General features: G+C 62.4%; 95 protein-coding genes (1 of these 95 running past the window's edge). 40 read left to right on the forward strand and 55 right to left on the reverse strand.

Annotated elements, in window-relative coordinates; translation table 11 throughout:
• Positions 1 to 1119, reverse strand: a 1119-nt coding sequence (locus tag CQ020_RS07845) for a M20 family metallopeptidase (protein ID WP_258141768.1), incomplete at its 3' end; no start/stop codon positions are given.
• 118 nt (positions 1120 to 1237) lie between these two features.
• On the opposite strand from CQ020_RS07845, the gene CQ020_RS07850 reads away from it, so the two are divergent.
• On the forward strand, positions 1238 to 2248 hold the full coding sequence (locus CQ020_RS07850) for an Lrp/AsnC family transcriptional regulator (RefSeq protein ID WP_105691329.1): 1011 nt from the start codon (positions 1238 to 1240) through the stop codon (positions 2246 to 2248).
• Positions 2249 to 2339: 91 nt separating this feature from the next.
• Here CQ020_RS07850 and CQ020_RS07855 read toward each other — a convergent pair whose 3' ends face one another.
• The 5 genes from CQ020_RS07855 to CQ020_RS07875 form a co-directional block, all read right to left on the reverse strand.
• Positions 2340 to 3833 carry an aminopeptidase P family protein gene (locus tag CQ020_RS07855; protein WP_105691330.1) on the reverse strand — a complete coding sequence of 498 codons (1494 nt, stop codon included), beginning with the start codon at positions 3831 to 3833 and terminating at the stop codon, positions 2340 to 2342.
• Positions 3834 to 3975: 142 nt separating this feature from the next.
• Positions 3976 to 5433 (reverse strand): APC family permease, encoded by a 1458-nt coding sequence (locus CQ020_RS07860; RefSeq protein WP_105691331.1) that lies wholly within the window; start codon positions 5431 to 5433, stop codon positions 3976 to 3978.
• A gap of 85 nt (positions 5434 to 5518) precedes the next feature.
• Positions 5519 to 7093, reverse strand: coding sequence for a hydantoinase B/oxoprolinase family protein (locus CQ020_RS07865; protein WP_105691332.1), 1575 nt, complete (start codon positions 7091 to 7093; stop codon positions 5519 to 5521).
• The gene (locus tag CQ020_RS07870; protein ID WP_105691333.1) at positions 7093 to 9099 is read right to left on the reverse strand and encodes a hydantoinase/oxoprolinase family protein; all 2007 of its coding nucleotides are present in this window, start codon (positions 9097 to 9099) and stop codon (positions 7093 to 7095) included. The genes CQ020_RS07865 and CQ020_RS07870 overlap by 1 nt, the downstream gene beginning before the upstream one ends.
• A 55-nt stretch (positions 9100 to 9154) precedes the next feature.
• The gene (locus CQ020_RS07875) at positions 9155 to 9493 is read right to left on the reverse strand and encodes an antibiotic biosynthesis monooxygenase family protein (RefSeq protein WP_105691334.1); all 339 of its coding nucleotides are present in this window, start codon (positions 9491 to 9493) and stop codon (positions 9155 to 9157) included.
• Positions 9494 to 9904: 411 nt separating this feature from the next.
• Between CQ020_RS07875 and CQ020_RS07880 the strand changes: the two genes are divergently transcribed.
• The gene (locus CQ020_RS07880; protein ID WP_105691335.1) at positions 9905 to 10585 is read left to right on the forward strand and encodes a helix-turn-helix domain-containing protein; all 681 of its coding nucleotides are present in this window, start codon (positions 9905 to 9907) and stop codon (positions 10583 to 10585) included.
• A 172-nt stretch (positions 10586 to 10757) separates the two neighbouring features.
• Here CQ020_RS07880 and CQ020_RS07885 read toward each other — a convergent pair whose 3' ends face one another.
• From CQ020_RS07885 to CQ020_RS07910, 6 genes are all read right to left on the reverse strand, one after another.
• Positions 10758 to 11753, reverse strand: coding sequence for a fumarylacetoacetate hydrolase family protein (locus CQ020_RS07885; protein ID WP_105691336.1), 996 nt, complete (start codon positions 11751 to 11753; stop codon positions 10758 to 10760).
• A gap of 10 nt (positions 11754 to 11763) precedes the next feature.
• Complete coding sequence (locus CQ020_RS07890) at positions 11764 to 12843, reverse strand: amidohydrolase family protein (RefSeq protein ID WP_105691337.1); 1080 nt, start codon at positions 12841 to 12843, stop codon at positions 11764 to 11766.
• The gene (locus tag CQ020_RS07895; protein ID WP_105691338.1) at positions 12840 to 13964 is read right to left on the reverse strand and encodes an FAD-dependent monooxygenase; all 1125 of its coding nucleotides are present in this window, start codon (positions 13962 to 13964) and stop codon (positions 12840 to 12842) included. Before CQ020_RS07895 ends, CQ020_RS07890 begins: the two co-directional genes overlap by 4 nt.
• 95 nt (positions 13965 to 14059) lie before the next feature.
• Positions 14060 to 15067 (reverse strand): cyclase family protein, encoded by a 1008-nt coding sequence (locus tag CQ020_RS07900; protein ID WP_105691339.1) that lies wholly within the window; start codon positions 15065 to 15067, stop codon positions 14060 to 14062.
• Positions 15064 to 16005: a fumarylacetoacetate hydrolase family protein gene (locus CQ020_RS07905; protein ID WP_105691340.1), complete on the reverse strand. Its 942-nt coding sequence runs from the start codon at positions 16003 to 16005 to the stop codon at positions 15064 to 15066. The genes CQ020_RS07900 and CQ020_RS07905 overlap by 4 nt, the downstream gene beginning before the upstream one ends.
• Positions 16005 to 17024: a VOC family protein gene (locus tag CQ020_RS07910; protein WP_105691341.1), complete on the reverse strand. Its 1020-nt coding sequence runs from the start codon at positions 17022 to 17024 to the stop codon at positions 16005 to 16007. Before CQ020_RS07910 ends, CQ020_RS07905 begins: the two co-directional genes overlap by 1 nt.
• A 303-nt stretch (positions 17025 to 17327) precedes the next feature.
• Here CQ020_RS07910 and CQ020_RS07915 point away from each other — a divergent pair, with 303 nt between their 5' ends.
• The 4 genes from CQ020_RS07915 to CQ020_RS07930 all read left to right on the forward strand — a co-directional run bounded on the left by CQ020_RS07915 (position 17328) and on the right by CQ020_RS07930 (position 21204).
• Positions 17328 to 18536 carry an MFS transporter gene (locus tag CQ020_RS07915; RefSeq protein ID WP_258141770.1) on the forward strand — a complete coding sequence of 403 codons (1209 nt, stop codon included), beginning with the start codon at positions 17328 to 17330 and terminating at the stop codon, positions 18534 to 18536.
• Between the two features lie 29 nt (positions 18537 to 18565).
• On the forward strand, positions 18566 to 19522 hold the full coding sequence (locus CQ020_RS07920) for a LysR family transcriptional regulator (protein ID WP_105691342.1): 957 nt from the start codon (positions 18566 to 18568) through the stop codon (positions 19520 to 19522).
• Between the two features lie 82 nt (positions 19523 to 19604).
• A complete protein-coding gene (locus tag CQ020_RS07925) occupies positions 19605 to 20402 on the forward strand; it encodes an SDR family NAD(P)-dependent oxidoreductase (protein ID WP_105691343.1) in 798 nt (265 codons plus the stop codon).
• 40 nt (positions 20403 to 20442) lie between these two features.
• Positions 20443 to 21204 carry an SDR family NAD(P)-dependent oxidoreductase gene (locus tag CQ020_RS07930; protein ID WP_105691344.1) on the forward strand — a complete coding sequence of 254 codons (762 nt, stop codon included), beginning with the start codon at positions 20443 to 20445 and terminating at the stop codon, positions 21202 to 21204.
• A gap of 39 nt (positions 21205 to 21243) precedes the next feature.
• On the opposite strand, the gene CQ020_RS07935 is transcribed toward CQ020_RS07930, so the two are convergent.
• From CQ020_RS07935 to CQ020_RS07960, 6 genes are all read right to left on the reverse strand, one after another.
• Positions 21244 to 22098 (reverse strand): helix-turn-helix transcriptional regulator, encoded by an 855-nt coding sequence (locus CQ020_RS07935; protein WP_105691345.1) that lies wholly within the window; start codon positions 22096 to 22098, stop codon positions 21244 to 21246.
• Positions 22099 to 22142: 44 nt separating this feature from the next.
• Complete coding sequence (locus CQ020_RS07940) at positions 22143 to 23114, reverse strand: aldo/keto reductase (RefSeq protein ID WP_105691346.1); 972 nt, start codon at positions 23112 to 23114, stop codon at positions 22143 to 22145.
• Between the two features lie 107 nt (positions 23115 to 23221).
• Entirely contained in the window at positions 23222 to 23983 is a 762-nt protein-coding gene (locus CQ020_RS07945; RefSeq protein ID WP_105691347.1) for a maleylpyruvate isomerase family mycothiol-dependent enzyme, read from the reverse strand.
• Positions 23983 to 24807 carry a fumarylacetoacetate hydrolase family protein gene (locus CQ020_RS07950; RefSeq protein WP_105691348.1) on the reverse strand — a complete coding sequence of 275 codons (825 nt, stop codon included), beginning with the start codon at positions 24805 to 24807 and terminating at the stop codon, positions 23983 to 23985. The genes CQ020_RS07945 and CQ020_RS07950 overlap by 1 nt, the downstream gene beginning before the upstream one ends.
• The gene (locus CQ020_RS07955; RefSeq protein WP_105691349.1) at positions 24807 to 25943 is read right to left on the reverse strand and encodes a cupin domain-containing protein; all 1137 of its coding nucleotides are present in this window, start codon (positions 25941 to 25943) and stop codon (positions 24807 to 24809) included. Before CQ020_RS07955 ends, CQ020_RS07950 begins: the two co-directional genes overlap by 1 nt.
• Before the next feature lie 94 nt (positions 25944 to 26037).
• On the reverse strand, positions 26038 to 26862 hold the full coding sequence (locus CQ020_RS07960; RefSeq protein WP_105691350.1) for an IclR family transcriptional regulator: 825 nt from the start codon (positions 26860 to 26862) through the stop codon (positions 26038 to 26040).
• Between the two features lie 48 nt (positions 26863 to 26910).
• Between CQ020_RS07960 and CQ020_RS07965 the strand changes: the two genes are divergently transcribed.
• Positions 26911 to 28215: an aromatic acid/H+ symport family MFS transporter gene (locus tag CQ020_RS07965; protein WP_105691351.1), complete on the forward strand. Its 1305-nt coding sequence runs from the start codon at positions 26911 to 26913 to the stop codon at positions 28213 to 28215.
• Positions 28208 to 29458, forward strand: coding sequence for an FAD-dependent oxidoreductase (locus CQ020_RS07970; RefSeq protein WP_105691352.1), 1251 nt, complete (start codon positions 28208 to 28210; stop codon positions 29456 to 29458). Before CQ020_RS07965 ends, CQ020_RS07970 begins: the two co-directional genes overlap by 8 nt.
• Positions 29459 to 29476: 18 nt before the next feature.
• Here CQ020_RS07970 and CQ020_RS07975 read toward each other — a convergent pair whose 3' ends face one another.
• Positions 29477 to 30184, reverse strand: a complete 708-nt coding sequence (locus CQ020_RS07975) for a TetR/AcrR family transcriptional regulator (RefSeq protein ID WP_105691353.1) — start codon at positions 30182 to 30184, stop codon at positions 29477 to 29479.
• A gap of 139 nt (positions 30185 to 30323) precedes the next feature.
• On the opposite strand from CQ020_RS07975, the gene CQ020_RS07980 reads away from it, so the two are divergent.
• Complete coding sequence (locus CQ020_RS07980; protein WP_105691354.1) at positions 30324 to 33053, forward strand: alpha-L-rhamnosidase; 2730 nt, start codon at positions 30324 to 30326, stop codon at positions 33051 to 33053.
• A gap of 52 nt (positions 33054 to 33105) precedes the next feature.
• Here CQ020_RS07980 and CQ020_RS07985 read toward each other — a convergent pair whose 3' ends face one another.
• Both CQ020_RS07985 and CQ020_RS07990 read right to left on the reverse strand, forming a co-directional pair.
• Positions 33106 to 34248: an alpha-D-ribose 1-methylphosphonate 5-triphosphate diphosphatase gene (locus CQ020_RS07985; protein ID WP_105691355.1), complete on the reverse strand. Its 1143-nt coding sequence runs from the start codon at positions 34246 to 34248 to the stop codon at positions 33106 to 33108.
• Positions 34242 to 34958, reverse strand: coding sequence for a GntR family transcriptional regulator (locus tag CQ020_RS07990; protein ID WP_105691356.1), 717 nt, complete (start codon positions 34956 to 34958; stop codon positions 34242 to 34244). The genes CQ020_RS07985 and CQ020_RS07990 overlap by 7 nt, the downstream gene beginning before the upstream one ends.
• Positions 34959 to 35138: 180 nt before the next feature.
• Here CQ020_RS07990 and CQ020_RS07995 point away from each other — a divergent pair, with 180 nt between their 5' ends.
• The 6 genes from CQ020_RS07995 to CQ020_RS08020 are packed head-to-tail and all read left to right on the forward strand — an operon-like array spanning position 35139 to position 42438.
• Positions 35139 to 35810, forward strand: a complete 672-nt coding sequence (locus CQ020_RS07995; protein ID WP_105691357.1) for a phosphonatase-like hydrolase — start codon at positions 35139 to 35141, stop codon at positions 35808 to 35810.
• Positions 35811 to 35848: 38 nt separating this feature from the next.
• The gene (locus CQ020_RS08000; protein ID WP_105691358.1) at positions 35849 to 36805 is read left to right on the forward strand and encodes a phosphate/phosphite/phosphonate ABC transporter substrate-binding protein; all 957 of its coding nucleotides are present in this window, start codon (positions 35849 to 35851) and stop codon (positions 36803 to 36805) included.
• Positions 36806 to 36807: 2 nt separating this feature from the next.
• On the forward strand, positions 36808 to 37623 hold the full coding sequence (gene phnC / locus CQ020_RS08005) for a phosphonate ABC transporter ATP-binding protein (RefSeq protein ID WP_105691489.1): 816 nt from the start codon (positions 36808 to 36810) through the stop codon (positions 37621 to 37623).
• Positions 37620 to 39293: a phosphonate ABC transporter, permease protein PhnE gene (gene phnE, locus CQ020_RS08010; protein WP_105691359.1), complete on the forward strand. Its 1674-nt coding sequence runs from the start codon at positions 37620 to 37622 to the stop codon at positions 39291 to 39293. The genes phnC and phnE overlap by 4 nt, the downstream gene beginning before the upstream one ends.
• Positions 39269 to 40360: a zinc-binding dehydrogenase gene (locus CQ020_RS08015; protein ID WP_105691360.1), complete on the forward strand. Its 1092-nt coding sequence runs from the start codon at positions 39269 to 39271 to the stop codon at positions 40358 to 40360. The genes phnE and CQ020_RS08015 overlap by 25 nt, the downstream gene beginning before the upstream one ends.
• Entirely contained in the window at positions 40357 to 42438 is a 2082-nt protein-coding gene (locus CQ020_RS08020; protein ID WP_105691361.1) for an alkaline phosphatase, read from the forward strand. The genes CQ020_RS08015 and CQ020_RS08020 overlap by 4 nt, the downstream gene beginning before the upstream one ends.
• Before the next feature lie 67 nt (positions 42439 to 42505).
• Here the strand turns inward: CQ020_RS08020 and CQ020_RS08025 are convergent, their stop codons facing one another.
• From CQ020_RS08025 to mtr, 3 genes are all read right to left on the reverse strand, one after another.
• On the reverse strand, positions 42506 to 43636 hold the full coding sequence (locus CQ020_RS08025) for a DNA glycosylase AlkZ-like family protein (RefSeq protein ID WP_105691362.1): 1131 nt from the start codon (positions 43634 to 43636) through the stop codon (positions 42506 to 42508).
• Positions 43637 to 43730: 94 nt separating this feature from the next.
• Positions 43731 to 44426, reverse strand: coding sequence for a hypothetical protein (locus tag CQ020_RS08030; protein WP_105691363.1), 696 nt, complete (start codon positions 44424 to 44426; stop codon positions 43731 to 43733).
• A gap of 3 nt (positions 44427 to 44429) precedes the next feature.
• Positions 44430 to 45890, reverse strand: coding sequence for a mycothione reductase (gene mtr, locus CQ020_RS08035; RefSeq protein WP_105691490.1), 1461 nt, complete (start codon positions 45888 to 45890; stop codon positions 44430 to 44432).
• A 162-nt stretch (positions 45891 to 46052) separates the two neighbouring features.
• Here mtr and CQ020_RS08040 point away from each other — a divergent pair, with 162 nt between their 5' ends.
• The 3 genes from CQ020_RS08040 to CQ020_RS08050 are packed head-to-tail and all read left to right on the forward strand — an operon-like array spanning position 46053 to position 48196.
• The gene (locus CQ020_RS08040; RefSeq protein ID WP_181151809.1) at positions 46053 to 46832 is read left to right on the forward strand and encodes a hypothetical protein; all 780 of its coding nucleotides are present in this window, start codon (positions 46053 to 46055) and stop codon (positions 46830 to 46832) included.
• A gap of 18 nt (positions 46833 to 46850) precedes the next feature.
• On the forward strand, positions 46851 to 47528 hold the full coding sequence (locus CQ020_RS08045) for a class F sortase (RefSeq protein ID WP_105691365.1): 678 nt from the start codon (positions 46851 to 46853) through the stop codon (positions 47526 to 47528).
• Between the two features lie 44 nt (positions 47529 to 47572).
• Positions 47573 to 48196, forward strand: coding sequence for a hypothetical protein (locus CQ020_RS08050; protein WP_105691366.1), 624 nt, complete (start codon positions 47573 to 47575; stop codon positions 48194 to 48196).
• Positions 48197 to 48221: 25 nt separating this feature from the next.
• Here CQ020_RS08050 and CQ020_RS08055 read toward each other — a convergent pair whose 3' ends face one another.
• The 10 genes from CQ020_RS08055 to CQ020_RS08100 form a co-directional block, all read right to left on the reverse strand.
• A complete protein-coding gene (locus CQ020_RS08055) occupies positions 48222 to 48989 on the reverse strand; it encodes a 4'-phosphopantetheinyl transferase superfamily protein (RefSeq protein ID WP_181151810.1) in 768 nt (255 codons plus the stop codon).
• On the reverse strand, positions 48986 to 49786 hold the full coding sequence (locus CQ020_RS08060; protein WP_105691368.1) for an ABC transporter permease: 801 nt from the start codon (positions 49784 to 49786) through the stop codon (positions 48986 to 48988). The genes CQ020_RS08055 and CQ020_RS08060 overlap by 4 nt, the downstream gene beginning before the upstream one ends.
• Positions 49783 to 50763 carry an ATP-binding cassette domain-containing protein gene (locus CQ020_RS08065; RefSeq protein ID WP_105691369.1) on the reverse strand — a complete coding sequence of 327 codons (981 nt, stop codon included), beginning with the start codon at positions 50761 to 50763 and terminating at the stop codon, positions 49783 to 49785. The genes CQ020_RS08060 and CQ020_RS08065 overlap by 4 nt, the downstream gene beginning before the upstream one ends.
• Complete coding sequence (locus CQ020_RS08070; RefSeq protein ID WP_024820864.1) at positions 50760 to 50972, reverse strand: MbtH family protein; 213 nt, start codon at positions 50970 to 50972, stop codon at positions 50760 to 50762. Before CQ020_RS08070 ends, CQ020_RS08065 begins: the two co-directional genes overlap by 4 nt.
• A 72-nt stretch (positions 50973 to 51044) precedes the next feature.
• The gene (locus CQ020_RS08075) at positions 51045 to 61622 is read right to left on the reverse strand and encodes a non-ribosomal peptide synthetase (protein WP_105691370.1); all 10578 of its coding nucleotides are present in this window, start codon (positions 61620 to 61622) and stop codon (positions 51045 to 51047) included.
• 148 nt (positions 61623 to 61770) lie between these two features.
• Positions 61771 to 62046 (reverse strand): hypothetical protein, encoded by a 276-nt coding sequence (locus tag CQ020_RS24020; protein WP_146116617.1) that lies wholly within the window; start codon positions 62044 to 62046, stop codon positions 61771 to 61773.
• A gap of 209 nt (positions 62047 to 62255) precedes the next feature.
• A complete protein-coding gene (locus CQ020_RS08085; protein WP_105691372.1) occupies positions 62256 to 62819 on the reverse strand; it encodes a dihydrofolate reductase family protein in 564 nt (187 codons plus the stop codon).
• Positions 62820 to 63030: 211 nt separating this feature from the next.
• The gene (locus CQ020_RS08090) at positions 63031 to 63990 is read right to left on the reverse strand and encodes a D-glycerate dehydrogenase (RefSeq protein WP_105691373.1); all 960 of its coding nucleotides are present in this window, start codon (positions 63988 to 63990) and stop codon (positions 63031 to 63033) included.
• The gene (locus CQ020_RS08095; protein WP_105691374.1) at positions 63987 to 65186 is read right to left on the reverse strand and encodes a pyridoxal phosphate-dependent aminotransferase; all 1200 of its coding nucleotides are present in this window, start codon (positions 65184 to 65186) and stop codon (positions 63987 to 63989) included. The genes CQ020_RS08090 and CQ020_RS08095 overlap by 4 nt, the downstream gene beginning before the upstream one ends.
• 127 nt (positions 65187 to 65313) lie before the next feature.
• On the reverse strand, positions 65314 to 65694 hold the full coding sequence (locus tag CQ020_RS08100; RefSeq protein ID WP_105691375.1) for a bleomycin resistance protein: 381 nt from the start codon (positions 65692 to 65694) through the stop codon (positions 65314 to 65316).
• A 151-nt stretch (positions 65695 to 65845) separates the two neighbouring features.
• On the opposite strand from CQ020_RS08100, the gene CQ020_RS08105 reads away from it, so the two are divergent.
• The gene (locus CQ020_RS08105; protein ID WP_105691376.1) at positions 65846 to 66184 is read left to right on the forward strand and encodes a DUF1801 domain-containing protein; all 339 of its coding nucleotides are present in this window, start codon (positions 65846 to 65848) and stop codon (positions 66182 to 66184) included.
• Between the two features lie 107 nt (positions 66185 to 66291).
• On the opposite strand, the gene CQ020_RS08110 is transcribed toward CQ020_RS08105, so the two are convergent.
• Genes CQ020_RS08110 through CQ020_RS08120 form a run of 3 tightly spaced genes read right to left on the reverse strand, consistent with a single transcriptional unit; the run spans position 66292 to position 68321 of the window.
• Positions 66292 to 67059 (reverse strand): SCO1664 family protein, encoded by a 768-nt coding sequence (locus CQ020_RS08110; RefSeq protein ID WP_105691377.1) that lies wholly within the window; start codon positions 67057 to 67059, stop codon positions 66292 to 66294.
• On the reverse strand, positions 67059 to 67604 hold the full coding sequence (locus CQ020_RS08115) for a DUF3090 domain-containing protein (RefSeq protein WP_105691378.1): 546 nt from the start codon (positions 67602 to 67604) through the stop codon (positions 67059 to 67061). Before CQ020_RS08115 ends, CQ020_RS08110 begins: the two co-directional genes overlap by 1 nt.
• 24 nt (positions 67605 to 67628) lie before the next feature.
• Positions 67629 to 68321, reverse strand: coding sequence for a histidine phosphatase family protein (locus CQ020_RS08120; RefSeq protein WP_105691379.1), 693 nt, complete (start codon positions 68319 to 68321; stop codon positions 67629 to 67631).
• 134 nt (positions 68322 to 68455) lie between these two features.
• On the opposite strand from CQ020_RS08120, the gene CQ020_RS08125 reads away from it, so the two are divergent.
• Complete coding sequence (locus CQ020_RS08125) at positions 68456 to 70660, forward strand: beta-glucosidase (protein WP_105691380.1); 2205 nt, start codon at positions 68456 to 68458, stop codon at positions 70658 to 70660.
• Positions 70661 to 70684: 24 nt separating this feature from the next.
• Here CQ020_RS08125 and CQ020_RS08130 read toward each other — a convergent pair whose 3' ends face one another.
• On the reverse strand, positions 70685 to 72148 hold the full coding sequence (locus CQ020_RS08130; RefSeq protein WP_105691381.1) for a glycosyltransferase: 1464 nt from the start codon (positions 72146 to 72148) through the stop codon (positions 70685 to 70687).
• A 236-nt stretch (positions 72149 to 72384) separates the two neighbouring features.
• Here CQ020_RS08130 and CQ020_RS08135 point away from each other — a divergent pair, with 236 nt between their 5' ends.
• The 3 genes from CQ020_RS08135 to CQ020_RS08145 are packed head-to-tail and all read left to right on the forward strand — an operon-like array spanning position 72385 to position 75736.
• Positions 72385 to 73485 (forward strand): ferredoxin reductase, encoded by a 1101-nt coding sequence (locus CQ020_RS08135; protein WP_105691382.1) that lies wholly within the window; start codon positions 72385 to 72387, stop codon positions 73483 to 73485.
• A 13-nt stretch (positions 73486 to 73498) separates the two neighbouring features.
• Positions 73499 to 74650 carry an acyl-CoA desaturase gene (locus CQ020_RS08140; protein ID WP_105691383.1) on the forward strand — a complete coding sequence of 384 codons (1152 nt, stop codon included), beginning with the start codon at positions 73499 to 73501 and terminating at the stop codon, positions 74648 to 74650.
• Between the two features lie 51 nt (positions 74651 to 74701).
• A complete protein-coding gene (locus CQ020_RS08145) occupies positions 74702 to 75736 on the forward strand; it encodes an AAA family ATPase (RefSeq protein WP_105691384.1) in 1035 nt (344 codons plus the stop codon).
• An 82-nt stretch (positions 75737 to 75818) separates the two neighbouring features.
• On the opposite strand, the gene CQ020_RS08150 is transcribed toward CQ020_RS08145, so the two are convergent.
• The 3 genes from CQ020_RS08150 to CQ020_RS08160 all read right to left on the reverse strand — a co-directional run bounded on the left by CQ020_RS08150 (position 75819) and on the right by CQ020_RS08160 (position 79266).
• Positions 75819 to 77189, reverse strand: coding sequence for an L-serine ammonia-lyase (locus CQ020_RS08150; RefSeq protein ID WP_105691385.1), 1371 nt, complete (start codon positions 77187 to 77189; stop codon positions 75819 to 75821).
• 132 nt (positions 77190 to 77321) lie between these two features.
• A complete protein-coding gene (locus CQ020_RS08155; RefSeq protein ID WP_105691386.1) occupies positions 77322 to 78215 on the reverse strand; it encodes a LysR family transcriptional regulator in 894 nt (297 codons plus the stop codon).
• A 46-nt stretch (positions 78216 to 78261) separates the two neighbouring features.
• Positions 78262 to 79266, reverse strand: coding sequence for an Lrp/AsnC family transcriptional regulator (locus CQ020_RS08160; protein ID WP_258141778.1), 1005 nt, complete (start codon positions 79264 to 79266; stop codon positions 78262 to 78264).
• A gap of 102 nt (positions 79267 to 79368) precedes the next feature.
• Between CQ020_RS08160 and CQ020_RS08165 the strand changes: the two genes are divergently transcribed.
• Together CQ020_RS08165 and CQ020_RS08170 are read left to right on the forward strand one after the other, a co-directional pair.
• Positions 79369 to 80817, forward strand: a complete 1449-nt coding sequence (locus tag CQ020_RS08165) for an MFS transporter (RefSeq protein ID WP_105691388.1) — start codon at positions 79369 to 79371, stop codon at positions 80815 to 80817.
• A gap of 26 nt (positions 80818 to 80843) precedes the next feature.
• Complete coding sequence (locus tag CQ020_RS08170; protein ID WP_105691389.1) at positions 80844 to 82073, forward strand: M20 family metallopeptidase; 1230 nt, start codon at positions 80844 to 80846, stop codon at positions 82071 to 82073.
• Between the two features lie 100 nt (positions 82074 to 82173).
• Here CQ020_RS08170 and CQ020_RS08175 read toward each other — a convergent pair whose 3' ends face one another.
• From CQ020_RS08175 to CQ020_RS08185, 3 genes are all read right to left on the reverse strand, one after another.
• On the reverse strand, positions 82174 to 83196 hold the full coding sequence (locus CQ020_RS08175) for a DUF808 domain-containing protein (RefSeq protein ID WP_105691390.1): 1023 nt from the start codon (positions 83194 to 83196) through the stop codon (positions 82174 to 82176).
• Between the two features lie 208 nt (positions 83197 to 83404).
• Entirely contained in the window at positions 83405 to 84181 is a 777-nt protein-coding gene (locus tag CQ020_RS08180) for a type 1 glutamine amidotransferase domain-containing protein (RefSeq protein WP_105691391.1), read from the reverse strand.
• Positions 84182 to 84264: 83 nt separating this feature from the next.
• Positions 84265 to 85263 (reverse strand): nitrilase family protein, encoded by a 999-nt coding sequence (locus CQ020_RS08185; RefSeq protein ID WP_105691392.1) that lies wholly within the window; start codon positions 85261 to 85263, stop codon positions 84265 to 84267.
• Positions 85264 to 85393: 130 nt separating this feature from the next.
• On the opposite strand from CQ020_RS08185, the gene CQ020_RS08190 reads away from it, so the two are divergent.
• The 10 genes from CQ020_RS08190 to CQ020_RS08235 all read left to right on the forward strand — a co-directional run bounded on the left by CQ020_RS08190 (position 85394) and on the right by CQ020_RS08235 (position 97502).
• A complete protein-coding gene (locus tag CQ020_RS08190; protein ID WP_105691393.1) occupies positions 85394 to 86281 on the forward strand; it encodes a LysR family transcriptional regulator in 888 nt (295 codons plus the stop codon).
• Positions 86282 to 86487: 206 nt separating this feature from the next.
• A complete protein-coding gene (locus CQ020_RS08195) occupies positions 86488 to 87555 on the forward strand; it encodes a LacI family DNA-binding transcriptional regulator (protein ID WP_024820888.1) in 1068 nt (355 codons plus the stop codon).
• 79 nt (positions 87556 to 87634) lie between these two features.
• Entirely contained in the window at positions 87635 to 89308 is a 1674-nt protein-coding gene (locus tag CQ020_RS08200; protein ID WP_105691394.1) for an ABC transporter substrate-binding protein, read from the forward strand.
• A 127-nt stretch (positions 89309 to 89435) separates the two neighbouring features.
• Positions 89436 to 90413 (forward strand): ABC transporter permease, encoded by a 978-nt coding sequence (locus CQ020_RS08205; RefSeq protein ID WP_105691395.1) that lies wholly within the window; start codon positions 89436 to 89438, stop codon positions 90411 to 90413.
• Positions 90414 to 90423: 10 nt separating this feature from the next.
• The gene (locus tag CQ020_RS08210) at positions 90424 to 91362 is read left to right on the forward strand and encodes an ABC transporter permease (RefSeq protein WP_105691396.1); all 939 of its coding nucleotides are present in this window, start codon (positions 90424 to 90426) and stop codon (positions 91360 to 91362) included.
• On the forward strand, positions 91359 to 92321 hold the full coding sequence (locus CQ020_RS08215; RefSeq protein ID WP_105691397.1) for an ABC transporter ATP-binding protein: 963 nt from the start codon (positions 91359 to 91361) through the stop codon (positions 92319 to 92321). The genes CQ020_RS08210 and CQ020_RS08215 overlap by 4 nt, the downstream gene beginning before the upstream one ends.
• Complete coding sequence (locus tag CQ020_RS08220) at positions 92318 to 93412, forward strand: ATP-binding cassette domain-containing protein (protein WP_105691398.1); 1095 nt, start codon at positions 92318 to 92320, stop codon at positions 93410 to 93412. The genes CQ020_RS08215 and CQ020_RS08220 overlap by 4 nt, the downstream gene beginning before the upstream one ends.
• Positions 93409 to 94959: a glycoside hydrolase family 32 protein gene (locus CQ020_RS08225; protein ID WP_105691399.1), complete on the forward strand. Its 1551-nt coding sequence runs from the start codon at positions 93409 to 93411 to the stop codon at positions 94957 to 94959. The genes CQ020_RS08220 and CQ020_RS08225 overlap by 4 nt, the downstream gene beginning before the upstream one ends.
• A gap of 146 nt (positions 94960 to 95105) precedes the next feature.
• Complete coding sequence (locus CQ020_RS08230; protein WP_105691491.1) at positions 95106 to 96530, forward strand: glycoside hydrolase family 32 protein; 1425 nt, start codon at positions 95106 to 95108, stop codon at positions 96528 to 96530.
• Positions 96531 to 96557: 27 nt separating this feature from the next.
• Positions 96558 to 97502 carry a carbohydrate kinase gene (locus tag CQ020_RS08235; RefSeq protein ID WP_105691400.1) on the forward strand — a complete coding sequence of 315 codons (945 nt, stop codon included), beginning with the start codon at positions 96558 to 96560 and terminating at the stop codon, positions 97500 to 97502.
• A gap of 44 nt (positions 97503 to 97546) precedes the next feature.
• Here CQ020_RS08235 and CQ020_RS08240 read toward each other — a convergent pair whose 3' ends face one another.
• Entirely contained in the window at positions 97547 to 98431 is an 885-nt protein-coding gene (locus CQ020_RS08240) for an aldo/keto reductase (RefSeq protein ID WP_105691401.1), read from the reverse strand.
• Between the two features lie 342 nt (positions 98432 to 98773).
• Between CQ020_RS08240 and CQ020_RS08250 the strand changes: the two genes are divergently transcribed.
• Complete coding sequence (locus tag CQ020_RS08250) at positions 98774 to 99655, forward strand: helix-turn-helix transcriptional regulator (RefSeq protein WP_105691403.1); 882 nt, start codon at positions 98774 to 98776, stop codon at positions 99653 to 99655.
• Between the two features lie 209 nt (positions 99656 to 99864).
• On the opposite strand, the gene CQ020_RS08255 is transcribed toward CQ020_RS08250, so the two are convergent.
• Positions 99865 to 101310: an SLC13 family permease gene (locus tag CQ020_RS08255; protein ID WP_105691404.1), complete on the reverse strand. Its 1446-nt coding sequence runs from the start codon at positions 101308 to 101310 to the stop codon at positions 99865 to 99867.
• A gap of 12 nt (positions 101311 to 101322) precedes the next feature.
• Positions 101323 to 102441: a PrpF domain-containing protein gene (locus CQ020_RS08260; protein WP_105691405.1), complete on the reverse strand. Its 1119-nt coding sequence runs from the start codon at positions 102439 to 102441 to the stop codon at positions 101323 to 101325.
• A gap of 238 nt (positions 102442 to 102679) precedes the next feature.
• On the opposite strand from CQ020_RS08260, the gene CQ020_RS08265 reads away from it, so the two are divergent.
• A complete protein-coding gene (locus CQ020_RS08265) occupies positions 102680 to 103618 on the forward strand; it encodes a LysR family transcriptional regulator (protein WP_105691406.1) in 939 nt (312 codons plus the stop codon).
• Positions 103619 to 103686: 68 nt separating this feature from the next.
• Here CQ020_RS08265 and CQ020_RS08270 read toward each other — a convergent pair whose 3' ends face one another.
• Entirely contained in the window at positions 103687 to 105870 is a 2184-nt protein-coding gene (locus tag CQ020_RS08270; RefSeq protein WP_105691407.1) for a glycogen debranching N-terminal domain-containing protein, read from the reverse strand.
• Between the two features lie 271 nt (positions 105871 to 106141).
• Here CQ020_RS08270 and CQ020_RS08275 point away from each other — a divergent pair, with 271 nt between their 5' ends.
• Positions 106142 to 106498: a cupin domain-containing protein gene (locus CQ020_RS08275; protein WP_105691408.1), complete on the forward strand. Its 357-nt coding sequence runs from the start codon at positions 106142 to 106144 to the stop codon at positions 106496 to 106498.
• An 80-nt stretch (positions 106499 to 106578) separates the two neighbouring features.
• Here CQ020_RS08275 and CQ020_RS08280 read toward each other — a convergent pair whose 3' ends face one another.
• The 7 genes from CQ020_RS08280 to CQ020_RS08310 all read right to left on the reverse strand — a co-directional run bounded on the left by CQ020_RS08280 (position 106579) and on the right by CQ020_RS08310 (position 113884).
• The gene (locus CQ020_RS08280; protein ID WP_105691409.1) at positions 106579 to 107277 is read right to left on the reverse strand and encodes a GntR family transcriptional regulator; all 699 of its coding nucleotides are present in this window, start codon (positions 107275 to 107277) and stop codon (positions 106579 to 106581) included.
• A gap of 33 nt (positions 107278 to 107310) precedes the next feature.
• A complete protein-coding gene (locus tag CQ020_RS08285; RefSeq protein WP_105691410.1) occupies positions 107311 to 108765 on the reverse strand; it encodes an NAD-dependent succinate-semialdehyde dehydrogenase in 1455 nt (484 codons plus the stop codon).
• Between the two features lie 26 nt (positions 108766 to 108791).
• Complete coding sequence (locus CQ020_RS08290; protein ID WP_105691411.1) at positions 108792 to 110045, reverse strand: aspartate aminotransferase family protein; 1254 nt, start codon at positions 110043 to 110045, stop codon at positions 108792 to 108794.
• 80 nt (positions 110046 to 110125) lie between these two features.
• Positions 110126 to 111259 carry an N-methyl-L-tryptophan oxidase gene (solA, locus tag CQ020_RS08295; protein WP_105691412.1) on the reverse strand — a complete coding sequence of 378 codons (1134 nt, stop codon included), beginning with the start codon at positions 111257 to 111259 and terminating at the stop codon, positions 110126 to 110128.
• Between the two features lie 2 nt (positions 111260 to 111261).
• Positions 111262 to 112029 carry an amino acid ABC transporter ATP-binding protein gene (locus CQ020_RS08300; protein WP_105691413.1) on the reverse strand — a complete coding sequence of 256 codons (768 nt, stop codon included), beginning with the start codon at positions 112027 to 112029 and terminating at the stop codon, positions 111262 to 111264.
• The gene (locus tag CQ020_RS08305) at positions 112026 to 112940 is read right to left on the reverse strand and encodes an amino acid ABC transporter permease (RefSeq protein ID WP_258141780.1); all 915 of its coding nucleotides are present in this window, start codon (positions 112938 to 112940) and stop codon (positions 112026 to 112028) included. The genes CQ020_RS08300 and CQ020_RS08305 overlap by 4 nt, the downstream gene beginning before the upstream one ends.
• A gap of 26 nt (positions 112941 to 112966) precedes the next feature.
• Positions 112967 to 113884, reverse strand: a complete 918-nt coding sequence (locus CQ020_RS08310) for an ABC transporter substrate-binding protein (protein WP_105691415.1) — start codon at positions 113882 to 113884, stop codon at positions 112967 to 112969.
• 328 nt (positions 113885 to 114212) lie between these two features.
• On the opposite strand from CQ020_RS08310, the gene CQ020_RS08315 reads away from it, so the two are divergent.
• Positions 114213 to 114887 carry a haloacid dehalogenase type II gene (locus tag CQ020_RS08315; RefSeq protein WP_105691416.1) on the forward strand — a complete coding sequence of 225 codons (675 nt, stop codon included), beginning with the start codon at positions 114213 to 114215 and terminating at the stop codon, positions 114885 to 114887.
• Positions 114888 to 114914: 27 nt separating this feature from the next.
• Positions 114915 to 115343: the 5' end (the start) of an FAD-binding oxidoreductase gene (locus CQ020_RS08320; protein ID WP_105691417.1), read on the forward strand. The gene runs 849 nt beyond the window's last position; only the first 429 of its 1278 coding nucleotides appear in the window; the start codon lies at positions 114915 to 114917; its stop codon lies off the right edge, out of view.

Raw genomic sequence — 115343 nt, forward strand, 5'->3', positions numbered from 1 at the left:
CGCTCCGGGGGGAGTGGCGGCGAGGAAGACGAACGCGCCGGGGACCTGCTCGAGGACCAGGGAGAAGTCCTCCGAGGCCGCGAGGGGATGCGGCATGGTCACGTGCCGGTGGTCGCCGAAGAGGTCGACGGCGACTTCCCGCGCTGTACTGTGCTCAGTGGAGTCGCTGAAAGTCAGCGGGAACTCACGGCGGTATTCGACGTCGGCGGTCATGCCGTGCGCGGCCGCGACGCCGTGGATGAGCTCGGGGACGATCCGCTCGAGCCGGTCGCCGGTCTCGCGGCTGAACGAGCGGAGGCTTGCCTCGAAAGTCGCAGTGTCCGGGATGATATTTCGCTGCGTCCCGGCGCGGAAGACGCCGACTGTGAGGACGGCCGGGTCGAAGATATCGATGCGGCGGGTCAGGAGTGACTGGAGTGCAGTGACCATTTCCGCTGCGACGGGCACCGGGTCCAGCGCCGTGGAGGGCTTCGAACCGTGCCCGCCGGCACCCCGGACGGTTACAAAGAGCCCATCGGCAGCGCCCATCGTCGCACCAGGGCGGGACATGACAGTACCGCACGGCGCGAGGGCGCTTGTGACGTGTACACCGAACGCCGACTCGGCGCGGCGTCCAGATGCGTCGAGGACACCCTCCTCGATCATGATGCGGGCGCCGTCGTGGCCTTCTTCGCCGGGTTGAAACATGAGGACGACATCGCCCGCCACCTCGTGGCGGCGGTCGGCCAAGAGTGTCGCGGCGCCAGCGAGCATGGTCGTGTGCAGGTCATGGCCGCACGCATGCATGGCACCATCAATCCGCGATGAGTAGGGCAGGCCGGTGGCCTCCTGGACCGGGAGGGCATCCATGTCGGCCCGCAGGAGGACCGTGCGCCGCGGTCCGGTGACCTCAGCGGTGCCGCGCAGGACGGCAGTGACCGAGGAAAGGCCCTTGCCAGGAATCAGCTCGTAACCGAGCCCGTCGAGCCACGCCAGGACACGTTCCTGGGTGCCCGGCAGGTGCAACCCAATCTCAGGCTGGGCGTGTAAGGCGTGGCGCAGTTGCGTTAGCTCGGGCTGGAGCGCGGCAGCATCTTTCGTCAGAGAGGACGTCGTAGGTGAAGACAGGTGCAAGCTCAAGAGAGTTCCCGTTCGTCGAAGTAACCGGTTCCAGTATTGAGTGACCAAACACACAGCACCCGAAAAATTCACATAAAGTTGCAGCCAACGGGTGGCATGAGTGCATTAGTGTGCAGCTATGATGCTTAGCGCCGAAGATCTGGAACTACTCCATGCCCTGCAGATTGCGCCTCGGGCACCGTGGTCGTCGATCGCGCCGGTCCTCGGGCGGCATCCAGCCACCCTCGCGTCCCGATGGTCGCGCCTCACCGAGACCGGCAGCGCTTGGGTGACTGCGGCCCTCAGCGGCCGCCCGGAACAAACGTGCCTGGCGTTCATCGACGTCGAGTGTTCGCCGAGCACGACGGCGACTGCGATCGAGACGTTCTGCCAAGACACGAGGGTGAGCAGCGTCATCGAAACCTCGGACTCTTGGGAGCTCCAGCTCACGGTCCTCACCCTCGAATGGCTGGAGCTCGTCCGCTCCGTGCTGCCATGGATCCAATCGGTTCCCGGCGTGCTGCGTACGCGGCTGCGTGTCACCACCGCGATGCACATCCGCGGCGGCCATCTTCGGCTCGACGTACTCGACCGGGTTCAGGCGGCCGAGCTCGCCCAACTCAAGATGACCGCGGACCGACCAGCTGCGATAGCACCGTCGGATCTCCCTGCAATCCTCGGGGTCCTAGCCCACGATGGCCGCGCGACAGCAAGGGAGATCGCTGCGGCCACAGGCATGCATCCAACGACGGCGGGACGTCACCTCACGGCTGTGGTCCGGATGGGACTCGTCGACTTCCGCTGCGAGGTGGCCCAGGCTCTCGTGGGATACCCCATCAGCTGCCAGTGGTACGTGCGGGCCACGCCCGCGGCCATTCCCCAGACCCTCGCGTTCCTCAATGCACAAAGGACTCTGCGTTTCTGCGCTGAGGTCAGCGGCGATGCGAACCTCACTTTCATGCTCTACCTGCAGAGGCCAGCCGACATCGCCGAGTTTGAGGCACGCCTGCTCCGGACAGTGCCGGAACTGCGGGTCGTGGACTCGGCGCTCGTTGTTCGGACACACAAGATGGTCGGCTGGCGGATCCGTGAAGACTCGTCCACGGGCGGCCCGGTCGTGGCCCGCACTGGGGGTGACAACACGCCATAAGCACTCACGAAGGCCGGGAGCTGGCGGCGCTGGAGAATAGGGTGTTTGGTGCGGTGCAGGTGGTCCAGGACTCGAGGCTCGGGCACAACGTTCAGTTGTTTGACTGTTGGATCCACGCTTCAACGTCATCGGCGGTGCGCGGAATTGCAGCCGAGAGATTTTCTGCGCCTTCTGCTGTTACCAGGATGTTGTCCTCGATGCGCACCCCAATGCCGCGTAGTTCATCCGGCGCGGTGAGGTCATCGGGGTGGAAGTAGAGTCCCGGTTCGATCGTGAAGACCATGCCTGGCTCAAGGATGCCGTCGAGGTACATCTCCCGGCGGGCCTGTGGGCAGTCGTGTACGTCAAGGCCGAGGTGATGACTGGTGCCATGCACCATGTAGCGTCGATGCTGTTGGTTTCCCTCTTCCACTGCTTGCTCGACGCTGACCGTCACCACGCCCCATTCGACGGTTTTGCGGGCAATGACCGCCATGGCGGCGTCGTGGATGTCACGGAACCTGATGCCGGGACGGGCGACGGCGAGGGCGGCGTCTGCTGCTTCCAGTACAGCCTCGTAGACTTTTCGTTGCGCCGGAGTGTAGGTTCCGCTCACGGGAAAGGTTCGGGTGATGTCGGCCGTGTAGTAGCTGTCCATTTCCACGCCTGCATCGAGGAGTACCAAGTCGCCGTTCAGAGCGGGGCCGTCGTTTTGGGTCCAATGCAGAATGCACGAGTGCGCACCGGCTGCTGCAATCGTGGTGTAACCCACGGTGTTTCCTTCCACCCGGGCCCGGCTGTTGAATACTCCGTCGATGAGGCGCTCGGCGCGGGCATGGCCACGGATGCGGGGGAGCTCGGCCATGACGTCCGAAAATCCTAGGGCGGTGGCGGCGACCGCCTTCCGAAGTTGCTCTACCTCGTAGGGATCTTTGACGAGTCGCAGTTCGGAAAGGTCGCGTACAAATTTCGTGTTGCGCGTGACCGCATCTGGGCTCCATCCGCCAACAACGTCGGCCAGTTCCGGATCTGCTTCAGGTATGGTCACGGTCGAGTGTGTGGTCGTCGCTTCTTTCCCTGAGTCCTGGTGAAGCAGCATGTCAAGATTGGCGATGTCACGCGTCTGGAGCCCGAGGTCGGCGGCGACTTGCCGAAGGGAAGGCCTAGGACCAATCCAGAACTCGCCGATTTCGGGGTCCGCGTAGAACTCGTCCGTTCCGCGTCCGGCGCGTTCGCGGAAGTACAGTGTTACCTCGTGGGTGTCGCCTATGGGTTCAAACACGAGCACGGCTCCGGGCTCGGAATCGCTGCCCCATCCCGTGAGCCACGCAAAAGCGGAGTGGGCCCGAAACGGATAGGTCATATCGTTCGCGCGTTGTTTGAGGCGGCCGGCCGGCACCAGCAGACGGACGCCTGGGTTCAGCTCGGAGACGCGCCTGCGTCGTATTGCGGCAAATGCGGCCTGTTCCCGGGGCAGCGGCAGAACTTCGAGATGGCTGGCCCAGTTTTCGCCAATGTACTTCTTAAAGTATTCGGAATTGGGTGTAGTTGAGCGGTTCGACGGGGAAGCCGCGCGAAGTGGAATTGTGGTTTCTGAGGGGGTCATTCGTCCACCTTGAGGGAGTGTGGGGCGTGCATGAATCACGTGTGGAAGGGCGCCCCGCCTGCCGCGCCCTGAAAAGTGCCGTGGCTGGAGCAGTATCGTAAGGCGTGGCAGGCGAGGCGGTGGTCGTTCTCTTGGTGAGCGCTTATTCCAGGCCGAAGCGGCCGATGCGTTCGTAGAGGTGGGGTGTGCGGTACCGCATCCACAGGGCGCGGGCAACGCCGATCCCTAGGACCACGAGGTTGACGCCGGGGAGGATCCAGTTGATCGGGCCGGTCTGGGCGGTGTAGAACTCCATGTTGGCCAGAACCAAGTACACAACTACTGCCAGGGCAACTGCAGCCAGCGATGGTGCCACATATACCGTCCACGGTGACTGACCACGCCGGTCTCTGATGAAGAACGCGACGACGGCGATTGCCGTGAGGCATTCCATGGCAGGAATGCTGACGGCTACAGGCACGCTGCCCAGGACGAAGAGGTCCAGATAGGGGTCGAGTCCTGCGACGATGCAGAGCAAAATGACCACCAGGGTGAACGTGCTGTGGGCGAGGCTGGCCACCCATGGTGCATTGGTGCGGCGTGAGCGGCGGGCAAAGACGGCTGGTATGACTTCGTCGCGTGAGAGTGCGTGGAGGTATCGGGTTGTGGCGTTGTGAAAGGCGCTGACGGAAGCGAACCAGCTGCAGACGACGAGGATTGAGATGAGGTTGGCGAACCAGTCGCCGACGTACTGTCGTGCTGCGATGGAGAACATCTCGGTGGGCGTTGCGTTCGCGACGTCCACTACCGTCGAGCCGAAGGCCTGGACGATTGACCAGGCGACAAAGGACTGCAGCAGGGCGATGACGGCGATTGATCCGAACGTTGCACGGCGCAGCGTGCGCACGGGATGTTTGGCCTCCTCGCGGAACAGCGCTGTTGCCTCGAATCCGGCGAAAGCCGCGAAGACGACGAGAAGAACGACGCCGATTTGCCCTGCGGCTATGGCACTTGGGCTCAGGGCATCGAGTGATAGGCCGGAGGCCCCACCTTGGGCGACGATGGCTACGCCAAGGACAGCGAGGACCGTAACTTCCGCAATCATGAAGAAGCCCAGCACCCGGAGATTGAGCTCGACGTTCAGCTGTCCCAGGATGCCCATCACCAGGACGCCTCCGATTGCCCAGACGGGCCAGGGAACCGCGACGCCGAAGAGTGACTGGCCTGTCTGTTCGGCAAATACTGCGAACGGTCCCACGGCCCCGGCGGACACCAGGGCGTATGCCAGGGCAGCGACGAATGCGACGCCGATGCCGAGAGGTCGGCCGAGTCCTGCCGAGATGTAGGAGAAAAGTGCTCCCGCATTGGGGACGAAGCGTGTCATGGCCACGTATCCGACTGCGAACAGTGCCAGGAAGCCGCCGGCGATGAGGAACATAGCGACAGTGCCTATCCCGCCGCGGCCTATGGCCAAGGGAATCGATCCGACGGCGAACCCAAGGGGCGCTGCAGCGGCGATCACGAAGAAGACGATGTGGCGGGCGCGGAGAGTTCCGGGCTGTGCCGCTTGCGGGCCCTGTCCGCCGGGGGCCGTCGCAGTATTCGATGACCTGTCGGTCATGGCGTTCCCTTTCGATGAGAAATACCTGGTGTGATTTCTGGTGGCAAGAATATGTAGCGGGTAGTGCTGCGGGGTCTCATGGTGCTCATTCGGGAGTCCCGAAGCCGCCGCCGCCACCTGTCAGGATCTTCAGCTCATCGCCTGCAGAGAGCTGCAGGCCATTGACCTTGAGCAGGTCCGATCGTTGGACGCTGCCGGAGATTTCCACGCGGGGCGGTTTGCCGGGGGAGCCACCGTTCAGTCCCCAGGCTGGGGTGAGGGAGCGGTCGAGCCAAAGGAACAGTTGCGTTGGTTCATCGAAACGGTAGCTTCTGACGATGCCGTTGCCTCCGCGGTGCATGCCCGCACCGCCGGAGTCGTGCCTGATGGCGTATTGGGTGACCGTGATCGGGTAGCGGGATTCCAGCGCTTCAATGGGAGTGTTCCGGAAACTGCCGTTGAGGACGTTGATGAGTCCGTCTGCTCCATCCGATCGGCTGGACGCGCCCCAACCGCCGGCGTGGGCCTCAACGCAGAGGTAGTCCGTACCGCGCAGGTCCTTGCCGGCAAAGTAGGTAATCATCGAATCACCAAACTGGGCCGCGGTGACACGTCCTGGCAGGACTTCGGAGAAGGCGCTGATGAAGAGGTCCACCAAGAGTCCCAAGGTGGTGTAGTACCAGCCGCAGGCCGCTGGTTCCTCTGCATGGTGGACTGACCCCGGACGCGTCAGCACCTCGACGTTACGGAAGCATCCGCCGTCGAACGAGCGTTCCGGGGCGAACAGCAACTTGTAGGCAACGCGGATGGCGGCAACGGCTTGGGCGCGGCCGCAATTGATGGGCCCTGTAGTTGATTCAGGGCTTTCCGTTAAGTCGACGGTGAGTGTGTCGCCGGAGACAGTGATCTTGATCGGGATCCGGACGGGCTTGTCCAGAATGATGCCGTCGTTGTCCATGCAGCCGGCTCCGGTGTAGACGCCGTCGGGTATGTTGCTGACGGTGTCCCTGTCGGACTCCTCGCTCTGACGGAAGATTTCATCGCGGGATGCTTCGATGACGCCGATGCTGAAGCGCCTGACGATCTCAAGCATGCGTCGCTGGCCGATCCGGCACGAGGAGATCATGGCGTTGATGTCGCCAACGATCAGCTCTCCACTGCGGCTGTTGCGGCGGATGATGTCGATGATGTCCTGGTTCGGTCCGTGTGCTGTGCAGATCTTTACGGGCCCAAGCAGGAGACCCTCCTGATATACCTCTGTGGTCTCGGTTCCACCACCAGGATCTTTACCGCCGACGTCGGTCACATCGCCACGGACGGCGACGTAACCGATGATCTCACCCCCAGAATGTACGGGTGCGAAAAGGGTGACGTCGTTGACGTGCGTGCCCTGGATGTAGGGGTCATTCAGGATGACAATATCGCCTTCGTTGAGCCATGCGGTCCCGCCCCGGCGCCTCAGTGTCTCTTTGATCGCTTCATCGAGGTTTCCCAGGAACAAAGGCAGGCCGCTGGACTGACCCAGGACGTCTGCGTTGCGGTCAAGGATGGCGACGGCAGCGTCCTCGTTTTCGTAAAGAAGGGGTTGGAAGGCCGAGCGCACCAGAGTGGCATGCATGTCTTCCGCTGCTGACAGGAAGAGGTTCCGGATGATCTCCGTGGTCACTACGTCGGTGCTCATCAGCCGACCTTTCTAAGAATCATGGTGTCAAATTCGCCGCGCGTAGCCTGCCACGATGGGGGGACCAGAGTGGTGGAACCGTCTTCCTGGATGATCGCGGGACCGTTAACCGCCGCAACACCAAGTGCGCTCCTGTGCACAACCCGGGCATCATGGGTGACACCGTCGATCCGCACTTTCCGGGTTGATTCTTCGGGGGCATCCGGGCCAGGGCCTGACGACTGAGCCGGAGCCGAGCTGATACGGCCAACAGCCGCGAGCCTTACATTGACGAACTCGACCGGTGATTCGGGCATGCTGTGCCCGTAGCGGCGCTGGTACGCGCCGTGGAAAAGACCAACCGCATCGTCCCCGGTGGCAATTTCGACGGAGATTGCATGCTCCTGACCGACATATCGCATGTCCGCCGAGAACTCGAAGGTCTTGTCGTCGTCCGGGACGCGCTCGGTGTCCAGCAGTATCGATCCGTGGGCTTCCAGTTGCTGGCGTGTCTTATGGAAAGTCTTCAGCACCTCCGGGTCGTCCGCCAGACCAGACAGTGGCGCGGAGACGTCATGCCGGATGACTGCGTGCAGCATCCCCCAAGCCGAAAGCACACCGGTAGCGAAAGGGACAATCACTTCCTGTATCCCGAGTTCGTCCGCCAGTGCAGCCCCATGGAGGGGGCCCGCACCGCCAAAGGCCACGAGGGAGAAATCGCGGGCGTCAATACCGCGCCGCATGGTGAGCGTGCGGATCGCGTTGGCCATCATGCCGTTCGCCACCGCGACGATGCCTTCGGCGGCGGTCTCTGGCTCGATGTCCAAGGCTTTGCCCAGCCTGCCAACGGCCATCTCCGCGGCGTCCAAGCTCAACTTCATCCTGCCGCCCAGGAACCAGCCAGGATCAATCCGGCCCAGGACCACCTGGGCGTCGGTGACCGTGGGCTCCGTACCGCCCTGTCCGTAGCACGCCGGGCCGGGGTTGGAGCCGGCGCTCTTGGGACCTACGCGGAGGCCGCCCGCTTCGGCGCGGGCCATGGAACCGCCACCGGCGCCGATGGTGTGCAGTTCGACCACCGGCATCCGCATCACTTGGCCGGCGATCTCAACTTCTGTGGCCAGTGTCATCTTGCCGTCAATCACCAAACTCACATCCGATGATGTTCCGCCCATGTCGATAGCGATCAGGTTTGGCCGGACGAGGGAGCGGGCGAGAGTCTCGGCGGCTACGACTCCTCCAGCAGGTCCACTGAGGATTGTCTGGATAGGTTGGCGGGCGACGAGTTTCGCTGAGCATATGCCACCGCTGGACCTCATGACCTGCAGAGGAGCGCTGCACTGGCGCCGGTCCAGTTCAACTGTCAGTGCTGCGAGGTAGCGGTCAACGGTGCGCGCCACGTAGCCGGTGGCCAGCGTGGTGGAAGTCCGCTCGAATTCTCCTTGTTCCGGAGCGACTTCGTGAGACAACACAACGGATGCGTCAGGTACAAGGGTGCTGAGGCGTTCGCGCAGGGTGACCTCGTTGGAGGGATTCCGGTGGGCGTGGAGAAAGGAAACCGCGACGCTCGTGATGCCCTCCGCCAGCAGCCATTCTGCAACCCGGCGGACCTCATCTTCCTGCAGTAGCCGTTCCACGTGTCCGTCAGAGCGGACCCTTTCATCCACAGTCATGATGTCATCTTCAGCGACGAGCGGCTTGGGCCGTTCGGGCGTTAGGCTCCAGATCTCTTTGTTCCCACCGCGGCCCAGGACCGGAATATCTTCAAACCCGGCCGTGGTGATGAGCGCGATCCGCTCACCAGTGCGGGAAAGAAGGGCGTTCAGGCCTGCGGTTGTCCCGTGAACGAGGAACTCTATGTCCTCTGCGATGCCAAGTTCGTTCAGGCCGCGGAGCATTCCGACGCTGGGGTTGTCCGGTGTGCTGAGGACTTTGTGGAGGAGCGTGCTGCCGTCGCGCTTGTTTTGCACGACGATGTCGGTGAAGGTTCCACCGATGTCTACTCCTACCCGTAGGTCTTTCTTCATGACGTATCCCTTTATGGTGTGAATTTGATGTCGATTTGCTGAGTCAGCCGACGGTTCAGCTGGCAGTTGAACCGGGACGCGCAGCCCTGAAGTCGTGGATGACCGAGATTTCGGCGTCGCCCAAGTGGTCCTCCGCGTTGTCCAGCAGAGCGTTGAGATCCTTGGCAGCGGTGGCCCGTTCGGGGTTTCCCACCCAGGACTGGTAGGCAGATTCGGATTCCCAGACTGCGCTGACGACGACGTAATCCTGGACGGGAAGCGGTACACGTATCTCCGCTGCCAGGCACCCTGGTTGGGCGAGGGACCTTGCGAGGATGCCACGGTCCGCATAAAAGTCCAGAACACCTTGGACGAGGCCAGGACGGGTTTTCAGAGGCAATTGAGTCCTGATCATTTGGTTCCTTCCGGTCGGACGGATTGATGCGGGTGATTCCTGAACCAGGACTCCCGCACCATGAAAGCGCCGGCCATTGCAGCAGTGCGACTTCTTCCTGAGTTGGTTAGTGCAGCGAAGGTCCCGCAGCCCTTGACCTTCAAGGACGACAATTCCGTCCCGCAACCGATGGGGGATTGCCTCGTCGATTGTTGTGGCGGGGGTAAAACTTCGCTTGTCTGAGCGTCCCACTTGGAACAATACCTGTCAAGCGATAGGTAGTGTATTTTTGAAGAAGTAGACACCGTCCCGCTGGGAGGCTGTGGAGAGTTGCAGGGTTCCCGCCGGCATCTTGTGAAGCCTCAGGGTCTGGGGCGGAGACGGGCCCGCTCTGCCCGGGTACTCCGGGGTCCCGCGTGAAAGGATGGATTCATGTCAACGGAAACAAGGCCGGTACGTACCGGTCGTCCACGTAGTATTCCGGCCTCGGACACTGAGCACTCGCCGCGGGAACAGATCCTGGACGCCGCTGCGGCGCTCTTCGTCGAGAATGGGTTCACCGCCACCCCAACCCGCGCGATCGCCGAGCGGGTTGGCATTCGCCAGGCGTCCCTTTATTACCACTTCGCGAACAAAGAAGAAATGCTCGACGAGCTCCTCACCGCATCCGTTCGGCCCGGTCTGGAAGTTGTTCGCAGCCTTGAAGCACTCGTGCCCGCGTCAGCCAGCGCCGCCGGTGCCCTCCACGCTGCCCTGATTCTGGACACCACTACCCTGATCAAGGCCGCGCACAATTTCGCCATTCTGTGGTTGCTGCCGGAGGTCCAGGGCGAGCGCTACAACAGCTTCCGCACGGAGCGGCAAGAGCTGCTCCACGTCTACGGAAGACTTGGAGGCGCCGCTGCAACTGAGGCCGTAGCGGCTACCGTCTCGGAGGAACAGCTGGGTGCCATCATCATTCACCTGACGGAGCTGATCAGCCATTTGCGCAGGACCGGGGAACCGGACCCCGTCTACTTGGAAGTGATTGCCGCAACCGTGCTACGCGCGTGTGGACTGGACGCCGCCGCCATCGAAGCCGCGATCGCCGAATCCCAGCGACTCCGCATGTGACTCGGGAAAGCATCGGCACAGACCAGTGTGGTCGGTTATCTGCCAGTCGGTGCGGGTGGGCTCAAAGCTGCCCGAAACGAGTTCGACGTCGGCACTTACCTAAGTGCCGACGTCGAGCGTTGCTGGGATGGAGGGCTCACCTGAGGGTGGCGATTTCGCAAATGTGGCAGCCCTAGGGACGAACACCTGCAGGCGCGGTCCTGTTGCGGGGCCGGTTCCTCGCCGGGATCCGGGTTACGGCCTCGCGGCGTTCACCCACGACGTTTTCGATCGATCCAATGCCCTCCACGGTCATTCGTACAAGGTCGCCGGTCTTCAGCGGCGGGGGAGTCTTGGACCCGTTGCGTCCCCATAGTTCAGCGAGGCATCCGCTGCCGCAGGTTCCGGATCCGAGAACGTCGCCGGGGCGTACCACCGAGTCCTGTGATGCGTACGCCACGAGCTCGGCGAAAGGCCACCCCATGTTGGACAGCAGATCCTGGCCCATCTGTTCGCCATTGACCTCCACGGCCATGGAGATCGGCAGGAAGCCTTCGTCGTCGTGCAGGTGCTCGAACTCGTCGGCGGTGACGATCCAGGGACCGAGGGTATTTGCGAAGTCCTTGCCTTTGCAGGGGCCCAGGCTGACCTTCATCTCGCGGCGTTGCAGGTCGCGAGCCGACCAGTCGTTGAGAATGGTGTAGCCGAAGATGTGCCGGTGAGCCTCCGCCGCTGACAGGTTACTGCCGTCGCCTCCCGGGACATGTCCGACGACGGCGGCTACTTCGGTTTCGAAGTCCAGTTCGTTGCAGCCCGCCGGAATTCCGATTACCTCAGCTGTGCCTGTCACCGTGTGTGGGTTGGTGAAGTAGAACGTGGGCGCTTCGTACCATTCGGCCACCACGCCCGCTACGCCATCGATGCTTTTGCGCACACCCTCCACGTGTTCCTCGAAGGCTACGAAGTCCCGAATGGTGGCCGGCACCAGCGGAGCGAGCAGCTGCACCTCAGGCAGGGGAACTTCAGGTGCCGTGCGGAGAGTCTCCGCGGCGATCTCCAGAGTGGCGGCAAGGCCGGCAGCCAGCAGGTCGTTGACGGTTTGTCCCTGTGGCAACGCAAAGCAGCCGCTGCCATCCACGAATCCGGAATACGTACCGCCGTCGTGATTCCAACGGGCAATCTTGACCATGTGTGCTTCCTTAGACGGTGGGTCGGTCGGCCAGGGCGGCCGCGGCGGTGATGCCGAGGCCGGCAGCGTTCCCCGTAATGACCTTGGCGGCATCGGCTGTGGTGAGTCCAGCAGCTTGGACTTCCGCGACGGGATCCTCGGCGCCCATGTCGAACGGGTAGTCCGAGCCGAGCAGCACCTGCCCCGGGCCGGCCGCCTCCACGAGGGCGCGCAGCTCACGGGGGTTATGCACCAGGGAGTCGAAGAAGATCTTTTGAAGATACGACGACGGCGGTTCTGCGCACCGCTGCGCCTCGGGGCGAACCTTCCATGCGTGATCCGAACGGCCGATGGTGGTGGGAAGGTAACCCCCGCCATGTGCAGCGAGCACCTTGAGCGTGGGGTACCTGTCCAGTACTCCGCCGAAGATGAGGTGGGAAAGAGCCACGGCATTCTCTGCGGGCTGGGAGACGGTGTTGGCCAGGTAAAAACGGTCCAGTCGTTCGTCTAGGGAGCAGCCGAACGGGTGGAGGAAAACGATGGCGCCCAGTTCTTCTGCCCGGCTCCAGAACGGCTCAAGCCGCGGATCGGAGAGCTCCACGGTGCTGTGTTCGGGGTCTGCCGGCGTGGCAGCGAAGGACCCAATTTCCACACCTAGGAGTCCACACTCGAGTACGGCGTGTTCCAGTGCCTCAACCATGTGCTGCGGGTGCTGGAGGGGGACGAGGCCAAGGCCGTTGAGCCGCTCGGGTGCGAGGTCCACGAAACCGCGAACCGCCTCATTGGCATGCTTGGCGAGCTCCAGGGCCAGCTTTTCGCCAGCAAAGTAATAGAAGTGCGACGGCGACGGCGAGACGAGCTGGACATCCACTCCTTGGGTGTCCATGTCAGCCAGGCGACGATCCAAATCCGTGAGCTGAGGCCAACGTTCCTTGATCATGCGTCCCGATGCAGCGAGCGACTCCGGGCCGTTCCGCCGCATTTCCAAGGCTTGGAGTGCAGCGAAACCGTCAGGGTCGGCCTCCGCCACACGTTGCTGGAGGGCCGGAATCAGGATGTGGGCATGCACGTCGACTGTAGTTGCCGGGGCTTCGGAGGGGAGAGTGCTCATGCGGGTTCCTTCAACATGGTGGAAAGCGAGTTCATCAGACCGGGAACATTGGCGTCGCGCACGCCATCCAGCATCCATTGACCAAGCTGGACTGAGGCTTTGACTACCGCCGTAGCCCTCTCCAATCGGCGATCGGTGAACTCTTTCCAAAGGGTTTCCGTGAGGTGGTCGGCTGAAATGAGAAGTTCGGCGAGCACCGCAGCGTCCTCGAAGGCCATGGCGGCGCCTTGGGCGACCGTCGGCGGGCAACTGTGAGCGGCGTCCCCGATGATCACAGTGCGCCCGCGGTTCCAGGGTCCATCCACCAAGTGCGTGGTGAACCAGGTGTAGTTGATGCGCGCGCTGTGGTTCAGATTGGCGCGGATCTCGTTCCACGGTCCGCCATAGGCTGCCGCGAGTTCGGTCATGATGTGCGGACCGTCCTCGTGCTTGCGTTCCTGCGCCCTCTCTACAAGGTAGGCGTAGATGGAGTCCGGGCCGGTGGGGCAGTACCCGGCGATGAAGCAGGGGCCGCCGTAGGTGAGATCGGTCCGAACCACGTCCTCGGGGCGTTCCACGAAGGCCCGCCAGATGCCCATGCCGGTTGGCTGGGGTTCGACGTCGATGCCGATTGCCTTGCGCACTGCGGAATGAAGCCCATCGGCACCGATGAGGAGGTCGTAGCGGGTGCTGCCGCCGTCGGAGGTACGGACGGTGACGCTGGCGCCGTCGTCCTCTATCACTGTGACCGTCTTGCCAAAGGTGATGCGGGTGCCGGCCCGCAAGGCGCGTTCACGCAGGATCGCGGTCAGGTCGGGACGGTACATTCCGAGCGTGGCCGGAAGATCGTCACCACCGGTCCGGATGTCTTCCAGCACGGCAATGACACTTCCGGCCGGATCGGGTGCACGCAGGCCCAAGGTACTGAACGGGTAGCCTTTCGCTTCCACCTGCTCCCAGACGCCGAGTTCGCGCAGGATCCTCAGGGCATTGCCCTGCAAGGTGATGCCCGAACCCAGCGTCTGCGGCTCGGCGGCCTTCTCCAGAATCTCGACGTCGATTCCCGCATCGGCGAGGAGGATGGCGGCGGTCAGTCCCGCAGCTCCCGCTCCGACGATTCCAACCTTTTGTACTGCTGCCATCTTTGACTCCTTTGTGGTGACGGCGTTACTGCCTATTGTGCTGCTGTCTGTGGCTCCGGGACCGTCGTTGGCCCTCAACCTGACAATCGGACCTGCTACCGGACGGCGATGGGATTGACCGGTGAACCGACAGCCCCGGTGATGGGGAGCGGGGCTGCCGTGAGCATGAAGTCGTACTTGCCGTCGGCAGCACATGCTTCGGCGAGTTGGTCAGGATCCCACATTTCACCCAGGAACAATCCGAGGTTGGGGATGGCGATCTGGTGCAGAGGCTGGAAAGCGCCCTCGAACTCGTTGGGACGGACCTCGAAGCCCCAGGTGTCCGTGGCGATTCCCGCGATCTCCGAGGCGTGCAGCCACGCCGCCGTGGTGAAGGAAAGGCCCGGAGCGGACCCTCCAGCATAGTCACCCCAGCCTTCACGGCGGACGCGGGTGTACTGCCCGGTCCGGATCACCAGGATGTCGCCTCGGCGAACGGCGGAGCTGGGGCCCTGACGTTCGATGGTGCGCTCCAAGTGCTCCGGGGTGATCGCAAAGCCGTCGGGCAGTTCCCCGTCGCTGTGTCCCAGCTCCGGGCCCAGTGCGCGGCCGACGTCCAGGAGCACGCCACGGGTAACGATCTTGGCCGCGGCGGTTTCGATCCCGGTCACGAGGTCGCCCTCTGAAGTGACCACGTCCCCGGCGGCCCGGCCGTTCCAGGCTTTGCCGCGGTCAAAGATGTGGCCCAACCCGTCCCATTGCGTAGAGCACTGCAAGGGCATGGCGATGACGTCATCAGCCCCTCCGAATCCGTGCGGGAAACCTTGGTTGCCGCGTTCGGCATCGACTCCGGTGTCGGTCATGGTGTGCACTGGGTTGGTCCGGCGCCGCCAACCCTTCTGCGGGCCGTTCGTGTCGAACGGTTGCGACAAGGAGAACGCCTCGCCCGTGGTCACCAGAGCGGCGGCCTCGACTCGTTTTGCGGCGTCGATAAAGTTCAGCGTCCCCAGGACATCGTCCTCGCCCCAGCGGCCCCAATTGTTGTATGTTTCCGCAGCCGCAGCAATGCTGGCCAGCGGATCCGTACGCTGGATCGGTGCCGAATCTACGGCGTCGGTGGTCACTGTTCGTCCTTGCAGTGGATGAGTTGGGTGCCGAGTCCGGTGATGGTGCCTTCCATGACGTCGCCGTCCTGGAGGAGCCGTCCCCAGTGCTGGCCGTTGCCCGCGGGGCTGCCGGTCAGGACCAGGTCTCCGGGGCGCAAGGGCATGATCTGCGATGCTTCACTGACAAGCTTGGCGACACCGAAGATCATGTCCTGAGTCGATTCGTCCTGCATGGCTTTGCCGTTGAGCTTCAGCGTGACCTGGACATCCTGTGGGTCTCCGAAGAACTTGGTTGGCACCAGCAAAGGACCTGTGGGCAGGAAGCCGCGGGCGTTCTTAGCGCGGTACCAGTCCGATCCGATGGCGGGCATGTCCTTACGGAACACATATTCGCGGGTGGTGATGTCGTTGACCATGGTGTAACCAAACACGTGTTCCAGCGCTTGCTCGGGCGTGACGCGGAAGGCTTCCTTACCGATCACGGCCGCGAGTTCCAGCTCCCAGTCGTGGGATTTGCTGTATCCAGGCAGGGTGAGATCGTCCGTGGCGGATGCGATCGCCGTCGGGAGGCCGATGAAGAAGTACGGTGTTCCCTGGCCTGCCCGTTGGTCCATCATCGCAGCGGTCTTGGAGCGCACCTCTTCTGCGTCCTGGCCGGCGTCGCGGTGTGCCACGGCCAAGTCGATCACGTGCTTGCGGTAGTTCGCGCCGGTCTGCAGGACCTGCGCCGGTTCGACCGGGGCAAGGACCTCGACGCCGGACACCGCCAGGCCTGTCTCCTCACTGGCCGATGCGGCCAGTTGGTCGAGCTCACCTTCGGTGGTTTCCCAGTGCTGGATCAGCGAGTTGATGTCACTGTCCAGGGGCAGGACTCGGTCGCCGACCAGCAAGCCAGCCCGCGGTTTAGCTGAACCCGGTTCCTGGAAGCGGACCAGTGCATAGTGTGGCTGCGTCATTAGCCCCGGCCCTGCTTTGCGTAGGGGTTCAGGAGGGCTTCCTTCATTTCAGCGGAAGCACCTTCTTCCGTGGCAGTGAAACCTTCGGCGGGCGGGAAGGACTCGGTCATGGAGTGCGGCATGGCGCCGTTCTTGTAGAAGTTGTTGGATCCTTCAGAAGGCTTCCAGGTGTTGGCGTCCCAGTCCGGGACGTAGTTGCGGTAGCCGCCGGAGTTCAGCTCCACGCGCAGGCCGGAGGGGTCGCGGAAATAGAGGAAGTTCTGCTCGCCCACGCCGTGGATGGACGGGCCGTATTCCATGGGGGTGCCGTTTTCCATCATCACGTCAGCAGTGCGGAGCAGGTCCTCGGTGGCGTCCACCCAGAAGGCGATGTGGTTGACGCGGCCAGGGCGGTTGGACGTGTCAAGGACGACGCCGAGGTCATGGGACTTCTCGTTAGTGGTCAACACCGAGAAGACCGTGATGGGTGCTTCATCCAGGTCCACGAAGGCCATGACGCGGAAGCCCAGAGCCTCGTTGTACCACTTGGCAAAGCCGCGGACGTCTGAGGAAGCGACCGTGACGTGGTCCAGGAAACGGGGGGCGGCGGCGTGGCTGCTGCGGCGCTCAGGACGATCGGGGTAGGTGGATTCGAAGCCGGGCTCGGCGACGAACTTCTCCACGTCATAGAACAGGCGCATGTGGTGGCCGTAGGGGCCGGTGAACTCGTAGGCCTTGCCGAAGCCGTGGCCACCGGCAGTCCAGGTGCCCTGCACGCCTGTTGCTTCAACGCGGGCTGCTGCGGCTTCCAGCGCGGATTGGGAATTGGTGCGCCACGCCATCCGACCCAAGGATGCCTCGGGTCCTTCCGTGATGACCAGGCTGTAGCGGTAGTAGTCGCCCCAGCAACGCAGGTATACGTTGCCATCCACGCGGTCGATGATGCGCATGCCGAACTTCTCCTCGTAGAACCGGGCCGAGGCGTCGACGTCCGGAGCGGTGATCTCGAGGTGGGCAAGATGGGAGAGGGGAGTTTCCACGTTGAATTCCTTCTATGTGCTGATGTCTCGGACAGATCTCTGCAGGTCCTGTAGTAACCATGAGTCACGTCACGTATTTGGGGAAGGGCAACTGTCTGATAGCAACTATCCGCCGCGCGAATACCAAAAGTTGCCTTCCGCGGCGATCTAGCCGGGCCCATGTCACCAACCATCAACCGAACAAATATCAGCTATACCGAAACCGCTATTCTCCGCCCGCGGGCCCCTTGCCACAGTGAATGCAGTCCCTCCCGGCACTTCTGCCACTCTCCGGGGATCATCTTCAAAGGCGAAGGAAAACCTATGAGCACCATGGATCCAACTGCTATCGAGACCCGCCCACCAGCCTCCAGTCGAGCGGCCGGAAGGACCCAGGCTGCGTTGCTGGTTGCCGGTAGTTGCATGCCCGTGCTGGGCGCGGTCCTGCTGGCACCCGTCCTCCCTACTCTGAACCAGGTCTTTGCCGATACCGCTGGTGTCGCCATCTTGGTTCCCTTGGTCCTCACCCTGCCGGCGTTGTTTGTAGCACTGTTCTCGCCGCTGGCGGGCTACGTCGCGGACCGGATGGGGCGCAAGCAGCTGCTCATCTATGCGATGTTGGCGTACGCCCTTTTTGGGACGGCACCGTTGTGGTTGGATTCCCTCGGCGCCATCGCTTTCTCGAGAGTCGGCGTAGGGATTGCCGAGGCAGCCATCATGACCTGCTGCACCACCTTGATCACCGACTACTATTCGGGACAACAGCGGAACAAGTACCTCGGTCTCCAGACCATGGTCAGCGCGCTGGCGGCCACCGCGTTCTTTGCCTTGGGCGGCGCCCTGGGCAGCATCAGTTGGCGGACTCCGTTTTGGCTCTACGCGGTGAGCGCCGTGCTGGTGATCCCCATGGTCCTCAAGCTGTGGGAGCCTGCAAAAGTCGCACCTACAACCCCGACGAAACAGCCGGTGCCGTGGCGGCAGATTGGTGCCCCGGCAGCTGTGACGTTGTTCGGTGGGATCGTGTTCTACGCGCTGATCGTCCACCTGCCGTATGTCATCACAGATTTGGGCGTGACGGATACTGGGCTCATCGGAGGTGCCGCTGCGATCGCCTCACTGGCCACTGCGGCAGGCGCCATCTCCTTCCGATACCTTGCCAAGCTCGGCACCCGGAAACTGCTCATCGGCGCTTTCGGACTGGCCGCCGTCGGGCTTTGCCTGGTCTCGTTGGCCGGGAACGTGCCGCTGGCGATCGCGGGCGCCGTTATCGCCAGTGCCGGTACCGGAGTGCTGTTGCCGACACTCCTGACGTGGGCGGTCAACGGCCTGGACTTCGCCCAGCGGGGACGCGGTACCGGCATCTGGACCGGGACGCTGTTCATCGGGCAGTTCCTTACGCCGATTGTCCTTGGCGCAGCTGCTGCTGGCCTGGGGAACCTCAGCCTTGCACTTGGGGCGTTGGGCATGGCTTGCGCGCTTGCCTTGGTGGCGATCCTGGTCCGGGGGCCGCGGTTGGTCCAGATCAGCCAGTAAAGTTGCCGGCGGCTGGATAACCTAGGGAAATGAAGAACCTGGACTTGAACCTGTTGCCCCAACTGCAGGTCCTGTTGGAGCTGCGGAATGTTTCCCGGGCAGCGGAACGGCTCCAGCTCAGCCAGCCGGCCACCAGTGCGGCGATGGCCAGGCTCAGAAGGCATTTCGACGACGAACTACTGGTACGTAATGGCCGCACCTACGATCTCACTCCCTTTGCACAGTCGTTGGTCCCGCTGGTTGATGAAGCCATGCTTCATGTCCAGCGGGCCACTCGCATTCGATCCGGCTTTGATGCCGCGACGAGTGAAAGGGAGTTTGTCATTGCTGCGTCCGACTATGCGGCCGCGCTCATTGTGGGGCCCCTGCGCGGAATCCTGCAGCAGGAGGCACCGCACGTGGTGGTGGACTTCGTACCCACATCCGGCCTGCGGGGTGACCTGGCTGAGTACTCCCGGATGGACCTGTTGGTGGGACCCACCGGTTACCGCATGAAGGGTGATTCCAAGCAGCTCTTCCGTGACAGCTTCGTGGCTGTGGCAGACGCGGGAAATCCGCTCCTCACCTTGCCCGCACTGACGTTGGAGGACCTTGTTGAAGTTCCCCACGCCGTCGGGTATTTCGGTGAGGGCATCAGCACGCCGGCGGACAAATTGTTTGAGTCCCGCGGGGTCCGCCGTCGCGTGGCGGCGGTGGTGGCTGGCTTCTTGTCGCTGCCGTTGTTGGTTGAGGGCACGGACTTGGTGGCCTTGGTTCCGCGCATGCTGGCTTCGAGGGCGCAGCGCGGGGCATCTATTGAGGTCCTTGAGTTTGCCGAGGAGTTGGAAGCCGCTTTGGTGGAGGCGATGTACTGGCATCCGTCCCAGACGGAGGATCCCGCCAGCGTCTGGCTTCGCTCTGTGGTGCAGCGAGCCTGTTCGCAGCTTCATGAGATCTTTCCGGTGGAGGCGCATCCCGTCAAGGTCATGGCAGGTTCTGCCAGCTGAGATGGGGACTATTCACCTCATGGATAGCTCGTATCTGAAACGGGCCATTCTTCAATAGTTCCCCTGACCGGAGGATGGAGGCATGACACCCGACAGCACCGCACCGCCGCTCCGACTCGCAGGAAAGATAACGGTGATCACCGGCATCGCGTCAGGGCAAGGCCGGGCGGCAGCCATACTGTTTGCCCGTCAGGGAGCAACCGTGGTGGGGTGCGATCTAGATCTTGAAGGGGCAAAGGCCACGGTGGAAACGATCCGTGCCGAGGGTGGCCAGGCGGATGAGGCTCACGGTGTTGACCTGACCAACGAGGCTTCCGTGCTCGAATGGGCGAATTTCGTGCTCCATGAGCATGGCCGCGTAGATGTGCTTTACGCCAATGCTGCCGCCACTCGCTTCGCGGCCTTGGAGGACATCAGCTACGAGGACTGGACGTGGAATTTCCGGCACGAGGTAGACGTCGTCTTCCTTCCTGTGCGGCACTTCTGGCCGCTGCTCAGCAAAGCCAGCCAATCCGCCGTCGTACTTGTCGGCTCGACAGCAGGAGTGACCGGCTCGGTCACCAATGGTCGGCTGGCGCACACGGCAACCAAGGGTTCCGTCGTTGCCATGACCAAGCAACTCGCTGCGGAAGGGGCACCCCGAGGGATCCGCGTGAACTGCGTCAGCCCCGGCATGATCCGTACCCCGGCCACCGAAGCGGACCTTCTGGCCGGAGACCATCCCATGCGGCGTATCGCTGCCCACATTCCCCTCGGACGGGTAGGTGAAGCGGGGGAGGTGGCCGCATGTGCGCTGTTCCTCGCCTCAGATGACGCTTCCTACGTCACCGGCGCGAACCTCATGGTCGACGGCGGCTGGTCGGCTGTTCTGCCCGGCTGACACTTCTCGGACAACAAAGGACAACTCTGCAGTGATAGACATGACTGACCGGATCGTGGTGATAACGGGCGCTAATGGCGGTCAAGGCCTGGCTGAAACCTTGATGTTCGCTAGGGCCGGAGGTGTAGTGATCGCGACGGACCTCACCGCCGAACCGTTCCCTGCCGTGGCGGAGGCGGTGAAGGAGCACGCCGGGCGCATCGTGTACCGGCAACTGGACGTCAGGCTGCCCCAAGAATGGGTGGCCTTGACCCGGTTCATCCGTGATGAGCACGGCTGCCTTGATGGTTTGGTCAACAACGCCGGCATCACCCGCCGCAGCCGCCTCCTTGACGCCACCCCAGCAGACCTTGCCGCGGTATCGGAAGTGAACGTGACGGGTGCCCTGCTGGGCATGCAGGCCTGCGTCCCCTTAATGTCGTCCGGGGCTTCGATAGTCAATGTAGGCTCGGTGGCAGCCCTCAGCGGGCACTATCCGGTGGCCTACACCGCCAGCAAATGGGCTCTCCGGGGACTCACCATTGCCGCCGCAACAGAGCTCGGGCCGCAGGGAATCCGGGTCAACTCGGTTCATCCAGGATTCATCGAGACCCCGATGACGGCAGGGGCAAACCCTGCGTTCAGGGAAGCGACCATCGACGAGACCCCACTTGGCCGCACCGGAACACCCGAGGAGGTGGCCGCCGTCGTGCTTTTCCTCCTCAGTCCCATGGCAGCTTTCGTCACCGGTGTGGACCTCCCGGTAGACGGTGGTCAAAGCAGCCACGGCGGGGCGAAATCAGTCTCCGACGCCCTTCGCTGACCGCCGCGGTCCTGGGCGGAAACCCCGTACCTCTCGCTCCTAATGCGCGTTGAGAGCAGGGACGTTCCAACTGGCGAGTATCCGCATGGCGTCTGAGGTTGGGGAGCCGGGCGCCACGGTGTAGACCAGCATGACTAGCCCTGGGTCTGTGGAAAGTTCGAATGATTCATACCCGAATTCGAGGTCTCCCACAGTTGAGTGGGTGAGCAGCTTTTGCCCGGACCGGTACTTGAAGACATCGTGCGAGGCCCACAATGAGCGAAATTCTTCACTTTGCGTTGAAAGTGTCCCGATGATTTCGATCAGCTCTCTGTCATAGGGGTCCAGGGCTGTTGCGGCGTGAAGCAGCGCCACGACATTGTGTTTTGCCGTGTCAAAATCCCGATGGAAGCGTGGGGCGCGGGAATCCAGAAAAAGGTAATGAGCGTAGTTGAAACGGTCACGGGAACCGTCGTCGGGGAGCGAATAGAGTGCGCGGCCGAGTCGGTTGGACGCCAAACGGTCGAGTCGCGCGTTTTGTATGAACGCCGGGGTGTCGATGGAATCCAGAACACTCTGTGTCCCAGGACGGACGGTGGTGCGATTGGAGGGTTTCCGGCGTGGCGGGCGCCGTTGCGAAATTCGGGTGAGATCAAGAAGATGGTCGCGCTCGTCTTCATCGAGCTGCAGGGCGCGGGCGATGGCCTCGATAACTTCACGGGATGCGCCGGAGATTTTGCCGCGCTCGAGTCGGGCGTAGTAGTCCACACTGACACCGGCCAGGTGGGCGACTTCCTCCCGGCGAAGGCCAGCTACCCGGCGGGCTCCGCTGTAAAGTGGCACGCCTGCCTGCTCGGGGGAGAGTTTGGCGCGCCGGGACGTGAGGAAGTTGCTGATCTCGGACTTGGAATCCATGTCTCCTAGGGTATGTCTCGTGTTGTGGGAACTGGGAGGACCTGTTAGTACCATGCTGGTCCGTGGTTGACGTAGGGAGCCTCGAGTTCTTTGGCTTCTTCGTCGCTTAATGTCAGCGACAGCGCTTCAGCGGCCTGCTGGAGGTGGTGTGGCTTGGTGGCGCCAACGATGGGCGCTGAGACAGCGGGATTTCGAAGCACCCACGCCAAAGCGATTTGGGCCATGGTGACGCCGCGGGCGTCGGCCACAGCTTGCACGGCGTTGATGACGGGCCCGTCGTAGTCGTTGTCGAACGCCTGAACCACTTTGTCGGTGGTTGAACGGGTACTTTGTTCACCCAATGGGCGGGCGAGCCGACCTTTCCCGTTGGGAGAGTAGGGCACAAGTCCGACACCCATGTCAGCGCACATGGACATCAACTCGGGCTCGTCCTGGCGACGCAAGAGGTTGTACTGGTTCTGCATGGACACGAACGTGGTCCATCCGCCACGTTCTGCTGCGTGCTGGAGCTTCGCAAACTGCCAGGCATACATGGAGGACGCGCCGATGTAGCGGACTTTACCGGCCTTGATCACGTCGTGGAGAGCTTCCATGGTTTCTTCCACCGGGGTGTCATCGTCAAATCTGTGGATCTGATAGAGGTCGATGTAGTCCGTGCCCAGGCGGGTCAAAGAGGCATCGAGCTGCTCCAGGATGGCCTTGCGTGAGAGGCCTTCGCCGCCAGGGCCGTCATGCATTCTTCCACGAACCTTCGTGGCGAGGACCACGTCTTCACGCCGTGAATACTGCTTGATGGCGCGCCCAACGATCTCCTCGGACGTGCCGGCCTGGTAAACATTGGCCGTATCCCAGAACGTGATTCCCAGCTCCAGTGCCTGACGGAAGAACGGTCCGGCCGCATCTTCGTTCAAGGACCATGGGTGGGAATTCTCCGTTGAGGGGTCACCGTAGCTCATGCAGCCAAGGGCAAGGCGGCTGATCTTCAGTCCGGTGCTGCCGAGTCGTGTGTATTCCATGGCAAGTCCTGCTTTCAGGTCGGTGGATGTTTGTCTCCTTCGAACCTAGGCGGGTTCCGCATTTCGAAACAGGACCTGTCAGACCATGTCTGGCGGGTGCTCTTGACTCAGATCCACGTCGGTGCGGCTGGGACGGTAGCGGTTGCTGCCCCCAAGGCAGCGATCCCGTTTCTGCCGCGGCCTGTGGCCCATTCGACGACGGCGGGAAGGGGGCCGGTGATGATCGTTGGGTCTGTGGCGGTGGTGTCGCCGAGCGTGAGGTCGGTGCCGTTCCCGGCAGTGTTGGTGACTTTGATGAGGAGTCCGGTGTCTGTGCCGCGGGTTTTCCAGGCGCTGGTGATGTCGCCCAGGAGTCGTTCGAGGACTGTGGTGGGGATGTCGTTGAAGGTGGCTCCGTTGGCCAGGTCAATGGAGTGGATCCATACTTCGCGGGTGCGCATCCACACTGTTTCCGTCGCCAGGACGTTGCGGCCTTGGGCGGTGCGGACTTCGTTGGCCCAGTTCGCTTCCGGGAGGTCTCGCCATTCGACGGACAGGTGCACGGCGGAGTGGTCGAACAGGTTCCTCAGCGCGATGGGAGACAGCGTGGCTCCGAAGTTGATTTCTTGGTTTCGTGCCTCGGCGGAGGGGTACATGGGCGTCTCCACTCCGGTGGCAGCCCATTCGACCAAGCGAGCGATCGCGCGGGCGTTGTAGCCCACGTGCGCAATGACGTGGCGGCGGTTCCAGTCCGGAAGGAGGGTGCCGCCGTCGAGCTCTGCATCGGTGAGTTCGTTCAGTTTGCGGGCGAAGAACGCGGTGCCTCGCCGCGCCTGCAGGAGTTCTTCCTGCAGGCGCGGATCGGTGGTGAGGTCGTGGCGGGCTGCCATCAGGCTTCCTTGACCACGCGGTTGTTCAGTTGGCCCAGGCCCTCGATGGTGGTGACCAGAATCTGACCTTCCTGCAGGTACCTTTTGGGGTCCTGGGCGTGGCCCACACCGCCGGGCGTGCCGGTGGCGATCACGTCACCGGGGTTCAGGGTGATGATGGTGGAGATGTAGGAGACCAGGAACTCGGGGGTGAAGACGAGGTCGCCGGTGGGGGTGGACTGCTGGATTTCCCCGTCGACTGCGGAGGTCATGAGCGGGCCGGCGGTGAATTCGTCCTTGGTGACCAAGGCCGGGCCGAACGGGGTGGAGTTCTCCCACGTTTTGCCTTGGAGCCACTGGATGGTGCGGAACTGGTAGTCCCGCATGGAGATGTCGTTCAGGACCGCGTATCCGGCGATGTGCTCGGCGGCGTTGGCCTCGGCGATGCGGCGGCCTTCCTTGCCGATGATCACGGCGAGTTCGGCTTCCCAGTCCACGGTGTCCGATTCCTGCGGCAGCGCCAGGTCATCGTTCGGGCCGATCAGCGATTCGTTGTACTTTGCGAACAAAGTGGGGTGTTCGGGGATCTCGCGGCCCATTTCCTTGATGTGGTTGCGGTAGTTGTGGCCCACGCAGATGATCTTGCCCGGTGACGGCACGACGGCGGCGAGGTCGGCGCCGTCGAGGGCGTGCGTTGCGCCGTTGGCCGCTTTCGCAGTGGTTTCCCAGGCGGGGTCGGCCAGGAGCGCGCCGACGTCGGCGAACCCGTCAATCTCGGTGAGGGTGTCGCCGTCCTGGCGGACGGCCTTCGTTCCAGCGGGAGTGCGGAGGGTGAGGAGTCTCATTACTTGCGTCCTTTGGTGTAGCTGCGGTTGAAGTTCAGTCGTTCGAAGATGGGGGCGTCGCTGAAGCGGAACAGATCAAACCCAGGCTGGTCAGCGTCGGCCGTCAGGGACCATTCCTGCCAGGACGGGACCACGAACAGGTCGCCCTTGGCCAGCTGCTTGGTTTCACCGTTCAACACCACGGTGCCGATGCCCTCGAAGACCTGCCAAACACTGGAACCAACCTCACGCAACGGCTCGGTGGAAGCACCGGCGCGGAGGCGGTGGAACTCGGCCCTGATAGTGGGCATGACGTCCCCGCCGGTGGTCGGGTTCGAGTACCGGACAGCGGCATGGCCCTGTGACACCGTGGCCGGGTGACCCTCGTCCTCCAACAACAGCTGCTCACGCAGGGCGGCGTCGGTGTGTTCCCAGCGGTAAGCGGCGATGGGGGAGTTGGTGGTGTCATCCAGTCCGGACAGGGGGCGGAGGCCCGGGTGCGCCCAGAGCCGTTCGGAACGGGAAATGTCCGGGGTCGCTTCATCGGTGACGCGTTCGGTGCCGAACTCGAAGAACCCGGCATCGGCGTAGTGCACGAACGGGATGTCGAGGCCGTCGATCCACGCCATAGGCTGGTCGGTGTCATTGTGGTGGCCGTGGAAGTTCCAGCCCGGGGTCAACAGGAAATCACCGCGGCGCATCGCTACCGGATCCCCGTTCACCACCGTCCACACGCCTTCACCCTCGACGACGAAACGAAACGCGTTCTGGGAATGGCGGTGCTCCGGTGCCACTTCGCCTGCGCCCAGGTACTGGATCGCGGCCCACAACGTCGGCGTCGCATACGGGGTGCCAGCGAGGCCGGGGTTCGCGAGGGCTATGGCCCGCCGCTCACCACCCCGGCCCACCGGAACCAGATCCCCGGCACGGGCAGCCAACGGATACAAATCATTCCAGCGCCATACATGCGGGACAGCCTTCGGCGTGGGCACCATCGGCATCAAATCACCGATCTCCGTCCACAGTGGGATCAGGTTCTCTTTGTCGAAATCCTTGTAGAGCTGCTCCAGCTGTATCTGCTCCTCGGGGGTCGGCTCCGGCAGGGCGTGGGTGGCGGCCACGGATTCGTGAGTCGTGTTCTCGGCGCTGATTGACACGGGTGCCTCCTCAATAGGGTGCGAACAGCTTCTTGTTTAGATCGACCCTAGGAAGGCTTGGCCAAGACTCCCAGAAGATTCTGCTCTACAGAATTTACTGCTCCGCATCGGCCGGGTTGGCTGCGATGTCGATCTCCAACTGCCGGCAGGTTTCGCGCAGGGCGGCGACCAATCCGGCGTCGAACACTTTCCGGAACCGCGTGGCAGGCGTGGCGACGCTCAAAGCTCCCACCGCTCTTCCTTGCCGGTTGTGGACGGCGATGCCCAGGGCGCTGACGCCTTCCTCGGTGCCTTCAAAATTAGCTGCGAATCCTCTGTTCCTGGTGGTCTCCAACTCGCGGAGGAACGCTGGAAATTCGCTGTCGGGGACGGTGTCGCCGCTGATCTCAGCGTTGTGGCTCCGGAAGAGTTGCTCAATCATGGGCGACTCGAGCTCGGCTAGCATCGCCTTGCCGCCTGACGTCTTGTTGGCTGGCATCACCGTGCCTTGGCGATCCCCGATCCGCAAAACGTTGCCGCCCTCCACTGTGGCAAGGAAACGGACCTTGGTGCCGACGCGGACCATCAGGTTGACCGTCTCATCAAGCCGCGATGACAGCAGTTCCATATGGGGTTGCGCGAGGTCCCGCAGCAGCCGGGTCCAGCTAAGTCCGGCCGGCCCCACGCCCATTGCCGGGCCCGGTACATAGCGGCGGCTCTCATCCTGCACGGCGAAGCCCCGGTAAACGAGCATCGCCAGGAGCCGGTGAGCCGTTGACGGTGCCACCCCAAGCTCTGCCGCTGCGTCCTTGAGGCGCAGCGCGCCACCGTCCCGGAGCAATTGAAGGAGCTGCAGGGCGTTGTCTACGGCCTCGATGGAATACGTGGGCCGCTTCTGCAGCGGCCTCCGACTGACCTGGGATCCCGGTTTGTTCTGCACAACAGAATTGTATGGCCCTTCGCTTGTGGTTCACCTGAGAGTGATGGGATGAATCACACACTTCCCGCTGCAGAGTCGCGGCGGTCATCATCCGGAACGGTCGCCGCCGATGTTCCCACTACTCACGGCGACCCGCGCTTCTCCAAGGGCTCGGCACTTGCCGTCCTGGTGTGCTGGCTGCTGGTGGTCTTCGACGGCTACGACCTCATTGTCTACGGCACGGTGCAGTCCTCCCTGATTTCCGACACTGGGTGGGGGCTGAGCAAGGCTACCGCCGGGACCATTGGCTCCATGGCGTTCCTGGGCATGATGATCGGTGCAATCTTCGCCGGTCGTATGGCCGACTCCTGGGGGCGTCGCAAGACCATTCTCGGATGCGCGATCGTCTTCTCGATCTTCACCATCCTCTGCGCCTTTGCACCCAATGCGGCCGTGTTTGGTGCTCTGCGACTGCTCGCCGGCATCGGGCTCGGGGGCTTGGTGCCGTCCGCCAACGCATTGGTGGCCGAGCTGGTTCCCGCCAAGTGGCGCTCCACTATTGCCACACTGATGATGTCCGGGGTCCCGATCGGCGGCTCAATCGCCGCGCTCGTTGGCATCCCCCTTATTCCCGCGTTCGGTTGGCAGGCCATGTTCCTTGTGGCCGTGCTGGCACTCGTGATCGTGGTGCCGCTGGGCTTGAAGTACATTCCGGAGACACTGGCCCGCCTCGGATCCGCAAGCAAAGTGTCCAAGAACTCCGCCGGTTTCGGCACCCTGCTCCGCGCACCCTACCTGGGCGTCAGCATGCTATTCGCGTTGGCCACCATCGCTACGCTCTTCGCCTGGTATGGCTTGGGCACGTGGCTGCCCAACCTGATGCAGCTGGCCGGCTACAACCTGGGATCGGCGCTGACGTTCGCACTAGCCCTGAACCTCGGTGCCGTCGCCGGATCGGTCCTCACAGCGTGGGCCGGCACGCGCTTCGGTCCGATTCCGACGGCGATAGCGGCAGCCGCCGTGGCCGCCGTCGGACTTGCTGTCCTGCTGGTCAGCCCACCTGTCAGCGTTGTCTATCTTGCTCTGGTCCTCGCCGGCGTCGGAACCCACGGCACGCAGTGCCTCATCATCGCCGCAGTCGCCAGTCACTACCCCGACCATTTGCGGGGGACCGCACTCGGCTGGGCGCTCGGTACCGGCCGCATCGGCGCCGTCGTTGCGCCGCAGGTGGGAGGCCTCCTCCTGGCCGCCGGGCTGGGCGTCAACTCCAACTTCCTGGCGTTCGCCGGTGCCGCCGCCATCGCAGCGGTCCTGTTGGCCGCCGTCGGACTCAAGATCAAATCCACCAACTCCCAAGGAGCAAACAATGCCTGAGTACACCACGTCCACTGATGTCCTGGTTGTGGGAGGGGGCATGGCCGGCCTTGCAGGTGCCCTGGCCCTCCGCGAAAACGGCGCCAACGTCACGCTGGTAGAGCGGGCGCCCGAGTTCGGCGAGGTAGGCGCCGGCCTGCAGATGGCACCGAATGCCTCCCGTGTCCTGAAGCGCTGGGGCCTGCTGGAAAGGGCGCTGGAGATCGGCGTGCAGCCCAAGCACTTGGTCTTTCGTGACGCGGTCACCGGCGAGGAGCTCACCCGGCAGTCCCTGAGAGGCGAGTTCGAGGAACGCTACGGCGCCCCGTACGTGGTCATTCACCGCAGTGACCTCCACCGCGTCCTGCTCGAAGGATGTGAAGCTGCCGGGGTGAAGCTGATCAACGACGTCATGGTGGACAGTGTGGAAACCGTGAACGGCCGCGGCGTAGTGCACACAGAAGCTGGTGTGGATTATGAAGCGGACGTGGTGATCGGAGCCGACGGGCTGAAGTCCACGCTTCGTCCATTGGTGGCTTCTGACGAGCCTGTTTCCTCGGCCTACGTTGCCTACCGCGGAACCGTGCCCATTACCTCGGAGACTCCGGCGACCGACCTTGAGGACGTGGTGGTTTACCTTGGCCCGGATTGCCACTTGGTGCAGTACCCGCTGCGTAAGGGCGAGTTGCTGAATACCGTGGCTGTTTTCAAATCGCCATCCTTTGAACGCGGGGAAGAGCAATACGGCGGAGTGGACGAGCTCCAGGCCGCCTACAAGGACTGCATCCCGGCTGTGCAGGCGGCACTCGCGAACCTCGGCACCGGCATCCGCTGGCCCATGTACGATCGCGACCCGATCGAAAACTGGGTCGCCGGCCGCATGGTCCTCATGGGCGATGCCGCCCACCCCATGCTCCAGTACCTCGCGCAGGGCGCCTGCCAAGCACTCGAAGACGCCGCCGTGCTTCAGGACGTCACCGTAGGTACCGTCTTTTCCGCCGAGGGCACCAACCCTGCGGCGTGGGATGAGGCTATTGCCGCGTTCAACTCCGCTCGCGCCGCTCGTACCGCACGAGTCCAGCGTTCCGCCCGCGTGTGGGGCGAGTCATGGCACGTTTCCGGCCTGGCCCGGACCCTGCGCAATCTGCTCTTCAAGAGCCGGACGGACAACGACTTCCAGTACAACGACTGGTTGTATGGCCAGGCCGGTGAGGGCTTGCCGGCACAGGAAGCGCCGCGGGTCGCCAGCCAACTGCCTGCCTGACGCTGTTCTCAGGCGGGTTCATAGCTCAGCTTGACGACTAACGGCCTGTAACGGGTCGGGCACGGCAGGTGACCGGGGGGCTGAAGGCGGCATCGATAGATCGATCCTGGCGCCGCTGACAAGGATTGTTGGTGCGATTCGTTCGAGATGCGATCGCGTCTGGGATAAGAGGTCGATGGTGCCGCCGCTAAGCACCCATTGCAGCTGGAGGCCGTCTGCCACGGCGACGCATTCGCGGGCTAGCTGTTCGTAGTCCACGTCTGCCCTCAGGGTTCCTGCGTCGACGCCCTCCTGAAAACCATTACGGAGAGCCGCGATGACCCTCTCATACCGCGCAACGAAAAGGGCGTGGGCTGGGGTTGTGGGATCTGCCGCCGCGGAGGAGATCAGGGCGAAGAGCTCAATGAGCCCTGGTCTGGAAAGGAGCATCTCGGCCAGATGGAGCATTTTCCTCAGGGGGCGGGTGCCGTCCGTAATTGCGCAGTCGTCAGTCGCCCAGTCGCTGAGGATGTCAAAGCGTCGTTCCGCTGCGGCAACCAGCAGGTGCTCCTTTGATGGGAAGTAGTGGGACAGGCCGGGGCCGGTCAGTCCCACATCGGCCGCGATCCGAGCCATCGACGTGCGGGAGTAGCCCACCTCTTCAAAGTGAGCGATGGCGGCGTCGAGAATCTGGGCTTTGCGCGCCACGCCAACGGAGTAACTGCCGCGGGTACGTTGTCGTGTCATGGGCCTAGGTTACGCGGATCAGAACGGACCCGCGGTCTAAATCCTTGCACCAAAGGTTTTTATTTTTGAAAACCTTGTATCAAAGGTTTTTGTCGACTACGTTCGTTACGGCCATAGAGATCTCAGCAAAGGAGCGGTCGTGCCAGGGTGCTACAACCTCAGAGTCGAATACGCCGAACGACCCCATGCGGTAGCCGTCCCCCGGCCGCGTTTCAGCTGGTTGATCGGGGCGGCCCAGCAGGCCTACGAGATTGAGGTATTGGCCAAGGACGGGAACGTTCTGTGGCGGTCCGGTCGCGTCACCGGTGCGAAGTCCTCGCTCGTTGAGTACGAGGGCTCAGACCTGACGTCGAATACTCTCTACGTTTGGCGTGTCCGTGCTTGGACCGATGTGAGAGGCGACGGGCCCGCCGATTGGGTGGAGAGCGAATTCACAACAGCTTTGCTCGATGCGTCCCAGTGGCGTGCGCCGTGGGTCCGTCCCGCGCAGTCTCCGACGCAGATTGAACGATGGTCGTTGATGGACTGGATCACCGGCAGAGGACCCGCGGAGCCGCTATCGGACAGGCTCCGACCCGTTCAATTGATCACCGAAGGGATCAGCCTCGCCGCGGGTGTTACCAGGGCCCGTCTGTATGCCGCGGCGCAGGGGATCTACCAGATCGAGATTAATGGGGTCGCGGTAGGTGATGAGGTCCTTGCCCCTGGTTTCGACAGCTATCAGCACAGAATTTCCGTGCAGTGTTACGACGTCACGGATCTCCTCGCTGAAGGCCGGAACGTGCTGGGCATCGCCTTGGCGGATGGTTGGTGGGCCGGCCGAATTGGGCTGACCGGCTCCAGCGCGCAGTTCGGTTCCGAAACCAGCGTTACCTGGCAGCTGCACCTGGATTTTAAGGATGGATCCACGAAGAAGGTCCTAGCCTCTGACAACGCAGTTAGCGCACCGGGCCCGTGGGAGTACTCGGACCTGTTCATTGGCGAGAAGTTCGATCGTCGCCGGTTGCAGGAGGGGTGGAGCGCGCCCGGGTTCGACACCGCTGGGTGGGCCCCGGTCTCCACGGCCGAGACGGACCCGGCAGTGCTCGTTCCTTTCACCGGGGAACCGGTCCGCCGCGTCGCCACACTGCCGGCGCTGCACATCAAGAGGGATGCAGAAGACGGATGGATCGTGGACTTCGGCCAAGTCATCGCCGGGCGGATCGCCATTTGCTTCGATCCCCTTGAGGCCGGCCAGGAAATCACGATTGAGCATACGGAGACGCTCGGCGCGGACGGGGCCTGGTTCCAGAACATTGACGGTATCAATAAGCAGCAGACCGACGTCTACGTCGCGGCCGGCCTGGCGGAAGGAGAATCGTTTGAGCCTTCCTTCACGTTCCACGGTTTCCGATTCATCCGGATCAGGGGACTGGCCGACGCGCCGAGCCCTCGGGATCTGACGGCGATCGTCCTGTCCAGCGACCTTGAGGTGACAGGATCCTTCACCTCGAGCGATGACCGCCTGAATCGACTCCATGAGAACGTGTTCTGGAGCCAGCGGGCGAACTTTCTTAGCGTGCCGACCGACTGTCCCCAACGCGAGCGGGCTGGCTGGACGGGGGATTTGCAGGTGTTCGCACCCGCTTCGACGAACAACGCCCAAGTAGTTCCGTTCATCAGCCGCTGGCTGGCGAATCTTCGTGCTGATCAGCTCGAGGATGGGCAGGTCCCTATCGTGTCACCCCGTTCACCCTTCGATGCGGAGGCGAACGCCGCGGCCACTGATGTTTTTGGCAAAATGGTTGTCTCCGCCGGGTGGAGCGACGCAATTGCCTTCGTCCCGTGGGCGCTCCATGAGCGCACGGGTGACACGCGGGTACTTGCAGAGAACTACGAGGCGATCCTCCGCTGGGTTGAGTATCAGCGCATCGCAGCGCACACTGAGCTGCCGGTGGCACTCCAGGGCGTTGTGATGGACCATGACCAACGTGAACGACAGGCCTTGCTCTACAACAGTGGTGACCACTTCGGCGACTGGCTCACTCCGAGCACCCTGGAGGGACGCCCTTTCCACGAGGGTGTTGGCATCGCTCCGGCGCTGACCGGCGAGATCCTTGCTCCGATGTTTCAGGCCCAAACGCTCACCATCGCCGCTGGAATCGCGGAGGTCCTTGATCGTCCAACGGAAGCGGTGCAGCTGGCGGAACGAGCTGCCGCTGTTCGAGCCGCCTTCGCGCAGGAGTACGTCTCGGACGACGGACACTTGCCGGTGGAACTCCAAGGCCCCTATGTGATCGCGCTCGCGTTCCGCATGATTCCAGAACACGTACGCGTTCAGACGGCCGCGGAACTGGCCCGTCTTGTGGAGGCTCGGGGGCGCCGTCTGGACACCGGGTTCCTCTCCACCCCCTACCTGCTCGACGTTCTGTGGGACGCAGGCTATCGCGAAATTGCACGGGACCTTCTCTGGCAACCAGCGATGCCGTCTTGGCTATATCAGGTGGACCGTGGAGCCACCACGGTTTGGGAGTCGTGGGACGCCGTCGATCCGGAGGGAAACCCGCGTGCTGTTTCGCTGAACCACTACGCGAACGGCAGCGTCGACGATTGGCTCTACCGGCGCATCGCGGGAATCCAGGCGACCGCACCTGGCTACGACAGTGTCCTCATCGCACCGGACACGGGCTGCGGTCTCTCGCACGCCGCCGCAACGATCGGCACACCACACGGCCCGCTATCCGTGCGTTGGACCCGCGCAGCCGAGTTTATAGACATCGACGTCGAGATCCCCTTCGGAATCGATGCTCACTTGGAAATCGGGTCGGAACGCACACGGCTCCGCCCGGGGCCCAGCACTCATCGCACAGCAAGGCATGCACACCACTAGCGTTCCACCGGCTGAAGAAGCGGACCGAAATGCTCCAGTCACCGGCTCCCTTTTATGTTGCCGTGAACGTCCGGGTGACGCGTGGGTACTCGGAGGAGTCTGAGCAGAGCAGGAGGTCTGCCCTGAGGCCGGGCACCAGTTGTCCCCGATCGTGGAGGCCTGTGGCGGCGGCCGGCGCAGCGGTGATCATGCCGATGGCCGCGGAAAGTGTGGCGTGGCCGAGCCTGGCCAGTTCGAAGGCTGCCGGCAGCAGGCTCGAGGGCAGGTAGTCGGATGCCAGGATGTGCAGGACGCCGTGTTGTGCCAACTCTGCGGCAGAAACATTTCCTGAGTGGGATCCGCCCAGCAGGATATTGGGTGCCCCGGCTACGTTGGCGACGCCCCGTGCGGCCGCATGCCGGGCCGCCAGGACTGTGGTGGGGAACTCGGCGATGGTGGCGTGCCGGGCGATGAGGTCATCGATTTCGTCAGGAGATGTGGGGTCGTGCCCCATGAGCTTGATGGACCCGTCCGCGGCCAGGCTGCTCAGCCACCCCAGGGTCTGCTCCCGAAGGGGAATTTGCTCATCCCTTTCGGCCACCAGCAGGTCAACGTGATACTTGGCGCTGGCCGGCGTCATCTGTTGGGCATCCTGCAGCCACCGTTCCATGACCGAGCGATCCTTGTACTGGCCTTGTCCTGGCGTGTGATCCTCATAGGACACCAGCGGGGTACCGGGTTGACCGGCGAGCTGTTCGCGGAAGAGGTCAATGCCTCCGGGGCACCGAACGTCCAGCCGGTGCAGGACCCGATGGTCCATTCTCGGTTCGGGGTAGGTCTGTAAAGCGTGCTGTATTTCCGGTGCCTGCGGGGACTTGATGGGAATGCCTACGGCTGACTTCAGCTGGAAGGACATGGCGTGGAAGGCGGTGGTGACCCCTGCCGCGAGCAAGTTGCTCTCGGCGGCGTGGAGCGCCAGAGGAACGGGAACGACGGCGCCGGGCCGGGGGCGGTATTCCCTCGCAAGGGCGTCGCTGTGGACGTCCACCAGGCCGGGCAGGCAGAGCAGTCCGCGTCCATCGACGTCGGCCCGTGTTCCGTTGCGGTGCGGGCCGATGTCTTCGATGACGCCGCCGGATACCCTGATCAGCTGGTCCTCGAGGATGCCCTCGGGTGTGACGGCGCGGACATGTCCTAGCGTGTAGCTGTTCAGCATTGGCCCAGTTCCGTCACTACATCGAAGACGTCCGGCCTGAGGTAGCTCTCCACATATTCCAGTTTTTTCCCGGACTCCGAGCAGGAGATCAGGCCGCGCAGAAGGATCTGCGGCGGCCTTCCTCTGAGTCCGAGGGTCTCGGAAATTTCGTTGGGGGGCGATGAGAGGCGGCTTTGGCTCCATTGGCGGTGCGGGAAGTAGCCGTAGTGCCGGCGAAGGACGCCATCCAACGATCCATCGACGGAAAGGACGGCGGCCAGGCGGGGGACAGCGGCGGAAGGAAGCACTGAGATGGCCGTACTGACGGGCATGTCGTCGATGTACCGGACCCGCTCCAAAACCGTGACTTTGGAACCTGCCTCCAACCCCAGGATGTCGCGTTCCTCAGGGCTTGCCTGCCGTATCACCGGTTTGGAGTTTATGGTCCGGGGGTCCGCGCCAGCGGCTCGAACTGTCTGTGTAAAGGACGGGGCCAGATCGCGGCTGATCCGGTACTCAAACCGCTGGGTACGGAACGTGCCGCTTCCCTTCACTTTGCGGATAAGCCAGCGTCGCTCCAGTTCGTCCAATGCGGCTCGGATCGTTTGCCTGTTGACCCCGAAGATGTTGCCAAGATCGTGCTCCGACGGCAGGGCACGATTCGCCGGAACATCGGAGAATTGCTCCATGATCTGTTCGGACAACTTTAGGTAGATAGGTTCGGACTGCATGGGCCAATCATAGCCTGCTTGCACGCAAAGTTCGTTGAAAAATAAGGGATTAATGACTGATGAACAATCGGCAAACGGTCCAGAATCTGTCTATACAGATTAATTTTTAAGGGCATGCTGGATGCAGCTGCACTGCGCATGGCTAAACATCCCAGGACCAAACATTCAGGAGTCCCAACAATGATCAAACTTGTGTGCCTCGATATGGCCGGAACAACAGTCCAGGACGGCGGCGTCGTCAAGGAATCCTTCCTTTCCGCGGTCACCGACATGGGCCTCGCAACTGGCTCGCCGGCAGCGCGCGATGCTGTGCAGTACGCCTTGGACACCATGGGACAGAGCAAGATCGATGTCTTCATGGAGATCTTCGGCGGCGACTCAGAGGCTGCCGGGAAAGCCAACAGCATGTTTGAGGCAGCCTACGAACGGAACATCGCCTCCCTGGGAGTTCATGCGATCTCCGGTGCCGCCCAAACCATCAGCCGTCTGAGGGATGCCGGGGTAAAGGTTGTCCTCACCACCGGATTCTCGCCTGTCACCCGGGACCGCCTGATCACCTCCCTCGGATGGGAAGAACTGGTGGATGACGCACTTTCCCCCGCCGATGCGGGCAGGGGACGCCCGGCACCGGACATGATCCTGACAGCGATGCTGCGTTTCGGGATCGACGACGTCCGCGAGATCGCAGTGGCGGGCGACACCACCAGCGACCTGCTGGCCGGAACGCGCTCTGGAGCATCGATAGTGGCCGGTGTGCTTACCGGCGCCCACACCAGGGAAGACCTCCAGACTGCGCCCCACACCCACATTCTCAATTCCGTCACAGAACTGCCCGGCGTCCTGCTTTCCTAGGCCGGGCCCCCTCACCAACCACCAGAACAGGATTCCCCATGAACTTCAAAGCCCTCACCGCCTCAGTAGTTGGCTTGGCGAGCGTGGTGCTCCTCTCCGGATGCGCCTCAGCCAGCGAACCGCAACCGTCAAGCGGGTTCCCATCGGAGATCGTCATCGGTGCGATCCCGAATGAGAACTCCACCGACCTCACCGGAACCTACGAGCCCTTGATCAAGATGATCGAGGCCGAAACCGGCTCCAAGGTCAAGCTCCAACAGGCCAGCGACTACGCCGGAATTGTTGAAGGAATGATTGCGGACCGTGTGGACATAGCCTTCCTCGGCCCGTTCTCCTACGTGATAGCAACAGCCAACAAGGCGGACATCCAGCCGCTTGGCGCCCTGACCAAAGCCAAGGACACCCCTGCCGGTTATTATTCGCTGGGGATCACCCAGGGCAGCAATGACGCAGTGTCCGGAATCGAGGACTTCGCGGGCAAGGACACCTGCTTCGTTGATCCGGGCTCAACCTCCGGCTTCCTCTACCCCTCGGCCGGGCTGATCAGTTCGGGTGTGGCCTCCAGTGGTAAGGAAGCCGACATCAGCAAAGCGCTCAAACCGATCTACGCAGGCAGCCACGACGCCTCAGCTTTGTCCGTCAAGAGCGGGCAGTGCGAGGTGGGCTTTGCCATGCAGTCCATGGTGGAGGACACCCTCCCCGGCAAGGGGGAACTGCAGGCCGGGGAGCTCAAATCAGTCTGGAAATCCGAGATGATTCCCGGCTCTGTCTTCGCGGTTCGCAACAAGCTCGGGGATGACGCTGTAGCCAAGCTGACAGCTCTCTTCACGGAGAAAGCCAACGCCGACTACTTCGAGTCCCAGGGATACTGCACCGGCAAGGAATGCCTGATTACCGGCGAACATGCCTGGGGTGTTGTGAAGGCCGGCGATGCCGATTACGACGGCATCCGTAACGTCTGCCTCACCACCAAATCCGAAAAGTGCGAGCCGTGACCATGACCCAGGCTGCAGCAACCGCGGGCTCGGACGCTCAACCCGGACCAGCCATCCGCGTCCGGGAGCTCCGCAAGGACTTCGGACCGGTCACTGCACTTCAGGGAATCGACCTGGAGGTAGCCCCCGGTGAACTCACTGTCCTGCTGGGACTTTCCGGCTCGGGCAAATCGACCCTCCTTAGATGCTTGAATGGGCTGAATCCCATCACCGCCGGCGAGGCCACGGTCCTGGGCCAACCGGTCCATGGGATGACCAGCCGCGAGATGCGCAAGCTCCGCTCCAGAATTGGCTTTATCTTCCAGCACTTCAACCTGGTGGGCAGATTGACGTGCTTGGAGAACGTATTGATCGGAGCGTCCGGCCGGATACCAGGACCACGTTATGGAATCCTCAGCTACTCCCGCGCCCAGCGGCGTGAGGCGCTGACACATCTTTCGCGGGTGGGGTTGGGACAGCATGCCTTCCAACGAGCGGATTCCCTGTCCGGAGGGCAGCAACAGCGCGTGGCCATTGCCAGGGCACTCATGCAAAAACCCGAACTGATCCTGGCTGATGAACCAGTAGCGTCGCTGGACCCCGAGAACGCCGCAAACGTCATGGACCTGCTGTTCCAGATCTGCCTTGAGAACAAGATCACCGTCCTGTGCACGCTTCATCAAGTGGACCTGGCAATGCACTGGGCCCACAGAATCGTGGGACTTCGTGACGGCGAAAAAGTCCTCGACTCCACCACCGCCACCCTGTCCCGCGAAGACGTCCTTAACGTATACCGGCAACTCCAGCCGGAGGCAGCCCCGGACGGAACCACTGCATGAAAACCGCAATAAAATCCGCGGCGGAACCAGCTCCAATCCCCGGCAACCAGGCGAGAGCGTCCACCAATGACGCCCTACGACCACCGTTCAGCAGGGAAAAGGCTGTTCTCTGGGTCGCTTTGGCTGCAATCGCCGGCCTGACGGTCCTTAGCGCCCGCCAGATCGACGTCGACCTCCGCGCGCTGGGTGGCGGATTCGACGACGTCGCCAACCTCCTGGCACGGATGCTTCCCCCCGAACTGGACGATCCCCCACGAGTGGGTGAGCTTCTGGTCGAAACACTGATGATGGCACTGCTGGGGACAGTCCTGGCCACGTTCATTTCCATTCCACTGGCCTTCCTTGCGGCATCGAACACCACCCCGCACCCGGCTGTCCACCACGCGGCCCGCATGATCATCACCATGTGCAGGGCGATACCTGACCTCGTGTTCGCAGTGCTGTTTGTGCGGGCCTTGGGGATCGGCGTACTGCCCGGCATCCTGGCCCTGGGACTGCACTCGGTAGGGATGATGGCCAAGCTGTTCGCGGATGCCATTGAGCAGATCGATGAAGGGCCCAGGGAAGCAGTACGGGCCACCGGCGCCGGACGGCTTGCCGAGTTGGTCAGCGCGGTGCTGCCCCAGGTCACGCCGGCGTGGATCGGCACCTTCATCTACCGGGTGGACATCAACCTCCGGACCTCAGTAGTCCTTGGCTTCGTGGGCGCAGGAGGCATCGGCTTCGCCCTGCAGGACGCCCTACGCGGTCTGATGTACCAGAGCGCCATGGGCATCATCCTGATCATCCTGCTCATCATCGCTGCCATGGAGTACCTTGCCAGTGGCTTGCGGCGGACGCTCCTCGATCCAGCATCCGATGGAGCCGCCCTGCCCGCGATGCCCGGCCCCTCCCTTCGGCCACCCTGGACCAAGGGGCGAACGATTCGTGGCCTGTGCGCAGCGGCGACCGTCACCGCCGTCGTGGTTTCCGTCATTTACCTGAACATCGACCCCTTGGCGCCCATCAAGCAATTCCCGGACCTTGTTTCCGTGTTTGGGAGGCTGATGCCGCCATCGGTGGAGGGTGTACAGAACGCCTTGCTGAAAGCGGTGGGAGAGACCCTGGCCATCGGTCTCGTGGCGACAGCAGCCGGAGCGGCGGCGGCCATCCCTGTTGGGATCCTGGCCGCCCGGAATGTCTCGCCATCCGTCTACACGTACCACTCGGCCAGAGCCGTCATCCTGGCCGTTCGGGCCATCCCCGAGCTCATTCTGGCCGTGATTTTCGTTGCTGCCATCGGACTTGGACCCATGGCCGGCGCCATGGCATTAGGGGTGGGAACCATCGGATTCCTCGGCAAGCTCGTGGCCGATTCGGTGGAAGAAATCCCCGGCGGGCCGCTGGAGGCGGTCCGTGCGGCTGGAGGGAGTTGGTGGGACGTGCTGTTCGCTGCCGTCATCCCGCAAACACTGCCGCAACTCACAGGCCACTGGCTATACATGCTGGACGTAAACATTCGCACATCAACGGTTCTGGGGATTGTTGGCGCCGGCGGCATCGGCTTCCTCCTCATGGAGTCCGTCCGCACACTCAACTTCGACATCGCCGGCAGCATCATCCTGATCATCTTCTTCATCGTCTTCGCGATCGAAAGGCTCTCTGCATGGATACGCAGACTCTTCCGCTGACAGCGTCCGCCCAGGTCTGGACCGGTGGAAGCGAGTTCCGCAACCTCAGGGTGGACCTGCCCACCCTGGCCCATGGCGAGGCGCTGGCAACCATTGATCTCGCTACCATTTGCGGCTCAGACATCCACACGATTTCGGGCCGACGTCCCGGACCCCATCCCGGCATTCTTGGGCACGAGGCCGTTGGCAGGATCACCAGTATTGGCATTGGCGGGGTGAAGGACTTCCGTGGACGGGAACTCCAGCCAGGTGACAGGGTGATCTGGAGCGTTACTGTCTCCTGTGGTCAGTGCGCCAGATGCCGGGCAGGCGTCACAGCGAAATGCGTTGAGCTGCTCAAGACCGGCCATGAACCGCTCGACGGCGTTTGGGGCCTGTCAGGCGGCTACTCGTCCCACATCCATCTTCGCCGCGGCATCACCATGGTGTCGGTCCCGGAGACGGTGAGCGACGCAGCGGCAGCACCCGTCGCCTGCGCCACCGCAACGGTGATGGCAGTGATGGAAGCCGCCGGTGTCCTGGCTGGCAAACGCGTCCTCATCAGTGGTGCAGGAATGCTGGGAATCGTTGCCTGCGCTGTCGCCCAGCACCGAGGAGCATCAGCCGTGCATGTCCGGGACATCAATCCGGAACGGCTCGCGCTGGCCCGGGAGTTCGGAGCGACCGACGCAGCCGCACCCAACGAGGACCGCCCGGGCCTTGCCGTGGACATCGCCGTGGACCTGTCCGGCGCGACACAAGCAGTGGAGTCAGCCTTCGCATCCCTGGACATCAAAGGACGCATGGTCCTCGCTGGGTCAGTCTCACCCGGACCGGCCGTGCTGCTGGACCCCGAACGCATGGTCCGATCCTTGCTGACCGTCACCGGCGTCCACAACTACGAACCCAAACATCTTCAAGAGGCCATGGATTTCGTCCATGAAACACGGGACACCTACCAGTGGGACGTGCTGGTGGAGGAACCCTGCGCCCTCGCAGAACTCCCGTTCCTCATGCAGCCGCCCACCGGGCGATCACTCAGGAAATCTGTAACCCCCAACGTTGGAACAATAAGGAGAACATCATGACCACCCACACATCAGTTGGACGACGCGGCTTCCTTGGCGGAGGCCTCGCCACGGCCGGGTTGACCATCGCTGCGACCGTCCCGGCGTCGATCCCGGCGCACGCCGCTGGTGGTGCGCCGATCCGCGCGGCAGTGCTGGAGTTCAACGATCCCTGGACCAAAGCAACCGGCCTGGGTGAGCTGTTGCGGCGGGCCGGGGCAACCGTGATCACTCTCGATCCCAGCCTGCCCGCCACATCGCAAGGCGTCGATGTCATTGCCTTCGGCACCTTCACCAACAACGCGCCCACCTACCTTGACTATGTAGCAGCGCAGTCGGCATCCCTGCGGGACTTCGTCGCAGCCGGTGGCGTGGTGCTGGACATGGCCCAGTCCGACCAATACTCACCCAAAGCCACATACCTGCCCGGGCCACTGAGCGCTACCCGCGCGGACCCGGACCACGACGCCATCTATGCGATGGCCCCGGAACACCCGCTCGTCTCGGCGCTGAGGACGGGGATCGACGGCAGGGTCCTGAGTGATCGGGCTTCGACGATCCGTGTCAGCTGGGAGACGTTGGTGGACTGGGAGTCCATGCGGGTGCTGCTCTCCTGCGCCCCCGGGGGTAACCCGAAGCCTCCCGCGCTCCTGGAGGGCGCGCACGGAAAGGGCAGATTCCTGGTCACCAGCCTGACCATCGACAAGTGCTTCAACGCCGCAGGTACAGCCATCCAGCCTGCCGCCGCCGTCGGAGACAGCGAAGCGTTCTTTGCTGCGCTGACCAAATACGTCTCCTCCGTCAAGGCAGGGACCGCTCCGGCTGTGGTGCCCACGCCCAAGCCCAAGGACCCGGCCGCCGGACCGATGGTGGGTCACACCACGGATCGGACCACGCGCATCTGGCTTCGCCCCGGCCGGGACCACCACGCCATTCCACGGTGGGAATGCACGGTCCGTAACCAGAAGGGCAAGGAAGAACGGGTCCAGGCTACCCTCACCAGTGCGAACGATTACAGCCTGATCTTCGAAGTGGACAAGTTGCACCCCGGAACGCGGTACACGTTCACGATCGTTCCCGTCACCGGCGATCCGGAGTTCACCCCACTGATTGGTGCTTTCACCACTGCCCCGTCCGATAACTCCAAGGCCAAGGTGGTCATGGGCGTCGGTTCCTGTGCCCCGTCAGGCTCGGACGCCGTCTGGGACCGCATCCTGGCTGAGGGTTGCGACAGCTTTGTTTTCATGGGGGATACCCCGTACATCGACTCCGTAGACCTGCAGTTCGCCCGGCAACGTCACCGCGAGTTCCTCCAGGTTCCCGAGCTGGCACGGATGGTCCGCTCCATTCCGACCTGGGGCACGTGGGACGATCACGACTTTGCGTTCAACGCCAGCCTGGGAGATGTGAAGGGCAAGGTCAACACCCGGACGGCATTCGTCGACTACCGTGCCAACGCCAGCTACGGTCACACAAGTGCTGGCGAACAGCAAACCAGGCGCGACGCCGGCGAAGGCGTCTACACGTCCTTCCGGCGCGGACCCGTGGAAGTGTTCCTCCTGGACCCCCGGTGGTTCAGCCGGACCGAGGCAAGCTGGGCCGACGTCGGACAGCCAACATGCCTGGGTGCGACGCAGTGGCAGTGGTTCCAGAAGGCCCTGCGTTCCAGTGACGCCACGTTCAAGCTGGTTGTCAGCGGAATGATCTGGGATGACAAACAGAACGCGGAATCTGACGACTGGGGTACCTTCCCTCACGAACGCGAGGCGATGTTCGACTTCATCAAGGACGAAGAGATTCCCGGCGTCGTCCTTCTCAGCGGCGATATCCACGTATCCCGTGCCTTGAACTACGGGCCCCGCGTCGGATACGACCTCTGGCAATGGATCGTCAGTCCACTGCACGACCGCACCATCGCGAGCCTCAACGTGCCGCATCCCGCGCTGGTGCACAGCGCGGTTGAACCGAATGTCTTCGCCCGGATCGAGGCTGACACCACTGTGAAGCCCGCAACTCTGAAAGCCACGTGGATCAACCGTGACGGCGAACGGATCTTCGAGGTCGCCACCACCTCCACGCAGCTCGGGCACCGCCACTAGCGGTCTGGGGGCGGGCAGTGGAACTAGCTGCTGTCCGTCCCCGGCCGCTGCGGCCTTGCTCGTGTGGCTAGGGGTCGAGCACGAGGTCCAGTTCTTTGTTCAGGATCCGGGCGAGATGCTGGACTTCGTCTTTTAGTAGCTGGAATGGCATCCCGGTACTTGGCGCGAAGGGTTTGACAACAACGGTCTTGGCGCGCACGCGCCACGTTGCTATGGCACGGCCCGCTGAGATGACCAGTGGGTAGCCATTGGACGCCTTGGCCCGTTGGGTGGTGGGGATGAGGCGATTGTCTGCAGTGCCGGGGCCGAAGAACCAAGGGTCGAATGCTGGCAGGAGCCTGAGGTGTTCTGTCGAGCGAGCGGTGAGGATGGAGTCCACGTCTGCTGTTAGCGCCAGTGAGTCCACGCCATCGACATCGATCGTTGTGATCTCTGAACCGAGGTCCTGGATCCAGGACAGAAGTCGCCGTTTGGGCACGCCGAGCCCTTGGGTGAGCCAGTAGGTAAGACTTTCGAAAGTGGCGGGCGCGTAGGAGTGCAGGTAGGCGCGAATGGACCTTCTGCCGGCTTCATCGACGGCGGCGTCGGTAGGCTCGTCCCGCTGGTGCCAGGCGCGTTGGAATGTCGCTTCCGTGCCGTGTGGTGGGCCGAAGCAAATGTCGCCCCACCAGTGCAGTGGTTTGTACAGGCTGTCAGCACCCGCTCCCAAAGCCGCCGGCGCGAGGTGGCGTAAGCCGGGGATCCTGTGGAGGCTTTCGCTGATCTGTGAGCGAGTCATTGGCCCGCCGTCGAGGATTCCGCGTAGTGCCTCTCGTAACGGCTGCCAATCGCTGATCGTGAAGCCGCCTTGTTCCTGCCACCGCTTTGTTTCCCATATCCGGGTCACGGTTCGTGTCATCAGCAGATCGGTGGCGGTAGAAGGGGTGAAGATGTAGGAACCGCCGCGGAATGCGTAGCTTCTTACCAAGGTCCTGGACTCCAGCGCCTGGTTCAAGGCATCGAGCTTTGGGTCGCGATGCCGTAAGGCGACGGTCAGGTCTGCCGCTTCCGCGGGCCAGGCCCGCGTTGCGACCACGCGTTCCACCACATCAGTGACCGATGCGGCACCTTCACCAATAAGTGCGTGCCTGCCGAGCCTCCACTCGAGTGCGTCCACGAGATGAATTCTCCTGCTGGTATTGGCAGTAGTTGGTTTCATGCGCTTCGTGTCTCCTCAAGTGAGCACTACCGTACAGCAGCCTCATGAGAGACCGCCGGGGTGGCCGAGGAGTATGCCGGTGGGACGCTCCCCGCTACATCGGGCCGGCACCATCACTCAGCAGTATGCCCGGGTTGTGCACACGTACGTACTCGGCGATTTGCGGTGCAATCCCGGTGAAGGTTTCGGGGCTGACGGGAAGCGTGAGATTGAGGTGCGCGTTGCGACCGTCGGTGAGTTCGACAAGGATCCTTCGGGTGCCGTCACGCATCCCCAGTCGCAGGCCTGCCGTTCGGTCGAGACCCTTCTTGGTCACGAGACCGAGTTGGTGACCGCTATCGAGATTTGCGAGGCCGCTGGATCGTCGCGCCTGCGGCGCCCGGCCCTCAAGTCGGATCGACCGGATGTCACCCCAAGCGATGGGGTCGTCGCTGTTACCGGCTCCACGGCTGCCGACCAGCACGAGTCCGGTGATCCCCACAGAATCAATGGACAGCAGCGGAGCGGTTTGTCGCGACCACCGGATGATACGTGTGAGAACCTCGGCGCAGCTCACAAGCGACGCGAGCGCCACGAGAATGAAAAAGATGCCAAACGCGACGCCGATAAAAATGCCTGCAGCCTCCATCTGAAGGAAGCTGGCCACGATCATCCAGACACCCAACGCGGCGAGTCCGATCATGATCAGAGTGGCTGCGCCGAAGCCGATCAACTGCCGAGTTGCTCGCCCGGGGTCATACCGGACCGTCAGCGCTGGCGGCGTCCCGGGTGGACGGGCGTTGGTGGACATCGGTTACCTGCCTTGGTGGTCGGCGTGCGCTGAAGTGTTGTCGGCGTGATCCGGTTGATTGAAAGTGAGCCCGAGCAAAGCGTTTTCGGTGACTTCGGGTAACGCGGGATGGATCCAGTATTGCTTGGCTGCGAACTGGCGGACGTCGAGGTCGAAGGCCAGGACGGTGATCATTTGCTGGATCAGCGTCGATGCTTGCGGGCCCATATAGTGCGCACCGAGGAGTTTACCGGTGTCCTGATCGGCAATGAGCTTGCAGATGCCGGTGGTATCTTCCATGGCCCAGCCATAGGCCACGTCCCCATAGTCCTGGACTTTGACGGTGACGTTATGGCCGTGTTTGCGGGCTTGGGATTCGGTCATGCCCACCGTGGCAATCTGGGGGTGTGTGAAGACGGCTGCGGGGACATGGCTGTGAGGCATCTTCTGAAGATTTCCCGGGTTCAGCAGATTGTGGCGCACAGCGCGCATCTCGGCGTTGGCTACGTGCTTGAGCATGTAGGGCGAGGAGACGTCGCCAAGAGCCCATACGCCCGCGGCGGAGCTGGACCGGCCGTACTCATCGACCTTGACGCGCCCGTCGTTCGTCATTTCGATCCCACCGGAGGGCAGATCCAACAGGTCTCCGTTGGGGATGCGCCCGGCGGCTACCAGCAGTACCTCCCCGGTGGCGGAAGAGCCGTCGTCGAGCCTGACGGTGATACCGTCCTCCGTCTGATCGGCGCCGATGGTGGTCCTGCCGAACCGGACATCGAAGCGGTCGGCAGCCAGTTTGTTGAACGGGTCATGCAGGTCCTGATCGAGGTTCCGCAGGAGCGTGGAGCGGGCAACGATGGTGACGTCCGTGCCAAGGGCATCGAAGACGTGGGCGAACTCCATGGCAATGTAGCCTCCGCCAATGATCACCAAGGACTTGGGCAGCCGCGGAAGCCGCATGATGTCCTCGTTGGTGTGGTACCGCACGCCGGAGGCAGCGATGGCCTCGGGGATGACGGGCCGGGAGCCCGCGGCGATGATGATCTGGTCACCAGAGATGGTTTTCTGGTGGGCCCCTTGGCCGGTGCGCAAGGTGCGTTCTCCGACGAAGACGGCGTGCTGGTCGTAGACGTCGATGTTGGGGGTCTTTGGGCCCCGGCGATATTCTTCACCGGCAGCGGAGATGGCGTCGACGCGGTTCTCGAAGATGCGGCTCACTATGCCCGCCCAGTCGACGGAGTTGACCTCGGCCTCCAAGCCCAGCCTTCCGGACTCCGCGGTCTGCAGGGCGACGTCGGCGGTGTGCACGTACATCTTCGTGGGGATGCAGCCTACGTTTAGGCATGTCCCGCCGAAGGAAGCCTTCTCAACGATGGCGATCGATTGGTCCTCGAACTCAGGCCCGGGAATGGAGTTCCCGGATCCGGTGCCGATGATCACCAAGTCGTAGTGCCGGTCTACGGCAGTCTTGCTGGCAGGGGTCTGCACGTGGGTGGTCCTCACTCTGGGGTCTTCTCCACCCTACTAAAGCGGCAGGGCGTGTTCTGGATCACACGCAGACCCATCCGTTCGGCGAGCAGTCTCGAATGTCCTGTGACCCCAATCCTTGGGGTGCCAACATCACACTCGTGTGTATGAGGAGATTTTTCAATGAATAAGACACTCCGCTATATGGCAGTACCAACCCTTGCTGTGGGCGCGCTTGCCCTTTTCGGTTCTCCGGCGATGGCTGCTGACAACTCCTACCAAGCTACCCTCGGCCAGATTAATGGCAGCGCAGGCGCCGCCAACATCACAGTCGATGTCACTGGCAACCAAGCCCACGTTGTCCTGAACGTTTCAGGCATGCCGGCGACCTTCATGGACGCCCCGTACCCGCACGTTCAGCACATTCACGGTGGCGCCTTGGGCGTATGCCCGGATCCGTCGGCTGACAAGGACGGCGATCAGGTCATCTCCACTACCGAGGGCGCCCCCTCCTACGGCGGAATTGTTACTACCCTCTCCACCAGCGGTGACACCAGCCCGGCAGCCGGCCTGGATTTGAAGGTAGGCGGGCAGGGTGCGGCCTACACCGTTGACCGCACGTTTGAGCTGAACACCGAGACGAAGGCAGCTCTGGAAGCCGGTACTGCTGTGGTGGTGGTTCACGGTCTTGACCCCGCTACGCTCAGCGCAGCCGGACAGGCAGCCAAGTCCGATCTTGCCCCCACGCTTCCGCTGGCAGCAACATCGCCGGCCCTGTGTGGAACGTTGAAGGCAGGGCAGATGAAGATGCCGGCGGGTGGTGCTGCTACGGGCATCACACAAGAAGCAAGTAATGACGCAGGAACCATCGCTCTGGGCGGGGGACTGGCATTGGTGGCAGTTGCCGGTGGTGCCTATGTGGTGCGCCGCCGCCGCAACGCCGGATCCGAAGCCAAAGCATAGATTGAGCGGATCAGCAGCGTGACAACCACGAAATCCACCTACCGCGGACGGCTCCTTGCGGCCGTGGTGGGTGGACTTCTGTTCCTTACCGGTTGCGCCGCGGGAAACCCTGGTGAAGCCACTCCCACGACGAGCAGTCCGCCAACCACGGCAGCAACGCCTGCACCTTCGACCGTGCCAATGCCACCACCTGCGGCCTCGGCGCCTACCTCTCCGGAGGAGCCCCTCCCGGCCATGCTGCCGGCGTCCGCACCTGTCACCCTGACCATTCCCTCGATCGGTGTCAGAACCGAACTGTTGCACCTGGGTTTGGAGGAGAACGGATCGCTCAAGGTGCCCCAGGACACCGGCCAGGGAGCGCCTGCAAGCTGGTACGACGGTTCCCCAGCACCAGGAGAAACGGGGCCGGCGGTAATGCTTGGACACGTCAACGCACTCGGCGGAAACAAGGGTGTCTTCGCAGACCTTCAAAAACTCCGGGACGGCGAGCAGATCACCGTGATCAGGAGCGACTCCAGCACAGCCCTCTTCACCGTTTACCGCGCCGCCCGCTACAGCAAAAATAATTTCCCAACGTTCGAGGTCTACGGCAACACTGCCGGATCCGAACTGCGCCTGATCACGTGCGACGGTTACAACTCCGCCACCGGAGAATTCGACGACAACTACGTCGTTTACGCGAAACTCACCGTCTAACCACGGACAACGCCCGCAAGGGACAGTTGAAGGATGGACACGACATGAACAAACGCCACCCCTTGGCAGGACTGGCCCTGACCTTCCTGCTGCTCTCCGGCTGTGCAGCGAATGCTGGACCCGAAAGCCAAGGTATTCCAAGCGCCGGCACTGTGCCGTCCCCCGTGAGCGAAGCCGGCCACGCTAACGGACATGGTCAAAGCACCCCCAAAAAGGGAACCGCGGCTGCTGACGGCCCTAGCGAGGCATCCCTAATGGTCTGCGGAGACCAACCAATGGACCGGCTCGTGTCCATCCTGAAACTGGACTCCAAGCCCAACACCGAGACCAGCTGGGCCGACAACACCTTCACCTGCACGTACCTCTTAGATGGAGGCGCCCTGAAAATCTCGGTCAAGGAAGCAGAGGACCAGAAGGCCGCCCTGGAACACTTCACTGTGGAACAGGCCTTGGCGAAAGATGCCAAGCCCATCGAGGGCCTCGCAAATTTAGGCTTCCCCGCCTACGAGACCGTCGACGGTTCGGCCGTCTTCCAAAAGGACAGTTTCGTCCTGCACGTGGACGCCTCAGCCATGCCCGCCACCATCGGGCCGGAGAACATCACCCGGAACGCCTTGGCCTACCAACTCTCCACCACGATCCTGGCCTGCTGGATTGAACACCCTTAGTCCTCGGACGGGGGGTGGAATCTCTTCACGGAAGGGCCGGGGCACGGTGCCTTAAGTACGGTGCTGGAGGAAGAACCTCAGTCAAGCCCCGGACCGCTGGCAGGCCACATCCCCTGGCCGAAACAGCAGCCACATGAGTAGATGTGACGGGAACAGGGTATACAGTGAGTCCGTGCACCAGCGGTTGAAGGGGGAAAACGGCGCGAAGGGCGTCGGACCGGTCCTCGCCTGAAACCAGCGAGACGGCGGACGGCGGGATGCTGAGGCCCAGCCCAGCGGCTTTAAGGACTGCTTCTTTGGCAACCCACTGACGCATCCTTGACGGCACGTCAGACTTGTCCATGATGGCCGTCGCCCGAGGATCAAGAACGTAGTTGTCAAAGCCGTCGAAGAGCTCTGGCGGGACGCGTTCAACATCTGCGCCGACGCTGGCCGAGGCCGGTCCCACTGCCGCCATCACCATGCCGTGGCTCCGGGACAGGCTCAGCGACATGCCAGGCAGGACCGTCCGCCCATGGTCGGTGCTTCCACAGCCCGGGCACCGCCGTGTGATGTTCAACGCCGGGGCAGCCAGCGGGTCCAGTCCCAACTGATGCGCGGCCAGCAGTCGGAGCAGAACATGTGATGCACCGTAGTCCTGCCTGTCCGCAACGTTATGGAACCGTCGTCGGGCCGCCTTCTCATCCTGGGACAGGAAGCGGTCCAAGCCGCCGACGCCGGAACACGCCGATTCGACGACGGCGGATGGCAGGATCAAATATCCGACGCCGAGGGTTCTGGCATGGGTGGTCACAGCTTGCTGATGCGGCGGTACTTTGCGATGGCCAGTGGCGCGAACACTGCGATGATCACAAGGCTGCACATGACGGCGTACAACAGGGCATTGTCGGCCGGCCATCCGCCGGGCGCAATGAAACCGGACGGCGCGTTGTTTCCGAAGAGCTCACGCACGGCGGTGGCCACCGAGGTCACGGGGTTCCACTCGGCGATGGTCCGCAGAGGACCCGGGAGGGAAGCCGTGGAGACGAAGGCACCTGACACGAAGGTGACCGGGAACAGCCACACCAGACCAAGGCTCTGCGCTACTTCCACGCTGCGGGCCGTCAGTGCGATCAGTGCCCCGATCCAGGACACGGCGAAGGCGAACAGCAGCAGGATGCCCAGTGCTGCCAGCAACTCAAGGGCTCCGGTGTTCATCCGCCAGCCAACTGCCAGACCGCAGAGCAGCGTCACCGCTACGGAAATGACACTGGTGTAAAGATCCGAGGTGGTGCGCCCCAGAATGACAGCCACGCGTGACATGGGCAGGGACCGGAACCGATCGATCAGCCCCAATTGCAGGTCTTTGGCCAAATACACCGCTGTAAACGAGGCATTGAACGTGAGGGTCTGGGCCAGGATGCCTCCAATGAGGAAGCTGCGGTATTGGTCGCCACCCAACGACCCGCCGAAAACGAAGCCCAGAAGAAGGACGAACATGACCGGCTGCACGATTCCTGTGACCAGTGCGCCAGGGGTGCGGAGAACGTTGAGCAGGTTGCGGTGGGCAATGACGGAGCTGTCCCTGACAGCAGCGGTGATGACGCTCATGCGGGTACCCCTTCTTTGCTGTCGCTTCTTCGGTTTTCGGGCAGCGCGCTGCCTCCGGTGAGCTGGAGGAAGACGTCATCCAGGGTGGGGCGACGCAGGGCTGCTTCGGTGACTGGCACGGATCGAGCATCCAGTTCAGCCAACACCCGGACCAGCAGGGTGTGGCCTCCGGGAGCGGCCACCGAAACCCTGAGCGCGGCCGGGTCCACTTCTGGGGTTGCCAACCCTGAGGTGGCCACCGCCAACACCGAGGCGGCCGCTTGCAGATCGGATCCGTCACGCACAGTGATGTCCACACGTTCGGAGCCGGCGCGGTCCTTGAGCTGGGTGGCGGTGCCTTCGGCGATCACACTGCCATGGTTGATGACGGCAATGTGATCTGCCAGCCTGTCGGCTTCTTCGAGGTACTGGGTGGTTAGTAGCACAGTGGTTCCGTCTGAGACGAGGCCAGCCACCACGTCCCAGGTGTCCAACCGGCCTCGCGGGTCCAGGCCAGTGGTGGGTTCGTCCAGCACCACCACTTTTGGCCTGGCTACAACAGCCCCGGCAAGGTCCAGGCGTCGCCGCATGCCACCGGAGAACGTCCCGGCCCGCTTTCCGCTCACGTCTGTAAGGCGGAAATCGGCTAGCAATTCGTGGGCCCGGGCTGTGGCATTCCGGCGGTTCATGCCGTACAGCCGCCCCACCATATGCAGGTTCTCAAACGCCGTGAGCTTCTCATCCACGGCGGCGTATTGCCCGGACAGGCCCAGATTGCGTCGTACCAGTTCAGGCGCCCTCAGGACGGAGTGTCCGGCAACCCAGGCATCCCCTGAATCCGGTGCCAGCAGCGTGGTGAGGACCTTGACCGTGGTGGTCTTGCCGGAGCCGTTGGGCCCCAACAGCCCCAACACTGTCCCTTCGGCGGCATTGAGCGTCAGGCCGTCGAGGGCCCTGAAGGCACCAAAGGATTTGCGGACATTGTCTACCCGGATCACTGGCTGGCGGCAAGTTCGGCAACCCTGCGGGGAGCCATGTCTGTCCACGTCTGCGACACATAATCCAAGCAGGCTTCGCGGCTGTCCGGGCCGAACATGGCAACCCACCCCTTGGGAGTTTGCGCGAACGAGGGCCACAGTGAATGTTGCTGGTATTCGTTCACCAGGACGGAGAAGGTTGCTGAAGTGTCATCAAACGGGTTCGTCACGAGGATTGACCTTTCGGGTTGTTCCGGCGTTAACAGTGCCCCGGGTTCCGAGGCGTTGTAGGTCATTCGGACTCACCCCCCAAGCTGGATGGCCAACGCCGGCATGATTGTGGCGAGAGCTGTGTCACTTAACATCCGGGAGTGCCTGTCCGGCACCTCGACGTCGACGATGCGCCCGGTGACGAAGGGCTCCCAGGCCTCAGCTCCCGGTGTTCCAGCAGGAACGTCGGCAGTCGCACGGAAAAGCAACAGTTCGCCGTCGAAAACCGCAGGCTTTTGTTCCCGGATCAGACGTGCCAGCACCGGGAAGTTTTCCACCATGGCTTCCACGGCATCCAGCGGAACCGTGCCCAGTGGATTGTGGTTCCGGCGCAGGATCTCCTGGGCGCGGACTGCATCAAGTCCCACGGTGTCGGCGTCGTCGAGTGCATAGCCCTGCGCCTCCAAGTAGGCGGCCCATATACCGGAACCGTTTCCGACGTCGTCGTTGTTCTCCTCGGTTCCGGGAAACGCATCGAGGATGGTCAGGGACGCAACCTTTTCACCGAGTTCCTGGAGCCTTGTTGCCAACCGGTGGACCAAGTGGCCGCCAAAAGACCAACCCAGAAGATGATAGGGGCCGGAGGGCTGGACGCTGCGGATACTGTCGATGTAGGCATCTGCCAGTTCCGTGAGGCTTACAGCAGTCACGGGATGGGTTGCACCCGGTTCCATCCCCGGCATCTGGAGTCCAATCAGGGGCCGCTCAGGATCCAAAGAACCGAGCATCGAGGCAAATCCCCACGCTATCCCCGACGCTGGATGGACCGCGAACAGGGGAGCCTTGGTTCCGGTGGTGCGCAAAGGCAGTATCTGCCGCAGAGTCTCCGCTGCGTTTTCCTCCACGCCGCGGGAAGCCTCCCGAAGCAGCCCCTCAACTGTTGGAGACCGGAACAGCGATTGGACCTGCAGGGACGTACCCAACGCTGCATTGATCCTGGCTATCAACGGTTGCGCCAGGAACGAATGCCCACCCAACTCGAAGAAGGATTCGTCCACTCCCGCCCTGTCCAGTGACAACACATCGGCAAAGATCGCAGCCACGGTTTGCTCACGCGGCGTCCGGGGGACTTTGCCGGATGTGCGGGGGGCGCTTGCGGCGTCCGGCAACCCCGCAGTGTCTACTTTGCCGTGTTGCGTCAGTGGAATCTCGGCGATGGTGACCACAGCCGAAGGCACCATATAGTCCGGCAGCAAACTGCGAAGGTGCGAACGAACTCCCTCGGCAAACGCGGCTGCCTCGTCAGGAGCATCAACCACGGTTCCGTCTATCGGGACCACCCAGGCCACCAGGCGCATACTGTCATCGGACGGTACCGCCCTGACCACGGCCGCCTCGACATCCGAGGCGTCAGCGGCCGCCTGCTCGATCTCACCGGGTTCCACACGGAAACCACGGATCTTGACTTGCTGGTCGTTCCGTCCAGAGAAGACGATGCTCCCGTCAGCATGCCGCACCACGAGGTCGCCCGTGCGGTACATCCGCCCACCATCAGAGCCGAACGGATCCGCAACGAAGCGTTCGGCAGTCAGCCCTGGCTGGCCGCGGTAACCGTTGGCCAGTTGGCGTCCTGCGATGTACAGCTCGCCGGGAACCCCCGGAAGTGCCGGCTGCAAAAGGCCGTCGAGGACATACAACCTGGTCCCTGAGGTTGGCGCTCCCAGTACCGGGGCAGCGTGATCCCGGACGCGGGCCACCAGAGTATCCACCGCTGACTCAGTGGGGCCGTAGAGGTTCCATGCGGTCACGTTCTCTTTGCCTGACAGCTCATCCCAGAGGGTGGCGTCGAAAGCTTCGCCACCCAAGGCGAGGTTGAATCCGGATTCCGGCGCTGCACCGACACCATCCAGCATCCTGGTGAATGCGGGTTCTTTAAGAAGCTGCCGCGCGTAACCGGGTGTTGTTTCCCACACACTGATTTGATGGACTTCGAGGTAACCAGCCAGGGCTGCAGGATCTCGCCGGATGGCGTCGTCCACCATGTGGAGCCGATGACCGGAAATCATCCAGAGAATGGGATCCCACGAAGCGTCGAAGCCGACTCCGGTGGTGTGGGCCACGTTTTGCTGGACTCCGGTGATGGCGGGATCGAGCCCAGCGAAGAGCGTCTCCCGATGGGATTCCAGCAGGGCACCCAAGGCGCCGTGGCTGACTTCCACGCCCTTGGGCCTGCCTGTGGAACCCGAGGTGAACATCACATAGGCGAGGTCGCGGCCTGCCGGTTGGCGTTCCTGCAGTTCCCGGGCTGATTCGAGCCCTTGGCCGGAATTCAACCCTTCGCCGTGTGAATGGCCAAGGAGTTCGGTCATCATCACCAGGCGGGGAACCTCACGTGCAGGGTTCCGGGCTGCCACCCTGGACAGCAGCGCCGCCATGCGTTCAGCGACCGGCCCGGAGGTGACAACCACAGAGGGCGCGGCGTCTTCCAGGATCGCCACCACCCTGTCGTCGGGATATTCGGTATCAATCGGGTTGTAGACCGCGCCTTTGGCAATCACGCCCAACAAGCTCTGGATGGTTCCCGCGGACCGTGGCAGGAACACTGAGACAACGTCGCCCGCGGCGACCCCGTGCTGCTCAAGCCCGGTGGCCAGGGCTGCCACCGAAGAGGCCAGCTCCGCAAACGTCTGCTCATCGCGCCCGGTTACCAGCGCCACAGAGTCCGGAACTGACATGACGGTAGCTGCGAAGGCGGCCAGGACGCCGTCGGCCCCGTCCGTTTGATGCCCGACGGCGGAACGTCGTCCCGCTGTGAGCGCCTCCAACGCGGCAGCCTCCTCAGGGTCAATCAACGTCAGCTCTGCTATGGGCGTATCCGGGTTGGAGGCGCCGCGCTCCACGAAACGCACCAAGGTGGTCACCAAACGTTCAATGGTCGCTTCCTGGAACATTGCTGCGTTGTACTCCAGCGTTGCCGAAAGCCCTGTGGTGCCCGGGCGGAACGTGAAGGAGAGATCGAACTTGGCTTCCCCGGAACCGCTGCCGGGCAACGGCCGGACCACGGCGCCGGGGAATTCCGGAACGGCGGCAGGGGAGTTGTCCACGGTGAGCATGGTTTGGAACAACGGGTGCCGCCCTAGTTCACGTTCAGGATTCAGCGCTTCGACCAACCGCTCGAAGGGGACGTCGTCATGATCGAAGGCGGCCAGGACGCTGGTCCGGGCACGGTTTACCATGGCCTGCAAGGAGGGATGGCCGGCAGCACTGATCCGTAGCGGCAAGGTGTTGACGAAGAAGCCCACCAACTCTTCCAACACCGGATCAGTCCGTCCGGCCGTTGGGGAGCCAATGACCACGTCATCGCCGACTCCAAGGCGGTGCAAGAAGCCGGCGAGTACGCCGTGGAGCGTCATGAACAGGCTCGCGTTCGAGCGGGCCGCGACGGAGTTCAGTGCCTCGAGCGCTGAGGCACTGAGCTGGAAGCTGTGTTGCTTGCCCGGCTGACGTGTCTCCCTGGGACGGCGCTGATCGGCAGGGAGGTTGAGCTCCGTGGGTATTCCTGAGAGGGCCTCCCGCCAGTCAGCAATTTTCCGTGTGGACGTGCCGTCTTTGCCCAGTTCCTCCTGCTGCCACGCGCTGAAGTCTGCATAGTGGATGGCCAGCGGGGCGCGGCTGCTGGTTGTTCCCTTGAGCGCGGCGGCGTAGGCCTCCGAAAGGTCACGGGCCAGCGGCGCGAGGGACGCGCCGTCGCTGGCGATGTGATGCAGCACTAACTGAAGCACCCATACCGAAGCCTCTCCGTAGCCACGGCGCAGCAGGACGGCGCGCAGAGGAAGATCGAGGGTTACGTCGAAGCCCTGGCCTTCCTCCTGGGCCAGGATCCTTGATTCTTCCTCCTCCGAATGCACCGGGACGATCCGCAGGAGGCCCCGGGCCTCCTCTGCCGAAAGGATCTTTTGGTGCGGTGTGCCCGCTGTTGCAGGGTAGCTCGTCCTGAGGATTTGGTGCCGGGCCACCAAAGCGTCGATAGCGGTGGAAAGGGCATTCTCGTCCACCTCGCCCTCCAGCTCTGCAGCCAGGGAGATGTTGTAGTCCGCCGAACCCGGATCCAGTTGGTTGAGGAACCACATACGTTGCTGGGCGAAGGAGAGCGCGGGTTGCTCCTGACGGGCTGTACCGCGTGTGGCAATCCAGTCCGAAAGTGCGGTTCCCTCAGCCTGAGGCGAGTCATCAGCGTCAACTTCCGTGCCGCCGTCGTGCGTTGAATCGTGCGGCCGTTTGGACGCGACCGCCGCCAGCAAAGCGGCTGGCGTGGGTAGGTCGAAGAGCGCCCGCAACGGAAGTGTTGTGCCGAACGCTTCCCGGATCTTGCCCATGATGGTGATTGCCAAGAGGGAATGACCTCCCATGAGGAAGAAGTCGTCGTCCATGGCAACGCTGTCCAGCCCAAGAACCTCAGCGAAAATAGCGGCAATGACATGTTCTTCGGGCGTTGCCGGAGCTTTCCCGCTGCCCGCGCCGGCGGCCGCGGGCGCCGGGAGGGCTGCGCGGTCCAGCTTGCCGTGAGAGGTTAGGGGCAGCGCCGGGATGGACATGAAGACGGCGGGCACCATGTAGTCAGGGAGTAGTTCAAAAGCGCGCGTTCTGAGTTCAGCAACGTCCACGTCGCCAACAACGTACGCGATGATCCTCTGGGCAGGTTTGCCATCCGGCACCGCAGCGACCTGTAACACCTGGGGATGGCTGGCCAGTGCCGACTCCACTTCACCCAATTCGATCCGGAATCCGCGCACCTTCACTTGGTCATCACTCCGGGTGAGGAACTCCAGCACGCCGCTGGCGTCCCGCCTCACGACGTCGCCCGTACGGTACATGCGGGAACCGTCCGATGTGAAGGGATTCGCCACGAAACGCGATGCGGTCTCGGCAAAGCGCTGGTCGTATCCTTGCGCCATACCCGCCCCCGCCAAATACAGTTCGCCGGGAACTCCCACCGGGACAGGCTGTAAGTAGGCATCCAACACCATGGCCGACGTGTTGCCGGCCGGCCGCCCAATTACTGGCCTGCCTCCCTCGATATCCGCCGTGACAGAGTCAACGGTGAATTCCGTAGGGCCATAGAAATTCAGGGCTCGAACTGAAGGATTGGCGGCCAGACGTTCCCAGAGGGAGCCTGAGACTGCTTCACCGCCGAGAATCAGGATCAGCGGTTGTTCGCGCTGGTGCTCCAACAGGCCGTACTGCAGCAATTGCGTGGCAAACGACGGTGTGGTCTCCAGAACGTTGATGCCGTGGTCGAGGCAGTAACGGGTAAGGCTTTCGGCGTCGCCCCGTTCTTCATCAGCCACCAGGTGCAGCTCGGCACCGGCAACCATCCAGAGCATGGGATCCCAGGCAGCATCAAATCCGAGGCCTGCAATGTGCGCCACGGCCACGGGCTGATCCGCGGCGGCCGCGAGGCGAGGGGCAAACAGGGTGCGGTGGTGGTGCGCGTAAAGGTTGGCCAAAGCGCCATGCGTTACCGCAACACCCTTGGGCCGTCCGGTGGAACCCGAGGTGTACAAGACATAGGCAAGGTCATCCGCTTGCGGCGCGCGATCCGCTTGGTCGCCGGCTACGGCCGTTGCGCCGCTTGCCAGGAGGCCAGCAAGGGTCACCGCTTTGTCAGGTTCGACGCCGGTAGTCGCGTCTGCGTCGACGATCACCACTGCGGGGGTGCTGTCTTCCAGGATCATCCGGATCCGTTGCGTCGGATAGGAGAGGTCAATGGGGATGTAGACGGCACCTGCCGCGAGCACAGCAAGGGCGGCAGCGACGACGTCGCCTGATCGCTGGATGGCGACCGCCACCCGGTCGCCGGGGCGTACACCGTGAAAGATGAGGCCGTTCACAATGGTCCTTACCCGCTTCTCAAGCTGGGCGAATGTCCAGGAAGACCCCGCAACACCCGTCCCGGCCGCCACCGCAATCTGTGATGCCCGCAGCGTGGCCGTCTCTGAGAATGCGTCCAGGATGGTGGCCCACTGGACGTCCTGCTCGGTGGCGACGCTGCTGGCCAGCGCAGCTGCGTGGTCGGCTGGGCTCTGTATCCGCAGCCGGTCCAGGCTCACGCCGGAGTCCGTGGCGAACTGCTCGGCAACCAGTGAAAAACCTGCCGCCAGCCGCTCCACCGTGCTGCGTGTGAAGAGGGCAGGGTTGTAGGCGAGGGATCCGGCGATGATGTCACCGTCCCGTTCGGCGCCGTCCCGTTCGGCAAGGTCCAGGAGCAGGTCGAACTTCGTACCGCCCGGCTCCCTTCCCAAGTCCGCCGATGCGTCCAGGCCGTCCATAGCCAGCACAGCGTCAGGGGTGTTTTGCAGCGTCAGCATCACTTGGAATAACGGGTGGCGGTGACGTGATCGCGTCGGATTGAGTTGCTCCACCACGCGTTCGAACGGGGCGTCCTGATTTCCGTAGGCGTGCAGGTTGGTGTAGCGGACGCTCTCCACCAGCTCTGCGGCCGTAGGGTTGCCTGACGTGTTGGTCCGCAGCACCAGAGTGTTGACGAAGAAGCCCACCAGTTCGTTCAGCTGGGTATCCGTCCGCCCGGCAACAGGTGTGCCGAGCGGGATGTCCTCGCCGGCGCCCGTCTTCGTCAGCAGTGCCGCCAGGGCGGCCTGCAGCACCATGAAAAGACTTGCGTTGTGCGCCTTCGCTAATGCCTTCAAGCCCGAGGAAGTCACGGCGTTCAGTTCCAAAGGAATCGACGACGCCGGGAGGTCGCCTTCACGGGTTCCGCGTGGAAAGTCGTAGGGCAGCTGCAGCTCCTCCGGAGACCCCTTGAGTTCGTGTGCCCAGAATTCCAACTGACGCGAAATCGGGCTCGATGGGTCATCTTCCTGCCCCAACGCCTCGCGTTGCCACAGGGTGTAGTCGGCGTACTGGATGGGCAGGTTGACGGCAGGTGAAATTGCTCCGCGAAGCCGCGCAGTGTATGCCTGGGAGAGGTCCCGGGCGAGAGGTGCCAGGGACCATCCGTCCGCCGCAACATGGTGCAGCGTGATGGCCAGGACGTGATGGTCCGGCGCAAGCTGGAACAGGACTGTCCGGACCGGAAGTTCGCTGGTGATGTCAAAGCCACGCTGTGTCTCTGCCCGCAGTGCGGGCTCCAGGTTGCCTGCGTTGCACTGAATGGCCATCAGTTTTGCGTGCGCTGCATCCGGGGGCAGGATTTCCTGGCGTGGTTCGCCTTGCGACCACGGGAAGATGGTGCGAAGAGTCTCGTGCCGGGAGACGACGTCGGTCAGTGCTCCCTCCAAGGCATCCACCTCCAGACGACCTTTCAAGGTTAGGACGATCGGGATGTTGTACGCGCCGGACTCGTGATCAAGCCGGTTCAGGAACCAGAGCCTGCGTTGCGCAAAGGATAGGGGGACCCTTGTGGGGCGCTTCTTCGCCGTGAGTTCAGGAATGGACGTTCCGTCGTGTTCCAAAGCCGCGGCGAGGCCGGCCACTGTAGGTTCCTCGAAGATCGTTCGCAGTGCCGGAGCCGAACCCGTTGCGTCCCGTAGGAATGCCGCCAGCCGCGTGGCCAGGAGTGAGTGGCCGCCGAGGTCGAAGAAGTCGTCCTCACGTCCCACGGATTCCAGGCCCAGGATCTCGCGGAACGCCTCTGACACCACACGCTCGGTGTGGGTGCGCGGCTCGGTGGTTGCTGCCTCCGGTTCATGAGTTGGCAGTGCCCGGGTATCCAGTTTGCCGTTGGCGGTCAACGGAAGGTAATCGATGGTGAGTACTGCAGCGGGCACCATGTAGTCGGGCAGCGTCCTGCGCGCCTCCTTGCGGATGGCGGATGAGTCCAGAGGCTGCGGGGCAGTCATGCCTTCGAACGTGCGGCTGTCTTCGAGCCCGGGCTCAGTGTAGGCGGGCGTGACGTAGGCGAGCAGTTGGTCGTAGCCCGCTTTGTTCTTTGTGACCGTCACTGCCGCTTGGGCTACCCCGACGATGCCGCGCAGGACTTCCTCGATCTCGGCCAGTTCAATCCGGAAGCCCCGGATCTTGACCTGCTGGTCCATACGGCCAAGGAACTGCAAGGTGCCGTCATCCAATCGGCGCACTACATCGCCCGTGCGGTACATACGCGAGCCGTCCTCCACAAACGGATCAGCCACGAACTTCCCGGCGCTCAGCCCGGGTTGGTCCAGATAGCCGCGTGCCAGGTTGGGGCCCGCAACGTAAAGTTCTCCGATGGCATTGGCCGGTACGGGGTTGAGGCCCGAGTCAAGGATGTAGTGCCGGCTGTTGGCCACGGATCCTCCCAGAGTGACATCCGTGCCGCGTTCCATCACCGCGGTGAGTGAATCCACCGTGGTTTCGGTGGGGCCATAAAAGTTGTAGGCCACTACGCCATCATGGGCAGCCAACTCCCGCCAGGTGGCCGGGTCCACGGCTTCGCCACCCAGGGCCACAACAGATGGATGGGCGTCCTGGTCGAAGAGTCCGCCGGCCAGCAGGGCCTTGGCGAACGAAGGCGTTGTTTCGATTGAGTCGATGAGTTCGTCCGCCAGGAACAGGCTCAATGCCTCGGGGTCGCGACGGGTCTGGTTGTCCACCATGTGCAATTCGTGCCCTGCCAGCAGCCACAGAATGGGATCCCAGGAGGCGTCGAAGGACAGCCCGGCCGTGTGGGCTACGCGCAGCGGCCGGCCGAGACGTCTTTCCGCTGGATCAAAAATCCTGTCGCGGTGGGAGGTCATCAGATTCAGGAGTGCCAGATGTTCCACGCCGACGCCCTTGGGGCGGCCAGTGGACCCTGAGGTGAAAATGACGTAGGCAAGATCGTGCTGTCCAGCGCTGGGAGGCAGGGGCGTATGGTCATGGCTTTCCAATGCTGCCGTAGTCCCGGCGGAATCCAGGACAGTCACCGGGACCTTGGTCTGCGGCCTGCCTGGATCACTGTCTTCGGCTAAGGCAGTCTGCGTCAGCAAGATGATTGGTTCCGCATCCTCCAGCATCCCCTCGACCCGGCCCGCAGGGTAGTCGGGGTCCAGTGGAACGTAGGCCGCTCCGGCCTTGAGGATGGCCAGGATGGCAACGGGAAGCAGGACGCTGCGGTCCAGTCGAACGGCCACGGTGCGGCCCGGGCCGGCCCCACGCCCGCGCAGGAAGCGGGCCAGCTGGTTGGAGCGGCGCTCCACCTCGGCGAAAGTCAGGCAACCGTCGGAAGCAACCACGGCGGTTCGCTCAGGAGCCGCTGTTGCCACCGACTGGAACTCCTCAACAACCGTGTGGCCCGGCAGGTCCACGGACTCGGCGTCTCCCGTGGCGAGCAGCGCCTGTTCTTCGGCCGTCGTAGTCACGGACAGGGCCGCCGTCGGATCTTCCGGACTGGCCAGAAGCGAGCCCAGCAGACGGACAAAACGCATCAGGTGTTCGTCCAGGCCAGCCTGGCTGTACAGATCGGCGTTCGCCGCAAACTGAATCGTCACCTCGGCCCTTGGACCCTGTCCGAGGCCATGGACAATGATCGACAAGTCATCAATGGGCCCGGTGGAGAGAATGTGCATGGCTCCGGTTGCCTCGCCAAAGGAGATATTTTCGAGTACCGGAAGGATGTTGACCGACGGACCCGCATAGCCGTCTTGGCCGCTCAAGGATTCGAATCGTGTGCGCTGGTGGATCAAGGCCCCACGCAGCTTTCCTCCCATCGTTGTCACCATGTCCTGGACAGTGGCCCCGGGAGTGATGTCCATTCTGATCGGGACGATGTTTGAGAGCATCGAGGGCGTGGACTTGGCCAGCCTTCCGCGTCGGGCCGTTACTGGCAATGCGAGGGATACATGTTGTTCCCCGGTCATCCTGTGCAGGTACATGGATGCAGCAGTCAGAAGCAACGCCGGGGCCGTGCCGGATGCTGACTCCAGTGCTTCTACAGCGGCCGGAGAGAGACTCCGGGCGGAGCGTAGCAGCGAGTCCGCAGTGCCCATGGGGCGGCCTGCCAATCCGGCGGGGGCCTGGTGACCTTCGAGTTCCCCTGCCCAGTAGGCCGCGTCTGTGGCCGCCGCGTCGGAGGACAGGTAGCTGTGGTCATCCGCGATCAATTCCTGGAGCGGGGCAAAGTCGAGGCCCGCGGTGCAGCCCATATCTTCTGCAGCGCCGAGTGCCTCGTAAACTGCGGCGACGCGCCGCAGGACCACCACAGCGGAGTATCCATCGACCAGCAAGTGGTGGACACGCTGGTAGAAGAAGTGCCTGGTCCCGGTGATCCGGATGACCTCGGTGTGGAGCAGCCCGCCGTCTTCCACGCTGCGCGCTTGTGCCATGTCCGCGTCCATCAGTTCTCGCGCGGTATGTTCGCGAGCAGCCTCGTCCCCGCACTCCCTGAGGTCGGTGAACTGCACGGCGGCCACTGCCGTTTTTGCGTACTGGTAGGGACCGTCGTCGTCTTCGCCGAACGCAAGGTTCAGAGCCGGTGTCTCCGCAACGGCCCGGGCCACAGCGGCCTCCAGCCGGGCAACGTCCAACGGTCCGGCGATCTCGATGAACTGCCCAATCTGATACATCGGGCTGCCGTGTGCCAATTTTTGCGCGTACCAGATGCCTCGCTGGGCGGCCGTCAAACCCATCCGGGCTGGTGCCTGGTCCTCCGGAATGCCGGGCTGGTCAGGGGAAGCGGGGATAGGGGAGTTCATAATCCTTCTCTGCGGTGGGGAAGCGTGGGAAAGCAGCGGCAGCCCTGGGAAGCAGGACTGCCGCGTCATGGTTGCGCGTGCTCACGTCAGGGACGGAGTCGCGCTCGTGTGTTGCTAAGGTGCGGAACTGGCCGCTGGCAACCGGCCGTTACTGGAACTGGCCGATCTGGAGTGGACCCAGCACATCACCGTCCAGGAGGGGACCGTTGATCAGCGGGCCGTTGATGATCCCACCGTTCAGGATGCCTCCAGCCAGGAAATTGTTGAGAACATTTACCCCGGAAGCGGCCGCGGTTGTGTTGGCGGCCGTCGGGGTGTTCGCAGTGGTCGCTGCTTGTGCAGGGAGAGAAGCAAAGGTGAAGGCGGAGGCGGCAAGGACGGTTCCGGCGGCGATGCGTACGGCGTTCTTGTTTGGCTTGTTCACGGGATCTTCTCCATTACGTAGCTGATGTTGTCCGCGCGCCACAGTGTGCCGCGCCATCAGTGATTCGGAGCTGCCACCCTTGTGGATGGGATGCAGTTCAATCCGGGATTCGGGCGCGGGCGCAGCGGCCGGTGAAAGCACGACGGCGGCGAGCAACTTTGCCGATGACGCCACCCCGAAGTCAGCGGCGTGTGGCGGCCGGCTGGAGGCTAGCGCCGCTTCGGCCGATAAGTCCGCCCAAAACTACGCTCGGCGCCCTCGTACATGTGGACGAGCTCCCAGTCGTAGCGGCGCCCTCCGGGGACGTCGAAGATCCGGGTACCGTCGCCGAGGAACACTGGTGCTACGAAGACCTGCAGTTCGTCGATGAGGTCGTGCTCCAGTGCTTGGCGCGCAATGTCGGCGCTGATGATCTGCACGTCCTTGTCGCCGGCGATCTCCTGGGCGCGGCGGACCGCCTCCACGATGTCGCAATTGAGCGCAATGATGGTGGGGTCGTCGGCGATCTCCTCCGGCCGGTGGGTGAGGATGAACTCGGTGCCGGACCAGGCGCCGCCATACGCCTCGGCGGTCATCTGATCCCTGTCGTCTCGTTGGGCTTTCGCGGCGTCATAGCCGTCCCTGCCGGAAATGATCACCGCGACCTCGCCCGCCGTACGCTCCGTGGTGCCGTTGTCGAGTGGCTCGGCATCGGATAGCCAGCTCATGTCGTGTCCAGGCCCAGCGATGAAACCGTCGATGGAGCACGTGAATCCCCAGGCTACTTTGCCCATGTCTGTTCCTCGCGTGGGAGGTAGTCTGCGTTGCTCAATGATTACCTGCGGTTGAGTGATGGCTCGACTGTACTCCAGGATGAAATTGATGGGCTGCGACAGACCAACCTGCCGGCAGTTTCCCGGCAGTATTTCGTGCCATTCAGGAGAGCCGCCGGGGGCGTCCGCGAAATGCGAACGCCCCCAAACGAGTCAATGCTCAGATTGTGCCCTACGAGATGGCTGCGGGTGGTTGTTCCCCGCTGAGCACAGCGAGGGCGTTGTCGGCTGCGAGCATGGCCATGGCGGTGCGCGTCTCCACCGTGGCCGAGCCAAGGTGTGGCAGCAGCGCAACATTGTCCAACTCCAGAAGGCCGGGATGGACGCGGGGCTCGTGCTCGTAGACGTCAAGTCCGGCTCCGGCGATGACACCGTCTCGAAGGGCCGCAGCGAGTGCATCTTCATCGACGATGGGTCCGCGCGCGGTGTTGACCAGAAACGCCGAGTTCTTCATTGCCGCGAGTTGTTCGGCCCCGATCAGGTGATGAGTGGCGGGACCGTAGGGGCAGTGCAGTGAAACGACGTCGGAAACGGCCAGCAACTCGTCCAGATCGACGCGTCGTGCATCCAGTTCCGCGGCGATTGTTGGGTCGATTTCGCTGCGGGACTGGTAGACGATCTCCATGCCGAAGGCTTTGGCCCGCCGCGCGGTTGCCTGGCCGATGCCGCCCATGCCGACGACGCCGAGTGTCTTGCCCTGCAGGCTGGACCCGAGCAGGAAGAACATGCCCCATTTCCAATCCTGGCCGGAGCGGATGAGTCGTTCGCCCTCGCCGAGCCTCCTGGTGGCCATGAGGATGAGGCCGAAGGCGATATCGGCTGTGGCGTCGGTGAGCACGCCGGGTGTGTTGGCGGCGATGACGCCACGTTCCACACAGGCGGGTACGTCGATGTTGTCATATCCGACGGCGACGTTCGCGACGACTTTGAGCTGGGGGCCGGCGGCGTCGAGCAGTTCAGCATCAACGCGTTCGGTCAGCAGGGACACGATCGCGTCGGCGCCAGCCACGCGACGCAGGAGTTCCTCGCGTCCAATGGACTCAGGGCCGCTCCAGGCATCGACGTCGTGTTCTGCGCGAAGCTTTTCAAGTGCAGCGTCGGGGATGCGTCCCGTGACGACGACGCGGCTCATGCGGTCACGATCCAGTCGCGGAGGCGGCCGAGTCCGTCGCGGATGTTGGCGACGTCGATGCCTGAGTAGGCGAGCCGGATGTATTGCCGTTCCTCGCCGGGTTGGCGTCGGCCGAAGTGCTCACGTGTGCAGAACGAGACGCCGGTTTTGTACAGTGCGTCGCTGGCGAAGTCACCGACGGCGGTGTAGCCCATTTTCTCCATGACATCGGTGACGTCGGGGAACAGGTAGAAGGTGGATTGGGGTACGGCGACGTGCATTCCAGGGACGGAGTTCACGAGTTCGCAGGTGGCATCCCGGCGCTCACGAAGGATGTCGAGCATTTGCTGCACGGGCTCCTGGGTGCCGCGGAGCGCTTCGATGCCTGCCCACTGTACGTAGTGCGTGGTGCATGACTCATCGTTGGTGTTGAGTGTGCTGAGCACTTTCGCGATCTCCAGTGGCGCGACTGCGCAGCCTAGCCGTGAGCCGGTCATGGCGAACTTCTTGCTGAAGGTGTAGAGAATGACGGTTCGCTCTGCCATGCCGGGAATCGAGGTGATGGAGCTGGAGACTCCCTCGTAGCGGGTCTCGAAGTAGGCTTCGTCAGAAAGTACCCACAGGTTATGCTCCTGGGCGATCTGCGCGATGGCTTCGCGCTCGGCCGTGGTGGACTCCGCCGAGATGGGGTTCTGCAGGTCGTTGTAAATGATCGCGACCGTGTTCGGGTTGATGGACGCGCGCACTTGATCAAGGTCGATCGAGAAACCCTGGCTCGTGGGGAGGTAGCGGTAAGGTACGGCTGTGCCTCCGAGGTATTCGATCTGCGATTCGTAGATCGGGAAGCCGGGATTAGGGTAGAGCACCTCCTGCCCAGGGTTCATGACTGCCTGAAGGAACTTCGTGATGACGGGCTTCCCGCCAGTCATGACCACCACGTTGTCCGGGGAGAGACTGATGCCGCGGCGCGAACCGATGTCCTCGGCGAGGGCTTCGCGAAGCTGTGGGATGCCCGGGCCGGGGCAGTAGCCCGTGTAGCCGTCGGCGATTGCCTTGGTCATGGCTTCGACGATATTCGGGGCAGTGGGGATGTTGATATCGCCCAGGTGGAACGGGTAAACCAAGTTCCCCTTGGCCTTCCAAGCGGCCGCAGCTTGGGCGACGCTAAAGGCGGTTTCGGTGCCGAGCCGTTCGAGTCGATGCGCGAGTTGCTGCATGCTGTTTACTCCTCGTTGAGTTAAGAGTCTTTCGTAGACATCTAATACCTAACTAATATATCAAAGGTGTTGGAGATCGTCTCGCTGCAGGTCGAATTGGGCATTTGCCCCGCCGTCGCTGTCTTCGTCAGGGCCGCTGTTCGATGAGGGTGAGCTGGGTACCGTCCGGGTCTATGAGGAATCCTGCACGTAGACCCCACGTCTGCTGACGGACGGGGTGGAGGCGCGGCATGCCGGTGGTGGTTACTGGCACGCCGGTTCGGAGTATGGCGTCGTACAGTTCGTCGACGTCGGCGACGCGCAGGCAACACATGAAGCTGCTTGAGTACGGATCGAGGTCCGGGGAGGGAAAAAACTCCAGTTGCAGTCCGGCTCGGGTCAGGATCATCCACCCTTGATCGCGGAACAAGCGCACAAAACCGAAACCGCCGTAGAACAGTTCGGTCGCGTCGAAGTCTCGCGAGGGGAGATTTGGGACAGCGAGATCGCGCGCCGGGGCAAAGGCCATGGACCAATGGTGACATATGGCAACCTCGACTCCCTTGATCCGGCAACGTAGGCTTGCACCGTCCGTCGTCGCAGACGAAATTGGTGGCTTATGGACACAAAGTCCGGCCAAAGCAATTCCTTGACAACCACAAGAAGGAGGCGTGAACAGGATGTTCACTAAAAAGGGTGATGAGGCTGTTCTCGCCAAACTACGGGGAGCGCCCGAACCATACAGGGCGATCGCGGAGCGCCTCCACAGCATTGTCCGGGAGAGCGCACCCTCATTGGAGCCGATCGTGCGATGGGGACTGCCCTTTTACGTGAAGGACGGCCAGGATGTTTGCTACATCAAGCCGGATAAGGAATACATAGTGTTCGGCTTTGGCGAAGTTGTGAACCCGGCACGAGAAGAGGGCGCACACATGCACCCGGTCGCTTGGACCATAACTTCGCTGGATGAAGAGACCGAAGCCAGGATTCGCGGACTCGTTGAGAAGGCAGTCTCATAGCCCATGCTTGTTTAGAGTCCGCCATCTCATCGATGGATCGGCAGGGCAGGAGGGGACGGAGCTTTGCCCTTGCATGGCTTCATCCTCAACTCTAGGGGGATAGGTCCTTAGAAAAGCGGCCAAGGTACTGCCGACATCTCACCGCTCGGTGCCGGAAAGCGCCCAGACGAGCGCAACCGGGCGCAGCGCGTGGCGAGCGATTCCATTTCTTCGGCACTGATCAAGTCAGCCAAGTCCCGCCCCAGCCCACCGTCCAATCCTGCGATGACACGATCGATGCCTTCGCGTTCCCCGGTGGTCAGAGGGTCTCCCAGCCATCCCCAGAGAACCGTGCGTAGCTTGTGGTCCTGATGGAAGGTCAGCCCATGGTCAACGCCGTGCCGATGTCCGTTCGTCATCGCAAGAATATGGTTGCCTTTGCGGTCGGCATTGTTGACCACCGCGTCGAAGACCGCCATGCGTCGGAGCGCTGGCGAGTCTTCGTGAACGAGGGAGACCATCTGACCGTTCTCGTCCTGTCCTTCGAGAACCTGTTTCCAGCCTTCCTCAGGCACGTGGTCCGTTGGCACCAGGTCCACGGCGTGTTGGGCGGGGTCCTGCTCCTGCCAGAGCTGCACCATTCCTTCGCCCAAAGGACCATCGCGCAGCCAGGTGTGTGGCACGATGTCCCAGCCGAAGGCCTGCGAGACCAGATAGGCGGCGACCTCCCGTTGTGCCAATGTGCCATGGGGGAAGTCCCACAGCGGGCTTTCGCCTGCTATGGGTTTGTAGACGACTTCCATGTCGCCGATGCTGCCCAGGAATGTAGCGTTGGAGGCCGTCGTGATCCGGCCCGTCAGCGCGAGGTCGGCGGTTAAGAGGTCCGGCGCTGGCATTAGACCTCGGGAGGGGTGCAGATGTGCCCGTCGGCGTCTATGGGGAATCCGCAAAGCGGACATGTCGGACGACCAGCCCCGACGATTTCACGGGTGCGCTTGGCGAAGGCGCGTGCGGTGCCGACCGGCATTCTCACCAGCACCATTTCGGGCGCGTTAGCGTGGTCCTCATCTAGGAGATCGTCGTCATCAGCATCCGTGAGGGGGTACGCCTCAACCACAACCTGGGCCGTGGTTGGATCCCAACCCAAGCTCATTGCGCCGGTGCGAAACTGCTCCTCAACGGCCTCAAGGGGATCGTTGTCCACCAGCTCAATGGGAGTACTGGTGGGTATGCTGAACGGGTTGCCGTCGACCGTGCCGAGCTGGTCCAACATCGCATCAATCTTCTCTGCAAGCAGAGCCGATTGCTGCTTCTCCAAGGAAATACTCACGATCTGAGTCCCTGCGCGCACCTGCAGGTAGAACGTGCGCGACCCTGGAAGGCCAATGGTGCCAACTACCACTCGATCAGGCCAGGCAAACTCGTGAACACGTGTAGGCATGACTGTATTTTAGGCACATAAGGCTCATGGCGCCTTATGTCCTGCACCGCCACCTACCGGCGCATCGCCTGAGTGGATGCCGTTTGAAAGCCACGACAGGTCACCGGCGTCGGTGTTGGTGGCGAAGACACTTGGCCGATTGGGGCCGTACCGCACGATCGATAGGGAGGCGGGCCCTACGTTAAGACGCTGGAACAGGTCTAGGTGCATGCCCAGCGCATCGGCCAGGATTGACTTGATGATGTCGCCGTGACTCACCGCCACCCACACGGCCCCCGGCCCATGCTGGGCTTCGAAGGCAGCGTCGTTGCGTCTGATCGCCGCTACGGACCGGGCCTGCATCGCGGCCATGGATTCACCGCCGGGAAAGACGACGGCGGACGGTTGCGATTGGACAACCGACCATAAATCTTCGGTGGCGAGATCACTGAGCGCGCGGCCTTGCCACTGGCCATAGTCGCACTCGGTGAGATCGGGATCCACCGGTGCGTATGGCGTGCCGGTCTGGCGATTCATGATGAATTGGGCCGTCTGCAGGCAACGCTCAAGAGGGCTGGATACCACCCCGGCCACTGGCACGGATGCGAGACGGTCTGCTGCCAGGGCCGCCTGTTCGCGTCCGGTGTCATCCAGGCTCACACCGGGCGCCCGCCCGGCCAGCACTCCGGTTGCATTGGCCGTGGTGCGTCCGTGCCGCACGAGAATAACTGTTGCCATCCACCCAGCCTAACCAGTCGTCGTTCCCGGTGAGACCGCACAAGGCCCGGCCCGCGTGCATGCTGAGGGTGCAGAATGGGGTTCATGAAGATGGCTGCGGGCTTACGGCGCCGCGAACGCAAGAGTCGGAATTGATGGACACGACCGCGGTGACGGGCAGCGCGTACGACGATGCAGTCCGGGCAGTCCGTGCGGGTGAGCTCAACGCGGATGACGCGGCGAACCAGCTGATCGGCCTGATGACGGACGGGGAGATCCTCGGGCTGCTCGACGGCGACTCGCCCAGGTGGCTGCTTCCCTTCATCCCGGTACTGCTCGGAAGGCGCCCGTTCGTGGCGGGTGCAGTCAGGCGACTCGGCATACCGGGCATTAGGTTCAGCGACGGCGGCCGCGGCGTGGTGATCGGCGCCTCCACGGCTTTTCCCGTGACTATTGCGCGGGCAGCCACTTGGGATCCATCGCTGGAGGAACGGGTTGGGCTTGCGATCGGTCTCGAGACCAGGGCAAGGGGAGCAAACTACTCGGCTTCAGTCTGCGTGAACCTGCTTCGCCACCCTGCGTGGGGCCGGGCGCAGGAGTGCTACGGAGAGGACCCCGTACTCACCGGCCAGATGGGATCGGCCCTGACGCGGGGCGTTCGCGTGAACACCATGGCGTGCGTGAAGCACTTCGCGCTCAACTCGATGGAGAACGAGCGCTTCGAGGTGGACGTTGCGGTGGAGGAACACGCCCTTCACGAGGTGTATCTACCGCAGTTCAAAGCTGTGGTGGACGCCGGCGTCGATTCCGTGATGAGTGCATACAACCGCGTCCGAGGCGAGTACATGGACGTCAACCGCGCCCTGCTTACGGATGTGCTGCGCAAGGAGTGGGGGTTCTCCGGGTTCGTGACGAGCGACTGGGTGTTCGGGACCCACGATGCAGTGGTCAGCCTGGAGGCAGGAATGGACGTGGAGATGCCGCTCCGGCTGCTGCGCGCCCGTGAGCTGCCGGCCGCGCTGCGTCACGGTGACCTGGGCCGAGCAACAGTTCTGCAGTCCGCGCGCCGTATCCTGCGCACATGCGTGCAGCATGCCGCAACCCGGGAGATGGAGGCTCCGACCCGCGCCGTCATCGCTTCCCCTGCGCACCGCGCTCTTGCCCACCAGGCGGCCGCAGAGTCGATCGTACTGCTGAAGAATGAAACTGTTGGTGCGGCGCCGCTACTGCCATTGGCTCCCACCACCGGACATCTCGCGGTGATTGGACGACTCGCCGGACTAGCAAACCTCGGCGATCATGGCTCGTCACGTGTCCGGCCTCCTTCCACGGCCTCGCCGCTCCAAGGCCTGCGTGAGGCGCTTCCCGGAGTCCGGATCACCACCACTACGGGCCAGAATCAGGGCCGAGCGGCAGAATTGGCAGCCGCGGCGGAGACTGCGATCGTCGTCGTCGGCCTGGACCAGCACGACGAGGGTGAATCGGTGGTTACCGGAGGTGTGGATGTTGGCGTGCTTGGCAGGACCTTTGGTTCAGGTCCCCTCCGTCGGGTTCTCATAGGACTCGCACACCTGGCCGCACGCTTCGTCCGAGGTGGCGACCGCAGCTCGCTTACCCTGCGCCCCTCCGACGAACGGCTCATTCAGGCGGTCGTCGCCGCGAATCCCCGGACCGTGGTGGTGCTGATCGGCGGCAGCGCGATCCTCACGGAGACCTGGCGGGACAGCGTCCCAGCGCTCCTCATGGCTTGGTACGGAGGGATGGAGGGTGGCCGCGCTCTCGCGAGCGTCCTGACCGGTAGTGAGGAGCCCGGTGGACGTCTGCCCTTTGTGCTGCCAACGGACGCCGCGCATCTGCCATTCTTCGACTCCGCGGCAAAATCCGTTGAATATGACGAGCAATGGGGTCAGCGCCGGCTCGACGGCGAGGGGCATAGGCCCGCGTTCCCGTTGGGGTACGGCCTGGGCTACACGACGATCGAACACCGCCTCCTTGAGCACACCTTGGACGAAACCGGTGGCCATGCGGACGTGCTCGTCACCAACACAGGCGACCGCAAGGGATCCACCGTCATTCAGGTGTATGCCGCGGACGTGTCTGTTCGCAGACCAGTCGCTCAGCTCCTGGGCTTCCGGAAGGTGACTATGCAGCCCGGCGCGGAGGCCACTGTGCGGGTGGTGCTGGACGCGGGTCCAACCTTGCAGCGTGATCCCGCCACTCGGCGCTGGTCTCCCCGCGCGGGGGAGTGGGCCTTGCTCGCCAGCCAACACAGTCCAGCCAGCTGGGAGAACGCCGTCCCCTTGCATCGCACGGAGGGCCTGGCGAACGAGGAAGTCATCACAGACGGCCAGCAGGCCTGATGTCCAGCGGGGGGACGCGACCCATTACCCCGGAAGATCGCGGGACGGTTCCGCCGGCCCTTCGACACGGACAGGCAGTGCGTCGTCGCCCCGAAGCATGGCACGCAGCAATCGGCGTTCCTCCCAATGGCGAAGCGGGGACGCCTGGCTGCGCCGCAGCACCAACTCACCGTCCGGCGTCGAGTGTCGCTTCTGCAGATCCGCCAGCTCCTCCTCTTGCAGCAGTGCAACCGTGCTGCCCGACGCCTGGTCGACCAAGCGGACCAAGGATGAGGGCCCCGTGAGATCGGTCGCGACGAAACGCTGCTCGCTGGCGGCAAGAATAGTTCTTTGCGCCGCCCGCGTCACCACCAGTGGACGGGACGAGCCGCCCAGCAGCTCGTTTAATACGTTAGCCGCGGCGTCAGGGCGGCCTGTTCTCAGAGCCGCCGCCTGCATCATCTGTAGGCGGCCGGGCTCGCGCAAAACCTCATCGATCTTCCAACCGATGGTTGCGGCCGCGTTGCAGCGAACTGCTGCCCCCTGCTCCATCAGGTAATCGCCGTTGCGTACCTCCTGACCAGGGATCGGGTTCACAAGCACCATGGGGAGCCCCGCAGCCATACACTCCGACGCTGACAACCCGCCCGGCTTGCCCACGAACAAGTCTGCCCGCTGCAGCAGCTGTGGCATCTCGGTCGTGAAACCGAGGACGCTGTAGCGGTCGCCAGCCGACGCCACCAGTGCCTCGATGCGCTGCCGCAGTGCATCGTTGTGTCCGCAGACGATGGTGGCCGTAAACTCCGAGCGCATGTGCATTGTCTGGCGCACCACCGAGAGGGCGTAGTCGCCACCGCTCGCGCCCGCCGAGATGAGCAGCATCGGTGGCTTGGTGGAATCGCGTACAGGCGCTGGACTGAGCTGTTTGTTAATCGGGATTCCCGTGGCAGCCACACGATCGGGAGGAAGGCCGAGCGCCATCAGCTCCACCTTTCCCTCCTCTCTGGCCACAAAGATCTTGTGGAACGCTCCCGACAGCGACAGTCCTTGGAAGTCGTAGTCGGTGGTCACCACAGCAGTCTTGGCATCCACCACGCCGCGAAGAAGCAGTGAGGCCAGCAGCTGGGCCGGCAGGAAATGTGTGCACACAATCGCGGTGGGGCGGAACCGTTTGATGGCACTGACCACGGGACTGGAGTTCACCCGCGTCCAGGGGTCGATCGGGCCACGGCGCCGGAACGGCGGGTTGCTGATGTCATAGCCCCACTCGACCAACCATGGCAAGTCTTCCACCAGGACGAAGTAACCCTTGCCCAGGAGCGCGCGGTAGAGGACGCTGCTCACTTGCAGTACGTCCAGCACCTGCACCTCGGCAATGTCCGTGCGTGCGGCGCAGGCTTGCTCCACTGCCGCAGCGGCGCTGTTATGCCCCGATCCCACGCCCGCGGACAGGATGAGTACGCGCTGTCCACTGGCCCTTGCTTCGGCTTGGGCCGACGTTGTGCGCATGAGGAGAGGCTAGCAGGCTGCGTCACCTTGAGGACCGCCGGCTCCACTGATTCGGGTTTGCATGGCGTCCGGTGGACGTACTACTGTCTTCTGAAACCGCCATGGGCGATAGGAGCCCTGAGTGGTGGAGCGCATCATCGCTGACCAATCCGGGCACTCCTTCGCCTTTCGGTTGAAAGCCCCCAGTGAGGGGCTTTCCCATGTCCGGTAGTGGTTCCGTCCGTGAGGAGTAGTTCATGGTCAGCTTTCGGCCCTTGGCCCGCATCGCGTCGGTTTTGACCACCCCGTTGGCGCCGGAGGATGTCCTGGCGCTCTTTAACCCGGTCTATTCGTCTCGTCAGTTGCGTGGAGTCGTCACTGAGGTCATCCACGAAACAGCCCAGTCAGCCACTATTTTCTTCCGACCCGGTCGCGGCTGGCATGCCCACCTCGCCGGTCAATGGGCGAGGATAGGTGTGGAGCTGAACGGGGTCCGGCAATGGCGGTCCTATTCCCTGAGTTCGCCAGCCGGCAAGGACCCGGCCATCACGGTCACTGACGTTGGATCCGTCTCCGGAACGTTGGTCCGCGAGACCAAAGTGGGTGATGTCCTTTTCCTGGCTCCGCCCCAGGGCGACTTCGTCCTCCCTGAGCATCCCCGTTCACTGCTGATGCTCACTGCGGGGAGCGGCATCACGCCCGTCATGTCAATGATTCGGACACTCGTCCCCAGCCGCCCCGACGCAGACGTTGTGCTGGTCCACTCCTCCCGCGGGAAAGGTGACAGCATCTTCCGCGAGGAACTTGCTGAACTTGCTGATCAATTTCCCAACTTCCGGATGGTGCAATGGCACACCAGTGGTCGTGGCCGCATGAACTTCTCATCCACGGCGGTTCTGGAAGACGTTTGCCCGGACTGGCGGGACAGAGCAGCGTACGCATGCGGTCCTGAGTCCTTCCTGGATGACACGGAAGCTTTGTGGAAACAAGCGGCGCTGGCTGGTGCCGCCACCTCCGGCAAGGAAGCCAGCAGCGGAACCGGGCCGGGACCGCTCACTATTGAGCGGTTCAGCACCGATCTCCGGGGAGGAGAAGGAAGCGAAGGTGGTTTGGTCACGTTCGAAGCTTCCGATCGCGAGGTAATGGCCGACGGCGGTGTCCCCATCCTGGACGTCGGAGAGGACGCTGGCGTGCTGATGCCCAGCGGATGCCGCATGGGCATATGCCACAGTTGCCTCACGCCATTACTCGCCGGCAGAGTCCGCGATCTGCGCACCGGGGAAATCCACGGGGCGCCGGGGGAACTAATCCAAACGTGTGTCTCGGCAGCTGCCGGACCCGTCAACCTCGAAATCTGAGGAGTACAACCGCATGTCAGTAGTTTCAGCCAAAAGCTACGCCACCGCCGTCGGGCCCAAGACCCGTCCTGGGGCGCTTGCCGAGGCGGGGAGACCCACGGTCCGTCCACCTGCGGCAGCACATCTGAGCGATGAGCAAGTAGCCCAACTGGGCCGTGAGCTCGATGCCCTCCGTGACGGGATCCTTGCCAAGCGGGGCTCCAGTGATGCCGCCTACATCAGGCGAATGATCAAGATCCAACGGACCTTGGAAATCACCGGCCGCGCCGCGCTGCTGGTGGGCAGGAACAAGGCCGCCTGGTTCACGGGCACAACCCTCCTGAGCGTGGCCAAAATCCTGGAGAACATGGAACTTGGCCACAACATCCTCCACGGCCAGTGGGACTGGATGCGCGACCCGGACATCCACTCCACCACGTGGGAGTGGGACTTCGTTACCCCCTCACGTTCGTGGCAGCACACGCACAATGACCTGCACCACCGCTGGACCAATGTGGTTGGCAAAGACCGCGACGTCGGCTACAACCTTCTGCGCATGGACCCCGATCAGGAGTGGAAGCCCTTCAACCTGGGCAACCCCCTGTACAACGCTCTGCTCGCGCCCGTCTTCGAATGGGGGATAGCCATTTATGACTTGGAGATCCCCGAGTATAAGGAAGGCCTGAAATCGAAGGAGGCCATGAACAAGGACCTCAAAGCGCTGGGGCGGAAGGCTCTCAAGCAGTTCTCCAAGGACTATGCAGCCACTCCGGCCCTGGCCATGTTGTCGGGTTCGGGGAAGCAAGCCCTCTATGGCACACTCACTGCCAACGCCATCCGCAACGTCTGGGCCCATGCCGTTATTTTCTGCGGCCACTTCCCTGAAGGAACGGACACCTTCACCGAGGAAATGGTGGAAGGCGAAACCCGCGGCGACTGGTATGTACGTCAGATGATCGGGTCGGCCAACATCTCGGGGTCACGGTTCATGCACCTCATGACAGGGAACCTGTCGCACCAGATTGAGCATCACCTCTTCCCGGATCTGCCATCCAACCGCTACGCAGAGCTTGCTCCCAAGGTCCGTGAAATATGCGAGCGTTACGGCCTGAAATACACCCATGGGCCCCTGCTGAAACAAGTGGGCTCTGCGTGGGCCAAAGTCTTCAAGCTCGCCCTGCCTTAGGAGTGAAGCCCAAGCGCGCCGTCGTCGGAAATCGGGTACTACAGTTGATGTATGGCTGCAAGCCGCAATCCGCTCGATGACCTGCGCGAAAACATTGGCCATCTGGCCAGTCAACTCAAGTTGTCAGGTTCGGAGCGTGTCGAAGACCTCGTAGGCGATGTGATCGGTGTGAGGCCGGGCCCGGCACGGCCGCTGTCCGAAGTGCAGGCCGAGCTGGACGCCCTGGTGGGACTGGAGACCGTGAAGGAACAGGTGCGGGCCCTCGTGGCACTGCTCCGGGTACAGGCCCGTCGTAAGGCGCATGGCCTGCCGGAGGTTGCCACGTCACAGCATCTGGTGTTCCTCGGAAACCCCGGAACGGGCAAGACCACCGTGGCGCGGCTACTGGCCGAGATGTACCGCGCAGTCGGTTTGCTCCAAAAAGGACATTTGGTTGAGGTGGACCGATCGGGCCTGGTGGGGCAGTACGTCGGTGCGACCGCCATCAAGACGGACAGGGTGATCCGGCGTGCGCTGGACGGTGTCTTGTTCATCGACGAGGCCTACGCGTTGGCCCCGGAAGATGGCCGGATGGACTTTGGTCCCGAGGCAATCGAGGTCCTTCTTAAGCGGATGGAGGACCACCGTCACCGCTTGGTGGTGATCGTGGCCGGGTATCCGCGGCTCATGGACGCGTTCTTGCTCTCCAACCCTGGACTTCGCTCCCGGTTCGCACGGGAGATCACGTTCCCTGACTACTCCGTCGACGAGCTTCAGACGATTTTCCACCAAATGCTGTTCCAGCACGAATACACATTGGAGCCGGGAGCGGACCAGATGCTGCGTCGCATCCTCACCGGGCTTCACGCGGGCGAGGAGTCCGGTAACGCGCGGTTCGCCCGGACGTTGTTCGAGCAGTCACTCAACCGGCAGGCCCTCCGGCTGTCGCTCGATGAAGAACATAGTCTGGACGCACTCGATCGTGAGGCAGTCATGACCCTCACCGGAGATGACATCGTCGAGGCGGCGCTGGCCTTGGGTGAACAGCCGGAACCTGAACCCACTCCGGAACCGGAGCGGTCACGTTGGTGGAGCTGGTTGGTCTGACCGGATCCCTTAACATGCGATCACCTACAGTGGTGTTCCGATCAGGTCCAGGAGAATGATCAAGGCTTTGGCTAGCTGCTGATCAGCAGGCGATCACGTTGACGGCGAGGCCGCCCCGGGACGTCTCTTTGTACTTGCTCTTCATATCGGCGCCGGTCTCTCGCATGGTCTTGATGGCTGTGTCCAGGGATACGTGGTGCATGCCGTCGCCACGCAGGCTGATCCGTGCGGCGTTGATGGCTTTGTTGCTGGCCATGGCGTTGCGTTCGATGCAAGGAATCTGCACCAAGCCACCCACGGGGTCGCAGGTCAGGCCCAGGTTGTGCTCGATCCCGATTTCGGCGGCGTTCTCCACCTGCTCAGGGGTTCCGCCAAGGATCTCGCAGAGCGCTCCGGCCGCCATTGAACACGCTGATCCGACTTCCCCTTGGCACCCAACTTCGGCCCCGGAGATTGAGGCGTTCTTCTTGAACAGGACTCCGATGGCAGCTGCGGTGAGGAGGAACCGCACCACAGCTTCTTCGGAGGCTCCGGGGATGAACATCATGTAGTAGTGCAGTACCGCGGGAATGATTCCGGCGGCGCCATTGGTGGGGGCCGTGACAACGCGACCGCCTGTGGCGTTCTCTTCGTTGACCGCCAGGGCGAACAGGTTGACCCAGTCCACGGCGCGCAAAGGATCGCTGCTGTCGTCTTTGGCCTGCAGGTCCGCCAGGAGGCGGGGCGCACGACGGCGGACCATCAGGTTTCCGGGCAGGTGAACTTCGGTTCGGCTACAGCCGCGGGAGACGCACTCCTTCATGGTTTCCCAGATGTGGAGGAGCTTAGAACGGGTTTCCTCTTCGCTGCGCCAGACGCCTTCGTTGGCCAGCATGACGTCGCTGATGGATAGGCCGTCCCTGGCGCAGTGAGCCAACAATTCCTCGGCGTTGGAAAACGGGTAGGGGAGCTGTACCGTATCCGGCTGCTCCTTCCCCACAGCGTCCTCGTCAACAACGAAGCCACCGCCCACCGAGTAGTAGACACGTTCGGCCAGGATGTTCCCCTGACCGTCGAAGGCCTGGAACCGCATGCCGTTGGGGTGCGCCGGAAGGGACTGCCGCAGGTGGAGCACCACGTCTTTGGCTCTGTTGAAGGAGATCATCCGGCGCCCCGCGAGCAGAAGCTTCCTGGCCTCTGTGGCTTCGTCTACAGCACGGTCCGCCGTGAGTGTGTCCACGGATTCCGGGGTCTCTCCCATGAAACCCAGGATGACCGCCTTATCTGAGCCGTGCCCACGACCAGTAGCCCCCAGGGAACCGAACAGTGCGGCGTGGAGCCGGTCAACGGCGTCGAGCTTTCCTTCGCTTTCAAGGATGCGAACGAATGAGTGGGCCGCGCGCATCGGCCCCACGGTGTGGGACGACGAAGGGCCGATTCCGATCGAGAACAGATCAAGGGCACTCAGGGCCATGGGATACCTCCGGGGTGGAAAGTGGTTGGGATCTCCTACCAGCTTGGAGGCGAATGCGGTCGGGCGTCTATCGGCATCTTTTGAACAGAACCTCAAGCAAAACTTAACGGTTTCGTTCGCGTACCAATGAAGTCATGCTGTGGCTCGTGCGTCTGTACCTTTCCGTAGTTCACTGACGACGGCGGCAATCGCCGGCGATTCACGGCTGGCAGCGCGGTGCAGGACGATGATGTTGCGGCCGTACCCCGGATCCACGCGGCGTACCACCAGGTCCTCGGTCTCGCGTCCGAGGTTCAGCTCACTCATCAGCGCTACGCCCAGGCCGCCGCGAACCAATCCGAGCATGGCCATGAGGTTGCGGCAGTTTGCTACGACATTCGGCTCAAATCCGGCATTCCGGCAGGTTTGGCGAACGAACTGCTCAAAGACGCTGCCTTCCTGGTCCAGGATCCAGCGTTCGTCAGCGAAGTCTGAGAGTGTAGCGTCCGTGGACACCTGACGGTCTCCAGGGAGGCAGAGGATGATCTCGTCCCTGCCCAGGATGGTCTTGACCAGCCCTTCATCCTGGATATCGTGCAGGTCATCCACCACAGCCACATCAATGTGCCCGGCCCTCAGCTGGGCCACACTTTCGAATGGTTCCAGGTCCGAAACCGTCAATTCCAACCGTGGATAACCGGCGTGCAGGGACATAAGCGCCGAGGGGAGCACTGTGCTGCAGAAACTGGGGAAGGCGCTGATGGACAGCCGCCCGCGCACGTCTGTCTGAAGCTTCTTCAGGTTGGCCTCTGCCGCCTCCACCTCGGTGGCGATCCTGGCATAGTGGTCCACCAGCATTGCACCGGCCTCGGTCAGCCGTACATTCCTTCCGGCGCGGACCAGCAGTGCCAGTCCTGCCTCTCTTTCAAGCACGGCCAACTGCTGGCTTACCGCCGATGTTGTCATGTGCAGCTTGGTGGCAGCGGCGGTCATAGTTCCCTCGAGCGCAAGGGTCTTGAGGATTTGCAGCCGGCGGATATCGAGCACGGGGGCCTCCTTTGGTTTAGGACCACTTAACCTTAGAAGCGCGGCTCTAGCTACTTGCCGACGACGGGTGGATGAATCCCAGCGTCGCGGCACCTTGTTCGTCAATGAGCCTGCCCAGGTGCTTGCTCATCCTGAACACTACGCTCCGGTCAACGATTCTGGCACTGGGCACGGCGGCTTCCAGAGCGGCTTCGAAGCGCATCACGTCCGACATTTCCCGTAGCCATACCGCCACCACGAGGTTGTACTGACTTGCGACTGCCAGCGCTGTGCGTGCTTCGGGAATCCGGGCCATGAGTCCCTGCATTTGTTGGATGTGCTTGGCGGCAGTCCGCATGAAGTACCAAGCGTAGACAGGCCAACCGGTTACTGTCCGGGCCACGTCCGTTCGGATCCGGAGCATGCCATCTGCGCGCATGCGCGCGAGCCCGTCGGCGACGCGCTGCTCGCTGAGGCCGTGCTCGGCAGCGATCCGGCTGACTGGACGCCGCCCGTCTTCAGTCAGGCAGTGGCGGAGAGCCGCTTCGACGTCGGGGTGTACTGCCCGCGGGGCCCTGGCCCGAGGCGGGCGGGGGCGTGGGATCTTCGCGGCGTCCTGGGAACTCAGGGCTCGCATCCTCCAGTCGGAGGCCTCCATGACTATTTCGGTGACGAGGTGGGTTTGGGTGTTTCTGACGCCGTCCAAAGCACCAATGCTGTTGGTGACGATATCCCAGATGGACAGGGGACTCTCAGCCAGCATGGTGGCCAATAAGTCGCGCCCGCCCGAGGTGTGGTCCAAGGTGAGCACTTCCGGGATCTGTGCGAGGTGGCGGGCAACCTCGCTGATCTGCTGAGGGTGGCAGGTGATGTCGATCAAGGCAGAAGCGCCGCCAGGGAAGATGCCGGTGGTCCAGGCCAGTCCACGTTCCCTCAATGACTCCCACCGCCGGGCCAAAGTTACGGCGTCCACGCCGATCACAGGTGCCAGTTCACTCCAAGGTGCCCGGCCTTCTATTTGAAGAGCATGGATGATGCGCTCCTCAAGGGGATCAAGCATGTTTTTCGACATGAGATGAAGCATATCCATGGAAAACTGCAATTTCATCAATCGGAAACATGTGGATTCCATGATGTTGTGATCCCGTTCACTTCTCATCACATCGGAGCGCTCATGCGTACAACTGCGCAGAAATCCACCACAGCGGCTGGTGCCGTCGGCTTCCTGGTGGTCATGGAGCTTGGCAGCGGCATCCTTCAGGGCTGGCTGAATCCTCTGTTCTCAACCATCGGTGAACACTACGGAGTCTCAGCTGCGTCCCTTAACTGGATCAGCGCCTCCTACCTCCTGGCGACGGTCCTGGTTGTTCCCCTCCTGTCCAAGCTCGGCGATATCCACGGCCACAAGCGGATCCTGATGATCGCCACAGCAATCGTGGCCGCTGCGTCCGTCTTGGTGGCCTTCGCACCCAACTACGAATTGTTCCTCTTGGGCCGGGCAATTCAGGCACCACTGGCTGTTTTCCTTCCCCTCGAATTCGCCATCGTGCACCAGCGTGACTCGGCGCGCTCCGGGAGAAGCATCGGCAGGCTCGTCGCGGCGCTGACACTTGGAGCGACCATAGGTGGCCTGCTCTCCGGAATCGTGCTGGACGCCGTGGAGAGCTTGTCCATCACCCTGCTCATGCCCGCGATTTTCATGGCGCTATGCCTTCCCGGGATCGCGATCTTCGTCAAAGAGACGCCGCTACGCAGCAAGGGCAGGGTGGACTACTTTGGCGCCTTGCTGCTGGGCGGCGGTTTGGCAGCCCTGCTTGGCGGCGCCTCCAACCTCTCAACATGGCCGCCCATGAACACAGCGATCGCCATGCTGGCTGGTGTTGCACTCCTCATTGGTTGGGTGGTTTCGGCCCGCCGGACGGAGCACCCACTGGTGGACCTAACCATGCTTCTCCGTGGCGGCATCGGGCTGCCCATCGTCGTCGCTTTCCTCTATGGCGCTCAACTCTTCGGTGCACAAGCGCCCATCTCGGTCTATCTTCGCTCCGACCCCGCTACGTTGGGCTTCGGCTTTGGCGCTGCAGCATCGGCAGCAGGAACCATGCTCAGCATCATGGCATTGGCAGCATTTCTGGGGGCTTCCCTCAGCGACCGGGTTGCCCGTGCGCTCGGCGGTCCGCGCAGCGTAGCTCTAGGCGGTGTCCTGAGTGCTGTGGCCTACGTCTTCATGATTCTGGCGCCGGGAAGCCTGATCACCTTCGCTGTATGGCTGGTGATCGCAGGCCTTGGTGCCGGCTTGGTCAGCGGCACCTTGCCAACGCTGGTGGTCCAACGGGCGGCCGCAGATTCGGTGGGAATCGCCTCCGGTCTGTACAACACTGCACGCACTGCAGCCGGTGGCGTGGCGGGAGCACTTTTCGCACTGCTGATGGCTGCACTGGCCACACCCACAACGGCCGGACCGAGGGCCGCCACCGAGCTGTCTTTCCACGCTGTCTGGTGGATCTGCGCAGGATTGTCCGTTCTGTTCGCCGTGGCTGTCCTCTTCATTCGGCCTGCGAAGCCAACCGCAGCATCCGTCGCTGCATCGGCTGATGCCGATGCCCTCGAACCCGTCAACTGACATCCCACCCAACGAAGGAGTATCCAATGACCGTTTCCATCGACATCACTTCCAAGGCCGCCCTGCGGGAGGCTGTGCAGGACTCCGTAACCGCCGTCGGGGCTTCCATTCTGGAACTTAGCCACAAAGTCCACGCACTGGCGGAGATCTCCTGGGAGGAGCATCAATCGGCTGCTGCCGTGGCTGAAGTCCTGCGCGAAGGCGGCTTTGACGTCACGGAAAGCGCCTATGGCGTCCCGACGGCGATCGAAGCAATCTACGGTAGCGGGGAACTGACGGTAGTAATCTGTGCTGAGTACGACGCCCTCCCCGAGGTGGGTCATGCCTGTGGCCACAATATGATCGCCGCCGCCGGCGTCGGCGCAGCATTGGCCCTCAAACGGGTTGCTGACGCTGCCGGACTTCGCATCAAACTGCTCGGCACCCCGGCTGAAGAGCACGGTGGTGGAAAGGTGTCCCTGCTGCAGGCAGGTGCCTGGGAAGATGCCGCGTTCTCGTTGATGGTTCACGGGATGACCGGGACGGAAAGAAGCGCGTCGGCATTCACCATGGCGGCCGTAGAGCGCTTCGAAGTCCACTTCAAGGGAAGTGAAGCCCATGCAGCCGGTGCGCCGGACAAGGCTATCAACGCGGGCGCGGCGGCAAGCCTGGCACTGATGAACATGGCCGTTCTCCGGCAGCACCTGCCGGAGAACGCCAATACCAATGCCTTCATTTCTCACGGTGGAGGCGCAACGAATGTCATTGCCGGTGACGCGACCGTCCAAGTGGAAGTCCGGGCCGGCGACGTGGAAGTGTGGCGGAACCTCAAGCGGCGCGTACTCGCATGCTTCGAGGGTGCGGCAATCGCCACCGGCTGCACGTGGACGCATCGGCAGACAGAACATCCCTACGCTCCCCTCGAGACCCACCGGGGCCTGGGTCGTTTCTGGGATCAGAACATGGAGGCTGTGGGGAGGCCGGTGGACACGACTCCGGTTTTCGGCGGGGGATCCTCTGACATGGGCAACGTCTCTCAAGTGGTCCCGTCCGTGCACGGGATGGTGGTGGTGCGCAACAGCACGGCCGTTCCGCACCACCCGGACTTCACCGCCGACGCCATCACTCCCGAAGCGGACCAGGCAGTACTCGACGGCGCGGCTGTCCTGGCCCTGACAGTCCTTGACGCAGCTCTGGACGCCACCCTGAGAAACGAACTGCTGGAACTGCAGGGTGGCCGTCGCCCTGGCGCCACCACGGTAACCCTGGAGGCGTGACCACAACAGTCCCCAACATCAGAACGGCACCCCTTAGGCGAAGCCTGAAGGGTGCCGTTCTGAGGGTCCAGCAGTGACTGTGCGGTCAGCCGCCAGCTTGCTAGGAGACTGGATCTTCGGTGTGATTCGTGGGCTTGTGACCGGCAATAGCGGCGCGGACGTCGCCTTCCTCGTGCCCTTCCTTCTTCTTGCCAAAAGGCAGCACCTTGAGCAGCGGGTGCAGGATCAGCATGATGACCAGGCCCCAGACGGCACCCAGGATGGCTGAGCACAACGTGTTGACCAGCCAAGCGAGGAAGCCGCCCACCACAGGGATCCCGGCGAAGGGTGTCTCGAGCACATGAACAAGATCATAGGGGCCGTGCCAGCCGAGGTCGTGTGCACCCTGCAGCATGATGTGGCCGCCGACCCACAGCATGGCGATGGTCCCGATCAAGGTGATGGCAGCCAGTACGGCCGGCATTCCCTTGACGAGCAGGCGGCCGAAGCGCTGGGAGCCCTCGTTGTCCTTGGTGGTCAGGTGCAGGCCGATGTCGTCCATCTTGACGATGAGTCCCACCGCACCGTAGACGAGGACTGTGATCACCACCGCTACGACTACCAGGATGAACGCCCTGACCCACAAAGACTCACCGGCCACCTCGTTCATGGCGATGACCATGATCTCGCAGGAAAGGATGAAGTCGGTGGTGATGGCGCCCTTGGTCACCTTGGCCTCGGCCTCGGGCCCGCGTTGGACAGCCGGTGCTTTTCCTGCGTCGGAATGGCCGCGGAGTTTGTGCCAAACCTTCTCGGCTCCCTCGTAGCAGAGGTAGGTGCCGCCCAACATGAGGATGAACGGGATAACTCCCGGGATGAAGGCGCTGACAAGCAGCAACGCCGGGAGGATGATCACCAGCTTGTTTCGCAGTGAACCCCAGAAGATCCGCTTGATCATCGGCAGTTCCCGGGACGGGTCCGCCCCGGACACGTACTGAGGAGTGACCGCGGCGTCGTCTATCACCACGCCCGCGGCTTTGGCCCCGGCCTTGGCGGCCCCTGCGGCGATGTCGTCCACGGATGCTGCCGCTATGCGGGCCAGAGCTGCAACGTCGTCCAAAAGCGCTACCAGGCCGCCGCTCATAGAACTACCCCGTCCAGCTCGTGGGCGGACAGCAGAGTATGGCTACCGGAGTAGAAACGCGTTATTGGCATGCTCGGATTATATGCTGGCGACGTCGGCGGTTCTGAGTTCCAGGCGCGGGAGTCCACACCGACGGCCGGGTTCGCAGGTAGCCCGGAGATCGTCGGACGGCCCCCACTTGGGGGCCGTCCGGATCAGTGTCAGCAGACTAGTGTTCGGTGTCCGCAGCTTCCTTCTTGGCGCTCTTTTCCGCGTCCTTCTCAGCACGCAGCGCCTCTGCCTCGTGCTGTTCTTCGGCCTTTTCCTGGTGGATGACCTCGGCGAAGAGCTTCTCCATTTCCTTGGCGACGCCTGCCGCTGAGGCTGGATTCTGGCCGGTTACCAGGCGCTCGTCCACCGCAACTTTCTCTTCAAAGACACCTGCGGAAACGTGGCGTGCACCTTGTTCTTCCAAGCGGTCTGCCAGGAAGAACGGGATGACCTTGTCCTTGCCGGCGGCCACTTCCTCATCATTGGTGAACGCGGCAACGTCCCGTCCTTGGACGAGGCGGAACCCGTTTTTAAGTTCCACATTCAGCAGTCCGGCGGGGCCGTGACATACCGCGCCCACCAGGCCGCCGGCGTCGTACACGCTTGCTACCAAACGCTGGAGTCCTTCACTGTCCGGGAAGTCCCACATTGTGCCGTGCCCTCCTACGAGGTAGACGGCGTCGTATTGTTCGGGATCCACGACGTCCACCCGGGCAGTGTTGTAGAGCCCGGCGCGTGTGGTTTCGTCCTTGGTGAAGGCAACCTGGATGGGATCATCGGCGTCTACCTCGTCGCTGGGAGGCTGGCCGCCCTTGATGGAGGCAAAATCGACGAAGTGACCTGAATCTTTGAAGACCTTCCAAGGATGTGCGGCTTCGGCGACGTTGTAGCCGGTCTTCTCGCCTGTATCGCCGAGTTCGGAAACGCTGGTCAGTACCATGAGGATTTTCTTCATGAAGTGCTCCTTTCGTCCACGATCCACACTACGCCCCACACATTTCCGGCCTCGCGGACGTGCTGAAGGAACCGACGAGTCGTCTAGAGAATGACGGGGTCAGGCGAAAAACGTGCGGCGCGGGCAGTGAACTCGCTGCCTTGCCGCTGCGTCAGGAGGGTGTAGAGCTCCGGCCTGCGTCCGCGGATCCACCGGCGGCCGGTGGAAAGGGGGATCAGGCCGAGATCGAGATCGGCGGTGACAATCGCTTCGGCAGCCACCCAGGTTTCGGCGATGATGGCGCCGTAGGGATCGATGATCATCGCATTGCCCGTGCGGATCTCATCGTCGTCCTTGCCCACGCCGTTGCTGAAGAGAATGAAGATTCCGTTGTCGTGGGCGCGGGCAGGTAGCCAGCGCATCAGCCACTGGCGTCCGTGCGGGCCGCGGAAGGCGGCTTGGATGGCCTCGGGATCTGTGGCGCGGTTATCCCAGAGGGCAGCGGGGAGGGGCTTCATTCCCCGCGGGCTGCGGGAGTTCGTGCCACCGGTTTGGTGAGGAGCCAGGAGCACCTCGGCGCCCAGGAGTGCGGTGGCGCGGACGTTTTCCACGAGGTTGTTGTCCCAGCAGATGAGGATTCCGATCCTGACACCCCAGGGAGTGTCGAAGACCGTAAAGTCCGAGCCACTGTGGATGGCCTCGTGTTCGAAAGCATGAATTTTTCGGTGCGTGTGTCGGGCGCCGTCGGGTAGGCACACGGAGTAGGAGTTGTAGAGGCGGCCGTCACCCCCGGCTTCCAGGTATCCGATGCCGATACCCACGCCCAATTCCCGGGCAAGTTCACCGACCGCGCGGATGCTGACGCCGTCCTCTGGCTCGGCAAGTTGCTTCAAACGCTGAGCAGTTTGCCTGCGTAGGTGCCAGTAGCCGACGAGGCACATTTCCGGGAACACCACCAGCTGCGCTCCTTCCTCTGCGGCGATGCTTGCCAGCCGGCGAATGGTCTTCAGATTAAGGTCCGGCCGGTTGGGGACAGCCTCGAACTGAAGGGTCGAGGCGCGAAGGGTTGCGGCGCGAGGGGTCGGGAGTGCTTGGTTGGGCATCGGGTCTCCTGGATGGGGTATTTGACTCCTCCCATGGTTCTCAGTCCAATGCATTCTGTCTATTGAATTATTTCTATCTTTCGATTCCACCAAGGAATGTAATTGGTGAGAACTTCTGTAAGGTGGCGGAATGGAACTTCGCTTGTTGCGCTCATTCATAGCGGTTGCCGAAAACCGGAACTTCGGGGCCGCAGCGAAGGACCTCATGACAACCCAGTCCGCCCTCACCAAACAAATTCAGGTACTTGAACGGCAGGCGGGAAACACGCTGTTCACCCGGGGGCGCCACGGTGCTGCGCTGACCCCTGCCGGCAGGGCTTTGCTGGCAGATTCGGTTGATCTGGTGCGCAGGGCGGACGCCCTGGCTCACCGCATGCAGCGCGTGGCAATGGGTGCCGAAGGTGTGCTCAACGTGGGGTTCGGGATGTCCGCCCTTGACGTGGCGCCGCGCGCAGTGGCGGTCTTCCGTTCCCGTCACCCTGGTGTCGACATCAAGCTCGAAGACATGTCTTCGACTGCCCAATTCGAGGCTTTAGGTAACGATTCCTTGCACGTTGGCTTCGTTCGGCTCCCGGCTCCGCCGGAATTTGGCGCACGCGTGATTCGCCGAGACCAGCTTGCCCTTGCTGTTCCCTCCGGAGTGCCGGTTCCTGGACTTGATCGCGAAAGTCTGCGGGAATGGCTCCGGGGCCGTCCACTGGTTCGCCTGCTGCCGGTGAGAGGACCGGGGCTGGCGGCACAAACCAGCCAGCTCTTCACCGATCTGGGATGCAGCCCAACGGTGATGTACGAGACCTCGGACCTGCTGACAGTGCTGGCGCTCGTGGCCGCAGGAACAGGTTCCGCGGTGGTGCCGGCCAGCGTTGCGGCGATAGTCCCTGGGGGAGTGCAGCTCATTCCGATTGACTTAGAGTCTGCATTCTGGAGCATCGGCATTGCCTGGCTCCGCGGGAGTCAAAATTCCCTGGTTCCGCTGTTCCTTGCGTCAGCCGAAGCTGCCACGAATGACCAGGGCTGATGGGTGGGGGCGCTGGCAGAGCGTCGTCACTCGAGAATGCTTTGCGGGTGCCAATTCGGCCTGTTGACAGACTCGAAGTAACGCGGGTAACCTAAGTCACATGCCCATCGGGTAACGCGCGTTACCAATAGCGTTACCCGCCGAGCAGCCAGACAATGAAGCACTGGCATCACCCTCGGATCAAACAAGAGCACCCGGAGCATTCAATGGCGAAAACCAACCCTGACGAGTCCGTACCCGTGCGGCAGCGGGGAGTCACCATGAAGGACGTCGCCAACCACGCCGGCGTCTCCCGGACTGCAGTCTCGTTTGTACTGAGTAACCGCGAAAACGCCAGCATTTCCGAGGAAACCCGAACTCGGATCAATCACGCCGTGCAGGAACTGGGCTATCGACCCAATGCCGGTGCGCGTGCGCTGGCATCCCGACGCAGTGATTGGTACGGGATCGTCACTGAGATCGTCACGGCCCCGTTCGCCGTCGACATCATCAAAGGAGCCCAGGACCAAGCGTGGCTTGACCGCCGGTTCCTGCTCATCGCGCCCTCCGACCAGGCCGATGCTGTAGGACCCAACGAGGGTCTGGAAGATGCTGCAACTGAAAAGCTGTTGGAACAACGAGTGGAAGGACTTTTGTACGCAGCCACTTTTCACCGGAGCGTCCACGTTCCGAAAAGCGCCAATGAAGTACCCACCGTCCTGATCAATTGCTTCGACGCCGACGGGAAGCTGCCCTCGATCGTTCCTGACGAGCGCGGGGGCGGACGTGTGGCCATGGAACGATTGCTGCAAGCCGGCCACACCCGGATTGGCGTCATCAATCTTGATCCGGATATTCCGGCTGCTGTGGGGCGTTTGGAGGGTGCACGCGAAGCACTCGCCGGCGCCGGGCTGCAGCTTGACCCGGAACTTGTGGTGTCCGGATACGCAACGGCTGACGGGGGCTATGAAGCCACGTGCCAGATCCTGGACCGCTACCCGGAAGCTGGCAGGCCAACGGCGCTGTTCTGCCTCAATGACCGTATGGCGATGGGCGCGTACGACGCCATCAAGGAACGGGGCCTGACCATCCCCGGGGACATCGCCGTGATCGGCTTCGACAACCAGGAACTCATTGCGGCCTACCTTCGGCCAAAACTGACCACGGTTGCGTTGCCGTTCGAAAAAATGGGCGCCTTGGGCGTCCAAACGCTCGCCGCTCTGACAGCAGGACAGCCGATCCTTGCCGACCAGCAATTGGTCGACTGTCCGCTGCTAGAACGCTCTTCGGTCTGACCGCGAAATCAACGTCGAAGAGCAAACCCTTACCCACCCCTTCACCTTGGACGATGAAGATAGGAAAGAGATAACCATCATGACACAACCCCGATACTTCCGGGCTGCCCGGATGACGGCGGCAAGCCTAGCAGTGGGCGCCATGCTGCTCACCGGCTGCACCGCAAATGTCAACAAGACAAGCACCTCCGACGCCGGCGCCAACGCCAGCGCGTTCCTCACTATTCCGCGTGAGGACATGGGCACGTTCGTGCAGAACTTCAACCCGTTCGCTCCCACGGTGAACCCGATGGTTCAGCAGTCAATTTACGAATCTCTCCTGATCTTCAACCCGGCAAAGGGAGACACGGTGCCGTGGCTGGCCACCGAGTGGAAGGCGGCAGAGGACGGCAAATCGATCACCTTCACCCTTCGCGACGGCGTGAAGTGGTCCGACGGGCAGCCGCTCGTAGCTGACGATGTTGCCTACACTTTTGAACTGCAGAAGAAGATCAAGGGCGGCTTCGAGTATCTGGATACCGTCGCGGCCGAGGGCAATAAAGTCACGTTCAACTTCAACAAGCCGTGGTCACCTGCGCTCTACGACGTAGGCCAACTCATCATCCTGCCCAAGCACATCTGGTCCGCTTTGCCGGATCCGGAAAAGGATGCGAACGCCAAGCCGGTGGGTACCGGACCGTACACCGAGGTGGATACTTTCCAGGCCCAATCCTTCGTGCTGAAGAAGAACCCCAAGTACTGGCAGCCTGAGAAGCAGAAAATTGCCGGCATCAAGATGCTCGCTTTCGCAGGAAACGACGGCGCCAACCTCGCCGCCGCGAACGGCGACGTGGACTGGGCTCCGCAGTACATTCCCAACATCGAGAAGACGTTCGTTTCCAAGGACAAGGAACACCGTCAGTTCTGGTTCCCTGCCACCGGTGCCATGATCAACTGGCAGCTGAACACCACCAAAGCGCCGTTCAATGATGTTGACGTCCGCAAAGCACTGAGCATGGCCGTGGACCGCGATCAGGTCACCAAAATCGGTATGAGCGGCTACGCCAAGCCGGCTGACTGCACAGGACTCTCCGGCAACTATGAGACCTGGAAGAACGCCGCGGTCAAGGACAACTGCACGTGGACCAACCATGACGTGCAGAAAGCCAACGAGCTTCTGGACAAGGCGGGCTATCCCAAGGGAGCTGACGGGAAGCGCACGCTCAAGGACGGGAAGCCCTTCGAGTTCAAGATCTCTGTGGGCGCAACGTCTTCCGATTGGCTTTCCGTGGCCAACGTGATCGCGCAAAACCTGGCCGAGGTGGGTGTCACGGCCAAGGTGGAGTCCCCAGACTGGGCTGCAGTTGTTGCCGGCTACGAGACCGGCGACTTCGACTCCGGGATCGTCTGGAGCGCCAACGATCCCAGCCCTTACAAGTACTTCAACACGTCCATGGGCACCGCCACTGTGAAGCCGGTAGGGACCAAGACGTTTGACAACTACCACCGCTTTGGCGACACGAAAGCCGATGCCCTGCTGGCCGACTTCGCCGGGGCAGCTGACGAGTCCAAGCAGAAGGACATCGCCAACAAGCTCCAGGAAGAGTACAACGACGTCGCACCACTGGTGCCGCTGTTCTCAGGCCCTGAATGGGGAGCCTTCAATGACACCCGCTTCACTGGCTGGCCCACCGAGGATAACCCGTACGCCACCCTCTCCGTACGCTCACCTACAACAGTGCTGATCCTGACCACGCTGGAACCGCGCAAGTAATCCCCAACCACCACCGCAGTAGGGCCCTGGCAGGCCCCACCGCACGCCCGGCGGCACTCTGCCGCTGACCCGGCCAACCCGCCGGGCGTGCCCCACAATTTCCGCAATTCCCGAATGGAGGGAAACCGTGCGCTTCATCCTGCGCCGCCTGGGTTTCTACCTGATCGCCTTCTGGGCATCCATCACCCTGAATTTCCTGCTCCCGCGATTCATGCCGGGCGACCCAGTGTCCCGCATGTTTGCCCGCTCCCAGGACCGAATGCAACCTGAACAGATCGAGGCCCTGCGCAAGCTGCTGGGTGTTGATGATCGGCCCATTTGGGAGCAATACATCAACTACATGCAGAACATTTTCACCGGGCAGATGGGTGTCTCCATCTCCCGTTTCCCCACCCCGGTCACTGAGGTCATCTCGTCCCAAATCGGATGGACACTCCTACTGGGCGGAACCGCACTGGTGATCGCCGCCGTCGTGGGTAACCTGCTGGGAATCCTGGCCGCTTGGCGCCGCGGCGGTGCGATCGACTCCGCGCTCCCACCGGTGCTGGTTTTCATTGGCTCGTTCCCGTACTTCTGGCTTGCGATGGGTGCGCTGTACCTGTTCGGCGTGGTGCTGGGATGGTTCCCCATCCGGCATGCGTTCACCGACGGTTTGGAGCCGGCGTTCACCTGGGAGTTCATCGGCGACGTCGGTGCCCACCTTGTGCTGCCCGCGTTGACCATTGTGCTGGTCTCGATAGGCGGCTGGATGCTCGGCATGCGAAACACCATGATCGCCACCAATTCCGAGGACTACATCACCATGGCCGAAGCCAAGGGACTCCGCCCGGGCCGCATCATGCTCCGCTACGCAGCCCGCAACGCCATGCTCCCCTCGGTAACGAGCTTTGGCATGGGACTGGGGTTCGTGGTGGGCGGCGCCCTGCTCACGGAGGTGGTGTTCGCCTATCCCGGCGTCGGCTACCAGCTCCTCAACGCTGTCCAAGGCCTCGACTATCCGCTCATGCAGGGCTTGTTCCTGACCATCACCGCCGCTGTGCTGCTTGCCAACTTCCTGGTGGACATCCTGTACGTCCGCCTCGACCCGCGCGTGCGCAGCAACTAGAGGACTGACCATGACAACCGCACTTCTGAAGCAGCCAACACCAACACCGGCTGTCCGCAAGCCCAACCGCAGCTTCGTCCACGGCCTTATCAGTAACAAGAAAGCGCTGACAGGTATGGCCGTGATGGTCATCTTCATTGCACTGGCCCTGCTGGCGCCGGTGCTGTTTCCGGGCGATCCCTCAAGGATTACCGCCATGGCCTCCCTTGAACCTTCGGCCGAGCACTGGCTGGGCACCACCGCCAAAGGACAGGACGTGCTCGCCCTGACTGTTCACGGCTCACGTAGTTCTCTGTTCGTGGGACTGACAGTGGGCTTGGCATCCACCTTCATCGGCATTCTGGTGGGCCTGGCCTCGGCGTACTTCGGCAAGTTCATTGACGAAGCACTGTCCCTGGTCACCAACGTTTTCCTGCTCCTGCCCGGCCTGCCGCTGCTGGTCATCCTGGCCGCCTTCCTTCCGCCGGGCCTGGGCACCGTCATCCTGGTTCTGGTGGTGACCGGATGGGCCGGCTCAGCGCGCGTCCTGCGTTCACAGGCGTTGTCGATCCGATCCAAGGACTTCGTAGCTGCGGCCGTGGTGTCCGGCGAACGGGCCGGCCGGATCATGTTCCGCGAGATCCTGCCCAACATGGCCTCGATCGTCATGGGTACCCTCCTGGCCTGCGTGATTTACGGAATCGGCGCACAAGCTGGCCTGGAGTTCCTCGGACTGGGCGATGTCAGCACGGTCTCCTGGGGCAACAACCTCTTCTGGGCCGGCAATGAAGGCGCCTTGCTGACGGGCAGTTGGTGGGTCTTCGTACCCTCCGGCGTCTGCATCGCACTGGTGGCCTTCGCCCTGGCCCTGATCAACTACGCCGTGGATGAAGTCACCAACCCGCGGCTGCGAAAGATCAAGACCCCCAAAACAACACCCGCTAATGTCGAAAGGAGCGCCGCCAAATGACCATCTCCCAAGTTTCCTTCGGCTCCCACGAACCTGTCCTGGACGTCAAGGACCTCACGGTCAAGTACATCGGCGACACCCGCTCCACCACCGCCGTCGATCGCGTTTCCTTCAGCATTGGCACCGGTGAGGTGTTCGGTCTCGCGGGGGAGTCCGGCTGCGGGAAGTCCACCATTGCCAACTCGATCATGAGGCTCCTGAAGGATCCTGCGAAGATCGCCGGCGGCAGCATTTCCTTCGGTGGAAAGGACGTCCTGGCCTTGAGCCCGGAGGAGCTGCGGCGTTTCCGCTGGCAGGACGTGGCCATGGTTTTCCAGTCGGCCATGAACTCGCTCAACCCGGTGCTGACCATCGGCGAACAGATTGTGGATATCTTCACCACCCATGCCGGTTACTCCCGCAAGGAATCAATGCGGCGTGCCGGTGAACTGCTGGAACTGGTGAGGATCGATCCCGCCCGGCTTAAGTCCTATCCGCACCAGCTCTCGGGCGGCATGCGTCAACGCGCTGTGATTGCCATGGCGGTAGCACTCAAGCCTTCATTGTTGATACTGGACGAGCCCACCACCGCACTGGATGTGGTGGTGCAGCAGGAAATCATGGCGCAGATCAAGGATCTTCAACGCGAGCTTGGCTTCTCCGTCCTGTTCATCACGCATGACATGTCCCTCATGGTGGAACTCTCGCACCGCATGGCCGTGATGTATGGCGGGCGAATTGTGGAGACCGCGAAGGCCCAGGACGTATACGCAAACCCCCGCCACCCCTACACCCAGGCGCTGATGGGTGCGTTCCCGCCGCTCACCGGCCCCCGCCTTCCGCTGACCGGCCTGCCCGACGGCGTGAAGTTCCGCAACATCCCGGACCTCGCCGAGGCTGCACCCGGCCACTTTGTGGCACCGTTCGGTGCCGACGCTTCGGTTGTTGAGTCCGTAAATCTGGAAGGAGCCGCACGATGAGCCACTCACTGGTGACCCCACCGGCCGTGTCCAACACCGGCACCCCCGCCCTGGAGATCCGCGGTTTGGGAAAGACTTTCCCGATTGGCGGTTTGTTCTCCCGCGATTCTGTCCGTGCCCTGCACGGGATCGATCTGACCATCGCCAAGGGCGAAATTGTGGCGCTCGTGGGGGAGTCCGGTTCCGGCAAGAGCACCCTGGCCCGCTGTGTGGCGCGGCTCGAAAAGCCGAGCTCGGGGGAGATCCTGATTGACGGCGTCGACGTCCTCAAGAGGGACCGGTTCCAAGCGTCACGTGCGTTCCGAGCCCAACTGCAGATGGTGTTCCAGGATCCCTTCGGTTCATTGAACCCGGCCCACAGGATGGATCACTTCCTGCGGCGCTCGTTGGCCATCCACGGCAGGAGCGGCGGAACTGAGCAAGAGACCCAGACGCGGCTCGAAGAGCTCATGACCACCGTTGGCCTGCAGGCTGACATGCTGAACTCGTATCCGCACGAGCTCTCCGGCGGCCAGCGCCAACGCGTTGCGATCGCCCGGGCCCTTGCCGTTGAACCGCAGGTCATCCTGGCTGACGAGCCCACATCCATGCTGGACGTTTCTGTCCGGATCGGTGTGCTGAACCTGATGCGCAAGCTCCGCGACGAGCAGGGCATCTCCATGCTCTACATCACCCACGACCTCGCGTCCGCACGGTACTTGGCAGACAGGACCGCGGTCATGTTCTCCGGCGAATTGGTTGAAGAGGGCGAGTCCTTGGACCTTCTGGCCAATCCGGCGCACCCGTACACGCAACTGCTGGTTTCAGCTGTCCCGGACCCTGCCCGTGCAGGCTCATATGATCCGGTCCGCAGGGCCGAATTGCGGCAAGCGGTTATGGCCTCAACGCACTGCGCGTTCCACGGCGATCCGAACCAAGCATGCTCGTCCGAGGAACCTGTGCGCCATCAGGTGGGTGACCCCGAAAACCGTCACTGGGTACGCTGCCATCTCTACCGGCCGTGGGCTGCTGCCGGCAGTCATGCCTTGGCCAGCGAACCAATCCAAACCAGCCACCCGTCGTCGAACGCTCAAGAAGAGGCTTCCGCATGACTGAACTTACCCACCCGCTCGCCACCATTCCGCGGGACGAGTTGCTGTCGCGCGCCGAGGCCGACCCCCTTCGTCCACGATTCCACTTCGTCTCGCCGGCGGGTTGGCTCAACGATCCCAACGGGGTCAGCCAATGGAACGGCACCTACCACTTGTTCTACCAGTACAACCCTGAGGGTGCTTTCCATCACCGCATCCAGTGGGGCCATGCCACCAGCACGGACCTGGTTACCTGGACTGATCAGCCCGTGGCTTTGGAGCCTTCGGCGGGACCGGATGCCGAGGGTTGCTGGTCTGGGGTGTTGGTGGACGACGACGGTACACCCACCTTGGTGTATTCGGGACGGTTTGAGGACAGGGAACTGCCGTGCGTCGCCGTAGGATCACCGGACCTGCTGAATTGGACCAAGGATCCTGGAAATCCTGTGATTGGCGCCCCGCCGGCTGGCGTCGAAATTACTGCCTACCGCGATCACTGCGTGTGGCGCGAAGGTGGCAAGTGGCGGCAACTGGTGGGTTCAGGGATTCGGAACCTCGGCGGAACGGCGTTCTTGTACGAGTCTTCGGACTTGAGATCCTGGGACTACCTCGGACCACTGTTTATTGGCGATGCATCCCAGGGTGATCCTGCGGACACTGACTGGACCGGCACCATGTGGGAATGCGTTGACCTGTTCCGGGCAGGGCAAGGTTCGTTGGGGTCCGCACCTGCGGCCGACTCGCCGGATGTGCTGGTTTTCTCCGCGTGGGACGACGGCGAAACCCGCCACCCGCTGTACTGGACCGGCCGTTATGCCGGAGATACCTTCGAGCCGGCCGCGTTGCACAGGCTGGACTACGGAGGCCGCTTCTTCTACGCACCGCAGTCCTTCCAGGATGAGTCCGGCCGACGCGTCATGTTTGGCTGGATGCAGGAAGGGCGAAGTGACGCAGCAATGGTGGAAGCCGGCTGGTCAGGTGTCATGAGCCTGCCGCGCGTCACCACCGTGGCCAAGGACGGAACCTTGGCGTTTTCACCGGTTCCCGAAATCGAGAAACTGCGCAGCGATCACATCAGCGTGCCGGCCCAGGTGTTGGTGGGAGCCGGAACGTCCGTGACAAAGGGTGTGTCCGGCAACCAGCTGGACCTGGATTTGGACGTGCAGCTGGCTCCCGGAGCAGAGGTTCGGTTGGGAGTGCTGGCGTCCACGGATGGTGCTGAGCAAACGGAGATCGTGCTGAGCCGGGCTGCTGACGGAAGCCCCACCGGCACCCTTCGCCTTGACCGCACCCGCAGCAGTCTCAACCCTGCCGTGGATGTGGAGGACAAGTCCGGCCCGCTTTCCATGACGGATGGTCGTGTTCGCCTTCGCGTGTTGGTGGACCGGTCCGCCGTCGAAATTTTCGCCAACGGAAAGCCGCTCACGGCCCGTATTTACCCGACGCTGGGCGGCGAGCGCGTGACGCTGGCCGCAACTGAGGGTTCGGCGCGGCTCCTCTCCTTCGATGCCTGGACCATGGCTGAGATCTTTGAAGAGACCCGTAGCCTCCTGCCGGAAGGGAAGTGAAACCCATGGAAAAATCACCTTCAGTTTCACGCCGTGGACTTCTGACCGGTGCCGGTGCGGTGGCACTGGGCGGGTCCCTGGCGCTGTCCACCCCTGGTGGGCCCGCCGTGGCGGCGGGCGGCCCAGCCTCGAAAGGATCATCCCGGATGCGCCCGGTCTATCACTTCAGCGTGCCTGACAATTGGAAGAACGATCCCCAACGGCCCATCTACCTGGACGGGGAGTATCACTACTACTACTTGTACAACGCCGATTACATCAGTGGCGGTGGGGGCACGTCTTGGCGCCGGGCCACTACTACTGATCACGTCGCGTTCCGGGACCGTGGTGTCGCGATACCGAAGTTCAGCAACAGCAACGGTGATTGTTGGTCCGGGTGCATGGTGGTTGATGAGGGCAATACCGCGGGATACGGGGCGGGTGCGATCATAGCCCTGGTCACCCAGGCGCCGGAGGGCCGCCAGGCCCAGTACCTCTGGTACTCCACGGACAGGGGGCGCTCTTTCAAACCCGGTGGCCAGGCGCCCGTACTGCCCAACCCAGGGGTGAACGATTTCCGTGATCCCAAGGTGATATGGGATGAGGACCGTGGCCGGTGGTTCATGGCCAACGCAGAGGGACAAAAGCTGGGCTTCTACACCTCTCCGGACCTGCGTTCCTGGACCCGAGTTGGCGAGTTTCTTCGCAGTAACTTGGGACTGCTGGAGTGTCCTGACCTCTTTAGGATGACGGCCGACGACGGCACCTCCCATTGGGTGTTGGGCACCAGTGCCAACGGCAAGGGCCGTGGGCTTCCTGCGACGTACGCCTACTGGACAGGAGCTTTTGACGGTATTTCCTTTACCCCCGACCATGGCGAGCCGGAATGGCTGGATTATGGTTTCGATTTTTATGGCGCAGTGACGTATCCGCATCACGATGCATCGGGAGCGGAGGACCCCACCCTCCGACGCACGATCGGGTGGGCAAACTTCTGGGACTACCCCCACAACACGCCGACCCTTGCCACTGACGGCTATAACGGCGATGACATGATCGTCCGCGATGTCCGGCTCAAGCGCGGAAACGGCGCCTATTACCTCGCGTCCGCGCCCACTTCGGCGTTGGCGGACCACGTGAAGCGCACACATCGACTGGGCGATGTGGCGGTTGCGGGCACTCATGACCTGAAGATCCGTTCGAACGCCTACGATCTGAGCTGCGAGCTGGTGTGGGACCCGGCGGCGCCGCCCGCCAATCTGGGACTGGAGGTATGCCGTGCGCCGGGCGGAGGCCGGCATGTTGCGGCGGGTGCCTTCCTGCGTGGCCCGTTTACCTACGTCAACCGCCGCCCCACCATCAACCCCACGGCTGGCGAAACCCAAACCCCTGTGGACCCCTCCATTGGGAGACTCACGCTACGCATCCTGGTGGACCGTACCAGCGTTGAGGTGTTCGTTGGCGATGGGCGTGTGGTGCACTCGCACCGGGTGTTCCCGCTTGAAGGCGACGACGGCATCCGCCTCTACGCCCATGAAGGGGCGGCCACGTTCCAGAACCTGACCATCCGTGAGCTCAAGGTCACGCCCTAGCCCGCCCCTCGGAAGGAGAGACCTCTGATGGTTTACCTCAACACTGTCCCAGACCAACCGCATCCGGAGCTTGATGTGATGGTGGTCGGTGAAGCACTTATTGACGTGGTGACCACCGGGAGCCGCAGGGTGGAACACCCTGGTGGTTCGCCGGCCAATGTCGCCTACGGACTCGCACGTCTGGGGGTCACCACCGGTCTCCTGACCGCGATCGGCCCGGACGCCTGGGGGAGGCGCATTGAAGAGCATCTCACTGGCGCGGGAGTTGTGGTCCTGCCGGGATCACAGTCTCTCGCCAGGACCGCATCGGCCACAGCAACCGTTACGGCCGATGGCTCCGCCCACTACGACTTCGACATCTCCTGGGATCTGGCACCTCAGGCCCCCGCCTTTTTCCCGAAGATCCTGCACACCGGCTCCATTGCCACTTTCCTTGATCCGGGAGCCGGTGTGGTGAAATCCCTGCTGGGACAAGCCAAAGGGCACTGTGTGATCACCTACGATCCGAACATCCGCCCGGACCTTCTTGGCAGCCACGCGGAAGCGAAAGCGATCTTTGAGGACCTGGTGGCCTTCACCGATGTCGTTAAGCTCAGCGACGAGGATGCGCAGTGGCTATATCCGGGGATGAGCATTCCTGAGACAGCCGCTCACATCCTGGGGCTGGGCACTGGCCTGACGGTCATCACCAAGGGCGCCGAAGGTTCCTACCTCAGCACCCCGGGCTTGGACGTCACCGTTCCCGCCGTGAAAACCAGCGTGGCAGATACCATCGGTGCCGGGGACTCGTTCATGTCCGCCCTGATTCTGGGATTGCTCAAGCGCGAAACGGAAGGGTTCGCCCCCGGTGTTCTGGAGGAGCTTGGACGCACTGCGGTGGCGGCCGCGGCCATCACTGTGCAGCGCCCGGGAGCAAATCCGCCCAACCTTGAGGAGCTGAACGGACTACTCGAAAGCCAGCGGGTTGGGTGAGAGAAAACGGCGTTTGCTTCTCTTCCGTTCTTGCCTCAGTTCGTTCAGGCCTCTGGAATGACCATGGCGAAGCGCTCTTCGCGGGCTTCGTCCGGGTCGGGTCCACTCCGCACGCCGGTGTCGAGCGCGTTGATGCCGGCGAGTTCGGCTTCGGAAAGTTCGAAGTCGAACACATCGAAGTTTTCGGCGATGCGGTCCGGGTTCGTCGACTTCGGAATGGCCGAGCGGCCCTGCTGCAGGTGCCAGCGAAGCATCACCTGGGCAGGTGTCTTGCCACGGGCGTGGGCGATGGCGGCAATAGCCGGGTCCTGCATCACGTTCCGGCGGTCCTTTCCGCCCCAGCCCGGGTAGAAGGTGATTCCCCCGATAGGCGACCACGCCTGGGTGAGGATGCCGTGCTCGGAATCGGCTGCCTGGACCTCGTGCTGGGTGAAATAGGGGTGGAGCTCAATCTGGTTGATAGCGGGGATGACCTCCGTAGCATCGAGCAGTTGCTTGAGGTGATGTGGCATGAAGTTGCTGACACCGATCGCCCGGACACGACCGTCAGCGAGTAGCGTCTCGAGAGCCTTGTACGCGGAGATTGTTTCTTCGAACCGGTCCGGAGCGGGCTGGTGCAGGATGAACAGGTCCAGATACTCCACGCCGAGCTTGCCAGCCGCTTTGTCCCAGGCGTGCAGGGTCTGGTCGTAACCGTAGTCACTGACCCAGACCTTGGTCTCGACGAAGACATCCGAACGGCTCAGGCCCGAATTGCGGATGCCGTCCCCGACTTCCCGCTCGTTGCCATAGGCAGCTGCGGTGTCGATGTGCCGGTAGCCGGTGTTGAGCGCGACCTCGACAGCCGCCGTCGTTTCTTCAGGTGCGCTTTGGAAGACGCCGAGCCCTAGGGCTGGCATGGTGACTCCATTGTTGAGCGTGATGTCCATGTGATCCCTCTGTTGTAGGTTCTGTTTCAGTTTCCAGTGAACACCGGTGGTGGACCTTGTGGGAGTGCATGTCAGTACCCCCATGATGTGGCTTAGCGGACGTGCTCGACCTCTGGTGAAGGCGTCACCGTCCGGAGTGTCCTGCTTTGTGCGGCGAGCTCCGCGGGGAGTATCAGGGCGATGGTGGCAATTAATGCGAGGAGCAGTAGCACGCATGCGGTTGTGAGGGCCGTGCTGACCTGAGAGGCCATGTCCTGGCCGTCCCGCTCATGGGGAGTCACTCTTGTTCCGGGTAATGCCAGTCCCTCCCTCGGTCTGAGGCATCGGCGTAGCGTGGAAGCCATGACACACAGCGAGGATGTGCGGAAGTTCCTGACTACCCGGCGCGCCAGAATCACCCCCGATGAGGCCGGACTGCCCGCCTATGGCGGCAACCGGCGCGTCAAGGGCCTGCGCCGCGAGGAAGTGGCGATGCTCGCCGGAATGAGCATCGACTACTACATCCGCCTTGAACGCGGAAACCTTTCCGGCGCCTCGGACAGCGTCCTCGAAGCGCTCGGACGCGCCTTAAAGCTTGACGACGCCGAATTGGCCCACCTTTTCGATTTGGCCCGCGCCTCCACTGCAGCTCCGCGTGTACGGCGCAAGCGCAGTCCCCAGACGGTACGGCCGAGCGTTCAACGCGTCCTCGACGCCATCACTGCCGCCCCTGCCTGGGTCCGTAACGATCGTGGGGACGTCCTGGCCGCCAATGACCTTGGCCGTGCGCTGTATCTGGAATTGATGGCCGAAGAGACCACACCGCCGAACAGTGCACGGTTTACCTTCCTGAACCCGAAAGCACGTGAGTTCTTCGCCGATTGGGAACGCGCCGCAGATGACATGGTCGCGGTCCTTCGGTCAACGGCAGGGAAAAACCCTTATGACAAGGACCTCACAGACCTAATAGGTGAACTCTCAACCCGAAGCGAAGAATTCCGTAGCCGGTGGGCGCGCCACGACGTGAAGTACCACCGCACCGGCCGCAAGCGCCTGCACCATTCGATCGTGGGGGACCTCGACCTGAGCTTCGAAGCGCTCGAACTGGCCGCAGACCCCGGGCTCCGGATCAACATTTACACTGCAGACCCAGGGACACCCTCCGAGGACGCACTGAAAGTCCTCGCCAGCTGGGCAGCGACCCAGCGCCATGCCGTTGACGCCGCTGTGAGGGAGCGGAGCTAGCCCCTTCGAGGTCAGCACCCACGATTCGAGGCGACACAGTGAACAGCGAGACAGTGAACAAGGGCAGGACCACTGGTGGGTGGTCCTGCCCTTGCTGCGATGGGTCGCGCCCCTGCGCCCGTCGGTCGGGCTACCTGTTGCGATGGTGTGCTGGAGCGGTTCCTTACGCGTACCGAACGTGTTCGTCGGTGTCCGTTTACTCCTCGGAGCTACATGATGCCTGTAGGAACAAGCAGTGCCCAGGCCAGTGCCGGTGCCACCAGGACTACTCCTCCGGCGTACATCATCAGTTGCTTGTAGACGCGCTGACGGTCGTTTTCGCGGGCGTTGGCCACCACCAGGGCACCATCGGTGGAGAACGGCGATACGTCAACCACCGTGGCGGCGATGGCGAGGGCCGCAACTGTTCCCGATGCACTCAGTGAGCTGGTTGCCAGCAAGGGACCGGCCAACGGGATGAAGGCCGTCAGCAGTGCGGTGGATGAGGCAAAGGCTGAGCCGACGCCGATGACGTAGCAGAGAACCAGTGCAATGAGGAGCGGGGCTCCGAGTGCCAGGGCCTGTTCGGCGAGGGTGTCGATGACTCCGACGTGCTGCAGGAGGGAAACGTAGGTGATCATGCCGGCGACGAGCAGCACGGTGGACCAGGAGACGCCGCCGATGAAGGTCTGGTGCTCCTTGATGTTGACCAGTGCCAGCAGGAGTCCTGCCGAGAGTGCGACGAAGCCGATGGGCATGTGGAAGCCCAGGGCGCAGACAAGCATGGCCACGATGAGTCCCAAGGTGAGGATCTGCTGGCCGTGTGGCCGGGTGGCGCGGGCCTCGAGTTCGGCGTGCTGGCCCGCAGCGCCGTCGCGAAGTTTGCCCAGCATGGCGAACAGCACCACGGTGAGGACTGAGAGGATGAGATTCAGTGCGAAGCTCGCTCCAAAAAGCGCACCTTGGGAGATCGGGAAGCCGTTCTTTACAGCAATGTCATGCACCAGGACGCCGGCCACGGAGAGCGGGGAGAAACCCCCGGCGTGTGCTCCGTTGATGACGAAAGCGCCCATGAGAACCGGGTGGATGCGTGATTCGTAGGCAAGCCCGATCGCAGCCGGTGCCAGCAGTGCCACGGCGGCGGGGGAGAACGTGCCCAGGGCGGTGAGTGATGCTGCCAGGAGGAAGAATACCCATGGCAGAAGCAGCGTCTTGCCACGAACAAGGCGGACGCAGTTTTGGACGATGATGTCGATGGTCCCGTTGCGCTGGGCCATGCTGAAGAAGTACGTCACACCGATGATGGTGATCACGATGTTTGCCGGGAAATCAGCCAGGATCTCCTTGTCGGTCATGCCGAGCATGAAGTAACCAACACCGAACGAGGCCACGAGTCCCATGACGCCGATGTTCAACGGCCACTTGGTGGCCACGACGAACATCACCACGAGGATGACCAGCGGGATGATCTGGATGGCGGTCATGGTCGGCTCCGATTCAGGGGTGGCCGCCGGGTTGAAGATGGCACCCCCGAACAGGATGGCAGCCAGACCCAGGATGACAGAAGCGGCAACCGTTATCAGCAGGATACGGCGGCGGTTGTTCGGGCGCTGGGAACGTTCTTCCCGGATGTCGCTCTCAGCCTCGGGAGCTGGTTTGAAAATAGTCTTAGCCATGGTGTTCTCTCCTCATCGAGTGGCTGTTGCTAGTGAGGCTTCGACGACGTTGCCGAGAGTCTCCGGGAGGTGAATGATGCTGGAGGCGATGGTGCGCGCTGTTCGATCGACGCCCACCAGAAGGGACCCATCTTGTTCCTCGCTCCAGGTTTCGATGACACCGGCAGGAGTCCTGAGCTTCAGGACTGCTGCGGAGGTGTTTCCGGTGATGGTGTTCAACACTGTGCCGGGTGTGCGGGCAGCGAGCGTCAACGCGACGCTGCCGGTGATGGCCAGGGCAGGATGCGGTTTGCCCATGGAGAGCATCATGATGTTGACGTCACCTTCGGCGTCAGGACCTTCGGGAGGGCCGACGATGGCGAGTTTGGGAACAGCCCGCGCAGCTTGAGCGGGAGTGGCTGCCATTCCCATCCGCACCGCTGCCTGGCGACGTATCAGGTCCAGGGTGTCCAGTTGCAGTTCCACGCCGGCTTTCCAGGTGTCGTACCGGGCAATATCCAGTCCTAGCTCTTCAGCCCGCACCATGACCACTGGTGCGCCAGCATCAACCATGGAGACCGTCCAGCGGGTACCGCCAGCAAGGATCGTGTCAGTTGCCGAGCCGGTGGGAAGGAGATGTCCGGTGGTCTTGCCGGCCGGATTTTGGAAGCCGAGGCCCACCCGGTAACCCGGAAAGACGACGCCGGGCATCTGCGCGTCAGGGACGATCGGCAGGGCGCCGGAGGGAGTTGAAACCCTCTGAATGATGATCTGTCCAGTGTTGGTATTCCGGGTGACGATCCGGGTGGAATCGCCGTCGGGCACTACCCAGCCTTTCTCGATGGCGTAGAGACCCACCACTGCTGAGCAGTTCCCGCAGTTGCTACCCCAATCAACAGCGGCCTCCTCGATACCCACCTGGGCGAAAGTGAATTCGACATCCACCTCCGGATCCGCTGGCCGGCTGAGGATCATGGCCTTACTGGTGGTTGAAGTAGCTCCGCCTACGCCATCGATCTGCCGGGTGTCCGGGCTACCGAAGAGACGTGGCAGGAGATCGTCCAGGTTGGCGTTGGCCTGATCCAGGTTTTCAGTTTCAAAAACCCAGCACTTGCTGGTGCCTCCGCGCATCCATTCAGCTTCGATCTTCATTGTGCTTCCCTGCCTCTCGTGGCATCCTGCAAATTTGTTGCCTGTTACGAGGATGATCCGGATCACACATGAAGACAATGTTGGATAAATGAGGGGTGCTGTAGTGTTGCTTCATTCATTGTGAGGACATGGTCAGTAGCTGCCGTGAAACAGCTTTCGCGTCGACTTCTCCGGACAGGGAGCCCATGCAGGACAGGCTGCTGCATAGAATGAACCAACAACGGGTAAGGGTGAAGTAATGCTTAACGATGAGAGCGTGGATTTATTTGATATTCGGCGGCTTGCCCTTCTGGTGGAAGTGGTTGAGCAGGGGTCCATCACTGCGGCTGCCGACATCCTGATGTATTCGCCCTCGGCTGTCTCGCAGCAGTTGCGCAAGTTGGAACAAGAAGTGGGGCAGCCCCTCCTCAACCGCCGCTCACGCGGTGTGGTCCCCACGGAGGCGGGTCAGGTGCTCGCAGGACATGCGCGAAAGATCGTGGGCCAGATGCGTGCGGCCCGGTCCGATCTCGGCCAGATTGCCGGTTTGAACCGCGGCTCGTTGACAGTCGGTACGTTCCCCACGTTGGCGGGTTCGTTTTTGCCGCTGGTGATCCGTGCCTTCAAGAAGCGCTACCCGGCCATTGGTCTCTCGGTGCGCAGCGCCCGCTTCGATGAACTCGTCTCGGACCTTGAATCCGGAGTGACCGGGCTTTGTCTGCTCTGGGACTACCCGTGGAACCGGTTCAACGACGAATCCATTCGGATTACGGAAGTCTTCCAGGAGAGCACGGTGATCCTGGTTGCCAAGGGGCACCCCCTGGCTGATCGCGACGAGGTGACCATGAAAGACCTCCGAAAGGAGTCATGGATAGTCCGCGCTGAGGCGCACCCAGTAGTTGAGGTACTTCAACGCTCCGCCCACGACGCCGGCTTTGAACCGAACATCGGTTTTCTTGCCAACGATTACCAAGAGGCCCAGGCCATGGTCAGCGTCGGCATGGGCGTGGCGATGGTGCCCAAGACAGCGGTGGCCTTGCAGCATCCGGATGTCAGGATCCTCAGCCTTGGCGCTGACGCCCCACTGCGCAGGGTGCTTCTTGCCCAGCGGCAGGACAAGGTCTATGCGCCCGCAGAGGTAGCTTTCCACTCAACGCTTTTGGAGATTGCCCGTGAGCGTGGCGGCGACTATCTCTGAGGCGATGCCCACCGGAAGCCCGAAGTAGAGCTGGTTGGTGGCCACAAGGTTGACGCTGGCCGAAGCCTTCAAGGGCCACTGATGCCGGGTCCGGCCTGGTTTTTCAAGCGCAGTTCTGCCCGTTCCACGAGTTCGGTCAGCCACGGCCGGTGCCCTTGATGGAACACCATTCCCTCCGGCAGGCCCTGCACGCTGGGGATCGAACCGGCAATATCGATTGTCACCCTGCCTCCGGCCATGGGTGCGTTGGTGATGTGCAGATCGCCGTAAGAGGCCGGGAGCTGCGGATCCATCCAGAATCCCCCGTGGGACACGTGGGCGTCATACCTCATCAGGCTCGTGATCAATTGGATGGGTGATGTGGCAGCCCAGGCTTGGGGTGAGCAGGCGGTGGGGTAGGGAACTGGTTCGCTGTACTGCTTTCGGCTGAATCCGCAAAACAGCTCCGGGAGTCGGCCGTCGGAGTAGTCAGCCGCATCGAACAGGGCTGTGGCGATTTTTTGAGCCTCTTCCACGAATCCATAGCGCATGAGCCCCGCTGCGATGACTGCGTTGTCGTGCGGCCAGACGGCGCCGTTGTGGTAGCTGGCGGGGTTGTAGGCGCCCATGTCGGATGCCAAAGTCCGGACGCCCCAGCCGCTGAACATTTCGGGTGACATGAGTCGCTCGGCTACGAGCGGTGCCTTGTCGTTGTCCACCAAGCCGACCCAGAGGCAATGCCCCATGTTGGACGCGCACGCATCCACCTGGCGCTTATTGCCGTCCAGCGCAATTGCATAGTAGCCCCGATCCGGCATCCAGAATTGTTCGTTGAAGCGTGCTTTCAACTGGGCCGCGCGATCGGCGAGGTCGCGCGCCAAGGGTGCCTCACCGGCGTCGTAAGCCATCCAGGCGCGGGCCATATACGCGTCATAAACGTAGGCCTGGACCTCGCACAGCGCGATGGGCGGTTCGGCGAGCCGTCCGTCCGCGAAGTTGATCCCATCCCATGAGTCCTTCCAGCCTTGGTTGATCAGCCCGCGATCATTGAGGCGCTCATATTCGACGAAACCATCGCCGTCCTTGTCCCCGTAGTCCCGGATCCAGTCCAGGGCACGGTCTGCGTGGGGCAGCAGGGCGGCGATGGTGTCCTTGGCGAAACCCCAGCGGCTCACCGAACCAAGCACCACCACGAACAGGGGAGTGGCATCGACGCTGCCGTAGTAGACGGACTTCCCGCCCAAGGCCAAGCTGCTGGAAACATCCAAGCGGACCTCATGCAGGATCTTGCCCGGTTCTTCCTCCGTCAGGGGGTCAACCACTTGGCCCTGCCGCTCAGCCAACGTTTGCAACGTTCCCAAGGCCAGTGAGGGGTCAACCGGCATGGCCATTTCCGACGCCCACAACGAGTCCCGGCCAAACAGAGTCATGAACCACGGGGCTCCGGCCGCCACCACTACTCTCTCCGGGTGGGCAGGATCCTCAATCCGGAGGGCGCCGAGATCGTCATAACTGCGGCGCAACGTCCTCTCGATCGAGCGGTTGCCCATCTGCAGTGCGGGAATCTTGGCCACCCACTCCTGCCGGCGTCGATCGCTTCGGGAGAGTTCGCCGACGGCGGGATGCACCACTGGCGCTGCGGGCGCAGTGCCTTCAACGCCGGGGATCACGGCTAATTCGGTGCTCCACTGCCCCTGTGCCGGGATAGTTGTCCGGTAACTGAAACCTTCGCGGCCCGCTTCAACGAGATCGGAAGTTACGACGACGGACTTCCGGACGTCCTGCCATCGGGCGCGAATGGTCAGGGTGTTGGCGTGGGTCTCGCGGCTTTCTTGCCACTGCGTTTTTACGCGTGCTTCCTTCACCTCGAAGACATCGGCGAAATCGGAAGCCAGGGTGATCGCAATGAGGCATTCCACCGGCTTCATGGAGTAGTTGCTCACAGTGATGTGCTCCGCCATCCCTATGGTCAATTCCCGGGTGCGTTCCACGATGAGCGGGGTGTCCGCGTATCGGCCAGACATGGTGATGCGGCCGGCGAAGACGGCCCTGTACGGTTCCTTGGTTTGGGCCGTCAGGGGTTCTACCGACTGCCCGTTCACAGTCAAGCGCCACGCGGAGAGGATGCGCGTGTCCTGGAAGAACAGTCCGTGCGGATGATCCGGGGTGATGTCACCGCTTGGCAGTGAAATACAGAAGGAAGTGCCCTCAACCAAAGTGACTGTCCCGGCGCCCAAAGGACCGGCTGCGGTATCGGCATTCCATCCGGCCATTTTTCCGGCTCCTTCGGCGGTTCGGCTACGTCCTCGCTGTCCTGCTGTGTCGTCACAATGACGCTACTCTGGCCCAACCACCCGTGCCAGACCTGACCCGGATCAGCTTCGTGAGTCCGAAGGTGGGCCTGCATCATGGGCGAACGTCCGTCCTATGGATACTTCCGTCCCGAGCTATCGTCGATTGTTGACAATTGGTAGAATCGAAAGCGTGCCCTTCCAATGACGGCAGGCATATTCACAGGGGGCTTCGAGCCCAAAAGGAGCAGCAATGGTCAAGGCCACAGTCATGAAGAATGCAAATACAGAGAACCCGGGCGAACACCTTCCCAAGCCCACATCAAGCACTCCCGGCCAGACGGAAGTGTCCCTCCGCCTGTGGGCCCGGGAAGGACTCAAGACCGGCATTTGGGAGGCAACGCCCGGTGTGTCCACCAGTACCAGGCCGGGCTATGACGAGATCTGCCAGATCCTCAGTGGCACAGCGACCATCACGGAGGAAGATGGAACCAGCTTCGAAGTGGGTCCCGGCTCGTTGTTCGTCACGCCGGCAGGCTGGACAGGAACGTGGACCATCCACGAAACATTGCGGAAGATGTGGGTAGTAGCCGACCTCCCCAAGGACTGATGGTGAAGGTCCAATAGATCAAGGGAAGGGCCCGGTTCGGTGAACCGGGCCCTTCCCTTGATTCGGATATTTGACGATGACTAGGCGGTTATCCCTGTCACTTCCGGTTTGGACGTCAAGTCCTCCACGGCCTTCTGCATGTGACGCCTAATGGCGTCCTGGAGCCCGCTCCGGTCGCGTGCTTCGAGCAGGTCCAAGATCATTTGGTGCTCCTGTACCAGCGCGTCAATGCGTGGGTAGGCCACTTCCAGGCTGAGGATACACATCCTGGATTCGGCAGCAAGGGTCTCGTAGATCCGGATCAAGCGCGTGTTTCCTGTTCCGGACACGAACGCCGTATGGAATTGCATATCCAACCGGGCAATAGCCTGCCAGTCCGACGCCGCGACTTGCTTGGCCATACTTCGGATGATGCCTTTGAGTTCCCGGCAGGTATCTGCGACCTGATCCGACTCGGAATCCAAAAGTGTACTGGCGGCGGCCAGTTCCACAGCCTCGCGGACTGCGTAGATCTCCCTGACGTCGTCCGTGGAGAGCTCCAGCACGAAGACGCCACGGTTGCGCTTGCTCACCAGGATGCCTTCCTGGCACAGCCGTTGCAGTGCTTCGCGGAGCGGTCCCCTGGACGTACTGAGTTGACTGGCCAGTGCGGATTCGTTGACTTGCTGTCCAGGCCTGAAGGCTCCCTGGACAATCAGCTCCCGCAATTGGTCAGCAATCAGCTGCGCCGTGGGCCGGCCCTCCAGAACGAACATTCCCTCCGGTGCCGCCATTGACATCCCCTCATTCCATGATTCGGCAAGTTGGATCTATTAGACCGCTACTGCGGTGTACTTGTATTCCAAAAACTCTTCAATACCAATTTTGCCGCCTTCGCGGCCCAGCCCGGACTGTTTGACACCGCCAAATGGTGCGGCGGGATTGGACACCAAGCCCGTGTTCAGTCCCACCATGCCAACTTCGAGGTCTGCGGAGAACCGCAGGGCCTTTTCCATGCTCTCGGTGAATACGTACCCCACCAGGCCCCATTCAGTATCGTTGGCCAGACGCAGGACTTCGTCTTCGCTATCAAACGGCGTGATGGCAGCTACCGGGCCGAAGATTTCCGTGGACATCAACGCGGCGTTCGTAGGCACGTCCACCAGCACGGTGGGGGAGTAGAAGTAGCCTGGTCCTTCAGGGCGGCTGCCGCCTGTGAGGACGCGGGCACCCTTGGATATGGCGTCTGCAACAAGGTTTTCGACCTTTTCCAGGCCCTTCTGCTCAATGAGGGGTCCGACGTCGGTCCCCTCCAGTGCGCCATTGCCTACCTGCAATTCTGACATCTTTTTGGAGAACTTCTCGCCAAACTCTTCTACTACGGAGCGATGGACAAAGAAGCGGTTGGCGGCCGTGCAGGCCTCTCCCATGTTCCGCATTTTGGCCTTCATGGCACCATCTACGGCCTTCTCAATGTCCGCATCGGCCAGCACGATGAAAGGGGCGTTGCCACCGAGCTCCATGGACGATCGCATGACGTTGTCCGCTGCCTGCCGCAGGAGAACTTTCCCCACCTCGGTGGAGCCTGTGAAGCTGATCTTGCGTGCGATCCCGCTGTCCGTCCAGGTCCGGACAACCCCCGAAGCGCCCGACGTCGTCACCACGTTGAGTACGCCGTCGGGAAGTCCTGCTTCCTTGAAGATCGCAACGAGCGCCAACGACGTCAGGGGCGTCAGCTCTGCAGGCTTGAACACCATGGTGCAACCGGCAGCAACTGCCGGTGCGATCTTCCGCGCGCCCATGGCGAGCGGAAAGTTCCAGGGTGTCACCAGCACGGAAGGCCCTACAGGTTCCTTGGTGATAAGGATGCGGGTGTTGCCGTCCACGGAGGAGGTGTTGTCGCCGCCGATCCTCACGGCCTCTTCGGAGAACCAGCGAAGCATCTCCGCGCCGTAGGCAACCTCACCCCTTGCTTCGGCGAGGGGCTTGCCCATCTCGGCGGTCATAATCGCCGCCAGCCGGTCCGTGTTGGCGATGACGAGATCGTAAGCGCGGCGGAGGATGTCTGCGCGCTCACGGGGAGTGGACTTCCCCCAAGCCGCCTGCGCGCGTCCGGCGGCCTCTATGGCCAAAGCAGCGTCTTCAGCGCTGCCGTCGGCAACGCGGGCAATGACTTCGTTCGTGGCCGGATTTTCCACAGCAAAGGTGGCTCCGTTCGCAGCCTGCTGCCAGCGTCCATCGATGAACAGATCTGTCTGCAGTGAGCTGGGATCAAGTGAGGGGGTCATGGTGGCTCTTTCAGTGATCAGGGGGACTAGGACGTGGCCGACTTGAGTGCTTGCGAGAACCTGGAAAGGCCAAGCTGAATTTCATCGCTGCTGACATTCAGTGCGGGGATAAGGCGGATGACGTTACCGTGCGTACCGCACGTGAGGAGCAGGAGTTCTTCCTTGATGGCGGCCTGTTGGACGGCCAATGCTGTGGAGGCATCCGGGGTCTTGTCGGCAGCCGTGAATTCGACGCCCTGCATCAGGCCCCGCCCGCGGACATTGCCGATTCCCGCGAACTCGGTTTGCAGCTCCTCCAAACCCGTCCTCAGTTCGTCGCCGCGCAGAAGCGCATTTTCTACGAGGTTCTCTCGTTGAATGACGCCAAGGGTGGCGACGCCGGCAGCCGCAGCAACGGCGTTTCCGCCGTATGTTCCGCCTTGTGAGCCTGGCCAGGCTTTGCCCATGAGCTCTGAGGAAGCGGCGATAGCCGAGATGGGGAATCCGCTGGCGAGGCCTTTGGCGGTGATGACGACGTCGGGCAGGATCCCGGCCCAGTCGTGGCCCCAGAACTTGCCGGTTCGGCCCACCCCGGCCTGAACTTCGTCGAGGATCAGAACAATGCCGTGCTTGTCCGCACGCTCCCGGAGTCCTTGAAGGAAGGCCACGGGCGTGGGGATGTAGCCGCCGTCGCCGAGGACGGGTTCGATGATGAAACCGGCAGTATCGCTCGGGGCGCTGATGGTCAGCAGGAGGTGGTCCAGTTCCTTCAGTGCGAATTCGACGGCGGTAGCTTCGTCCCAGCCGTACCGGTACCAGTGCGGGAACGGGGCAACGTGCACTCCGCCCATGATGGGGGAGAACCCGGAACGGAACTTGGTTCCGGCCGTTGTCAGGGATGCCGCGGCGACCGTCCGGCCGTGGAACCCTCCCTGAAAGGAAATGATGTTGGGCCGGCCGGTGGCCATGCGCGCCAGGCGAATGGAGGCCTCTACGGCTTCAGAACCTGATGTGGCGTAAAAAACGCTATCCAAACCCTGGGGCAACACACTGCCAAGAAGTTCAGTAAGTTCCAGCAGCGGTTTATGCATCACGGTGGTGTATTGGGCATGAACGATCTTGCCCACCTGTTCGCGGGCGGCTGCCACAACATCGGGGTGGCAGTGACCAGTACTGGTCACACCGATCCCGGTGGTGAAGTCCAGGTATTTCTTGCCGTCGGTTGCGTGGATCCAGCTACCGGCCGCGTGGTCGACAACCACGGGGGTTGCCTGCTTCAGGATGGGGCTAAGTGTTGCCATGGCTTCATACTTTCTTAGGAACTGTAGATTGTCAACAATAGGCGATTTTGTTGGATTCTCCCGTAAGAGTGCGGAACTCGCTAGGACTCTTGGAACCGCTGTGGCCGCAGGAAATCGAAGCCTTCAAACAAACGCTTGCCAAGTGCTTCGGTAGCTGCAATCTCTCCGTAACCGGCAGCCATTTTGAAGCCGGCTCCCGAGAAACCGGTGGCGGAGTAGATCCGGCTGGACTCGCTGAAGAAGCCCATTAACGGCTGCGAGTCGGAGGTAAAGAGGTCCGGGAACGCGTCAGAGCGCACGATGCTTGGAACCAAACCAGGGAAGAACTCCGAGACCGTCTCTGTGGTTTCCGTGATCTCTGCCGGGGTGAGATCCCGGGGCACTGAATCGGCGGCCGGAGTTGGTGCCCCACGACCATCAAGGGTGGCTTTGACCGTAACGCCATCCACTGCCGGCGCACCGTACATGGAGCGATCGCCGGAAATCCTGATGAAGATCGGAAACTTCTCCGGCGAGAATTGTTCTGCGTCACGTGCGACGAACCATGAGAGGAAGATCCTTCTGGTTTCGGTGTGGGCCTTGAGGTATTCGGGCATGAGCTGTTTGGACCATGCCCCGGAGGCGACAATGACTCGTTCGAAGGTCCAGGAATTTGCGCCGGAGGTGATAACGACGCCATCGTCGCTTTCAGTAATGCTGTCAATTGGAGTGTTGGTGTTCACTGTTGCGCCGTTGGCCTCAGCTGCGGTGACGGCCGCGGTGATGGCACGATCTGTCCGCAGGGCGCCCGCCTTGGGATCGTAGACGGCGATGTCATCAGCACGGAGGTTGTGTTGGGGGTACCGGGAGGCCATTTCCTCACGGCTGAGGATCTGGTGGGTGCCTCCGGTCAATCGCGTCGTCTCGAGCAAGCTGCGGATGTATGGTCCGTCACTGGTGCCGATGGAGAGTCCCCCACATCGGGTGAGGATGTCTTGTCCGGTCTCCGCTTCGAGTTCTGCCCAGAGTTCGCGCGAGCGTTCCAGTAAGGGGTAGTAGGCAGGGTTGCCGCGGTAGATCATGCGGAAAAGCCGGGTGTCGCCACCTGCTGCACTGCGCCCGTGGGCAGGAGAGTGGGCTTCGAACCCCACGACGGAGTCGGTAAGCCGGGAGGCTTGCCAGAGGGCCATGCTGCCGATGCTGCCCAAGCCAATGACTGCGAGTTTCCCGTCCATGGTTAGAGGACCTGCTTGAGGAAGGCTTGGGTGCGGGGTTCTTTGGGGTTGGTGAGGACCTCGCGGGCGTCGCCGCGTTCTACGACGTTGCCTTCGTCCATGAAGATCAGGGAGTCGGCTACTTCGCGGGCGAAGCCCATTTCGTGGGTGACGACCACCATGGTCATGCCTTTTTTGGCGAGGTCTTGCATGACGTTGAGGACTTCGCCGACTTTTTCGGGGTCCAGAGCGGAGGTGGGTTCGTCGAAGAGGATGATTTCGGGGTTCATGGCCAGGGATCGGGCGATGGCGACGCGTTGTTGTTGGCCGCCGGAGAGTTCGGCGGGGTAGCGGTCACCGAAAGCGCCGAGGCCGACGCTGGTGAGGAGTTCCTGGGCTTGCTTGGCTGATTGTTTTTTGTCGGCACGTTTGACCAGGACGGGGCCGGCCATGACGTTTTCGCGGGCGGTCATGTTGGGGAAGAGGTTGAAGGACTGGAAGACCATGCCTACGCGGGTGCGCTGTTGGGCTAGTTTTTTGGGGGGTAGTGCGTGGTAGGCGGTGTCGGTTTCGTAGTAGCCAAAGTCTTCGCCGTTGACTTTCAGGATGCCGGAGTCCACGGTTTCGAGGCCGTTGATGCAGCGCAGCAGGGTGGATTTGCCGGAACCGGAGGGGCCGATGATGCAGCAGATTTCTCCGCTGGCGATGGTGAGGTCGACGTCTTTGAGGACTGTTTTGGGTCCGAAGGACTTCCTGATCTTTTGGGCTTGGATGGTGCCGTCAGCGTTCATCGTGCGATGCCTTCCGGTGCGGTGAGTGTCACTTTGCGGGTTTTGCGGGGGACCCGGGCGGAGGTGTGTGAGTACTTTTGTTCGAGCTTGGATTGGGGGTAGCTCAGGAGCATGGTCATGACGAGGTACCAAAGGCTGGCGACGATGAGCAGGGGGATGGTTTCGTAGGTGCGGGCGTAGATGAGTTGGGCGCTTTGGAGGAGTTCGGCTACGCCCAGGACTGAGACCAGGGAGGTGCCTTTGAACATGCCGATGACTTGGTTGCCGGTGGCGGGGATGATCGAGGGCATGGCTTGGGGGATGATGACTTTGCGCATTTTCATGGCACCGCTCATGCCCAGGGAGTCCGCTGCTTCGATTTGGCCTTTGCCTACTGAGGAGAATCCGCCGCGGATGATTTCGGCCATGTAGGCCGCTTCGTTCAGGGTCAAACCCACCAGGGCTGCGGTGATGGGGCCCATGAGGGCGTTGGTGTCGATCGCGGTCCCGATGTCGGTGAAGGGGATGCCGATGGACAGGTTCGGGTACAGGGCGGAGAGGTTGAACCAGAAGATCAGTTGGACCAGGACCGGGGTGCCGCGGAAGATGGTGATGTAGACCCCGGCGACGGCGGCTATGGGTTTGATGGTGGAGGCCCGCATGATGGCCAGGCCCAGTCCCAGAAGGGTACCCAGGGCCATGCTGGCTACCGTGAGGAAGATGGTGAGCATCAACCCGCGCAGGATCGATTCGTGCGTGAAGTACTTCGCCACAACGTCCCATTTGAAGTTCGGGTTCGTCGCGACCGAGCTAAGGACGCCGATACCGACCAGGATGCAGACAACCCAGGAAACGTACTCAAAAGTGCTGCGCCGCTTCAGCCGCGGTTTCAACGCCGAATCCAACCCGCTCATCACTTTGCTTCTTTCCATAGTCACTTGCTTCATCGGAAGACCCACTAGTTCAATTTGGCGTCGGTAATGGCTCCGGACTCGAGGCCCCAGTTGTCGAGGGACTCTTTGTACTCCGGTGTCTGAAGAACAGACTGGAGCGCCGTCTGGAAGGCCGGCGTCAAGGGTGAGCCCTTTTTCAAACCGATTGCGGTGAGGTCGCTGGCCCCCACATCAACGCGGCCCACCAGCTCGAAGGATCCGGGCTGCTGCTTCTCAGCCCACGCAAGTGCAGTTGTGTCGTACAGGATTCCGTCAATGCGCTTGGAGTGCAGCTGGGTCAGGGCGTCCTGGACGTTGGGCAACGTCACGCCATTGATGGCCGGCTGTCCCTTTGACGTGCAGCTCTGTTCGCTCAGGGCGGGCAGGCGCTTAAGCTGGCCAGTTGAACCCTGGGTGACGGCGATGTTCTTACCGCACAGGTTTTCCACGGTGAGTTTGAGCGGGTTGCCCTTGGGCACGGCCACGGAGTTGCCGGCCTTGAAGTAATCGATCATGTCCAGGACCTTGAGCCGCTCTTCAGTCTTGGACATGGTTGTGGCGGTGAAATCGAAGCGGCCGCCATCGAGTCCGGGAACAATGGTGTCGAATTTCGTGTCCACGAATTTCAACTTCAGGTCCAGCTTCTTTGCAATGAGCCTGGCGATATCCGGGTTAAGGCCGATCGCGGTTGTATTGTCCTCGGCAAGGAAGGTGGTGGGCGGATAGTGAAGGTCCATGGCGACCGTAAGCTCACCCTTGTCCTTGATCGACTGCGGCAACAGGGCCACGGCAGCTGAATCCGGCTGGACACCCTCGGAAATGTCTGTGGTGTCGGCGGTCTTGCTCTCTGGGGAGTCGCTGTTGGCGGCTCCTCCACAGGCGCTCAGCGCCAGAAGAACGGCTAATCCTGCAGCTGCGGTTTGCGCCTTGTTTCGAATCTTCATGATGGTTCCCTTCGAGGGGAGTCTGGTGGTGGGGAGGGAGAAGTCTTATGTTGAAATGTGATCCGGATCTCTCCGTCATCTAGTGCAATGCAACCCTCTCAACAGTAGATTGTCAACAATTTACAGAAACTTTTTCAGCAGATTCGTCTGATGAGAATGATTCCAGCTTTCACTCTAAAACTGTTGACAATTGACAATTTTGCGGCCTAGAGTCGACACAGTGGTCGGGCAGCACCGGCAGGCTTGACAGGATCTGCGGGCATCGAGCCTCACCCGAAATCAATGAGCGGCTGGTCCGCTCCCATCTCCCACAAGAAACGGAATCGACATGGCAGAGACCAACTTCCGGCCGAAGTACATCTCCTTTGACATCTACGGCACGTTGATCAACTTCGACATCGATGCGACTACGCGGCGCCTCTTGGATGGGCGCATCTCAGAAGAGCAGTGGCCTACCTTTAAGAAGCAGTTCCGCGGATACAGGTTTGACGAGGTCCTGGGGGACTACAAGCCGTATGAGCAGATCCTTCAGGACTCCTTTGACCGGGTCTGCAAGCGCTGGGGCATTGGCCCTACCGAAGGCGCCGGAGCAGCCTTCGCTGACGCTGTTCGCGGCTGGTTCGCCCACGAGGACGTGCCGGCCCCGCTGAAGCTCATGGGCGACAACTTCCAGCTCGTGGCTCTGTCCAATGCGGACACCAGTTTCCTGGACATCAGCATTCCCAAGCTCGGGGCTAACTTTCACTCCGTCCTCACCGCCGAGCAAGCCCAGGCATACAAGCCGCGCTACCAGGCATTCGAGTACATGTTGGACACCTTGAATGCAAAGCCCGAGGACTTTCTGCACGTCTCCTCCCATACCCGCTACGACATGCACCCGATGCACGATATGGGCTTCCGGAACCTCTGGATGCTGGACCGCGGTTATGACCCCATTGGCCACGGCTACGACCTCAGCACAGTTAAATCCCTGGACGAGATCAACAAGCACCTCGGACTCTAAAACGACCACGAGGCGAAAGGCCAACCCGTGAAACTTGTTCCCTACTGGCTTGATACTGCAGAGCCATCCGGCGATTACCGCCGCACGCCTGTCCCGGAGAACGTTGATGTTGCGATCATCGGCGCAGGTTTTACCGGGCTGTCCGCAGCCCTTGAATTCGCCAAGCAAGGCGCCACCGTAGCTGTCTTCGAACGCCACACCGTTGGTTGGGGTGCCTCAGGCCGTAACGGGGGCATGGCTACCACTGGTTTGGCTATCGGTTTCAGTACGGCGGTCAAGCGGTACGGTGCGCACCGCGCCGTTGAGATGTTCCGTGAATACAACGACGCCATTGAAACCATTGAGAAGCTGGTCTCCGACAACGGCATCGATTGCGACTTCAAGCGGTTCGGCAAGCTTTCACTCGCGTTCCACAAGTCTCATTACGATGGCTTCTTGAAGTCTCAGAAGTTGCTG

It is taken from the genome of Arthrobacter sp. MYb23 (genome assembly GCF_002979775.1).
GTDB lineage: Bacteria > Actinomycetota > Actinomycetes > Actinomycetales > Micrococcaceae > Arthrobacter.

Bases quoted from the DNA above. Each gene is read 5' to 3' on its own strand.
- CQ020_RS08310 (WP_105691415.1), bottom strand. From the start codon at position 113,884: ATGAAGATTCGAAACAAGGCGCAAACCGCAGCTGCAGGATTAGCCGTT.
- CQ020_RS08170 (WP_105691389.1), top strand. From the start codon at position 80,844: ATGACCGTTTCCATCGACATCACTTCCAAGGCCGCCCTGCGGGAGGCT.
- CQ020_RS08110 (WP_105691377.1), bottom strand. From the start codon at position 67,059: ATGCCAGCGCCGGACCTCTTAACCGCCGACCTCGCGCTGACGGGCCGG.
- CQ020_RS08140 (WP_105691383.1), top strand. From the start codon at position 73,499: ATGTCAGTAGTTTCAGCCAAAAGCTACGCCACCGCCGTCGGGCCCAAG.
- CQ020_RS08200 (WP_105691394.1), top strand. From the start codon at position 87,635: ATGACACAACCCCGATACTTCCGGGCTGCCCGGATGACGGCGGCAAGC.
- solA (WP_105691412.1), bottom strand. From the start codon at position 111,259: ATGGACGGGAAACTCGCAGTCATTGGCTTGGGCAGCATCGGCAGCATG.
- CQ020_RS08125 (WP_105691380.1), top strand. From the start codon at position 68,456: ATGGACACGACCGCGGTGACGGGCAGCGCGTACGACGATGCAGTCCGG.
- CQ020_RS08085 (WP_105691372.1), bottom strand. From the start codon at position 62,819: ATGGGCAAAGTAGCCTGGGGATTCACGTGCTCCATCGACGGTTTCATC.
- CQ020_RS08185 (WP_105691392.1), bottom strand. From the start codon at position 85,263: ATGCCCAACCAAGCACTCCCGACCCCTCGCGCCGCAACCCTTCGCGCC.
- CQ020_RS07920 (WP_105691342.1), top strand. From the start codon at position 18,566: ATGAAGAACCTGGACTTGAACCTGTTGCCCCAACTGCAGGTCCTGTTG.
- CQ020_RS08075 (WP_105691370.1), bottom strand. From the start codon at position 61,622: ATGAACTCCCCTATCCCCGCTTCCCCTGACCAGCCCGGCATTCCGGAG.
- CQ020_RS07940 (WP_105691346.1), bottom strand. From the start codon at position 23,114: ATGGAATACACACGACTCGGCAGCACCGGACTGAAGATCAGCCGCCTT.
- CQ020_RS08290 (WP_105691411.1), bottom strand. From the start codon at position 110,045: ATGGCAACACTTAGCCCCATCCTGAAGCAGGCAACCCCCGTGGTTGTC.
- CQ020_RS08210 (WP_105691396.1), top strand. From the start codon at position 90,424: ATGACAACCGCACTTCTGAAGCAGCCAACACCAACACCGGCTGTCCGC.
- CQ020_RS08145 (WP_105691384.1), top strand. From the start codon at position 74,702: ATGGCTGCAAGCCGCAATCCGCTCGATGACCTGCGCGAAAACATTGGC.
- CQ020_RS08235 (WP_105691400.1), top strand. From the start codon at position 96,558: ATGGTTTACCTCAACACTGTCCCAGACCAACCGCATCCGGAGCTTGAT.
- CQ020_RS08105 (WP_105691376.1), top strand. From the start codon at position 65,846: ATGTTCACTAAAAAGGGTGATGAGGCTGTTCTCGCCAAACTACGGGGA.
- CQ020_RS07880 (WP_105691335.1), top strand. From the start codon at position 9,905: ATGTCAACGGAAACAAGGCCGGTACGTACCGGTCGTCCACGTAGTATT.
- CQ020_RS07870 (WP_105691333.1), bottom strand. From the start codon at position 9,099: ATGAAGAAAGACCTACGGGTAGGAGTAGACATCGGTGGAACCTTCACC.
- CQ020_RS08150 (WP_105691385.1), bottom strand. From the start codon at position 77,189: ATGGCCCTGAGTGCCCTTGATCTGTTCTCGATCGGAATCGGCCCTTCG.
- CQ020_RS07935 (WP_105691345.1), bottom strand. From the start codon at position 22,098: ATGGATTCCAAGTCCGAGATCAGCAACTTCCTCACGTCCCGGCGCGCC.
- CQ020_RS07995 (WP_105691357.1), top strand. From the start codon at position 35,139: ATGATCAAACTTGTGTGCCTCGATATGGCCGGAACAACAGTCCAGGAC.
- CQ020_RS07875 (WP_105691334.1), bottom strand. From the start codon at position 9,493: ATGATCAGGACTCAATTGCCTCTGAAAACCCGTCCTGGCCTCGTCCAA.
- CQ020_RS08000 (WP_105691358.1), top strand. From the start codon at position 35,849: ATGAACTTCAAAGCCCTCACCGCCTCAGTAGTTGGCTTGGCGAGCGTG.
- phnE (WP_105691359.1), top strand. From the start codon at position 37,620: ATGAAAACCGCAATAAAATCCGCGGCGGAACCAGCTCCAATCCCCGGC.
- CQ020_RS08180 (WP_105691391.1), bottom strand. From the start codon at position 84,181: ATGAAGAAAATCCTCATGGTACTGACCAGCGTTTCCGAACTCGGCGAT.
- phnC (WP_105691489.1), top strand. From the start codon at position 36,808: ATGACCCAGGCTGCAGCAACCGCGGGCTCGGACGCTCAACCCGGACCA.
- CQ020_RS08240 (WP_105691401.1), bottom strand. From the start codon at position 98,431: ATGGACATCACGCTCAACAATGGAGTCACCATGCCAGCCCTAGGGCTC.
- CQ020_RS08305 (WP_258141780.1), bottom strand. From the start codon at position 112,940: ATGGAAAGAAGCAAAGTGATGAGCGGGTTGGATTCGGCGTTGAAACCG.
- CQ020_RS08030 (WP_105691363.1), bottom strand. From the start codon at position 44,426: ATGTCCACCAACGCCCGTCCACCCGGGACGCCGCCAGCGCTGACGGTC.
- CQ020_RS07915 (WP_258141770.1), top strand. From the start codon at position 17,328: ATGAGCACCATGGATCCAACTGCTATCGAGACCCGCCCACCAGCCTCC.
- CQ020_RS08315 (WP_105691416.1), top strand. From the start codon at position 114,213: ATGGCAGAGACCAACTTCCGGCCGAAGTACATCTCCTTTGACATCTAC.
- CQ020_RS07970 (WP_105691352.1), top strand. From the start codon at position 28,208: ATGCCTGAGTACACCACGTCCACTGATGTCCTGGTTGTGGGAGGGGGC.
- CQ020_RS08220 (WP_105691398.1), top strand. From the start codon at position 92,318: ATGAGCCACTCACTGGTGACCCCACCGGCCGTGTCCAACACCGGCACC.
- CQ020_RS08095 (WP_105691374.1), bottom strand. From the start codon at position 65,186: ATGCAGCAACTCGCGCATCGACTCGAACGGCTCGGCACCGAAACCGCC.
- CQ020_RS08165 (WP_105691388.1), top strand. From the start codon at position 79,369: ATGCGTACAACTGCGCAGAAATCCACCACAGCGGCTGGTGCCGTCGGC.
- CQ020_RS08250 (WP_105691403.1), top strand. From the start codon at position 98,774: ATGACACACAGCGAGGATGTGCGGAAGTTCCTGACTACCCGGCGCGCC.
- CQ020_RS07985 (WP_105691355.1), bottom strand. From the start codon at position 34,248: ATGCTGAACAGCTACACGCTAGGACATGTCCGCGCCGTCACACCCGAG.
- CQ020_RS08230 (WP_105691491.1), top strand. From the start codon at position 95,106: ATGCGCCCGGTCTATCACTTCAGCGTGCCTGACAATTGGAAGAACGAT.
- CQ020_RS08255 (WP_105691404.1), bottom strand. From the start codon at position 101,310: ATGGCTAAGACTATTTTCAAACCAGCTCCCGAGGCTGAGAGCGACATC.
- CQ020_RS08280 (WP_105691409.1), bottom strand. From the start codon at position 107,277: ATGTCAATGGCGGCACCGGAGGGAATGTTCGTTCTGGAGGGCCGGCCC.
- CQ020_RS08175 (WP_105691390.1), bottom strand. From the start codon at position 83,196: ATGAGCGGCGGCCTGGTAGCGCTTTTGGACGACGTTGCAGCTCTGGCC.
- CQ020_RS07925 (WP_105691343.1), top strand. From the start codon at position 19,605: ATGACACCCGACAGCACCGCACCGCCGCTCCGACTCGCAGGAAAGATA.
- CQ020_RS07860 (WP_105691331.1), bottom strand. From the start codon at position 5,433: ATGACCGACAGGTCATCGAATACTGCGACGGCCCCCGGCGGACAGGGC.
- CQ020_RS07950 (WP_105691348.1), bottom strand. From the start codon at position 24,807: ATGAGACTCCTCACCCTCCGCACTCCCGCTGGAACGAAGGCCGTCCGC.
- CQ020_RS08020 (WP_105691361.1), top strand. From the start codon at position 40,357: ATGACCACCCACACATCAGTTGGACGACGCGGCTTCCTTGGCGGAGGC.
- CQ020_RS08120 (WP_105691379.1), bottom strand. From the start codon at position 68,321: ATGGCAACAGTTATTCTCGTGCGGCACGGACGCACCACGGCCAATGCA.
- CQ020_RS07945 (WP_105691347.1), bottom strand. From the start codon at position 23,983: ATGGCAGCCCGCCACGACCTCACCACCGATCCGCGCCTGCAGGAAGAA.
- CQ020_RS07865 (WP_105691332.1), bottom strand. From the start codon at position 7,093: ATGAGCACCGACGTAGTGACCACGGAGATCATCCGGAACCTCTTCCTG.
- CQ020_RS07895 (WP_105691338.1), bottom strand. From the start codon at position 13,964: ATGGCAGCAGTACAAAAGGTTGGAATCGTCGGAGCGGGAGCTGCGGGA.
- CQ020_RS07905 (WP_105691340.1), bottom strand. From the start codon at position 16,005: ATGACGCAGCCACACTATGCACTGGTCCGCTTCCAGGAACCGGGTTCA.
- CQ020_RS08025 (WP_105691362.1), bottom strand. From the start codon at position 43,636: ATGAAACCAACTACTGCCAATACCAGCAGGAGAATTCATCTCGTGGAC.
- CQ020_RS07850 (WP_105691329.1), top strand. From the start codon at position 1,238: ATGATGCTTAGCGCCGAAGATCTGGAACTACTCCATGCCCTGCAGATT.
- CQ020_RS08040 (WP_181151809.1), top strand. From the start codon at position 46,053: ATGAATAAGACACTCCGCTATATGGCAGTACCAACCCTTGCTGTGGGC.
- CQ020_RS08130 (WP_105691381.1), bottom strand. From the start codon at position 72,148: ATGCGCACAACGTCGGCCCAAGCCGAAGCAAGGGCCAGTGGACAGCGC.
- CQ020_RS07855 (WP_105691330.1), bottom strand. From the start codon at position 3,833: ATGACCCCCTCAGAAACCACAATTCCACTTCGCGCGGCTTCCCCGTCG.
- CQ020_RS08015 (WP_105691360.1), top strand. From the start codon at position 39,269: ATGGATACGCAGACTCTTCCGCTGACAGCGTCCGCCCAGGTCTGGACC.
- CQ020_RS08160 (WP_258141778.1), bottom strand. From the start codon at position 79,266: ATGTCGAAAAACATGCTTGATCCCCTTGAGGAGCGCATCATCCATGCT.
- CQ020_RS08195 (WP_024820888.1), top strand. From the start codon at position 86,488: ATGGCGAAAACCAACCCTGACGAGTCCGTACCCGTGCGGCAGCGGGGA.
- CQ020_RS08275 (WP_105691408.1), top strand. From the start codon at position 106,142: ATGGTCAAGGCCACAGTCATGAAGAATGCAAATACAGAGAACCCGGGC.
- CQ020_RS08215 (WP_105691397.1), top strand. From the start codon at position 91,359: ATGACCATCTCCCAAGTTTCCTTCGGCTCCCACGAACCTGTCCTGGAC.
- CQ020_RS07975 (WP_105691353.1), bottom strand. From the start codon at position 30,184: ATGACACGACAACGTACCCGCGGCAGTTACTCCGTTGGCGTGGCGCGC.
- CQ020_RS08260 (WP_105691405.1), bottom strand. From the start codon at position 102,441: ATGAAGATCGAAGCTGAATGGATGCGCGGAGGCACCAGCAAGTGCTGG.
- CQ020_RS07885 (WP_105691336.1), bottom strand. From the start codon at position 11,753: ATGGTCAAGATTGCCCGTTGGAATCACGACGGCGGTACGTATTCCGGA.
- CQ020_RS08270 (WP_105691407.1), bottom strand. From the start codon at position 105,870: ATGGCCGGATGGAATGCCGATACCGCAGCCGGTCCTTTGGGCGCCGGG.
- CQ020_RS08135 (WP_105691382.1), top strand. From the start codon at position 72,385: ATGGTCAGCTTTCGGCCCTTGGCCCGCATCGCGTCGGTTTTGACCACC.
- CQ020_RS07965 (WP_105691351.1), top strand. From the start codon at position 26,911: ATGAATCACACACTTCCCGCTGCAGAGTCGCGGCGGTCATCATCCGGA.
- CQ020_RS07890 (WP_105691337.1), bottom strand. From the start codon at position 12,843: ATGAGCACTCTCCCCTCCGAAGCCCCGGCAACTACAGTCGACGTGCAT.
- CQ020_RS08285 (WP_105691410.1), bottom strand. From the start codon at position 108,765: ATGACCCCCTCACTTGATCCCAGCTCACTGCAGACAGATCTGTTCATC.
- CQ020_RS08190 (WP_105691393.1), top strand. From the start codon at position 85,394: ATGGAACTTCGCTTGTTGCGCTCATTCATAGCGGTTGCCGAAAACCGG.
- CQ020_RS07990 (WP_105691356.1), bottom strand. From the start codon at position 34,958: ATGCAGTCCGAACCTATCTACCTAAAGTTGTCCGAACAGATCATGGAG.
- CQ020_RS08265 (WP_105691406.1), top strand. From the start codon at position 102,680: ATGCTTAACGATGAGAGCGTGGATTTATTTGATATTCGGCGGCTTGCC.
- CQ020_RS08115 (WP_105691378.1), bottom strand. From the start codon at position 67,604: ATGCCTACACGTGTTCACGAGTTTGCCTGGCCTGATCGAGTGGTAGTT.
- CQ020_RS08050 (WP_105691366.1), top strand. From the start codon at position 47,573: ATGAACAAACGCCACCCCTTGGCAGGACTGGCCCTGACCTTCCTGCTG.
- CQ020_RS08090 (WP_105691373.1), bottom strand. From the start codon at position 63,990: ATGAGCCGCGTCGTCGTCACGGGACGCATCCCCGACGCTGCACTTGAA.
- CQ020_RS07930 (WP_105691344.1), top strand. From the start codon at position 20,443: ATGACTGACCGGATCGTGGTGATAACGGGCGCTAATGGCGGTCAAGGC.
- CQ020_RS08100 (WP_105691375.1), bottom strand. From the start codon at position 65,694: ATGGCCTTTGCCCCGGCGCGCGATCTCGCTGTCCCAAATCTCCCCTCG.
- CQ020_RS08060 (WP_105691368.1), bottom strand. From the start codon at position 49,786: ATGAGCGTCATCACCGCTGCTGTCAGGGACAGCTCCGTCATTGCCCAC.
- CQ020_RS08300 (WP_105691413.1), bottom strand. From the start codon at position 112,029: ATGAACGCTGACGGCACCATCCAAGCCCAAAAGATCAGGAAGTCCTTC.
- CQ020_RS08225 (WP_105691399.1), top strand. From the start codon at position 93,409: ATGACTGAACTTACCCACCCGCTCGCCACCATTCCGCGGGACGAGTTG.